Genomic DNA, 112,650 nt, shown 5'->3' with positions numbered 1-112,650 from the left:
ATATTTGCTGTTGTTGTTCCCACGGATGTCAAACTGTAGTTCCCCGCTTGCAATCCTGACAAACTCATGCCCGAAGAGGTAACTGTTTTGCCATTGGCAACGTCTTTATCGCTGAAGCTTGCCGTTCCGCCTATTAAGCTTACTGCATCTGGTGCAATAACTCCATTTAAAGTTTGGGTTAGAACTGAAGCAACCGCATTTCCATCATAAGTTTTGTTAGATGCTGTAAAGTTTCCGGTGATGGCCTTAGAAGTAATCACACCTGTTGCAGTCCCTGTAGCTAAACTATAATTTGTCGCTAATCCACCATTTGTTCCATTCACAAGAGTGTAAGTAACTACAACTCCAGGGTAAGAACCAACATTTGCACTACTATAAGCTGCTGCTACTCCAGCTACAGTAACTGTTTCGGTACCGACAAAGCCTGAAAGTGTTCCAACTGTAACTGCTCCAGCAGTTGCATTGCTATCATATGTTTTTGATGCAATCGTTGGGGCCTCTGCTGTTAATGCTTTTTTATTCACCGTCAATGTTGCCAATCCATCACTTGTAGCATTCCCACAACTATTAGTAACAACACAACGATATTTTCTGCCGCTCATTGCAACAGAGGGTTTGGTCAAAGTTAAGGAAGCAGTTGTCGCATTTGAATAAACTCCTCCGTTAGTTATAGTATTCCAAGAAGATATGTATTCTTCCCATTGATAAGTAAGAACAGCAGTTCCAGAAGCTGCTACTGTAAAATTTGCATTTGCACCATAAGCAACAGTTTGATTTAATGGGTTTGTAGTGATTGATGGTACTGTGCATGCAACATACGTTCCTTTTATAGCATTAGATCCTACATAATTAGATGTTCCTATATTAAAATTTTGAATTTGGGTTGATGCACCGTTCCAAATGTAAGTTGTACCACCAACAGTTACGGGATTATACACCCATGAAATTGTAGTATTATTCACTGCCCCAACAGCTGTTGTTCCATTTGATTTAAATGATACTGTTTCTGTTACAACAGTCGGTACTGCATTTACAAGTTTAGTATAAGTAACTTCAACTGTCATATCAATATTATTTCCAGCTACACCGGTTTGTCCAAAACCTACATTCCCATCCGTAAAAAACACTTTATAAGTAAAACCAGATTCTACACCATCGGCAATGAGCAAAAGTTCCGCTCCCAATTCATATTCCGTAACAAACCACGTAGCCGTAAAATTACCCGAACCATCCGCTACGGTCGTCCAAGGTTGATGAGGATCGGGTGTTCCGTGATCGGGTATGGGTTCCGTAAGGTGATATACCTGCAAGTCAATTGCTTCATTCGGCTGCCAGCCAGTCCCAGTAATAGTAACAGTTTCTCCCGGGGCATAATCCAAATCAGCCTGATCAAGTGTTATGGTCTGTCCAAAAGCCACATTTGCAAAAAATAGAGTTGCAATTAAAAAAACAATAGTTAAAAATCCAGAGTTGCGTAGAAATGTTTTCATATTTATTGAATTAAAATAATAAAATAACGAATACTATATGCCTAACTATAAAATGTAAAATCAATAGAATGGGGTTTCTATTTTTTTTGATTTATTCCAATTGAATTACCTTGAAAAAATGCTTTTTTTAACAAAAAAATGCTGCATAATCTCCTAAAATTCATCAACTTGAATACTAAATTATGCAATTAAGAATACATTAATCCAATTTTTAATACATTTCCGATTAAAGGAATAAAAAAACTGTGAACTACATATTTTGTAATTTTCAGAGGAAATAAAAAAATACAATTAGAAAATATATTGGCTTTTGAATCCGATTTTCAATTTGAATTGATGAAAATTTAATCCAATTGAAATACAAACATTGTTTGTACTTTTCGAATAAAAATGTGTTTTTTTAATTAATAGCAACTAAATCCTGAGTAAAAATACTTAAGAAGAGATGAACTTATTTTAAGACCATTTAAGAAAAATAAAATAGTGCAAAAAAGAACTAAGACCTTTTTTGATGTTCTTAAAACAGCCGAAAACCCAGTAAACACAAGCATTATAGACAAAATTTAAAAATGTTAAAAACGTTTTTAGATAACTTTTTTCGAACAAGAAAAAAATAAAAAAACCCTGTCCAATTAATTGGACAGGGTTGCTATTTGTAAAACAAAAAGGGGTTTATTTTTTGAATTTTAAGATTCCGATTTTTAACCAACTTTCATATTCTTCCACTCCTACATAACTAATTGTTGGCTTATCTTCATTTAAACTTTTCCCTTCCAAATCTGTTAAAACATACAATGGTTGGGTATTGGTTTTGTATTTCGAAATCATAAAATCGGTCCATTTATCACCTATAGTTTCGATTTCGGCTCCAGTAGTTTTAGAAATATAGCGTTCTCTTTTAGGCAATTCGCGTTTGTCATCAACATACAAAGAAATTAACACAACCTCATTATTCAAAATAGAAAAAACACGATCATCAGACCAGACATTATTTTCCATTTTTCTGCAATTCACACAAGCATAACCTGTAAAGTCTAACATAATGGGTTTATGTACCGTTTTGGCATACGCCAGTCCTTTTTCGTAATCATCAAAAACCACTAATCCGTGTGGTCCGCTTTTGGCCCCTTCGGGCAAAATAGCTGTTGAATTTTTAACTCCTGAACTTCCAAAACCCATGGGACTTTCACTGTATTCTATCGGTGGTGGAAAAGCATTAATCAATTTTAATGGTGCCCCCCAAAGTCCCGGGATTAAATAAATAGTAAACGTTAAAACCAGCAATCCCATTAACAATCTTCCTACTGAAATATGGGTCATAGGACTATCGTGTGGCAGGGTTATTTTTCCAAATAAATACAATGCTAATGCCCCAAAAACAGCGATCCAAATCGCCAAAAACACTTCTCTTTCCAATAAATGCAATTGTAAAACCAAATCAGCATTTGATAAAAATTTGAAAGCCAAAGCCAATTCCAGAAAACCCAAAACTACTTTTACGGTATTAAGCCATCCTCCAGATCTTGGTAACGAATGCAACCAGCCTGGAAACATCGCAAATAACATAAATGGTAAGGCTAAAGCCAATGAAAAACCTAACATTCCTATAATCGGTGCGATACCTCCTTTGGAAGCAGCGTCAACCAGCAGGGTTCCTACAATAGGTCCCGTACAAGAAAAAGAGACAATAGCAAGCGCCAACGCCATAAATAATATTCCTACTATTCCTCCTCTATCCGCTTGGCTGTCCACTTTATTTGCCCAAGAATTAGGCAACATAATCTCGAATGCGCCAAGAAATGAAGCAGCAAAAACAATCAATAGAATAAAGAATATAATATTAAACCAAACATTGGTAGACAATGCATTCAGTGCATCGGCACCAAAAATCCAAGTCACTAAAAATCCCAATACCACATAAATGAATATGATGGAGATTCCATAAATAATGGCATGTCTGATTCCTTTGGCTTTTGATTTACTTTGTTTGGTAAAAAAGCTCACTGTCATAGGAATCATCGGAAAAACGCAAGGCGTGAGTAAGGCTGCAAATCCTGATAAAAAAGCAATGAAGAAAATAGACCATAATCCTTTCTGAGAAGCTGGTTTCGTAGTTTCAATCGCTGATTTTACATAAATATTGGTTTCTTTTACTTCCGGTTTTGAAACTAGTGTGTCCACTCTTGTGGTATCCGCTTTAAGGATAACTACCTTCGCAATATTTGAATTTAATGGAATTCTAAACGTAAATTTTTTCTCTAAATTGATACAAACTTCTTTACAAACCTGATAATTCAACTCGGCTTCAATCTTGGTAATCTTTGGGTTTATGATTTTAATTTCTTGTTGGATTTGAGCTTTATCATGAAAAAAGGTTTCATTCACTCCAAAAATATCATTGAAAGCAGTCGTAGTTTTACTTTCTTTGGCTTTGCCAACTAAAGTAAAATTTTCTTTTTGATTTTTAAAAATCACCTCTAATGGTAATGGTCCCCCATCTGGTGTAAACTGAGAATAGATGTGCCAGTCTTTTTCAATAACGGCATTAAAAGTTAACAAATACGTATTGGCTGATTTTTTTTCAATTTTTGTCGTCCATTTTGCAGGATCAAGAATTTGGGCATTTACTTTGGTGAAAGCCAAAAAAGCAAAAAGTATAAATAGTAATTTCCTCATTATTGTAATTCTATTTTAAGTATATTTTGTATATTTTTTTCTATTCTAAAGCGGTTATCCTGACGAATTCCAACAATCCAAACAATTTCATTTTTTGAACATAAAAGCCAAGTATTTTCTTTGTCAAGCAATGATAATTTTTCATCCTTGAATAATTTACTCACTTTCTTAGATTTGCCGTCCATCCCAAAAGGCTGAAAAACATCTCCTTCATGCCAATGGCGCAAAACCAATGGAAATTGTAATTTATTGGCATCAACAAAGATAGTTTTATTTGAAACGATACTAATGTCGGCTACTTTACAAAACGAAAGATTTAAGGGAATCTTAACTTCTTTCTGATTTTCTTCGATTAAAAACTCCTCTTTTTCATTTACGAAATGTAGCGGACTTAAGATTAAGGAATCTCTGTCTTTCAACAATCGAAACTCCGGAGAAAAAACCTGCTTGCCTGATTGGCTTTCGACCAAATCATAAATATCATCCCAAGCCGAAAATCCAAATTCTTTCAACCATTGGTATAAGTACGATTTGTAATTGGGCAATTTTCTTAATTGAGTCAAATCAAAATGAATGTTTTCCTCCTCCTGCTTTGCCACTTGTTGATAAACGATAATTGATGCATCTTCAACCATCGCTTGAGCTTCCTGCAAATAGGTTTCCGTTTTATGAAAAGAAGAAAGGAAATTTGGGTTTAATTCCTTTAACATCGGGACTACATGATGACGAATTTTATTTCGAAGGTATTTATCCGATGCATTACTGCTGTCTTCTCGCCACTGAATCGTATTTTCTTTAGCATACGCTTCAATTTCTTCTCGGGAAAACAATAAAAATGGCCGAATCACATTTTCATTTTGTTCCGGAATTCCAGTTAAACCGTCTAATCCAGTTCCTCTGGTAAGATTGATCAGAAAGGTTTCTATATTATCATCTGCATGATGAGCAGTGAGAATATAGTCGAATTTTTCGGTTTCCAATAATTCATAAAACCAGTTGTAACGCAACTCGCGAGCAGCAACTTGAGTAGAAAGCTTATAATCTTCCGCAAAAGCTTTGGTATCAAATTGTGTTATAAATACCTTAATATTATTTGCGACAGCGTATTCCTGAACAAAATCCTGATCACCGAAACTTTCCATTCCGCGAAGTTGAAAATTGCAATGTGCGATTCCAATTTTATATTCTAATTGCTGAAATAAATGCACCATAACCATACTGTCAATACCGCTGCTTGTGGCAAGAAGCAGTTTTTTTCCATTCAAAAACTGAAAATTGTGGAGAAGATGGTTTTGGAATTTCTGTAGCATATTCAAAAGTAATTAATTCATTTTGATTTAGCTTAAAACTTCTCGCATAGCTTTGGCTTTAAGCAAACATTCCTCATATTCCTTCTCCGGAATTGATTGCGATGTGATGGCACTTCCCACTGAAAAAGAAACGTATTTTTTTTCCTGATTGTACAAAATACTTCGGATTACGACATTGAAATCAAAATCACCACTTGGAGTAAAATACCCTACTGCCCCACTATACAAACCCCGTTTTGTTTCTTCCAGATTTTCGATAATTTTCATTGCCGAAATTTTTGGTGCTCCAGTCATACTTCCCATCGGGAACGTGGTTTTCAGTGCATCAACCGCTGTATATTGATAATCTAATTTTGAAGTAACCGTAGAAATCATTTGGTGCACCTGAATAAAAGAATAAATTTTGCATAATTCTGTTACTGTTACAGAACCTTTTTTTGCGGTATGTGACAAATCATTGCGAACTAAATCCGTGATCATAATATTTTCGGAACGCTCTTTTGGGTCTAAAGCCAATTGCATTTTTGATTTTTCATCTTCTGCAGGATCTGAGAATCGTTTCGCTGTTCCTTTAATTGGCTGCGAAATAATCAATTCCCCTTCCTTCTTCAAATAGCGTTCCGGAGAAGCTGAAAGCAAAAAATGCTTATTATTCTTAAAAAAAACGGCGAATGGCGGAAGAGAAATTTCGTTCAGCTTTACAAACTTTTCAATTGGATCAATGCTGGCATTTTCTGCAAAAAATTCCATGCAAAAATTCGCTTCGTAAATATCTCCGTGATGAATGTGTTCTAATATTTTGGATGCTTTTTCAAGATAATTCTCTTTTGAAATCCGTTGTTGAATTGTTAATCTTTCTTCTGTTTCGACTTTCGTATTTTGACTTTCAATTATTTCCTCAAAGTCTTCCTCCACTTCATCGTCACACATATTGAGGTATTGAATTTCGAGTTCATTTCCTTTCAATAAAAATAATTTCTTAGGTTGAAAGAAAAATAAATCTGGAAAACCCAGCCCATCAAAATTATTGGATTGCAATTGCTCCACATCATTTTTTAAATCATACGATAAATAACCAAAAAGCCAGTCCTTGGTAATTTGCTGGTATTGTTTTAAATCTTCAAAAGCATTATGACAATCTGTTTTTATGGAAGTAAAAGCATCTGCTCCAAGCAGACAATCATAACTGGAATATCCCTGTGGATAATCATTACTGTCCATAAAAATGACTTCTCGAAATTGTTGTGACCAAAGTAAAAGTTGCTGTTTGAAGGCTACCGGATCGGATATTTGCTTATAAATTGAAACTCTCAAAAACTATTTATTTTAAGATTCAAAATTACAATAAAAAACTTCCATCCAAGAAACAGTAACCAAAAATTAATGACACGATTTTTATTACAAAACAGAATGACTTACCTCCTTAAATTAATCCAAACTATCGATGAAAATTACTTATTCCATTTTTACAAAACAATTTCATTTCCTCTAATAAGCATTTTTTTTTAAATCAATATTTAAAATCAATTCGCTATGCACCAAAAAATGGTTAGTAAATACCCTAAAAAATAATTATTTTTATCTTTAATCTTGGGTAATCATCCTAATTGGAACTACTGGTTTTGTTGTTTATAAGAAATATTTGCATAAATAAAATTAAAACTGTTAAAAATCAATCGTTTTCGTTTTAAAAAATTAATTATCTTTATATCATAAAAATGAAATCAGATTGATCTCGATTCGAAAATGCTTGTAAAGTTAGGACTTAAAAAAAACCTGAAATTGGTTTTAAATTCAATCCAAAATTCACAGTTAAGAATCCAAGATAACTGATTGCTGGTGATTTTGAAAGCAAAGAAAAAGGAGATGAAATGGTTAAAAATGCAATTGATACTGGCGGTCCTATTTATAAAACGACAAGATCATGGCTGGATGTACGGACATAGCTAATTTAGAAGAGCACCAATGGAAAATCTTGTATATAAATAAAAGTGCTATGCCACAATAGTATATTTTAAATGTGTAACCTATAAAACCATATATCATGAAAATTGCAATCATCATTATTCGATCTTTACTTGGACTCCTTTTTCTTTATACCTCAATTAGTTTTTTTTTACATCTATCTCCTGAGGCTGAAACAACTGGAAACTTCAAAGCATTTAATGTCGGTTTAATGGCGTCTACTTATTTGATGCCTTTAGCAAAATCTTTGGAATTTCTCTGCGGAATTTCATTTATTACTGGTCGATATGTAACTTTGGCTAATCTTATTATTTTACCAGTTACTTTAAATATATTATTGATCAATTTTTTCTTAACCCCAGAAAACTTACCAATTGCATTATTTGTGTTTTTTGGAAATATCTTTTTAATCTTTAGCCATTGGGAAAATTATAAAAGTGTATTTGTGGCTAAATAATTTAGTTGTATATAAATAAGAAACCCGCTTAAATAGCGGGTTTCTTATTTATAAAAAATGTTTTTTAATTACACATGCAACGCTCTGTTATCAGTAGCGGCTAATGCAGCTTCTTTTATTGCTTCTGCAAATGTTGGATGCGCATGAGACATTCTTGAAATATCTTCAGCAGATGCTTTAAATTCCATTGCAGTAACGGCTTCAGCAATTAAATCCGCACAACGAGCACCAATCATGTGAACTCCAAGAACTTCATCCGTTTTTGCGTCAGCAAGAATTTTTACAAATCCGTCTAAATCACCTCCAGCACGAGCACGACCTAATGCTTTAAAAGGGAAACTTCCTGATTTGAAATCTACACCAGCTGCTTTCAATTGCTCCTCCGTCTGTCCTACAGCAGCCACTTCTGGCCAAGTATAAACAACACCAGGAATCAAGTTATAATCAATATGTGGTTTTTGACCTGCTAAAATTTCAGCAACCATGGCTCCTTCTTCTTCTGCTTTGTGCGCTAACATCGCTCCACGAACAACATCGCCAATTGCGTAGATATTAGGAACTGAAGTTTGTAAATGATCGTTTACTTCAACCATCCCTCTATCCGAGATTTTTACTCCTGCTTTATCAGCATTCAATCCATCAGTATATGGACGACGTCCCACAGAAACTAATGAGTAATCTCCTTCAAGAGTAATTGTTTCTCCTTTTGCATTTTCAGCTTGAACTACGACACCTTCGCCATTTCTTTCTACTGATTTCACCTTGTGTGAAATGTAAAATTTCATGCCTTGTTTTTTTAATACTTTAGTCAATTCTTTAGACAATGAAGCATCCATTCCAGGAATAATTCGATCCATGAATTCCACTACAGAAACTTGCGCTCCCAATCGTAAATATACCTGACCTAATTCAATCCCAATTACTCCACCACCAATAATTACCAAATGTTTTGGCACTTCCTTAAGTTTCAAAGCTTCGGTTGAAGTGATGATTCTTTCTTTATCAATTTTGATAAATGGTAAAGAAGATGGTTTTGAACCTGTAGCAATAATGATATTTTTAGCCTCGATAGTTTCAGAAGTTCCATCCGCTTTTGCAACAGCAACATGTGTAGCATCAACAAATGAACCCAATCCTTCCAGAACTGTAATTTTATTTTTGTCCATTAAAAATTTCACCCCACCAGAAGTTTGATCTACAACGGCTTGCTTGCGTGCAATCATTTTTTCAAGGTTCACTTTTACTTCTCCGGAAACTTCAATTCCGTGATCTGCAAAATGAGCAATTTCACTGTAATGATGAGAAGAAGCAAGTAATGCTTTTGAAGGAATACAACCTACATTCAGGCAAGTTCCTCCTAGAGTGGAATATTTTTCGATAATTGCTGTTTTGAAACCTAACTGCGCACAACGAATTGCTGATACATATCCGCCTGGTCCAGAACCTATAATGACTACGTCAAATGAACTCATAGTATATTTTTTTATTGTGTTTTTATAAAATGTTGCACAAAATTAAGGAATTAAGTTTTGTTTAAAGTTTAATTTCCAAGGTTTTTTGTTATGAATTTTTAGCAATTAGCATTTACATATAGTTGAATACCTACTTAAATTGGCATATATACTAAATATCAACAACGGTCGTACTTTTTACTTCACTTATCATAAATGTACTGTGTGTACTTCCTATATGTTGTAATGTGGTGAGTTTTGTAACCAAAAATTCTCGATAAGCTTCCATATCTTTTACCACTATTTTCAGGATATAATCGTAATCACCACTCACATGATGGCATTCTAAAACTTCCTTTAATTTAACCACTTCACTTTCGAATTTAGCGATAAACTCTTTGGTATGCTGAATCAATTTTAGGTGACAAAAAACAACAAAACCTTTCTCAACTTTCGAACGATTGACTAACACTACATATTTATCGATTATCCCTTCCCTTTCCAGTTTTTTAATGCGTTCGTAAACCGCAGTTACAGAAAGATTAAGTTTTAAGGAAAGTTCTTTGGTGGTTTTCTTACTATCTGTTTGTAATAAAAAAAGCAGCTTTTTATCTATTGAATCTAATGTCATTTTATTAAAAAATTGGAATGGATAAATAATCTATAAAAATCTTATTTGAGAGGCTAATTTAGAAAATTAAATTGCATTATTCATTTTTTATAGTTTTAAAATCCAATATTAAACAATACGATTGATTATTAATCTATAATGATTTTATTTTGAAATAGATTTCTTGATGCATCCGAGATTTCTAGCCCAGATAGCTTCAGATACTGAAATAAATTCAGCATAAAATGATTAAATATAAATTATGAAAAATTTCAATCCCGCAGACAACATTCAGGATTTACAGTACTTTGGCGAATTTGGTGGTGTAAACCCATCGATTTCTGATTCCTCAACCTATACTTTTTTATCGGCAAAAACGATGTTCGATACTTTTGAAGGCAATATGGAAGGCTGTTATTTGTATTCCCGTCATTCCTCACCGAGCAATTTGTACTTAGACAAAGCATTGGCAGCAATGGAAGGAACTGAAACAGCGAATGTTTCCGCATCAGGAATGGGAGCGATTACACCTACGCTATTGCAATTGTGCGGCTCGGGAGATCATATCGTTTCGAGCAGAACTATCTATGGTGGAACGTACGCTTTCTTGAAGAATTTTACGCCTAGATTAGGCATTAAAACCACATTTGTTGACATCACGAAATTAGATGTTGTAGAAGCTGCCATTACTCCCGAAACCAGAGTTTTGTACTGCGAGACGGTGAGCAATCCTTTACTTGAAGTGGCTGATATTGCTGGTTTGGCAAAAATCGCAAAAAAACACAATTTGAAATTGGTCGTCGATAATACTTTTTCGCCATTATCCGTTTCTCCTGCAAAATTAGGGGCTGATATTGTGATTCACAGTTTAACGAAATACATCAACGGAAGCAGCGATACCGTTGGCGGTGTCACCTGTGCTTCACAGGAATTTATCGACAGTTTAAAAAATGTTAATAGTGGCGCCAGCATGTTATTGGGGCCAACAATGGATAGTTTACGTTCGGCGAGTGTGATGAAAAACTTGCGCACGCTACACATCCGAATGAAACAGCACAGTTACAATGCGATGTATCTGGCGGAACGTTTTGAAAAAGACGGATTAAAAACGGTTTATCCCGGATTAAAAAGTCACCCGAGTCATGAATTGTATGCTACTATGATTAATCCCGAATATGGTTTTGGCGGAATGATGACATTGGATGTTGGAACTTTGGCGAAAGCCAATGAACTAATGGAATTGATGCAGGCAAAAAATCTGGGATATCTTGCAGTAAGTTTAGGATTTTACAAAACCTTATTTAGTGCACCGGGAACTTCTACTTCAAGCGAAATTCCTATGGAAGAACAAATAGAAATGGGATTGACTGATGGTTTAATTCGGTTTTCTATAGGTTTAGATAATGATATTGAAAGAACGTATCAGATGATGAAAAAATGTATGATGGAATTGAATGTACTAATATCAGAATCCGTTTTGATGGAATAGTTTTTTTTTAGTTTTTGTAGTTTGTTAAATCCGTTTGAAAACATATTTCGAACGGATTTTTTTGGGTCTAAACCAAAAAAACGTCTTGTTTTTTACAAGACGTTTTCCTATATAAATAGTTAAAATTTATGCTTCTCTCAAATTCAACTTACTGTTGTTACGGCTGAAGCCAAAATAAATCACCAAACCTATTAACAACCAAATCGTGAAATAAATCCAGTTCCAAACACTTAGTTCTGCCATCATATATAGGCAACAAATTAAACCTAATAAGGGAATTAGCGATAAGTTTTCTTTGAATGACCAAACTGATAATCCAGCCAAAACAATTAGAAAAATCCACATTGGAATTTTATGTTTGAACAACCCAAAACCACTTTCATATTTAATTGCATCTGACACTGGAAGACCTGCAATTACACTGGCATATTTAGCATCGTCTTGTTGGTATTGACTTAGCAAAAATTCTAAATCTGGAGTACCTGTTGTAGCATTTTTAGCATCAACACTTACTAAATAACTATATACTTTTTGAGTTTCTTCTTTATCTAATGAGGTTATAATAGCTGCTGAATCATTAATTTGAGTTTCATTAGTAATGAAATCCATTGTATTTTTTTTATTATAACCAAAAGCAAAAACCAACCCAATACTAATTAAAACAGGCATGATAAATTTTGAATTCATATAAGGAGTTTTGAATTTTCCACGAGGAATATCGGTTCTATTTTGCAAAGCCAAAACTCCGGCACATACCAAAACAAAGGCAAATAAAGTTCCTATACTGCACAAATCTGTAACCATTGTTAAATTCAAAAATAAAGCGGGTATTGCCACTACAAATCCGGTAACGATTGTAGCATAAGAAGGTGTTTTGAATTTAGGATGCACTTTAGAAAAACGTTTTGGCAATAATCCATCCCGGCTCATACTCATCCAGATTCGCGGTTGCCCCATTTGGAATACCAATAAAACACTCGCCATAGCAATTACTGCACTTACGGCAATAATTCCCGACATCCATTTTAAATGCAGTTTATCAAATACAAATGCTAATGGATCGCCAACATTCAATTCGTTATAACTCACCATTCCGGTTAAAACCAATGCGATTGCAATATATAATAGCGTACAAATAATAATGGCCCACATCATTCCTTTTGGTAAATCACGTTGTGGATCTTTACATTCTTCAGCAGTTGTAGAAATAGCATCAAACCCAATGTAAGCAAAGAATACAGCTGAAACTCCTTTTAAAACCCCTGAAACTCCATTAGGAGCAAACGGGTGCCAATTATCAACATCTACATAAAAAATCCCTACAGCAATTACTAAAAGTACGATACATAATTTAACAACAACCATTATATTACTGGCATTTCGAGACTCTTTCATACCACGATAAACCAAAGCTGTTATTAAAACAATAATTAATAAAGCTGGTAAATCAGCCACAAAGTGAAAAGAACCTATAACTGGTGAAGTGGTCCACGCTGTATATGCCGCCTGTGTTGCTAAACTTAAATTTTCAAATGTTTTTCCACTTTGCATCAAAGCTGTTGCGTCTTTAAAACCATTGGAAGCGGATAAATAATCCATTTGGGCATATTGTGGAAGATGAATCCCCATGCTATCGAGCAATCCGGTAAAATAATCACTCCACGATATCGCGACCGTTATATTCCCTACTGCATATTCCATAATTAATGCCCAACCAATAATCCAAGCAATTATTTCTCCAAAAGCTACATAAGAATAGGTATAAGCACTTCCCGAAACAGGAACCATCGAAGCAAATTCAGCGTACGCAAAAGCTGCAAAACTACACGCTATGGCTGTAAACAAGAAAAGAAAGATAACTGCAGGACCTCCATCAGCACTGGCTTTACCAATGGTACTAAAAATACCGGCTCCTACAATTGCTGCAATTCCAAAAGCCGTTAAATCACGAGCTGTTAAATGCTTTCCAAGTGCATTATGGCCATCTGCATTATTTTTTTCAACTTGTTTTAAAATGTCTTGTACTGTTTTCTTTCTGAATAAACCCTTTAATGCCATGTTGTAAATTTTATCATTAAAAATTAATCTGTCGTAAATTTTACGATTTAATCCGAAAATAACGTAAATTTTATAAAAAATCAAATATATAAAACAATTTCAATATTAGAAATTTTAAGGAAACTATTTTGTTTTTAACTTTACATCTCATTCCATATTTCATTTTTTTAACTATTAAAAAATATCAAATCAATATTTAATAGTGGTATTTTTTACGAAATAACAAAAACAAGACCCAGTATTTAACCTTAATTCATTTTTTACAAATATTATACATTTAATATTCCAAAACAAGTACATATCTATTTTAAATATGACTTTAAAACAGATACCGGATGCAGGGCTTTTCTATTTGTTCCATCAAAAATTTGATGACGACAACTTGTTCCTGCGGCGGCAATAGTTATACTGGCATCAGTCGCTCTAATTTTTGGAAACAAAGTATCTTCTCCCATTTGCATACTGATATCATAATGCTCTTTTTCATATCCGAAAGAACCAGCCATACCGCAACATCCCGAATTATAAATTGTAACCAAACTATTTTTTGGTACATTCAACATGGCAAAAGTCGCTTCAATAGAACTCAATGACTTTTGATGGCAATGTCCATGAATTTTTATCGTTTTTTCCAAGTCAGAAAATTGCTCTGAATGAATTTTTCCTTTTACGATCTCATTTTTGAAAAACTCTTCAATGGTAAATACATGTTGCGATAGTTTCTCGGCATTTTCTTTATCATCTGCCAATCGGATGTATTCGTCCCTAAAAGTCAATATCGCCGATGGTTCTATTCCTATCAACGGACAATCAGCAGTAATATAATTCGAAAAGATATCAACATTTATATTCGCAATTGCTTTTGCTTCTACGAGAAAACCTTTAGAAATAAAAGCTCTTCCGCTTTCTTCATGATCCACCAGAATCACTTCGTATCCTAATGCCGTCAATAACTCATACGCATCGATTCCAACTGAAACATCATAAAAATTAGTGAATTCATCACAAAACAAACATACTTTTCCGTTTACAAAAGAATCACTTGGCGCCTGATTCCAATTTTTCTCGTACCATTTTCTAAACGTCATTGGAGCCAAAAGCGGTACTTCTCTTTTAGGAGCAATTCCCATACTCTTTTTCACCAAAGGCAAATTCACCATAAAATTGGTAAACGATGGAAAAATACTTGCTAGACCATTCAATTTAGCATTAAAAGCAAATACTTTATTTCGCAAAGAAAATCCGTTTGCTTTTTGGTATTGGTACAAAAACTCCGATTTTAAAGCGGCTACATCTACATTACTTGGGCATTCGCTTGCACAAGCTTTACAACTTACACACAATTCAAATACTTTATATAATTCTTCGTGATTGAACTTATTGTCTTTTTCCGAATGCGTCAAATATTCTCTCAACGCATTGGCTCTGGCACGAGTCGTGTCTTTTTCGTTTCGTGTGGCGCGATAACTTGGACATAACGTACCGCCAGCCGATGGTAATTTCCTGCAATCACCGGAACCATTGCATTTCTCGGCAGCGCGCAAAATCCCCATACTATCCGAAAAATCCTGAATCGTTTTGATATCCGGTTCTACTCTTCCCGCTTCCACCCGAAGGTTTTCGTCCATTTTGGAGGCATTTACAATTTTCCCAACGTTTAAAATTGTATTCGGGTCAAAAGCTTTTTTTACCCGTTTTAATAATTCATAATTCTTGTCTCCAATCATAAAAGTTAAAAATTCTCCACGCACTATTCCGTCACCATGTTCCCCGCTCAATGAACCTCTATATTTTTTGACTAAGATAGCCACTTCGGTTGCGATGTTTCTAAATTGGTGCAATCCTTCTTTTGTTTTTAAATTTAAAACAGGTCGCAAGTGAATTTCTCCGGCTCCCGCATGTGCATAATAAATAGCACTCTGACCATGTCGCTGCATCATAGCGGAGAACTCGGCAATATAATTAGGCAAATCACTCAACTCAACAGCGGTATCTTCAATGGAATCAGCCGCTTTATTATCACCTACAATACTTCCTAAAAGTCCAAGACCTGCTTTTCGCAATTCATTTATTTTATCAATGTCTGATCCATAAATTTTAGGTAAAGCATACCCAAAATTATGCAGTTCAAGATCTGCAATCAAAGCATTTGCCTGTGATTCGGCATCTTCCATACTATGATGAGACGCCACTTCAAGCATGATAACTGCCTTTGGGTCCCCTTGTATAAAAAACCTGTTTTTGGCTTGTTCCCTGTTCGTTTTTGTACAATCCAGAATGGTATCATCCATCAATTCACAGGTATACAAATGATGTTTCATAGCCGTAACTACAGCTTCTAAACTTTCTTGAATGGTATGAAAATGTGCTACCACCATGACATTATTTGTTGGCGGTAAATCATCCACTTTCAAAGTGATTTCGGTGGTAAATGCTAAAGTTCCTTCGCTTCCGCAAAGTAGCTTCCCTAAGTTTATCGTTTTTTCTGTTCCGGAAAACAGTTCCGATTTCAATAATAAATCTATTGCATAACCCGTATTTCGCCTGTGAATTTCAGGCTTTGGAAACTCTTTTACAATTTCTTTTTGGTTTTCTGTATTCGAAAGTTCCTCATAAATTGATTTGTAGATAGCATTTTCAAGCGCATCTCCTTTTGTTTTATCTAAGAATTCTTCCGAAGTCAAATCTTTGAATACAGCAGAACTTCCATCACTCAAAACGGCTTTCAATTCCACTATTTTGTCCCGGGTTACTCCATAGCGTATCGAGGTAGTTCCTGATGAATTATTCCCTACCATTCCTCCTATCATACATCGACTTGAAGTGGAAGTATTGGGTCCAAAAAATAAACCATGTGGTTTTAAGAATAAATTCAGTTCATCCCGAATCACTCCTGGTTGTACCGTAACCGTTTTTTTTATGGGATCAAAAGCAACAATCTTGGTGAAATGTTTCGAAACATCCACAATAATTCCGCTACCTACCGTTTGCCCTGCCAATGAAGTTCCGGCAGTTCGAGGCGTGATTGAAATCTTATTTTTTGCTGCAAAGCGAATAATTTTGACAATATCTTCTTCTGATTTTGGAATCGCCACAGCAAGTGGCATAATTCTATAAGCGGAGGCGTCAGTAGCGTAAATCGTTTTATGAAGTTCATCAAATAAAAGTGCTCCTTCTAAAGATTGGGATAATTGTTCTAATTCAAGTGAGGTTAACATGGCTTATACATTATGTTTTGTAAAATACTGATAAAACAGCATTATTTGACAAATATATATATATAGCCGATTATAAATTAAAAAAAAATTAATTCTTTGACGGAAAGTTTAATTTAAAACTATTTTGGCAAAGAAATTGCGCTAGTAAAATAAGTTGAATTTTATCCCCCTTTTATCTGGTAAATTTCACTAAAAAAACTATTTTTGAATACTTTATAAATCAAGACCCTAATGAAAAAATGCAAGCTTGTCCTAGTACTTATTTCGTTCTTTCTAATTTCTTCTTGGAATGGGAACGCACAAATGATGGCTACAAATCCTAAAAATGAATTTAGAGCCGTTTGGATAGCCACGGTTGTTAATATTGACTGGCCAAAAAGTAGTACAGATAATGTAAATAAACAAAAAGCCGATTTTATTGAAATTTTAGATGCTTATAAAAAATTAAATTATAACGCCGTAATTGTACAAATTCGAAGCGTTGGTGATGCCTTTTACCCAACAGAATTAGCACCATGGTCTCGCTTTTTGACCGGAAAAGAAGGACAAGCGCCAAAACCTTATTTTGACACATTGGCATGGATGATAAAAGAAACGCATGCTAGAGGGTTTGAATTTCACGCTTGGTTAAATCCGTATCGCGCCACAATGGACCTGAACACGGCTATTTTAAGTCCGAAACATGATTTTTACCAACATCCGGAATGGATGATTAAATATGGCGGAAAATATTATTATAATCCAGCGCTGCCAGAAGTTCAAAATCATTTACTGGCAATTGTTGAAGAAGTTGTTGAAAAATACGACATCGATGCCATTCATTTTGATGATTATTTCTATCCTTATAAAATAAAAGGAGAACAGTTTAATGATACCGATTCTTTCAAAAAATATGGAAATGGGTTAAGTTTGGAAGATTGGAGACGTTCTAACGTCAATAATTTTGTAAAATGTGTTTCTCTTTCGATAAAAAACATAAAACCTTGGGTACAATTTGGCATCAGCCCGTTTGGAGTTTGGAGAAACAAATCAGTGGATCCTAAAGGTTCTGAGACTGAAGCTGGCCAAACTAATTATGATGATTTATTTGCTGATCCAATAGCGTGGATGCAAAACAAATGGATTGATTACCTCGTTCCACAATTGTATTGGAGCATGGATCATCCCAAAGCTTCGTATTCAAAACTACTGCGTTGGTGGTCTGAAAACTCCACTAATACTGCCATTTACATTGGAAACGGAACCTATAAAATCAATGCGGATTCCGATAAAAGATGGAATAACCCCAATGAAATTCCGAATCAGATTGATATTACCCGTAGCTATAAAAACATTCAGGGAAATGCTTTTTTTAGTGCCAAATCATTCTTGAACAGAAATCAAAACGTAGCGCAATTATTGATAGAAAACCAATACAAATACCCTGCACTTCCTACTGTGGTTCCAAATTCTATCAAAAAAATGGCTATTGTACCCACAGCGAATAACATTCTGGTAAATCCTATTTCTTCAAGCTTTAATGTCAAATATCCATTATATAGTAAAGTACGTTATGTTATGGTTTATGGTACTAAATTTAATTCAAAAATTGACATCAATGATCCAAGTCAGATTATTGATAAAATTGCATTTAAAGAAAATAACGACACTGTTGAAATTGTAATTCCAACCTATAAATTAGATAAAAACAAAACCTGCGCCATTACATTCATCGATTTTTATGGTAATGAAAGCCAACCCACTTTAGTTAATTTCACACTATAAAATTTGAATTGAATTAATCCGCTATACATGAGAAAAGACAACAGCCCTTGGTTTTGGATTCCATTATTAAATTTCGCATCAGGTTTTCCGTATGCCATCATAATTTCTGTATCGGTGATTATGTACAAAAGTTTAGGCATCAACAATGAAGACATTGGAGTTTACACTAGTTTGTTGTATTTACCTTGGGTTATTAAGCCATTATGGAGCCCTTTTATCGATTTATATGCAACCAAAAGAAAATGGTTTCTTGCGATGCAATTGGTTATCGCAATAGCTTTTTTGATTGTAGGATTAACCATCCCTATGAGTAATTTTTTTGTACTGAGTCTGGCTATTTTTTGGGTAGCGGCATTTGCATCAGCTTCAAATGACGTTGCAAGCGATGGTTTTTATATGTTGGCTTTAGCCAAAGAACAACAATCTTTTTTCTTAGGGATTCGAAGCACATTTTACAGACTTTCTATGCTTACCGCCAATGGATTAATCGTAATTCTAGGTGGTTTTCTGGAACAGAAATACGGAGACAAAAGTAAAGCTTGGTCGTACACCATGATAATTGTGGCCTTGGTTATGGCTTTTCTAACCATCTATAACTTTTTTACCACGCCAAAAGCGGAAGAAACTAAAATCACCTCTGAAACTGAAAACAAACAGAGTTTCGGAGTTGTTTTTAAAACCTTTTTTCAAAAGAAACAAATTGGAATTGTATTAGCCTTTATATTACTTTTCAGATTGGGAGAATCCCAATTATTAAAAATGTTAACTCCCTTTTTAATTGATGAAAAAACCAAAGGCGGTATGGGATTAACCACGGAAGATGTCGGTATTATTTATGGTACATTTGGAGTTACTGCGCTGGTAATCGGAGGAATCCTTGGCGGCATAGCCATTTCAAAAGGAGGCCTTGGTAAATGGATGTTACCTATGTTTTTAGCCATGCACTTGCCCATAATAGGATTCATTTTACTTTCTCATTTTCATCCTCAGTCCATTTTTTATGTTTATGCTACTGTAATTGCAGAACAATTTGGCTACGGTTTTGGTTTCGCTGCCTTCATGATGTATTTAATTTATGTTGCCGATGGCGAATCTAAAACGTCCCACTACTCCATTGCAACCGGATTTATGGCTTTAGGAATGATGCTTCCGGGAATGTTGAGCGGATTTATTCAGGAATATTTAGGCTATGGAAATTTCTTTATTTGGGTATTTTTAGCCACAATACCGGGATTAATCCTTTCTAGATTTTTAATTTTCCCCTCCGATTTTGGAAAGAAATCAGAGCAAGTATAGAAGTATATAAACTTCAACCATATAAGAAATGCAAGTTCATTTAAGTAAGTGTTTTTTTTAAGTTTTTATATGAACTTATATTTTTTATAGGGTTAAAAATTATCCTTAAAACTATTTCAGAATGACATTAGAACAAAAAATAGGACAATTTTTCTTTCCAGCTGTTTTCATCAATGATACCGAAGAAAACATCTTGGCAACGGAACGATTAATCAAAGATTACAATATAGGCGGATTAACTTTTTTTCATAGTAGAGCCAGTGCCGCGACGAATTATGAAACCAAGAAAAAAGTAGTTTTAAAAGATGACAGTTTTCAACGTTTAAAAGAACTTATCATACGGTATCAAAACTGTGCCTCCACTCCATTATTAATGAGTATTGATGCGGAATGGGGATTAGCCATGCGTGTCGAAAAAACACCACAATACCCGTATGCCATTACGCTTGGCGCTTTACCGAAAAGCGAAAAACTTTTGGTTTACGAAGTGGGGAAACAAATAGGTTTGGACTTAAAATCAGTTGGAATCCATTATAATTTAGCGCCCTTAGCAGATATTAACAACAACCCGAATAATCCTGTAATTGGGTATCGTTCCTTTGGTGAAAACAAAGAAAAAGTAGCTGATTTTGCTCTTGAATATTTAAAAGGAATGAACGAAGTTGGCATTTTAGGTTGTCTCAAACATTTTCCAGGGCACGGCAATACCAATGTCGATTCGCATTTAGGATTACCCGTTTTGGAAGAAACATTGGAGGAATTATTGGAAAATGAATTAGTTCCTTTTATAAAGGGAATAGAAAGCAATGTCGATTCTATCATGATTGGCCATTTGGCTGTTCCTGCTTTGAATGAAGGAAAAGATACATCGGCAACGTTATCAAAATCAGTAATTGAAACGCTTTTGCGAAAGCAATTGGGATATGATGGTTTAGTGATTTCGGATGCGTTGAATATGCATAGTGTCTCTAAATTATATAAGAAAAAAGGGCTACTGGAATGGGAAGCTTTTAATGCCGGAAATGATGTTTTGTGTTTTGCCGAAAATGTGACGGAAGGAATTCAGGAAATCCTGAAAAATGCAACTCCGGAACGAATTGAAGCCAGTTTTAAACGATTGTGGAAATGCAAACAAAAAGCGGGAATTATAGACGGGAAACTTAGTTTACCAGACCTTTCGGGAAGTAATTTTGATTTTGAAGCTACCTCCGTTTTAAATCGAAAAATTGCTCAAAACTGTATTACAAAAATAAAAGACAATCACAATACCGTAACCGTTTTTGATGCTAAAAATAGAGAAGATCTTGCCAAAATCAGCTTTTATAAAAATACCAATAATGTATTTTTCCAGAACTTATCTGCCGCTTTGCCTTCGCCTGAATTTTGTTATGAAACTGGGGGCAATTCTGTTCTGGATGAATTAGAAAAGACATTAACTCGTTTTGATACCCTTATTATTTCTTTGTTTGTTCCAAAAGCAAAACCTTTACATAATTTTGACATGGAAGATTCAGTACTTCGGTTTTTGGGTAATTTATTCCAAAACAAAAAATGTGTTTTGTATGTTTTTGGGAATCCATATGCGCTTCAAGTTATCCCAAATTTAAAACATGTGTTAGGAATCGTTCAAATGTATCAAGATTTCACAGAATTTCAAGAAATCGCAGCGGAACAACTTTTAGAAAACACTACTTGCAAAGGCACTCTACCTGTGGCTGTTACCGGTATTTAATCGAAAATTATATTTTTAAAATTAGCTTACTATAAGAAATAATTATTTATAAATAAATATTTATAATCAAATCTTATTGTTTCAAACCTTCTGTTTAGGCTATTTTTGCACCATAAAAAGAAATAACTAAAAATAAACAATATGTCATTAGTAGGAAAAAAATTCCCAAGCATTGCAGTAGACGCTATCTCAGAAATGGGTGATAATTTAAAAATCAATATTTTCGAAGAAGCTACAAAAAACAACAAAAAAGTGCTTTTGTTTTGGTACCCGAAAGATTTTACATTCGTATGTCCAACTGAATTGCATGCTTTTCAAGCAGCTTTACCAGAATTTGAAAAAAGAAATACAATTGTTATAGGTGCTTCTTGTGATACAAATGAAGTTCATTTTGCTTGGTTGAACACTCCAAAAAATAATGGTGGAATCGAAGGTGTTACGTATCCAATTCTTGCTGATACGAACAGAAACTTATCTAACATTTTAGGAATTCTTGATATTGAAGAAACGGGTTACAGTGAAGAAACAGATTCTATTATCATCGAAGGATCTAATGTAACGTACAGAGCTACTTACCTTATTGACGAAACTGGAAAAATTTTCCACGAAAGTGTAAACGATATGCCATTAGGTCGTAACGTAAATGAATATTTACGTATGGTTGATGCTTACACGCACATTCAAGAAAAAGGGGAAGTTTGTCCTGCAAACTGGGAAGCTGGAAAAGATGCAATGAGCGCTGACAGAAAAAGTACTGCAGAATATTTAACTCTAAACTAATAAAACAATTGCAATAGCAATGGCAATTTCAATATTTTAAATTGCCATTGGATTTTGTTATTGAATTTTAAAAATAAAAACTATGTTAATCGAATTAAACGAAGATACATTAGCGGATTTAATTGCAAAAGATGAAAAAGTTGTAGTTCAATTTTCGGCTTCATGGTGTGGAAATTGTCGTATTATGAAACCAAAATTCAAAAAATTGGCTTCAGAAAACGAAACAATTACTTTTGCTCTTGTCGATGCTGAAAATTTTCCTGAATCACGAAAATTAGCTAATGTGAGTAATTTACCCACTTTTGCCACTTTTGTAAATGGGAAATTAGTAAACGAAACACAGACAAACAAACAAGAAGTACTAATCGAATTGGTGAACGAGATAGTTTAAATGATTTAAATAGACTACTCAGATTATTAGACTTCTTAGATTTGAAAATCTAAAATATTTTATATCCTAAAAATCTAAGAAGTCTTACAATCTAAAAATCTAAAAAAAAAAATGAAATTACCGGTAATCAAGCATTTAACGCAGTTTATAGAAGAGAATGATGAAGATTATATCATAGAAACAATTGAAGTTTTGGAAGCAATGACAGAAATTACTTCATTGAAAGATGAAGAATTAGATGTAATTGGTGAATTGATTTCAAATATGTACGGCGCTTTAGAAGTTAACAAACTAGTAAAAACTGGAACTGATAAAAAAGAAGCATTAAACGGTTTTATGAAACGTGTTTTAGGTTCTATCGACAAATAAAAAAGGATTTTTAATTCAATATTTTTAAAACGCACTCCGAAACGAGTGCGTTTTTTTATGTATTTTATAAAAAAGACATTGGGTAGTACGGGTTTACTTAACGCTCCAAAATCTTGAACTTTATCCCGAAGTTTCATCCTTAAATCTTAAATAATTTTCATACTTTTGAACCTCATTAAAAAACAAAAATTATGGCTTCAATAACATTAAAAGGAAATCCAATAAATACCTCAGGGGAATTACCAACAGTAGGCTCAAAAATGAGTGATTTTAAATTAGTTAAAAACGATCTTTCTGTTACTACGTTAGCTGACTTTTCTGGAAAAAAATTAGTTTTAAATATTTTTCCAAGTATTGATACTGGAACCTGTGCCGCATCGGTTAGGAAATTCAACGAAAGTGCAAGTAAATTGGAGAATACCAATGTACTATGTATCTCAAGAGATTTACCTTTCGCACAAAACCGTTTTTGTGGTGCTGAAGGACTTGAAAATGTTGTTAATTTATCTGATTTCCAAGCTGGAGATTTTGGTAAAACCAATGGTTTGGAAATTGTAAACGGTCCTTTAGCCGGATTGCATTCCAGAGCTATTATTGTAGTGGATGAAAACGGAACAATTACGCATACGGAGCAAGTTGGTGAAATTGTAGATGAGCCAAATTACGAAGCGGCATTAGCAGCACTTTAATAACAGCTGAATGGAATTTGAAAAAGACAATACTTTTTTTACCGGAAGATTAAAAAGTGTCACGTACGCTTTTAAGGGTGCCGTAAAATTAATTACCACTGAACACAGCATAATGGTACAATTTTCATTAGGTATACTAATGACTATTGCTGGATTCTATTTTGGAATAACTGCAACACAATGGCTTTTTCAAACGATGGCCATTGGTCTGGTTATGAGTATTGAAGGTTTAAATACGGCTGTTGAAAAAATAGCCGATTTTATTCATCCTAATTATCATGAAAGAATTGGATTTATCAAAGATATTGCTGCAGGAGCTGTATTTTTTGCTGCTTTAACGGCAATCGCAATCGGTTTAATCATATATATACCAATACTTCTGTAAGGTATTATTACAATCAAGAATGGCAAAAACAACAAAAACAGCACCTTTAGATAAAAAAAAGGATTCTAAAACTGAGGAAAATAATCCATTACAACTGACGAAACAACACAAAATTGTTTTTGGTTCGCTTTTGGTATTATTTTCAATTGCTTTATTATTTACATTTATTTCCTTTTATATTTATGGACAACAAGATCAAAGTGCCGTTGGTGAATTGACTGACAGAACCGAAACGGTTCAAAATTGGTTAGGAAAATTTGGTGCCTTTTTAGCAGATTTACTTGTTTATAAAGGTTTTGGACTTGCCGCATTTATATTCGTACGCTTATTTTTCCTTACGGGAATGTATATGGTTTTGGGTATTTCCTTAAAAAAATTGAAAAGTATTTGGTTTTGGGATTTATTCGTAATTATCATTGTATCCATTTTATTTGGATTTTTTGCTACTTCAGCACCCGAATTAGGAGGAACAATTGGATTTGAATTGAATTTATTTTTGCAGGATTACATTGGAAAAACAGGAACGTTATTGATTCTGTTGTTTGGATTAATCATTTACGTAATTTTCAAAATCAAAATCTCACCTGAAAACATTCAGTCGTTTTTTGACAATACAAAAAAAGAAATCAAAGCAGATTTAGCAACTATTCCTTTAAATGGTGCAAAAAGTAGCGCGTATAATTTAGAAGAATTTGCTGTAGTAGAAGAGGAAATTGATGAAATTCATTTAAAAACAAATGGTTCTCAATTCGAAATTAACAAAGAGGCGTTGAAACCAACAATAAGCAACTCATCGGATATTAATAGAGATCCTATTGTAAAACCACTTGCTATGCAAGTTACACCAATAGCAACTCCAGAAATTATTTCGAATCCTATTGATACTTTTGTAATAGAAACAGCTCCGGAAGAAGATATTATTGAGGAAAATTTAGCTTCTCGATTAGTGGCTGATTTTGGATTATTCGATCCAACTTTGGATTTATCCAACTATAAATTCCCTACAATAGACTTATTAAAAGAATATTCAACTGGAGGAATTACTATTAACCAAGAAGAATTAGAAGAGAATAAAAACAGGATTGTTGATACGCTGCGCAATTACAAAATTGAAATTGCTCAGATAAAAGCGACTGTTGGACCCTCAGTTACTTTATATGAAATTGTACCGGAAGCGGGTATTCGTATTTCAAAAATCAAAAGCTTAGAAGATGATATCGCTTTGTCCCTTTCGGCATTAGGAATTCGTATCATTGCCCCTATTCCTGGAAAAGGAACTATAGGAATTGAAGTTCCTAATAAGAATCCTACGATGGTATCGATGAAAAGTGTCATCGGCTCTGCCAAATTTCAAGAAGCCGAAATGGAACTGCCTATCGCTCTTGGAAAAACAATTTCGAATGAAACTTTTGTGGTTGATTTAGCCAAAATGCCTCACTTATTGATGGCGGGAGCTACCGGACAAGGAAAATCAGTTGGACTAAATGCTGTTTTGACTTCGCTTTTGTACAAAAAACATCCAGCTGAAGTTAAATTTGTTTTGGTTGATCCTAAAAAAGTAGAACTAACACTTTTTAATAAAATTGAAAGACACTATTTAGCGAAACTTCCGGACATGGATGACGCTATTATTACGGATAATGCAAAAGTGGTCAATACTTTGAACTCCCTTTGTGTAGAAATGGACAACCGTTATTCTTTGTTAAAAGACGCGATGGTACGCAACATCAAAGAATACAACGATAAATTTAAAGCTCGAAAACTGAATCCAGAAAATGGACACCGCTTCTTACCTTATATTGTTCTTGTTGTAGATGAGTTTGCCGATTTAATCATGACAGCAGGAAAAGAAGTTGAAGTTCCTATTGCACGTTTAGCACAATTGGCGCGAGCCATTGGAATTCACTTAATTATAGCGACACAAAGACCTTCTGTTAACGTAATTACAGGTTTGATAAAAGCCAATTTCCCTGCGAGAATTGCTTTTAGAGTTACCTCCAAAATTGATTCCCGAACCATTCTTGATACGCAGGGTGCCGATCAATTGATAGGACGAGGAGATATGCTATATACCAACGGAAATGACGTTGTTCGGGTACAATGTGCTTTTATAGACACACCAGAAGTAGAAAAAATCACTGAATTTATTGGTTCTCAAAAAGCATATGCAACAGCATATCTACTTCCTGAATTTGTTGGAGAGGAAAGTGGCATTAATCTTGATATGGATATTTCCGACAGAGATACTTTGTTTAGAGAAGCCGCAGAAATAATAGTAAACGCACAACAAGGTTCGGCTTCACTGTTACAAAGAAAACTAAAATTAGGCTACAACAGGGCAGGTCGATTGATTGATCAATTAGAAGCTGCTGGAATTGTAGGTCCATTTGAAGGAAGTAAAGCACGTAGTGTAAACATTCTGGACATGAGTTCTCTTGATCAATTTTTCAACAATGAACAAAACAATTAGCACCATGCAATCAAAGATTCAAGAATTCAAAAAAAATAACATAAAAAAGATGAGTAGATTTTTTCAAATTGCAGCTTTGCTGTTTTTTAGTTTTTCAATACAAGCTCAAGATAAAAAAGCGAAAGATCTTTTAGATCAAGTTACAGCAAAAGTTAGAAGTTATAATAATATTGTTATTGATTTTAAGTATTCTTTGAATAATGCCAAAGAAAATATCAATCAGGACAGCAAAGGAAATGTAATCATGAAAGGCAATCAATTTGTATTGAATTTCATGGGGGTCACTAAAATTTTTGACGGAAAAAAAAGCTACACCATTGTTCCGGAAGATGAAGAAATCACTATTTCTAAAGTAACTGACAAAGACGATAATGCCATTACTCCTTCAAAATTATTGACATTTTTCAACTCTGGTTATAGATACAATATGGATATTTTACAGGATGTAAAAGGAAGAAAAATCCAGTATATCAAATTGGTTCCTACCAATGCAAAAGATCAAAGAAAAGAAATATTATTAGGTATTGATGTGCAGACCAAACACATCTATAACTTAATTGAAATGGGTAAAAAAGGCACAAAAACTACTTTAACCGTTAATTCTTTTAAAACCAACCAACCTTTGTCAAAAAATCAATTTACCTTTACCGAAAGTAAATATCCAAATTACTACATCAATAAATTAGATTAATTCTTAGGTGAAAATTCTTGACAAATACTTATTAAAAACATTCCTGACTACATTTACGACTGTATTTGTAATACTTTTTTTCATTTTTATACTTCAAACTGTTTGGTTATTTATATCCGAATTAGCAGGTAAAGATTTGGATTTACTAATGATTATCAAGTTTTTAGGATTTTCAATGCCACGAATAATTCCTTTGGTTTTACCATTGTCTGTACTATTGGCATCGATAATGACTTTTGGTGATTTATCCGAAAATTATGAATTGGCGGCTATGAAATCAGCAGGTGTTTCGCTAAAAAGAGCCATGAAAAGCTTAACTGTTTTTATTGTAATATTGGGATTTGTAGCCTTTCTTTTTGCCAATAATGTGATTCCTTTTGCCGAATATAAGTTTATCAATTTCAGAAAAAACATAGCACAAGCTAAACCTGCCTTGGCAATCGCCGAAGGCCAGTTTAGTGATGTTGGTTTTTATAATATCAAAGTGAATAAAAAATCCGGAGAAAATGGAAATTTCCTTACCGGTATCACTATCCATAAAAAATCAAATCTTGGTGACGGCAGTAAAACAGTCATCAAAGCCAAAAATGGAGAATTGATAAGCAGCGAAAAATCTAATATTCTGCAATTGGTACTTAATAATGGCTACTATTACGAAGATATCGTTCCCAAAAAATATGAAGATAGAAGCAAATTGCCATTTGCAAAAAGTTCATTTAAAAAATACATCATCAATATTGATTTATCAAAATTGAATAAAGTCGATGTAAATGATCAAAGCATTGCTAATACCAACACGATGCTTAATGTGAGTGAATTAAATTATACGCTGGATTCCTTACATAAGAATTTAAAAACAGATATCATTTCGTTTTCAGAAAACATGAATCAGCGAATTGTAATTCCAAAGGATAATAAAATAAAATCACTTAAAAAAAGTAAAACTCTTCCAAATAATATATTATCATTATATAAAAATGATGAAAAATCTAAGATTTTAGACCTTGCGATCAGTAATCTGGGAAGTTTAAAATATTCTATTGATGCCAGTCAAACAGAATTTAAAGCTAAACGAAAAAATATCAACAATCATTTATTGGCCTTTTACGATAAATTTGTAATTGCATATGCCTGTTTTTTGATGTTTTTTATAGGAGCACCTTTGGGAGCTATTATTAGAAAAGGCGGACTTGGGCTTCCAATTATTTTTGCAGTTTTAATTTTTATAACGTTCCATTTTATAAATACTTTTGGTAAAAGAATTTCACAAGAAAATGGGCTTACTCCATTTATGGGCGCTTGGCTATCTTCGATAATTCTATCACCACTGGCTATTTTACTGACTTACAGAGCCACAAACGATATCGGATTAATAAATATGGATGTTATTTTAGCGCCATTCCAAAAAATATATAAAAAAATATTCCCAACACCAAATTAAACACCAATCATGGTTACAAATAAAATACACCTAAACACAATAGAAGAAGCGATTGAAGATATTCGACAAGGAAAAATTATTATTGTTGTTGATGATGAAGATAGAGAAAATGAAGGTGATTTCTTGGCTGCTGCCGAAAAAGTAACACCCGAAATGATTAACTTCATGGCTACTCACGGCCGCGGATTAATATGTGCTCCATTAACAGAAAGCCGTTGCAAAGAATTAGGACTCCATGTAATGGTTAGTAACAATACAGATCCAATGGAAACTGCTTTTACAGTCTCAGTAGATTTAAGAGGGAATGGAGTAACTACCGGAATATCAGCGGGAGATAGAGCTAAAACTATTTTATCATTAGTTGATTCCAAAACAAAGCCACATGATTTAGCACGACCAGGACACATCTTTCCTCTTATTGCTAAACAAGGAGGTGTTTTAAGAAGAACTGGACATACTGAAGCTGCAATTGATTTTGCACGACTCGCAGGTTTTAAATCAGCGGGAGTGATTGTTGAAATCATGAATGAAGATGGTTCGATGGCGCGTTTGCCACAATTAGTGAAAGTGGCTAAAAAATTCGATTTAAAATTAGTTTCTATTGAAGATTTAGTGGCTTACAGAATGCAACATGACAGTCTGATTGTAAAAAAAGAAGATTTTGATCTGGAGACCCGTTTTGGTACATTCAGATTACGTGCTTACCAGCAAACAACCAACAAACAAATTCATATTGCTTTAACAAAAGGAACTTGGAATTTGGGTGAGTCCATTTTAACCAGAATCAATTCCTCACAGGTAAATAATGATTTATTAGGCACATTGACTAATAATGCAGACCAACAGCTTGATGATATGTTTAAAGTAATTAATGAGCAAGGAAAAGGTGCCGTTATTTTCATCAATCAGGATATGCAATCGGTTAATTTACTAAGTCGTATCACAGAACTAAAATTACTACAAAGTGAAGGTGTGATGAAAGCGCCTAAAATTGTTATCGACAGTAAAGATTTTGGTATTGGTGCTCAAATATTACATGATATTGATATCTCAAAAATAAGATTGGTATCCAATACCGAGGGGACAAAACGTGTTGGAATGATTGGTTATGGACTAGAAATAACAGAATACGTAAAGTATTAAACCTAAATTTTAATTTTTTGCAAAAATAAGTTTCCTCTAAAGTATAGAAAATGAAACATTTAAAAATTAGTACTAAAAATAGATGCTTTTTTTATAAAAATAGATTTGTATAACCAAAAAAGGTTCTTATATTTGCACTCGCAATCAGGTAATGAAAGCGACATGCTGGAGAAATGGCAGAGCGGTCGAATGCGGCAGTCTTGAAAACTGTTGACTGTTACAGGTCCGGGGGTTCGAATCCCTCTTTCTCCGCAAAATTAAAACCCGAAACGTAAGTTTCGGGTTTTCTGCTTTTAATTATTCCCTAATTTTATATTTTTTCAAGAACATTCAGGATTGATTCTAAAAGCCAGTCGTGTTTTATTAAAAGCCTTGACTTGTGAAGCGATTTTCTTTTTCTTTTAAATGTTAAAAATATAAAGCTAATCGAAATCAATATTTAAAATTTTATTTCTGTAATATTTCATTATCAGGTCTAAAAAAACAGCATTCACCCTGTAAACCAATTTTTCTCCCTTATTTTTATATTTATTTTTTCGTAATTTTGATATAGTACATAATTAAAGTTTGAGCTTTCAAAATCCCAACTTATTAAAGAAATTCCAAAACTATATTATGATGCAATATCTAACCGCTTTCATTATTACATTAAAAGCACACTTATTTTATTATAATTTAAAAATAAATCTATGCGAGTTTCCGTCATCAGAAAAAATGTAATATTTAGTCCTGATTCCAAGAGGGTTGTTGCCCGATATTTTATAAACGGCGATCAACGGACCAAAAAAATGGTAAGCCATATAATGATGTTGGACGAAAAACAAGTCGTAGATACCCTAGAACATACACTTCGGGAGTTTGCCAGACGGCATCGAAATATTTCTAGCACATTTTTCAGGCATTGTGAAAAAATTAGAGGAATCATTGAAGGAATGCAAATCAATTATGACGCCCTGTCTGCTGAACGAAAAATGCTCATCGGTTCTTACTGTACAATGGAGTACGCTATAGAATCAGCAGCTTTCTTCAACCCTTCCATTGTGGAAGATTTCGATCAGTCGGGCCTTGAAATGGGTGAAAAACGGGTCATTATTTCTTTCCGTGCCACTGGCGAAGGTCATATCTCTTCAATCGTTTTTAGGAGGGGAATCTTGGATAAGAATAACAATCTACATGTGATGAAAATTGGGAATAACATTGATAAAGCAGAGATTGTACACAAAACGTTATATAACAAAGAACGATTTTTGATTAAATTGGCAGAAATGCATACTTCGAACAAATACTCAGCCCATATTATGCAGGACCTGCCGAATGAATTTGAGTATGCCGTATTAAAAAGTATGGTAAATAAAGCCTTAAGCGATCCAATGATTCGCCAGGAGAGGAGAACTGCCCTTGAAGAAGTGATTTGGTTGGCGGATTCGTTTTATGATTTGCAATTCAAGCACGATTCCGATATTACTGAACGTGTTATATTTCCGATATCAGATTCTGAAAGTCGTGGTATTGAAGATGCTCGTTTTGTACGCTTTGTGGATGATGATAAATCAGAAAGAATAATAGCAACTTATACGGCTTATAATGGTCATACTATTCTTCCAAAACTTATTTCTACTGAAGATTTTTATTCCTTCCGTGTAATGCCTTTACATGGAGCGGGCGCTAAAAATAAAAACCTGGCACTATTTCCTAGAAAAATAAAAGGCAAATATGCTATGCTTTCCAGAATTGATGGGGTTAACAATTACCTTATGTATTCGGATAGGGTTACACAATGGGACAATCCGGTTATGCTTCAGGAGCCTCGTTATCCGTGGGAATTTACACAAATCGGAAATTGTGGATCACCCCTTTGGACCGAAGAAGGCTGGTTGGTTATCACCCATGGTGTAGGTGCCATGAGACGCTATTGCATAGGAGCTTCACTGTTTGATCTTGATGACCCTTCGAAGGAAATTGGAAGGCTTAAAGAACCCTTACTTTCTCCATTAGAAGATGAAAGAGAAGGCTATGTACCCAATGTAGTGTATTCTTGCGGTTCAATTATTCACAACAACAGTCTTATATTACCCTACGCCGTATCTGACTATTCCTCGACTTACGCTGTAGTGGATATGGTGGAATTGATGGATGCTTTGAAGAAAAGTAAATCATAGTTTATTTTAAGATACCCTCACATATAAAAAAATTCTGGCTATTATAAAAAGAAAACCTGAAGCCTTTGTTTCAGGTTTTTATTTTTAAACGATTCCTATACTTTAGACCAAATACTATTTTAAAGTATCGATAACTTCTTTCATGAGTCGCAAACTTTTCAATTTCTCCTGATGATTAAAAATGGGACTGGTAATCATCAATTCATCAATCTGGGAATAAGCTATAAATTGCTGCAATTCGGTTGTTAATTTCTCTTTGTTCCCCACAAATGAACAGGCTGTCATTTGATTTACATGAAAAAGTTCCTCATCACTCATAATACCATCTAAAGAATCAACTGGAGGTTGCAGTCCTTTTCTATCGTTTCGTATTAAATTCAGAAACATTTGCGTTAAACTTGTTGACAAAATTTCAGCCTCTTTATCGGTATCGGCGGCGATCGCATTAACACATGCCATAGTTTTGGGTTTGTCCAAAAATGAAGAGGGCTGAAAATTGTCACGATAAAATTCAAACGCCTGTAACATCTGTTTGGGAGCAAAATGCCCTGCAAATGCATACGGCAATCCATTGGCAGCAGCTAACGCAGCACTGTCCATACTGGAACCTAAAATCCAAATAGGGACTTTTGTCCCCTCTGCAGGAAAAGCTCGCACATTTGCCGTAGCATTTTCCACTGAAAAATAATCTTGGAGTGCAGCCACATTTTGTGGAAATCGTTGTGATTGTTCAAAGAAATCTTTTCGAATGGCTTGAGCGGTTAGCGAGTCGGTTCCTGGTGCTCTTCCTAAACCCAAATCAATCCGGTCAGGATAGAGCAGTTCTAATGTTCCAAACTGCTCCGCAACGATAAGCGGCGAATGATTTGGCAACATAATTCCACCTGAACCAACTCGAATATTATGTGTTTGACTGGCAATATAACCAATCAGAACAACCGTTGCCGAACTAGCGACGTGTGCCATATTATGATGTTCGGCTAACCAAAATCGGTTATACCCCAAACTATCGGCAAGTTGCGCCACCTCTTTTGTTTTTTGCAATGTTTCGCCTGCATCGCTATCTTGGGTAATTATTGCTAATTCTAGTATAGAAATTGGAATATTGTTCATCATTTAAATTTCAAATTTTGAGCAAAATTAAGCATTTACACCAAAGACCTATATTCTTGGGTGTTAATTGAATTATAATGTTTTAAAACTAAAAAAACTTTTATTTATCTGCCGAAGTCATCCTGTAAACGAACGATATCCTCTTCATCGGAAGGATTTTCAGGGTCGGTATGTTGCCAAATTTCGGCTACTATTCCCCATGAATCCAATCCTATTAAGCGATGACGTTCTCCTTTGTCCATTTGGATAAAAGTACCCGGAGCCAATTTTTGAAGTGCTCCTTCTTCGTCTGTCAAGCTAGTCTTAACTCCTACAACTCCGGAGAGTATTTTCCATATTTCTGCTCTGCGATGATGAAATTGCCATGACAAACGTTTATTTGGAGCAACTACCAAAATTTTCGGACTCAACTTATTTGTAATTCTGATCGCATCCATTCCAAGATGTGGAAAAAATTTAGCGGCAAAAGCACTCGCCTGGCTTTCATCAATTACAAAAAAGCCTCCCCAAGGACGCGTTTCATCTTGTTTTATAACCTTGAAATTTTCTTGTTTTAACGCTGCTGCAATTTGTTCAAAAACAGTGCTTTTTTCTAAATTATCAGGTAGGTTCAGATTCATTTTTATGGTTTTAAAAGTAATAAATATTCGATTGATGTAATTTCTGCTAATATTATTTTCTGTAAATAATAAAACTGTTTGGTTTTAATTTTGGATTTCCCATCAGGATTTTTACTCCTTTTGGAAGCTTGATTTCTTTTGCTAAGCCAAAGTTAATGACCACGGTGATTTTGTCTCCTTCAAAAGACCGGGTAAACAAAATTTGATTATCACTATGTTCCAATCGGTCGTATTTTCCATATTGTAACACTTTTTCATTATTCCGTAACGCAATCAATTTTTTGTAACTATTGAGAATAGCATTTTCTTTGTTCATTAAATGCTGAACATTGACTTGTTTGTAATCCGGATTAATTTTAATCCACGTTTTCTGGGTTGAAAATCCTGCAAAAGCATTTCCATTCCATTGCATTGGACTTCGGGATTTATCACGGTTGTGCTCATTCCCTTCAATAAGTGCTTCATCAGGGTTTTTACTTTTGGCTAAAGCCAATTCATAATGAGTTCTTCCCTGGATATCTACCATTTCATCCAAGTTCTTGGCAATACTATTATGCATCCCAATTTCTTCACCATAATAAACAAAGGGAACTCCTTTAGCGGTAAGCATCAAAGCCGCTAATGCCAACCCTTTATCCGGATTCCCATCGGCTAATCGGTCCATCATTCGGGGCATATCATGACTTCCAAAAAACAAAGTGGGATAATTGCTCATGTTTTTTTCCATGCTTTGCAATTCGTCAAAAATACGTTGCGAGGAAAATGTTTTGATGCTTCCAAAGTTAAAATTAAAAACAACATCCAACAAATCTTGTGACTGATACTGCTTTAAAACCTCGATTTTGTCGCTTCCTATTTCGCCAACTATGAAACGATTATCATACTCGCTTACGGTCGATTTTATAATTCGCATGGCATTTTTCACTCCTTCTTGATCTATGTCGTTACGATGTTCTTGCTGTCCGTCTTTGACAGGATTATCAGCTGTAATTCCATTAGTCGTTAAAAAATTAATCACATCCAATCGAAATCCATCCACACCAGTATCCAGCCAAAATCGAAGTACTTTTTGAACCTCAGCAACCACTTTAGGATTGGACCAATTGAGATCGGCCATTTTTTTATCAAACTTATGATAGTAATATTGATTTGTCAACGTATCCTTTGCCCATGCAGTTCCGCCAAAAAAAGATTCCCAATTGTTGGGCTTATCGCTCCAGATGTAATAATCCCGGTACGGATTGTCAATTGATTTCCGGGATTCTTGAAACCACTTGCATTCCGTAGAAGTATGATTCAAAACCATATCCATAATTACTTTGATTCCTTTTTTATGCGCTTCAGTCAAAAATTTATCAAAATCAGCTTTGCTGCCATAAGTGGGATCTACCTCGTAATAATTAGCAATATCGTACCCATTGTCCACCTTTGGCGAAGTCAGAAATGGTGTGAGCCAGACTCCATTTATACCCAATGATTTCAAATAATCCAGCTTATCAGTCATTCCTTTAAAATCCCCATAGCCATCGCCATTGCTATCTGCATAACTGGGCATATAGATTTGGTAAAACACCGATTCTTTCCACCAATTTTGTGAGTACTGCGTATTTTGTGCCACTACTAAACTAGTATTAAACATAATGAAAGAAAGCAGTGCAACGATTAACAGATTCGATTTCATAAGCTAATCCTTTTATTTTTTCTGTTGAAAGTTATAATCTACAACAACACCGTTCACCAGCATTTTAGAACCTTCATAGGTTATTTTACCGCCAGAGGGAACACAAACAATTACCGCAGCACTTTCTGGTGCAATCTTTACTTTAGCCGAAGAAGAAACGTTACGGGCAACAAAACGTTCAGAAACTGTATTATACAAATCCACTTTTTTTCCTTGCTCTGTTTCTATTGAAACTTTTTTCTTAGTGGTATAAGGGTTATAATATAAAAAAGAAGGATAGGCTTTATCACTATAAAAATCAGTAGCCAGTAAATTCAATTGTAAAATCCCCGTAACATCAGTTGCACGGATAATACTTCCAAAAATACCTGCGTGTCCGCTGCCATAAACACTGAATTGAGATTCCTTTGGATTTTCTCCAAGTACCCAAAGTGGTCCGTCACCTTGTGCAACAGGTCCTTTTAAATGTTCATGCTCTTTATAACTGGATTGACGAATGATACCCTCATATCCGATTACTCCTTTGCTAACCTCAGCAAGATGCGGAATCGTTTCGTGCTCATCCGGCATGTACTGCGGATAAAAAAAACGGGATGCATTAGCTGCATTTAACATCCATTTACCAATTGCTGTCGCATAGGATTGATTGTAGCGAACCATTGGAACCAATGGCCAAGCCATATCATAAGTGTTCATCAAAAAACCATAACCACCGTGATCTACTGTACTACCAACTGTTCCTGAAATATCAATTCCATTCCAGTTACCCACCAATACTCCCCAACCTTCACGACATATTGCGGTTCCGTCGAAAGTCCAACCCAGCATTCTATTGGTGTCGTATTGCTTCCCTTCTTCAGCATTTATTCTTGCCGCTAAATAAGCACCAAATGGCATTAATAATTCATACGTTGGATTTATAGGTTGTGATTGTAGTGCGGATAAAGCACTTTTGGCTCCTTTTAAATATCTTGGATCTCCAAACTTTTTATACGCTGCATATAAAACCCAAGCATGTCCCGCCGCTGCATCAGGCTGCGCACAGATATTATTTTTCATGGGTTTCATTTTGCCATAATCAAAATAGGAATAGTTATAATTCCCATTCAATATAGAATCGGCCTTGAAGAATTTTTCGGCAATACTTTTAGCGATATCATCAAAGCCCGGTTCGTTAGGATATTTATCATAAACGGCATAAAACAAGAGATTCGGATACACATCGTACCACCAGTCACGACCGTAACCACCTCCCAATAAAGCGACTTCCGGGCACGTATTATTCATCATAATATCCCAACCTGTTTCGGCATTGAAATAATTTTTCAGCATACCAACATAATTTAAATTTTGTTGCTTGCTTTTGTCTATTCCTACTAAACTCGCTCCTAATGTCGCTCCCATAGTAGCCAAAGCTTCATGAAACATACCTTTGTTATTTTTACCTTGCCTTACATCGGCCACTGCAGTATAGATACCTACAACGTCTTGAGGAAAATTTTTTTTGCTGCTGTCAATCCATACCATCGGCCAATATTTACCTTTGGCATTGAAATCATATACGGTACTATCAAAACGGACAGCCATTTTTTTATAATCGATGATTTGCAATGGTTTTGGCAAGTTGGGCATTTGATCCACACGAGCTATCTTTTGTTGTTTAACTTGGGCCGTTCCATTTATTCCGAAAAGGATAAAAAACAGCCCTGTGAAAGTGATTTTAAAAATAGTATTCATTCCTTGTTTTTATTTAGTTGCAACTATATTTTAAATAGTAACCGTTGTATTACACCAATTTTTCTGCTACTTCATTCAGCACTTTAACATCAATTTCTGTTTCATCCGGTGCAAGCAATTTTCCGTCCGCAATAATTTTTTTGGCTACATAAATAGAACTCAACTGCAATACAGCAACAATTACAATAGCGTATCGCAACGCAATTTCAGTAGAGATGGCGTAAGCCAAAACCAGAAATGTTCCAGCACCCAAAAAACGACCTACAAACAAACCCGCTTCATGATTTAAAATATAAGCAAACTCGCCTCTCTTTTCTATTTTTGAAACAATATCGATTACTTTAAACTGGATTGGGAAATAAGCCAAATCCATTAGTGGTTTTGCAATCAGCAACAATAAGATAAATAAAATTACGCCTGTTTGATTGAATAATAACCCATTGATTACAGCTCCTAAAGCAAATAAAGACAATCCGGCGGTAAATATTTTTATACGATCTGATGGTTTAGAAAGCCTTCCTAAAACATACATAATTACCGCAGCAATTACTGCTCCTATAGATTGTGCCGTTCCTAATGCTCCTTCTTTGCCTAATAATAACATGATAAGCATGGCGGGCGCCGTTACCAGAAAACCTTGTACCAATCCTTTCAACAAAGACAAGGACAGCAGTTTATACCATAACTGATGAAATTTAAAAAATACGTATCGTTTCTGTTCCGGGTTTTTAAAGGTCCCTCTAAAACAAACTATAGATGCCGCAACAGTCACTAAAAACACGATTCCGGTAATGATTAAATAAGCTGTATGTATCTGTGCTTCGTCTCCACTTGATTCAATAAACCAACCAATAGTAATAGGAATGATAACGGCTATAATGGTATAGAAAAAAGTTTCTAAACCATAATAATAATTTCGATTCGTATCATTGGTAATGGCTAATGCCAAATAATCCCGGTTAGACCAATAAAAACCAAAAGACAGTCCCATAGTAATTCCAGCAAATCCAATCCCTACTAAATCGAGTGTTTTCAACGACATCATAATCATCATGGAAACTCCGCTCAGCATCATTCCAGCCGAATATAATTTTCTAATGTTAAAATGTTTCAACAAATAGCCATTCAATAAAAAAGTAAGCGGAATTCCGGTGTAAATAGTAAGCTGATAAATCACCACTTTTACGGGATCATTGGAACTTCTCATCACATAAGCAGCCACAAAAATATCTATCACAGGCAAAACGATGGCATAGACCAGATTTGTAAGTACTAATATTTGAAAATTGTGGGTCTGACTTTTAAAATGACCAATTTCTGTTTGTAGTTTCTTGAACATTAGTTAAATTTTAAAAGTGAATAAATAGCTTTAATAGAAAACTCAGCACCACAAACAAACTCATCCGAAGCTCCGTAATAAATGGTAACGGTATCGCCATCAGGATGTACCACATGCCCGTTAGTAAAGACTACATTTCCAAAAAAACCTGTCAATTCATAGGTTGCGGTGGGTACCATAATAGGGTCTTCCGTTCGTGCAATTACTTTTGTCGGGTCTTCTAAATCCATTAAAAAAGCCCCTAAACAATATTGATGTGCGGCATTGGCTCCATGATAAATAGACAACCAGCCTTTTTCTGTTTTTATGGGACCAGCACCGGCACCCACTCTTTTGCTATCCCATAGACCGGCTCTGGTTCTAATAATACAATGATGATTTCCCCAGTGTAACCCATCAGGAGAAGAAGTGATCCAAATATAATTTCCTCCAATATCAACACTGCTCGGACGGTGTAAAGCGTAATACAACCCATTAATTTTTTTGTCAAAAATAGCACAATCCTTATTGTGAGGTGGCAGCATCATTCCGTGTGATTCAAAATTTTTCCAATCGGTTGTTGTGCGTAAACCTACTCCTACTCCATTATCAGAAACAGCTGTATAGGTAAGGTAATATTTATTTTCGAGCAGCGTTACCCTGCAATCTTCAACTCCAAATGTTTCCAGCACACCTTCACCAACTAAAAGCGGATAATTCTCTGGTTCATAAAAATGATGCCCATCCTCGCTGCACAATAATTTCAGGTGAGAAAGCGTAGTTAAATAATCAACTCCTTTATAATTAATGACTCTGGCATCACTTGCATCTAATTCGGGATCATCTGTAGGAATTTCGATAATCTTAATAGCTCCAGTTTCCGTTAAAATAGGAAACGAAATGATATTCTCTTTTTGTTCCGGTCTTTCGGCTACACGAACAATCAGCCATGTTTTCCCTTCAAATTGAAATACACCCGGATTGAGAAGACAGGTAATTTGTAAGCCTTCTCTACTGGCAGTTAAATCTGCAGGGGATAGTAATGGATTTTGTGTGAAACGTTTTGCAATATCTTTCATGCTATTCTATTTTTAGTTTTTAGTTTAAATCCAAATCCATTTCTGACATCGGAAAACGAGTAGTTAAACAGTAAATTTATTCATAAAATTAACAATCATTCTATTTATTTACAGATATATAGAAAAAACAACCCATTTTTATCAAGAGAGAGATTCCAACGTATTGATAAAAACAAAACAATGACGCAAAGACGGATATAAAATCTGAATTTTCCTTAAATTTGTATAAAATAGTTTGATTATGGAAATCAGAATCGAAGCTGTTCAAATTGCGGAATCCTTCAATATGAAGAAATTCCGTGCCGGTTTTCGTGCCGAAGCGCATTCGGGTTCCACTTCCGAAGTGTTTTATGCATTGGAAGAAAACGAGCGTTATTTATATGTTTTTGATTATGGTGTTGTGGTCTTTGCCAATTATGATGCAGTTGCCAAAAGTGAATTCGTGAATTTTATAAAAAATTACGCCACTACTTTGGTCGATTTGAATTTATCAGAAGAATACCGCATTGAAACCGATGAAACACTGCAAAAAGTCATTGTAAAAAACAATTATGTCACCGCTTCTCAAATAGATTCCTCCCTCATGCGAATCGTTATGCTTAATATTGCGCAATCTGTTGCACTTGAATATTACGAAGTATTGACTGACGAACTCATTACCTCTTCAAAACACTACATTCTCGAATTAGAACAACGCGGGAAACTCAGTATTTCTAAAACCAATTTACTAAAATACATTGGTAAAGTACTGAATGTCAAGAACAGTATTGTAGACAATTTATATATTCTTGACGACCCAAATCTCGTATGGGATAATGAAGAACTCAATCTGCTCAACCGCCACCTCAAAGCTAATTTTGATATTAATACCCGTTTTAAAGACCTCGATTATCGCTTGCAAATTGTAGAAAACAATCTTACATTGTTTACCGATGTACTGAACGTACGGGAAAGCTCCCGACTGGAATGGGTGGTTATCATATTAATTGCACTGGAGATTGCCATCGCGTTATTTTTTCATTAAAACCTAAAGTCTATTGCATCAATTTTCTCTTGCTTTACACAATAAACTCTAAAATATTTTTTTGATTCTTTATTCTATAAACAAAGTCCTTTTTGTTATTTTTGTTTTTATTACCATGTAAAACAAAAATCAAGAACCACTATTCCGCTAATTGACTACGAAATGGTTGAACGAAAATGATAAATTAGCGGCATAATGAGCGTATTATTTGAATTTAAAATTGCAGCTTAATGAATAATCAGATAGAAATATATAAATCTTCAGACAACAATGTAGAACTTCAAGTAAGTCTTGATAACGAAACTGTTTGGCTAAACAGAGAGCAAATCGCGGTTTTATTTGATAGGGATATCAAAACATAGGTAAGCATGTTAATAATGTATTAAATGAAGGGAAATTGGATAAAGAATCAGTTGTCGCAAAATTTGCGAAAACTGCAATGAAAAAGATGATTCTTTTAAAAGCTCCTTAGAAACAATTTATCAAACCTTTGACGGGATAGATTTATATCCCTCAGTACAAAGAAAAGCGGCACATTTATTGTGTTTTGTCACTAAAAATTATTCCTTTTCGGATGGTAATAAAGAATTGCAGCTTTTCTCTTTGTTTGGTTCCTAGATCGTAATGGATTATTGTATCACGAAACAAGAAAAGTTATTGATGATAATGCACTGGTAGCAATAACTCTGATGATAGCTGAATCCAAATCTGATGACAAAAACATGATGGTTAAAGTAACAATTAATTTGATTAACAATAAATAAGCACTCCATTAAATATTATAAATGAAAACCTATTACATTCATAACGGAACTGAAAACAGCGGTCCATTTCTCTTGGACGAATTAAAAGCTAAGAAAATAACAAAAACAACATTAATATGGTTTGAAGGTATGGACGAATGGAAATATGCCGCAGACATTCCTGAATTAAACAGTATTTTATCAGTAATACCTCCACCTCTAAACAGGATTCCCCTTTTGCCTAAAGAGGATGAAAAAGTAGTAAGTCAAACTATTTTAGGATTGGATAAAAGTATCTTTTTTTTAGCTTTTGGAATTATAACTTTAATTATTGTAACACTTATTTTCAATACTTATCAAGAAAACAGAAGTTTAGAATTTGACCAAAAAAATCACCAAACCGAATTTCAAAACCAACAAATTGAACTGCAACAAAAACAAACTGACGAGGAAAAGTTACAAACTGCTATTCAAGAAAAAATAGACTCAGATAGACTCTCTAAACAAAAAAAAGACTCTGTAAACTACCGAATTTCAGAAATCAAGAAAATAATCCTTGTTAACAATGCTAATTTAGAAGAAGATCAAAATAAATTAATTGATGCCAAAGATTTTAAATTATTAAGAACAGAAAGCGAAAGGGAGGAACAGATTAACTTGATAGAAAATGATATTATCCATTGGCAAAATGAAATTAAAAAATTAGAAAATGAAGCTGATCGATTGTATTTAAAACTAGAAACAATACATTAATACTGATTTATGAATTCTGTAGTAAAGAAAACTCCAAAGCTTCAAAACTTTGGAGTTTTCTTCTATTTAAACAACTTTTCAATCTATCTATTTTTCTAAACTTTCTAATGTTCTATTTGAAATTACAGACTTATCTTGTTCCAAAACATCCTCATCACTTGCATATTGGTCATTTTTCTTTATCAAAAGCCAAGTATTTTCCTCTTTCGTTTTTAGTTCTACCAATGCAAATTCACCTTTGAGCTTTTTTCCATTTAGAATAAAACTAAGATGTCCTTCTTTCAAATCAGATTTTAATTTTTTTTCGATATTGTCAGCACCTTCTTTGTCAGCTAAGGTATAGCTTCCATTATCCCAAATTATAACAGTTCCTGCTCCATAATTTCCTTCAGGAATAATTCCTTCAAAATCTTTGTAATCATAAGGATGATCTTCCACCATAATCGCCAGCCTTTTATCAGTGGGATTCATGGAGGGTCCTTTCGGTATGACCCAACTTTTTAATACACCGTCCATTTCCAACCGAAAATCATAATGCAAATGGGAAGCTGCGTGTTTTTGCATGACGAAAACTAATTCGGTTATTGATTTTTTAATTGCACCTTCGGGTTCGGCGGTAACATTAAAATTACGCTTTTGATTGTATTTATTTAAAGATATCATGATAAATAAAATTAGAGTTAAAATAAATCTAAAAGGTATGGAATTGATATATTCGTGAAATCAGTCAATAAGCAAGCTAAAAAATATTTAGATTGGGTTCAACTTTTTCCGGTATTCTCGTCTAAATTGCTGTGATTATCACCACCTATACTGTAATTATTATTTTCTTCATCTTCACTTCCCATGTCTTCCTTATCATCATCCAGTTCAGATCCGGGAACGTCTAAATCACTGCCAGATTCATCTTCCTCAAAATCTTTTTGATTCAATTCCCTTACATTATTAATTTCAACAGGTGCCTTCTTTTTAGTAATATCTTCCGGGTCAATTTCCATTTCTTTGTGGAACTGACTATACATATCTTCGCTTGGTGGATACAAAAGAGAATCCGGTACTTTATTTTTATCTTCCTTAACAGGTTTCATATTATTTAGATTTGATTTATCATCTTTATTCTTCATTTTAATGTTTTATTAAATTGATTTACAGAACACTAAGATAATCATTTTTAAACAAAAATGCATTTTATAACTATGAAAAAACATCCTCTAATCCTGATTTTATAACGGGAACCTTTTTTACACTTTTTTCTAATTTTAAGCTTCCTAATCAGTAAATAATTAATTCAAATTAATCATTGCTTTGGTGAGAATCCATTCTATTTTAAACAAGATTATTTTACTGCTAAATTTCTTAAAATAACATTAAATAACATGCTACAGTTTCTTAATCCAGTTGGATTCTGTTAAATTTACAGAAACTATTTTTTTATTTTTATAAACAACAACAAAATGGTACCAATTGAAGCCCAAGAAAACGACCTAAATGAAGCAATGAATCCATTTTTTCAGCCCTATAATACACCATATAATGTTCCTCCTTTTAATAAAATAAAAAATGGACATTTTAAACCCGCTATTTTAGAAGGTATTAAAATACATCAGGCACAAATTGATCAAATTGCAGAGAATATAGATGTACCCACTTTTGAGAACACTATTCTTGCCATGGAAAACGCAGGGGAATTTCTTTTGAATGTCAATATGGTATTTTCTAATTTGAATGGCGCAAATACCAACGATGAACTTCAAGATATAGCCAAAGAACTTGCTCCAAACTTAGCGGCTCACAACGACAATATCTATTTGAACGAAAAATTATTCTCGAAAGTAAAATCGCTTTGGAATGAAAAAGAAAAACTAAATCTGAATATAGAACAAGCTAAAGTTTTGGATAATTTATACAAAGCATTTGTACGAAGCGGAGCAAATTTAGCTGATTCAGAAAAAGAGAGACTGAGAAAAATAAATGAAGAACTTTCGCTGACTTGTTTGAAATATGGCCAAAATGTTTTGGCTGAAACCAATACATACAAATTGGTTATTGAAGATATAAACGATTTATCCGGATTACCGCAGGAATTAATTACTGCCGCTTTTGCCGAGGGAACATCAAAAGGAAACGAAGGGAAATGGGTTTTTACTTTATCCAATTCCAGTGTAATTCCGTTTTTGCAATATAGTGCCAATAGAAATTTAAGACAGCAAATCTGGGAAGCCTATCAAACCCGTTCCAATCATAATGATGATTTTGACAATAAAAAAAATGCCTTAAAATTGGCAAATCTTCGCGGAGAAAAATCCAGACTTCTTGGCTATGAAACGCATGCTCATTATGTTTTGGAAGAAACTATGGCCAAAACTCCAGAAACTGTATATAACCTTTTGAATGATTTATGGAAACCGGCTTTAGAAATTGCCAAAACAGAAGCCGCAGACATTCAGGAAATGATGAAAAAAGACGGAATAAATGATTCGGTGCAGCCCTACGATTGGCGATTTTACACTGAAAAAATCCGAAAAAAACGTTTTGATTTAGACGAGCAGGAACTAAAGCCTTATTTTAGTTTAGAAAATGTCAGAAAAGGCGTTTTTCAAGTTACCGAAAACTTATACGGCTTGCAATTCAAACCCTTACATGAAGTACCAAAGTACCATGAAGAGGTTGATGTTTGGGAAGTTTCAGAATCTGACGGAACGCATCTAGGTATTTTATATATGGATTTTTACCCCAGAAATTCTAAACGTGGCGGCGCCTGGATGACCTCCTACAGAACCCAAAAAACAGTAGACGGATCAAGACAAGCTCCAATAATTTCTATTGTTTGCAATTTTTCTAAACCCACAGAAAACAGTCCCGCTTTATTGACTTTTGACGAAGTGACGACTTTTTTCCATGAATTTGGTCACGCTTTACACGGATTATTATCGAATGTAACCTACAGAAGTTTAGCCGGTACAAATGTTCCAAGAGATTTTGTTGAATTGCCTTCGCAAATTATGGAAAATTGGGCCGGAGAACCTGAAGTTTTAAAAATGTATGCCAAACATTATCAAACAGGAGAAGTCATTCCAGATGATTTGATAAAAAAAATGCAAGAATCAAGCACTTTTGATCAGGGTTTTATGACCACAGAGTACTTGGCAGCTTCGTTTTTAGATTTAAAATATCACACTCAAAAGGCAACAATTACAATAGATGCCAATACTTTTGAGAAAAATGCAATGGACGAAATCGGTTTAATACAGTCAATTATTCCAAGATACAGAAGCACGTATTACAATCATATTTTCTCAGGCGGTTATTCAGCTGGATATTACAGTTATATCTGGTCAGGCGTTTTGGACTCGGATGCTTTTGAAGTCTTCAAAACAACCAATTTATTCAATCCTGAAAAAGCCAAATCATTTCGAAAAGACATTTTAGAAAAAGGCGGGACCGAAGAACCAATGGTTTTGTACAAACGTTTCCGTGGATCAGAACCCAGTGTTGTGCCTTTGCTAAGAAAACGAGGTTTAGACAAAAAAGAGCCTACAAAAACATCCGAAGGTTAATTGTTCCAAAAAGTAAAATATCCTATTCTTAACTTAATTAGAATAGGATATTATTTTTAAACGGTTTCATGGCACTTTTTTTTAAGTACCCCAAATTCTATTTTTGAAAAGGTCAAATGTTTGTCTTAAATGCTGATTAAGCAATAGAAAAATAACGACAATACACATTAGATAACCAATAACGGTAAAGATTTCCATATTGGACAATAAAACCGATTGTTTTGAAACCGAACTGATAATTTGTTTCATCGCTAATTTATTGGAGTCATCCACATTATAGCCTTTAGCCATAAAACTTTTGGTGATTTGTTCGACACGCATTTGCGTTTCTGGGCTTTCGGGTAGAACAAATTGTCTGAATTTTGTAAAATGGGTACTTTGTAAAAACAACGATGCGTTTTGAATCATTGCAAAACCCATTATACTTCCCCAAAAACGCCCTGAAACTCCCACTACTCCCGCAAACGGAGCATAATGAGTAGGAACGGCAGATACGGTAAACATGACTAACGGAACAAATATTATTCCAACAGCCACACCTTGCAACATATACGGAATCACAATATCCGTTAAGGAAGCATCCGGCACAAAAAGGAAAGTGAACCAGAAATGAAATAAAGCTAAAAGTGAAAATCCTATTATAAAAATATATCTGGAAGAAACTGATTTAGCCAAAAAAAGCCCTGTCAAAATCATTCCAATTATATTTCCTGTTAGATTCAAATATTGTACATGCGCCACTCTTGAAGGTTCCCAATTCCAAACAACAGCCATCGTACTGTGACAAATATTCAACGTTGCTCTGGCAATATAAAAAACCACAGACAATAACAATCCGGTTCGTAAATTCGCATACCGAAATACTCGCATATCAAAAGTAGGTCTCTTCACCAGCATTTGTCGGGCGATAAAAAAACCTCCTGTTAGCAAGGCAACAATGAGCGCTGCGACAATTTGGGGGGATTCAAACCAATATTTTTTTTGCCCATAAACCACAAAATAACTGCCAGATAAAATAGCAGTAAGCACAAGAATAAAACTGGCCCAATCAATTTGATACAAAGGAATTTTTTTATGAAACCGATTGTTATTAAAGGTAATCATGACCAAAGCCACGCATATAATTTGGAAAAAAGCGGAACCATACGCCATATACTTCCAATCGTAATTCTCCAACAACCACACCGCAATATTCATTATAAATGGGGAAGCCAACATCAAAGCGCCATAATTAAGCGTAAAAGCAATAATCACGGCATTTTTAGACTTAAACCGAGCAATCAAAAATTGTCGTAAAGGTAAAACCGGCAATGCCATCAGAATTCCTTCGGCCATTCTTAACATAATAAACAAAGAAAAATTTTGGGTGTACGCCGTCAGTATAAATGTCAAAGCTGCCAAACTATAAATTACCAAAAAATAGTTCTTGGTTGGGAAAAACTTAAAAAATCGACTTTCGATGAGAATGGTAGCTAAAAAAGTCCCATAAGTAACACACATCGAAAACTGTAAATCTTCGACTTCTACGTCCAAAAAACTCGCTGCATACGTTACATTGGAAGTATACACTCCCAATAAAACCATGGAATGCAGCATGCAGAAAAAGATAATAGCAATAATAGCCCAATTAGGAACCCAAGATTTAAAAACACTTACTTCTGACATCTGATTATTTGTGTTCGGCTATAACGGTAACATTCATACCGGCTCTGAGAAAGTCCGTTTGTGCATCATTTTCTTTTAATTTTATTCTAACCGGAATTCTTTGTTCTATTTTTATAAAGTTACCCGTTGCATTATCAGGGGGCAATAATGAAAAACGCGCCCCACTGGCTGGCGATAATGATTCAATACTTCCCGTAAATTCTCTTCCGCTTATTGCATCTGCTTTTAGCTCCACTTCTTGGCCAATGGATAAATACTGCAGTTGCGTTTCCTTAAAATTAGCCGTAATCCACTTTTCCTTGCTAACAATAGAGACTAAGTTCTGTCCTTCTTTTATCATTTGTCCCGGCTGAATCATTTTTTTTCCCACCCAGCCATCATAAGGAGCGGTAATTACGGTGTAAGAAAGAAACAAAGTGGCATTGTCTGCAACAGCTTGTTTGGACTGAATTACCGTTTGAGCCGTTGGTCTTTTAGCCGAAGCTTCTAACGTGTTCAATGCCGCCGATTGAATCGTGTTCGCTATTTCCTGATAATGTGCTTGTGCCAATTCATAATCCGCTTTTACTTTTTCAAGCTGTTGTTCGGTAGCCGCTTCCTGGCTTACTAATCCTTTATAGCGATTGTATTCCAGTTTTGTTTTCCAAACTTCCGTTTTTGCAGCTTGTAACTGAGCTTGTCTAACGGAAGTCACATTAGAAGTTGTTGCGACATTTTTTTCGATCACAATACTATTGCTTTTTGCGTTTTCAACATCTGCCAATGCCATGTCTAAATGCGCTTTGTATTCTCGATTGTCAATTACCAGCAACGTATCGCCTTTGTGAACAAATTGATTTTCATTATAACGCACTTCGGTAACATAACCCGTAATTCGGGCCATAATTGGCGTTACATATTGATCCACCTGAGCATCATTAGTTTCTTCATGATTTTTATTAAAAATATAAAACCAAATCCCTAAAACAATTCCGCCGAGAACCAGCATACTTGCAATCACGGTGATTAATCTATGAAATGATCGATGAGCTCTTGACGAATTATGAACTTTTACCATATAAATTTGAAACTAAATTATATTAAATTGAAATTATTATTTGTTGAGTAATCCTGCCGTATGGAGCAATTCATACTGTTTCATAACTGCATCTATTCTAGTCGAAACTTTGTTGAATTTTGCTTGAAGTAACGCATTGTCCGCATCGACCATTTCAGTAATCAACACCAGTTGATTGAGGTATTTTACCTTTACAATACGGTAATTTTCATTGGCTAAATCCAATGCTTTGTCCGTAACCGGTAGCTTGTCCTGTATTTCCTGATATTGGGTATGATTTCTAAATACTTTATCCACCATTTCATTTTTCACTAGTTCCGATTCATTTTTTTGCAAGTCCACTTTTAAATTGGCAACCTGAACTTTGGCTTTATTTTTATACAACCCAGACAAATTATAAGTAGCCTCCACTCCTATTTGTCCTATAGTATAGAGATACGGGCGATTCAGCGTAAATAACATATAATCAGGATATTTTAGATTATAATTACCAAAGAAACTGACCTTAGGATAGTAATTTCCTTTCACTATCTTCAACTCTGTTTTTTTAACGTCTACTTCTCTATTTGCGATACGCATTTCTTCGTTTTGAAGCGTCTCTTTAAAATAGAAATCATAATCGTTCAAAGGAGCAATATCTAGTAAGCCTGTTGTATCAATGGCAATTTCTCCTTCTTCTGGCAACTGCAAGACTGTTTTCAACTCTTGAAGCGCAATCCTGATATTTTTTTTATTCGTTAACGAATTGAGTTCTCTGTCAGATAATTGCAATTCAGAACGCAACACTTCGTTTTTAGTAACGGTTCCAAAGGTTTTAAAAGCTTTCACTTCCTTTAATCGTTCCTGTTCTTCTTTAATGCTTTCACCAATGATTTTCTGGAGTTCCATCATTTTATAAATGCCCAAAAAAGTAGCGATAACCTGCAATTGAACATCATTCTGCGTCTTCTCTACCCTGATTTTGGCAATTTCATTTTCCTCTTTTGATTTTTTAATCGCATTATTGATTCTATTACCTGCATAAAGTGGCATCTCAAATTTTGTAACCGCATCATATATTACGGTGCCAGGCTCTGGAGTGTACGTATGTTTATCCGAGAAAAAACCGCCTTCGTATTCCGTCAAATCTGATAATCGGGAATACATCGCATTGAAATTAACTTCCGGCAAACGAAGATTTTTTGTCCCGGCAATCTCTTTTTCTGAAATACGCTGTTCGATATGAGATTTCTGAATCGTCTTATTATTTTCTTTAGCGATTTTTAAAGCATCATTTAAAGAAATATCAGTAACATGTTGAGCTTGTACTGAAGTTATCCCTTGAAAGAAGAGGAATAATAACACTGTGTTTTTAGAAAAATTAATTTTCGATTGGTTCAAAAGAACCCGTTTTTTAAGAAACATAATATAGATAAAGGAATGTGGTGCAAAGTTCCCTAATTTAATTCATGCCGTAAAATCAACTGAAGCCAACTATTTATTCATTTCGGACAAATATAAAACAATAAAATCACTACAACGATTGCAGAAAACAAGTGTTACAAAAAAATTACTTTTTTAATATTTCAATCCCTTTTAAATAATCAGAAGGGCGTTGTCCTAAAATCTTGAAAAATGTATTGCTAAAAGTTGGAACGCTATTATAGCCCACAGCTTGTGCCACTTCATTAACAGAGCGTTTTTTTTCGAGTAACAATTCAATTGCTTTTAAAATTCTTCTAATGGTGAAATATTGAATGAATGACATGCCTAAATCTTTTTGGAACAAACGATACAAAGAGCGCTCACTAAAACCAAATCGATTGGCCAAATCAGAGAACAAAATTGTTTCTCCCAAGTTTTTATCCAAATAGCTAATAATCTTATTCAGACGAATATCCTTTGGTAAAGGCACCGATAATGGTAAATTAATCAGACAGATTTCCGGTAAAATGGCTTTTATGGCATTGGCAATAGTAAAATTTCTGGTTCCTTTTTCTAGGTTTCCGTTCCATCGGTTCGTGAAACGCATCATTTCCAGCAATAAATCATTAATGGGATAAATACCTTCTTTTTCATAAAAAGAATCTTCATTCGAATCTATTGGAAAATACAAATTCCGCATTATAACATGATCCGAATTGGGATGAATACTATGTTTTATTCCGCCTGGAATCCAGATAAAATGGCGTGCAGGAAGAAAATAAGTTTTGGTTTCAGTGGTAACATAAACAATGCCTCCTTCTGAATATAGCATTTGGGCTTTTTCATGTTTGTGGGTTGGAATAAATATTTCGCCCATTAAATCATGATGGCAATAAATACTTTTTTTATCCGTATCAACCGCTTTTATATAATATTTTTCTTCTAAAGTTTCAGATGAACCCATTGCGCTGAAATGAATATTTTTATGACTTATTACGATATTTATCCAATATAATTTAGTTTTTCATTTCTAACAAGTGATTTACATCATTGTCAAAACATGAATTTTTAATTATTTTTTTACTAAAAATACACAATTATGCGGTTGTGCAGCTAGATTTCAAAGTTACAAATACAAAGCTGTTTCTACACAAGAAGCTGCTTTATTTTTCAAAGATAAAATGACTATTAGAACCCGTAGATTTACTAAAATATGCTGTAAACAAACATTCATCCTAAAATCCAAAAAACGATATTTTTCTATTCTATTTTTCACATTAATAAAACATAAATCACTAACTTTAAGCTACTTAAATATTTATTTAAATATATCCAAACTACATTCCTAATTTTTAAAAAATAAAAACATGAGCGCACTAAAAGACAATGTAATTCCAGGAAATCATGGTCAAATTTTTGGAACAAATGCTATAGAAGAAGTTGATTTAATCGAAATTAAAGCCAACGTATTGAAATTAGACGGAATAAAAGATGTGCTGTTGAATGCTGAAATATTTCCACGAGAATTCACGGTTCATACCTCCAAAATGGTATTGATTAATGATATTGAAAACAAAGTAAAATCGGTAGGCTTTCATGCTATTCCAAAAGATCTATTTGAGCTTTAATATTTTGAAATAACGCAGATTCAATTAATTGCAAACTATTAAAAAAAATAAAAATGGAAACTAAAAAAACAATTTATCAATTACACGAAGAGCACAAAGCATGGTTAAATAAACTTTCCTTTTATAAAGATGAACTTAAAATTATGGATAACCGAATTATGGAAGTGGCAAAGAAAAACACTTCTAATGAGGTACGCTCCTTAGCCGATCATTTTAATAATCTGTTAGTCATTCAAAAGGAACAGATTGACATCTTAACCCATGATATTAAAAGTCATGAATTGTATCTGGAAGCAGCAGCACTTGACAATCCTAATAGTATTGATCATGAAAAATTTTCTGACCATAAAAAGCACCGAGAAGGTATCGTTGTTTTTGAAAAAATATTTAAAGAATTGAGAGAAGAATTGATTGATTTTCTATCGAAATGGATGTGAATTGGACGATTTACAAAAACTAAAAGCATCTTTTACGACTATTCCTTTGGAAGTCTTAGTATCGAATACATTTTAAATTTTACCTTAAAACATTTCCTTTACAAGCATAAACTTCAAAATGCTTATCAAACTACTATTGCCTTTAGTAAACCAGAGCGGCAATTAAAAATTTAAAGAAAAATTAGTATTCTAAATTTGGTTTTTATTTATCTATATCGTAATATTGCAATATAAATATATAGCGATGGGAATTACTAAATCAGAACATTTTACAGACGAGCAAAACGAATTGGCAACATTGGCGAAAGCCATAGGTCATCCCGCCCGAATTGCCATAATAGAACATCTCATAAAAGTAAACAGTTGTGTGTGCGGTGATATCGTAAATGAACTTCCTTTGGCACAACCCACTGTTTCCCAACACTTGAAGGAACTAAAAAATGCCGGGCTTATAAAGGGCAATTTTGAAGGAAATGCCATTTGTTACTGTCTCAACGAAGAAGGTTTTAATAAAATAAAAGGCTTTTTTCAGCACATCAACACCTATTTAGAAAATAAGAAAAATCAATGTTGTTAATTTTTAAATTACTAGAATCATGAAATTATCAGAAATTAAAAAACAGTTGAGCACGTTAGAAAACGTTGCTTTTGTATTGCCAAACGGAACCTATGTTCCAGAACATTTTCACGTAACCGAAGTGGGTTTAATCACCAAAAACTTTATTGATTGCGGTGGAAAAGTTCGAAAAGAAACCGTTGTGAATTTCCAATTATGGGATGCCAATGACTTCGAACACCGTCTAAAACCACAAAAACTTTTGGACATCATCTCACTTTCAGAAAAAGTATTAGGAATCGAAGATTATGAGGTTGAAGTTGAATTCCAAGCCGAAACTATTGGAAAATACGACATTGGATTCAACGGAATAGCATTCACTCTTTTAAACAAACAAACAGCTTGTTTAGCACAAGATCAATGTGGCATTCCTGGAGAAAAACAAAAAGTAAAATTATCCGAAATCCCTACTCAATCAAGCTGCTGTACTCCTGGAGGAGGCTGTTGCTAATTTTTTAAAACTATAAAATGACTTTAACCAAAACCATCCTATTTCCAGAAATCGAAAAAACAATCTGTGCTTTTGATTTTGAAATCATAACAGCAGAACGCAAAATCATTTTGCAACCGCTTATTGATTTTATCCAAAACAAAGTTAGTAATCAACAAGAAATTAGGCTGAACTTGATTTGCACACACAATTCGAGAAGAAGCCATTTATCGCAAGTTTGGGCACAAACAGCAGCGGCGCATTTCAATATCAAAAATGTATTTTGCTATTCTGGTGGTACTGAAGCAACGGCTTTATTTCCTATGGCTGCCAAAACACTAGAACAATCAGGTTTTAAAATTAAAACCATTGCAGTAGGGAATAATCCAATTTATGCTATAAAATATTCCGACAATGAACATCCCGTTATTGGTTTTTCAAAAACTTATGATGACGATTTTAACCCACAAAGTGAGTTTGCAGCAATATTGACTTGCTCGCAAGCAGATGGGGGTTGCCCGTTTATTGCAGGTGCTGAAATGCGTATTCCTATCACATTTGAAGATCCAAAAGCGTTTGACAACACACCACAACAAGCAGAAAAATATCAGGAACGCAGTTTGCAAATTGCAACTGAAATGTGCTATGTATTCTCCCAAATAAAATCATAATAATGGCCTCTAAAAAAAGATTAAACTTTCTCGACAGCTACCTTACACTTTGGATATTTCTGGCAATGATAATTGGCGTTTCCATTGGCTATTTTATTCCGTCAAGCAGCGGTTTCATCAATTCCTTTTCAAGCGGAACAACCAATATTCCTTTGGCAATTGGATTAATAGTAATGATGTATCCGCCATTGACTAAAATTGATTTTTCAAAAATTTCTTTAATGTTTGAAAAGCCAAAATTACTCACCGCCTCTTTTTTAATCACTTGGATTATTGGCCCATTTTTGATGTTTTTATTAGCAACATTCTTTTTAAAAGACTATCCGGAATACATGACCGGTTTAATCATAATTGGAATTGCGCCTTGCATTGCGATGGTAATTGTCTGGAATGAATTAGCCGAGGGAAATAGAGAATTAACTGCTGGATTAATTGGAATTAATAGTTTGCTTCAAGTGTTCTTTTTTGGTTTATATGCTTATTTCTATTTAGAAATCATGTTGCCATTGTTCGGGATAAAAGGATTGGAATTAAATATTACGGTTGCCCAAATTGCTACAACAGTTGGGATTTATTTAGGAATTCCATTTGCATTAGCAGTAATTAGCCGCTATGCCATCAAGAAATACATTGGTAACAAATGGTTCAATCAAAAATTCATTCCTTTTGTCTCTCCAATTACGTTAATTGCTTTGCTTTTTACAATAGTTGTCATGTTCAGTTTAAAAGGCGAAATGATTGTTGATTTGCCACTGGATGTAATTAGAATAGCCATTCCGCTTGTGATTTTCTTCACCATTATGTTTTTCCTGATGTTTTTTGTTTCTAAAAAAATCGGAGCCAATTATAGAGATGCTGTAGCGCTTTCATTCACTGCATCTGGAAATAATTTCGAATTGGCAATTGCAGTTTCCATTGGAGTTTTCGGTATCAATAGCGGACAGGCATTTGCTGGAGTTATTGGTCCATTAGTCGAAGTTCCGGCTTTGATAATTTTAGTAAATGTCGCTTTTTGGTTAAGAAAAAAATATTATCAATCTAAGTAATTTCAAAAAATAAAAATTTCAAAATATAAGTACACCGTTTTAAATTAATACAAAGCTCCCAGACACTTTTTGGGAGCTTTTTTTGTTTCAATACCATTAGACCCCCCAAATACTAAATATTTATTTCAACAAAACAGGACTTTAATTATAAATACCCTATTTAAAACACCCTTTTTTGAATAATTACCAATTATTTTCAAAAACACTTAATTAAGTATCTGAATTAAGTATTAATACTTATATTTGCCTAATAATACTTAATTAATGAGATTATGATTAAAGTAATAGTAGTCGGAAACGGCATGGTAGGTTACAAATTTTGCGAAAAATTCATTGCAAAATCAGGACAAGAAGAATATCAAATCACCGTATTTGGAGAGGAGCCAAGACGCGCATACGATAGAGTTCACTTGAGTGAATACTTTGCGGGTAAAAGCGCTGATGACTTATCATTATCAACATCAAATTGGTATGAAGAAAATAATATAATCCTAAATACCTCTGAATTAATCACTGATATTAATAGAGAGCAAAAAACAATACATACCCATTTAGAAAAAATACATACTTACGACTACTTAGTTTTAGCTACAGGTTCAGCTGCTTTTGTACCGCCGATTGAAGGTGTAGATAAAGAAGGAGTTTTTGTATATAGAACTATTGAAGATCTAGATGCAATCATGGCTTACGCCAAAAAAATAAAGCAAAATGGTGCTACTGAAGCTGCCGTACTTGGTGGTGGATTATTAGGATTAGAAGCCGCTAAAGCGGTATATGATTTAGGATTAAATCCACATGTAGTGGAATTTGCTCCTCGATTGATGCCAAGACAGCTTGATAAAGGGGCGAGTGATATGTTGCAATCAAAAATTGAGGAACTCAACATTGGCATTCACCTAAACAAATCAACACAATATATTGCTGGTGAACATGCCATTACGGGAATGATGTTTGAAGGAGATGATCTTCTAAAAGTGGATATGTTGGTAATTTCTGCAGGGATTAAACCACGTGACGAACTAGGAAGAGTTTCCGGACTTGAAGTAGGCGTACGAGGAGGAATTGTAGTAAACAACAAGATGCAATCTTCTGATCCTTATATCTATGCGATCGGCGAAGTAGCACTTTACAATCATATGATTTATGGTCTTGTAGCTCCCGGATATGAAATGGCCGATGTGGCCGCTGAACAAATCCTGAAAGGGGCAAAAACGATGAGGGAAACCATCGATATGTCTACACAATTAAAATTAATTGGTGTTGAAGTTGCGAGTTTTGGTGATCCTTTTATAGAAAATGAGGAGGTAACCGCCATTGTTTACGAAAATAAATTCAGTGGAATTTATAAAAGAATCAATGTTACCAAAGACGGAAAAACACTTTTGGGAGGAATATTGGTAGGTGATTCAAGTGATTATAATGGATTGTTCCAAATTTATAGCAACGCCATGAAATTGCCTAAAAATCCAGAAGATTTGATTTTGGGTTCAAGAGGAGGAGAAATTTCTACTATGGGAAGTGCAATGGACTTGCCGGACACTGCCGTAATTTGTTCTTGTGAAAATGTTACAAAAGGAAGTATTTGCTGTTCTATCACAGACGGCACTTGCGAAACTCTTTCAGACGTAGTGAAATTGACCAAAGCAACAACGGGCTGTGGTGGATGTAAACCAATGGTTGTAGATTTAGTAAAAGAAACCCAAAAATCATTAGGAAAAGAAGTCAAAGATGTGGTTTGCGAGCATTTTGCTTATAGCAGACAAGAACTATATGATATCGTAAAAATCAACAAATTCACCAATCACAATGAAGTATTGGGTACTGTTGGAAAAGGAGATGGATGCGAGGTTTGTAAACCGGTTTTATCTTCCATATTCTCCAGTATTTATAATGATACAGCCAACAAACATGTTGCTGAACAGGATTCAAATGACAGATTCTTGGCTAATATTCAACGTAACGGTACTTACTCTGTTGTACCTAGAGTTACAGGTGGGGAAATTTCAGCCGAGAAACTAATCGTATTAGGTCAAGTAGCCCTAAAATACAATCTATATACCAAAATTACAGGAGGACAACGTATCGACTTATTTGGTGCCGAATTAAATGATTTGCCTGAAATTTGGAAAATACTTATCGACAGTGGTTTCGAAAGCGGTCACGCTTATGGTAAATCACTACGTACTGTAAAAAGCTGCGTAGGGAATACTTGGTGTCGTTATGGAATGGATGATAGTACCACTTTTGCAATTGAATTAGAAAACAGATACAAAGGATTGCGTTCGCCACATAAAATCAAAGGTGGAGTTTCTGGTTGTATCAGGGAATGTGCAGAAGCGAGAAGCAAAGATTTTGGAGTTATCGCCGTAGACGGAGGTTGGAATCTATATATCAGTGGTAATGGAGGAGCAAATCCAAAACACGCTGTTTTATTTGCAGAACAAGTTGACAAAGAAACTTGTTTGAAATACTTAGATCGTTTCTTGATGTTTTATATCCGTACAGCAGGACCATTAGTACGAACTTCTACTTGGTTAGAAAAACTGGAAGGTGGACTAGATTACTTGAAACAAGTAGTAATCCAAGATAGCTTAGGAATTGCTAATGCATTGGATGTAGAAATGCAAGGATTGGTTGATTCATACGAATGTGAATGGACTCAAGTTATTGAAAATCCTGAACTGCAAAAACGTTTTAGACATTTCACCAATTCTGACGAGAGAGACGACAATATTGAATTTGTACCAGTAAGAGATCAAAAAATGCCTAGACCTTGGTAATAAAAAGCAAATAATTATAATCCATTTTCCATCTCAACTTCAGCAGTTTCATTTAAATATTTCGCATTTGTTACAAAAGTTGTTGAAGTGATGGAAAATATAAAAAACACACATTATGGAAGATATTCTAAATCAATACGAAACGGTTCAATTAAACGATGTAAAAGTTTGGTTCAAAGCCGGAAAAACTAGTGATTTCCCAACTGACGGTGGTGGATGCATCAAATACAAAAACAAACAAATTGCAGTTATCAATTTCTCGCACAGAAACGAATGGTATGCTTGTCAAAATGTTTGTCCCCATAAAATGGAAATGGTACTTTCAAGAGGAATGATTGGTTCCACTGATGAAATTCCTAAAATCGCATGTCCGATGCACAAAAAAACCTTTTCGCTTACAGACGGTTCTAACCTTAATGGAGATGATTATTCCATCGCCACTTATCCTGTTAAAATTGTAGAAGATGAAGTATTCGTTGGCTTTTTGGAATAATTATGTATCTTTGATTTTAAACATTTCAAATGACAACAACACCATTCCAGAACGCAAGTACATGGATTGATGCAGAGAATGCACAAGATCCAAACCACGAAACATACCAATCTATAACCTATCCAAAGGAATTATTATATTCAAATCGAATGTATAAAAGACTGATGGATTTTCACCCAAATGCTTCAGAATCAGTCCAAATCGCCTCTAAAGCACAACACATTTGCCGATGGAAAATAGCACGGGAATCCTACCCTATGGATCGTGTGGGTTATTTAAAATGGCGCGAAGATTTGAAAAAATTTCACGCCAAAACGACCGCTGTTATTTTAGAAAAAGCGGGTTACAGTGAGGAATTTATCGCCAGAGTTTCTTTTCTGATTGAAAAAAAATTACTTAAAAAAGACGAGGAAACACAACTTTTAGAAGATGTAATTTGCTTAGTCTTTCTAGAATACTACCTAGACCCTTTTGTTCATAAACACGACAGGGAAAAAATGAAAAACATCATTCTGAAAACTTGGCTTAAAATGTCCGAAAAAGGACAGCAGGAAGCCTTAAAAATCAACTACAGTGCTGCGAACCTTGAATTGATCAAAGAGTCTCTTGAACTGTAATTTGATTTCGTTATGACAAAAAGCGCCAAAGGATCATCTATCGATACTATTTCATTTAAAAACTTAAGACGTTTGTATCTTTTCGCCTTATTAACTATTGCCATTACGGTATTGTTAAGCCAGTTGTTGATACAATACAACCTTAACAGCCAACTGAGTGATTCCCGAATAATCAATATTTCGGGAAAACAAAGAATGTTAAGCCAGAAGTTGACGAAAGAGGTTTTAATTTTAAATTTCGTAACGGATACTGCCAAAAAAAATGAGGAAATCACAAGCATTAACGAAACGCTTTCGCTTTGGAAAACTACCCATTTTAATTTAGAAAAAGGAAATGACAGTCTTGGTTTTCCAAAAGAAAAAAGTAAAACCCTTTCGGTATTATTTAAGGCAATAAAACCTAATTTTGATAGTATTGTTAATGCTACAACCCTTTTTTTAGAAAATAAAAAAATAAATACAAAAGAATCCGAAAATCAAAAATTAGTACAAGCTATTCTTGAAAACCAAGTAGTTTTTCTTTCTAAAATGAACCAAATTGTTGATGAATACGACAAAGAGGCGCTAGAAAAAGTGACGCTGCAAAGTAAAACGGAATATGCGATTTTAGTATTTACGCTATTTGTTTTATTACTGGAATTCTTGTTCATCTTTAAACCGACCAATCAAAAAGTAGAAAAACTTATTTCTAAACTTTTATCTTCCGAAAAAAAGGCATTAAAACTCGCTTATAACACCGAAATAATTAGTGAAATAAAAGAAAATTCTGTTAAAGAATTAAAATCACTCAATTACGCCATGGAAAACACGTTGCTCTATTGCCGCGTTGCTCCTGATGGTACCGTGATTCATATTGGTGAAAAATTTTCAAAACTGCTTCAATACAATCCATTTATTTCTGACAAGACCTTTTCTCAGGTTTTGACTCCAATAGAAAAAGAGCAAATCGTAATTGACAGGATTCTTGCCGAAAAACAACGCAGTGGCTGGCAAGGAGAACTCAATATTACCAATAGAGACGGGGAATCGCTCTGGCTCGACTTATCAATGGTTCCTGTAACCATAAAAAAAGAAGAATCTGAATTATTGATTATCTGTTTTGATATTACCGAGCGTAAAAAAGCGGAACGGGAAGTTGAACGATTGAATACCGAAAATGTAACCGATAAAATCAATCAACAAAAGATTATTTCGAGTAAAATTGTCGAAAATCAGGAAAACGAACAAAATAGGATTGCCCGAGAAATTCATGATGGAATTGGACAAATGCTTACCGGTTTAAAATTTAGTCTGGAAAGCATCAATCTGGATGATAAAGAAAAAGCAGCCCAAAAAATAGAATACTTAAAAAAATTATCGCTTGACATTATAAAAGGGGTTCGTACCGCCACATTCAACTTAATGCCACCGGAATTGAGTGATCATGGTATTGTTTCCTCCATTGCAAAACTGACTCAGGAATTATCAAAATTGACAGGAAAGAATATTCTTTTTTATAATAAGACTCATTTTGATAAAAGATTGGATTCTTTAATTGAAATTAACATCTACCGACTGACCCAAGAAGCCATTAACAATGCTCTTAAATATGCCGAATCTTCCCATATAATTGTACAATTATCTCATAGTAGCACAATTTTGAGTATTACGATTGACGATAACGGAAAAGGATTTGATATTACTACGGTCGAGAAAAAGAGAAACAGCGAGTCCGGAATGGGATTGCTTTTCATGAAAGAAAGGATTCAATACATTAATGGTCGGATTTTCTTCAACTCGATTCCAGGTGAAGGAACCCGTATTACTTTCAATATTCCTATATAATCCTCGGAAATTTACAAAATTCACTCTTTTTTCAATCCAAATAAAATAATTTCATTAGAATACGTATCTTAGCCATTATTTTTAGGTTAATATACGTAATAATCAGGTTTCAAAATTAAGTAAGTTATGAGTAGTACTATTCGAGTTGTTCTGGCAGATGATCATGTATTTGTAAGAGATGGTATCAAATCATTATTAGAAAATGAAGTCAACATAGAAGTTGTAGGCGAAGCTATGGACGGTTTAGAAGCACTAAAAATAGTAGAAACAAACAAACCTGACTTACTGATTTTAGATATTCGCATGCCTAATATGACCGGTATTGAAGTAGTTGAAAAACTAAGAAGTCAAAACAATATGGTAAAAATTGTTATGCTTTCTATGCATGAATCAGAAGAGTACGTATTAAAATCAATCAAAGCCGGAGCCGATGGATACTTACTTAAAGGTTCCAGCAAAGAAGAATTTCTTAAAGCACTTCAAACCGTTGCTAATGGCGGAAAATATTTTAGTGGCGACATCTCCTCTATATTAATTGGTCAGCTTAGTAATCCGTCTGGGGTAATGGAAACAAAGCATGCACTTGACGAAGAACTGATGATTACCAAAAGAGAAAAAGAAATTCTTAAACTTTTACTATCCGGAAAAGGGAATAAAGAAATTGCAGAAGCCTTAGACATCAGTAAGCGAACGGCAGAGGTTCACCGTTTTAATTTGATGAAAAAATTGAAAGTAAAAAATCTTATGGAACTTTCTAATAAAGCAACAGAATATTCTTTATTGTAATCTTTTTTTTGCAGAAGCATCTTTCTAACACCTTAAAGACTACGTATATTAATAAAAATTAAGTATAAATACTTAATTATTTTATTAAAACTGCGAAAACGCAGATTTAGACTAAGTTTTAGTACTTACATTTGTAAAAAAATATAAGTATTATGAAAAATTCAAACTCTTTATCACAATCCCATAAAATTTTGGTTTTAAATACACTTGCATTTACTGTATGTTTTGCTTGTTGGACTTTAAACGGTGTTTTAGTTACATTCTTAGTAGACAATGGAATTTTTAAATGGAGTGTTGTCCAAGTGGGCTGGCTTCTTGGTATTCCAATTCTAACAGGTTCTATTATGCGTTTACCAATCGGTATTTTAACTGATAAATTTGGTGGGAAATATGTATTCTCCATATTACTGCTCCTCTGCTCTATTCCTTTGTTTTTACTTCCTTTAGCTGATAGTTTTTTCATGTTTGCCCTTCTAAGCTTTTTGTTTGGTATGGTAGGAACAAGTTTTGCAGTTGGGATTGGATATACCTCTATTTGGTATCCAAAAGAATGGCAAGGTAGAGCATTAGGGATTTTCGGAATGGGAAATGCTGGAGCTGCTATAACTACATTTCTTGCCCCTTCTCTATTAAATCATTTTTCAATTGAAGATCCTCAAAATGGTTGGAAATTATTACCAGTAATATATGGAGCTGCTCTCGTAGTTATTGGTGTTGTCTTTTTAGTTTTTGCAAAAAACAAAAAAATAGAGAACCAAACCAAAACAGTTTCTCAAATGCTTCAATCCTTAAAAAGTGTTAGAGTTTGGAGATTTGGAGCGTACTATTTCTTAGTATTTGGATGCTTTGTTGCGTATTCACAATGGTTGTTACCAAACTTTATGAACGTATACCAAACTAGTCTTGTCATGGGAGGGTTATTTGCTACTATGTTCAGCTTACCTTCAGGGGTGATTCGTGCTTTTGGTGGTTATTTATCCGATAAGTTCGGAGCGCGAAAAGTGATGTATTGGGTATTAGGATCTTCAGTAGTATTAAGTGCTTTATTGATGATTCCAAAAATGGATATTACTACAACAGGTCCTGGTGTAATGGCTACAAAAAAAGGAACTATTACAGCCGTTTCAGACACTAATGTAAAAATTGGAGATAAAGATTTTCCTATCGCTCAAAAGGTGGAAAAACCTATGGAAAGCTCTATTTTCCCAACTCGTAATTCTTGGCAACAAGTTGTTGTAACCCAAAATCAAGAGGTGAAGAAAAAAGAACTGGTTGCTAAAGGAATTACCACAATCCATTTTGATGCGAACATGTGGGTATACTTAGTTTTAGTAATCCTAATTGGTATTTCTTGGGGAATTGGGAAAGCAGCAGTTTACAAACACATTCCTGAATATTTCCCGACAGAAGTTGGTGTTGTAGGTGGAATGGTAGGTATGATAGGTGGTCTTGGTGGTTTCTTTGGACCAATTATCTTCAGTTATTTATTGACTGCAACCGGAATTTGGTCAAGCTCTTGGGTATTTATCCTGCTATTCTCAGCAATCTGTTTAGTTTGGATGCATCTTACCGTAACTAAAATCATGAACGAAAAACAACCTACGCTATCCAGAGAAATGGAACGTAAAAAATAATACTTTTTTGAATGGGTTATTTGGGTTAAAAAAATTATTAATAATCACACCCGCAAACTTCATTTAAAAAAGAATAGCAAAACTTTCAATTCCTCTAGAAAGTTTTTACTTCATGCACAGACGTAACACTTTCTATTACGGTTTTACGTCTTGTGTAGAAGCTAAAAAATAAACCGCAAATTCGCAGATTTTAAAGCTGTGAGTTTGCGGTTTTTGTTTTTAATAGAATTAAATCTAACCGCAAATTTGCGTATCAGTAGTCATTGTTTTAATTGTATTTGAAATACATTTTAAATTAAGTGTATATTTGAGATTGATGATAAATACTTGTAGATTTATAATTTAGCAGCAAGTCGTTCTCCACTAAATAAAAGCAACGTAAATGAAAAAAATATTATCCTTTGGTATTTTATTATTAAGCATTAATTTCTATTCTCAAGAACTGACATGCGCAGATTTTAAAGTTGGGAATTTTGTAGTTAAAATGGATTCAGAAAAAAATCCCTACAAATTAATTAGATATGAAAATTATCAGATTGAAATTGTAAATAAAAGTACAAATGAAAATATTAAGTACACTAATAATTTGGAATGGATAGATGAATGTACTTATAGACTTAAATATGATGAAATTAAAATGACACTAAATGCATTTCAAAAATCAATAAATGAAAATGGAGTTTTGGTTAAGATGAAGAAAATTAAAGGTAAATATTTATATTTTGATTCCTTTTTATCATATGAAGGAAAGAAGATAAAACTTTCCGGAAAAATGTATAAAGAATAAGAACTTTTACAGAAGTCAAATTCATAGCAATCTATTACTACAAATTCAAAAAACAACAAAATATCTATGAGAAAAATCCATGCAAATGATTTAATTACAGATATTTATTAAATAAAAGAGACTAAAACCAAAATCAACTTTTAAACACCACACCCATATCTTCAATAGAGAATTTATCGGTTAATAAGCGTAGCAATTCATATCTTAACGCTAAGATCATCGTTCATATTCTGACCAATCTAATATCAATTTCTCTATCCACATAACTCCATTCTTCTGTTTTTCTAAGTGCTTCTAGAAGTTCTTCAAAAGCAGCGGCATCAGTTGGCGCATATTCAAACCAAGTCAAAAAATCAAAAGGCTCACCAATGTCTCTGGAATGAAATAACTTCCTGGCAATTGCAGGCAAATATTTCATCCCTGTTTGGGTATGTTGGGATTTATTTTCCATTATTTTTCTACGTTCATCTTGCGCTAAATTCCACCATGCTTCCGATTTTCGGATGGGAATAAATGCAGCTAAAGTAGCTTCTGAGCGGCCTAAATCTTCTTGAATAGCAACCAAGTTGTCTTTATCCTCCTTCTCCGTATACCGAAGGTTACTCACAATTCCTTTTAAGGTCCAAATTCCTTTATTAGATGGAACCAAAGAACTTGAAATCTTTTTTATACGAGAAACTGGCTCGATTGGTTCTCCTTTCAAAGCAATCATTGAAGTTACTTTCCACTCCCCGGTATGATCGCCTATAAAATCAAAAATTGTAGTATTCATATTGATTTATTTTTTACAATGAGTATTTAGGGTTTATATAAAAAATCCCTGAAATGGCTCAATATCTCAGGGATTCTTAAATTAACTAAACAAATTAAACCAAACCAAAAAAATTAACTTTTATATACCATATCCATATCTTCAATGGAAAACTTATCCGTTAACAGATGTAATAATTTATCTCTTAGCTCAATATATTCAGGCATTTTTACGATTTCAATTTTGTTTCGAGGTCTTGGTAAATGAACTTCTACAATCTCCCTAATGGTTGATGCAGGACCATTATTTAATACCACAATTCGATCTGACAAAAACAATGCTTCTTCAATATCATGTGTAATCATAACAATAGTTTTATCTCTATTGTTTAAGTTCCATAATTTCAATACTTCAATTTGCATAGTACCTTTGGTTAAAGCATCCAAAGCACCAAAAGGCTCATCCAACAATAATACTCCCGGGTTAATAGAGAAAGCTCTAGCAATGGCTACTCTTTGTTTCATACCACCAGATAATTGTCCAGGTAATTTATCTCTATGTTCCAATAAATTAACCATTTTAAGGTTATTATCCACAATTTCATGTTTTTCTTTCGTAGAACAATCCATTACTGAATCTACCGCTTGAAAAATATTTTCATGAACTGACATCCATGGCAAAAGAGAGTAGTTTTGAAAAACGATTCCTCTATCTGGTCCAGGGCCTTTTATTGTTTTTCCGTCTAATTCAACCGTTCCTCCTGTTGGAATAAGCATTCCGGCAATGGCATTCATGATGGTTGATTTTCCACAACCGGAGTGACCAATGATAGAGATAATTTCTCCTTTTTTGATGGATAAATTAATATTTGTTACTGCAACATATTTTCCTTTTGGAGTTGGAAACGAAATTTCCAAATCTTTTATTTCTAAATAACTCATAGTCGTATTTTTTAAATTTTATTAAGCTTTATAAGCCACTTTGTTTTCGATGAAAGTAAATAATCTGTCAAAAAGCAATCCTACAATACCAATGATGATAATGGCTGATATAACTTTTTCCAAGCTTAATGCATTCCAGCTGTCCCAAACAAAGAACCCAATACCTGCTCCCCCAGACAACATTTCACCCGCTACAATTACCAACCAAGCTACACTGATACTCAAACGCAATCCTGTAATGATGTGAGGCAAACTATACGGAATTAAAATTTTAGTCAAGTATCTCATTTTGGAAAATCCAAATGCTTTGGCAACATTTTTATGATCCTGAGGAATCGACGCCACACCAAAAGAAGTATTAATCAACGTAGACCACAAAGAAGTAATAAAAACAATAAATATGGTTGCCATTCCTGTATCTTTAAAAACCACCAAACCAATAGGAAACCAGGCTAAAGGGGAAACTGGTTTTAAAAGCTGAACAATTGGATAAAAAATTTGTTTACAAACGGTACTGGCTCCCATTAAAATTCCAATTGGAATAGCAATTAATGAACCTAACAAAAACCCCATCAATACTGTTTTTATCGAATTGAATAATTGCAATCCTATTCCTTTATCATTTGGTCCGTAGTCATAAAAAGGATCGCTTAACATTTCTTTCAAAACAGTTAAAGTAGCTATTGGGCCAGGTAGTGCATCTTTTGTATAATAACTTAATAAACTCCAGAATCCGCCAAAAACGAACAAACCTACACCTGCCAAAAGCAATGATTTCGATTTTACAAGTAAAGTATTTAATGCTAATTTGAGTTTATAATTTTCTTCTGTGACACTTTTTTTTGTCTCTGTTGAAACATTGATTTCTGAATCTAGTGTATCAATGGTTAGTGTGTTTTTATCAGACATGGTAATAAAATTTAGTTTAATTAAGGTATTTCTAATGTCTCACCCCTCCCGAAGTCTCGGGACTCTCTATAAAGAGAAGGGGTAGAGACGTTGTAATCTATTTTTTAATTTATCTTTTTACAACTTTTAAGTAAGCTGCAGGATTTGAAGGGTCAAAAACAGTTTTATCCATAGTAAGAGAAAAAGGTTTCATATCATCATTTGGAACTTTCACTTTCATGCTCTTAGCAACTTCTTCGTACAAATCTTGCAAGATTAACTTATCAGCAATTGCAGCATAATTTGGAGCTTCTTTCAAATATCCGAATCTTACAAACTGTGCCATCGCCCAAATCGCATATGATTTACGAGGATAATTAACCATTCCGCCTTTATGAAATAACATATAATCTTTAGCATAAACTTGTGTTCCTTGGTTACAACCTAAATTGTAATCTCCCATCAATCTAGCTTCAATTACATCAGCTGGTGCATTCACATAAGGTGCTCTACCAATAATTGCAGCCGCTTTTTTACGATTAGATGGATTATCCAACCAGATACAAGCTTCCATTACCGCTTTCATTACTTTTACTAAATCTGCTTTACGTTTTGAGCTGAAATCTTTGTTCACAACCAAAGCTTTTTCAGGGTGATCTTTCCAAATGTCTTGAGAAGCTACCTGTGTAAATCCAATTCCTTGTTTTACGGCAACACCTCCCCAAGGCTCTCCTACGCAAAACCCGTCCATGTTTCCAACCTTCATGTTAGCCACCATTTGTGGAGGAGGTATCGTAATAATTTTCACTGCTTTTTGATTCAAACCAGCGATTGACATCCAGTTACGCAACCACAAATCGTGTGTTCCTCCAGGAAAAGTCATAGCAAATGTCACTTCTTTTTCGGCTTTTAATTTGGCAGCAACTACTGGAGTTACTTTATTCATTTGTTTAAAACCTACTTTTCCACAAAAATCATTAGAAAGTGTAATGGCCTGACCGTTTACATTAAGCATCATGGCAATTTTCATTTCAGATCCAGCTTTACCACCAACTCCTGTGTATACTGAGAACGGCATAGAATACAAACAATGTGCTCCGTCTAATTCTCCTGTTAAAATTTTGTCACGAACATTCGCCCAAGAAGATTCTTTGGTTACAATAACTTCAACTCCGTATTTTTTAAATAACCCTAGTTCTTTTGCCATAACAATTGGCGAACAATCCGTAAGTGGAATGAAACCTAATCGTACAGGATCACTTTGAGCATTTATTGTTGTAAAAGCGGAACTCAATACGATCAACAAGGTCAACATAACTCTTTTGAAAACCCTTGTTATTTGTTTATTTGAATTTTTCATTTTATTTATTTTTTTAAAATTGAATACTTTAATTTATTTTTTGGCTAAAAAATTAGGTTTGATATTTAGCATTAGATAAGCAAATTGTGGGCTAAGATCCGGTGTTGTAACATTTTTAACCGCTGCTGATGCCATTGAATTGGTTGCTTTCATGAAAGAATATCCTGCTTCAATATTGATCATTTTAGTTAAATTGTATCTTACCATTAAGTCAACCTCAGTACCTAAATAAGAATCTAATTCTCCTCCAGCTCCATTAGACAAGGTGTTTGCTGCAGCAAAACCATGTATATCAGCAAAAAATGTAAGGTTATCTTTGGCATTGTATTTCATTTTAAAGAAGTAGTTCAATAATCCTTGTTTTCCAAAACCATTCGCTGCGTAGAAATAATCCATACTTCCCCAGAATTTGTGTGGTGTTCCGTACAATGGGTCAAAAAGATTGCTTTCTGAAGTCGCTGTTACTGCTTTTGTACCGTCAGTTCCTGATAAATAATCAATTCCAGGACCTACAAATAATTTTCTTCCTATTTGCAAAGTTGATGTTACCGAAGCCAAATTAGCACTTATAGATCTGCCGTCTTTGTCCTTACCCCCTTGATGGTACAAGCTTCCTGTAAGATTGAATTTTCTGGTAACATTAGTGTTGAAATAAAATCCTGTAGTATTGCGACTCCAAACTCCTTCTCCGTATACTTTGGTAGTTACAGCCGGTGTTCCAGCAGTAACATTAGTATATCTATTAAAATCATCTTTAAAGAATAAAAACGAGATATCTCCAAAAGAAAGTTTCTTCCCTATGTAAGCATACTGAAATGATTTGTACATGGTACCAATTCCATTTGTACCAGCACCATAAGCAGTAGGAACTCCATTATAAACTGTCCCAGCGTTAAGTTCTTTGTTTTGGTTAAATGCAGCTCCAACATCAGCAATCCATCCTTTGTTTGCAAATTTGAAAACAATCGCATCATGTCTTCTTCCTTGTTGCAACCAATCTAAGCCTCCTAATACTTTTTGGTCATCATAAGAAATTTCTTGACGTCCTACTTTTAAAGATAAATTTTGAATTGTGCTTATCGTGTCATTCAACATAATCTCTCCCCAAGCTTCATGAAGCATGATACCATTATTTGCTTCAGTAGTTGTTCTATTTATGGAAGAAGCGTCTTGTCCCCAAACACGCACATCTTGTAACGCCATAAATACTTTAAATCTATACCCTGTAAATCCTATATTTAATCTTGCTCTTTGAGAATTGAATAATGCTGCTTTGTCTGCCTCTTTTTGTAAAGTCCCTTGTCCTGCTCTAAATTCAGTTCTTTCTCTAATTTGTCCTGTTGCAGTAAATTGTGCTTTTGCTTCATTTTGGCTTAATACGGTTAAGGCGATTCCCAAGAAAAAAGATTTTGAAAGATTTACTTTTGAAATTTTTCTCATTTTCAAACCTTGAGTACCTAGTAATGTGGTTTTAAACTTTTGCATAATCATATGTTTTAATTAGTATGAAGCAAATTTACGTAAGTACTAATACTTAGATGCTATATAAAAAACAGACTGAAATGACTTTTTAGTACCAAAAAAACCGTGATTAAAGTGGTTTAACTCCTGCCTTTTGACAGATAATAGAAATTAAACCAGCAATAGCAGGGCTTGAGTAGTATCAAACACGTAGTAAAAAATACGTATAGTAAAAATTTATCTGATGAAAATCATGCCAATCGGCTTTTAAAAACATAAAAAGCGATTATTTATTCGAATAAAAAATTGGGAGATTTTTGTTTTCCAAAAGGAGACTACCTATTTGGAAGAAAAAAGGAAGAGAGAAAAAGGGAGCGATTTATTGGTGTAACTATTTATGTTCTTTAATTTCTGATTTTAATTTGTCGGTATTGACTAATCCTATTTTCTTACCGACAGTTTTAATGAGCAATTCTTTTTTTAAACTTGAAATCACCCGTATCACTTGCTCATCAGTAGTTCCGGCAAAATCAGCAATTTCTTTTCTGGACAGATCGAGCTCTATTACGCCATTCATCTGACCGAATTTTCTATGGATATATAATAAGGTATCAATTACGCGTTCCCTCACATTCATTTGTGCAATTTTGCGAATATTATTCTCACTTTTATTCAGCTCTTCCGCATAAAACAACATTAAGTCAAAGGTAAATTCAGGGACATTATGGAGTATTTCCAGCATGTCTTCATTACTAAAATTACATAACGTAGTATCTTCCAGCGCATAAGCACCTATAAGGTAGCGCTTACTGGTACCAAAACCTCTAAAACCAACCGTATCGCCATCTTTAGTTAATCGTACGATTTGTTCCCTTCCGTTAATACCTGTTTTTACCGTCTTTACTTTTCCTTTGTAAATAAAGTACAAACCTTGAATTGGCGCACCTTCAATGATAAATTGCTGTGCTTTTTTACAAGTAAAACTACGTTTTCTGTCAATGTAATTCTTCATTTGTTCTAAATGAATGTGTTTCTTAATAAAACAATTTTCATTTACACAAGTACTACAAATGGCTAATTCTTCTTTCATACGAAGCTAATATTTGTTTTTAAAAGAAATATGATGTCTCCTGCTGATGACATGCTAAAATTTAAAATCGTTCACAAAATGATTTGCTACTAAATATTTATTTTACTCAAAAATATAAAATAAAATCCATTTAATACGTATTAATACGTAAAAATACTTATTTTTACACTTTCGTAAGATAGAAACAGATCAATATACTAAGCTTTCATTATTAATAAAGAAATTCAATAATGCAAAATTCAGAAATCAAAACCACGTGTTCCTATTGTGGAGTAGGATGCGGAATTATAGTAACCAATGATTCTAAAAATGGAGTCACCGTTACAGGCGATAAAGACCATCCGGTGAATAGAGGCATGCTTTGTTCGAAAGGGATGAATCTTCATTATGTAGTAAATGATACCTCAGACAGAATTCTTTATCCAGAAATGCGATGGAGTAAATCACATCCTATGGAAAGAGTGAGCTGGGATACCGCTTTGGATCGTGCAGCTGCAGTATTTTCGTCCATAATAAAAAAACATGGTCCTGACAGTGTTGGATTCTATATTTCTGGTCAATGTCTTACGGAAGAATATTATTTGGTAAACAAACTGGTAAAAGGATTTCTGAAAACCAATAATATCGACACCAACTCCCGTTTGTGCATGAGTTCAGCGGTGGCAGGGTACAAAAAAACATTTGGTGAAGATTCTGTACCAATCGCTTACGACGATATTGAACTGGCAGATACTTTTTTGATAACAGGAGCCAATCCTGCTTGGTGTCACCCTATTCTTTTTAGAAGAATCGAACAACACAAGGAAAAAAATCCGAAAACAAAAATCATTGTTGTCGATCCCCGAAGAACGGATTCAGCAATAGCTGCCGATTTGCATTTACAAATCATTCCGGGTACTGACATTGTTTTATATCATGCTTTGGCCAAAAGGTTAATCGAAAAAGGATATGCCGACAATGATTTCATTAAGAACCACACTGAAAATTTCAAATTATATAAAGACCTAGTTCTTTCCAGTTCCTTAGAAAAAGCATCTAAACTTTGTGGCGTTCCCTTGAACGACATCAAATTAGCTGCTGATATTATTGGTAAAGCCAAAGGATTTCTTTCGCTATGGGCAATGGGACTCAATCAAAGTGCTATTGGCGTAGACAAAAATACGGCTTTACTGAACCTTTCCCTGTTAACAGGACAAATAGGAAAACCAGGCTCCGGGCCTTTTTCATTGACTGGTCAACCCAATGCAATGGGCGGTCGTGAAGTGGGTGGAATGGCCAATTTATTGGCTGTACATAAAGAATTGAATAATCCCGTTCACCGAAAAGAGGTAGCTGATTTTTGGGGAGTTGAAGACATATCTGAAAAACCGGGATTAACGGCTACAGAGATGTTTGAAGCTTTGGAATCTGGAAAAATGAAAGCGATTTGGATTATTTGTACCAATCCAATGGTAAGTTTACCAGACTCCCGCAGAGTGGAAAAAGCGCTGGCTAATGCCAAATTTGTGGTGGTTCAGGATATTTCCCATAATGCAGATACGTCAAAATTTGCCGATTTATTATTGCCGGCAGCGGGTTGGTTAGAGAAAGAAGGAACCATGACCAATTCTGAAAGACGAATTTCTTATTTGCCAAAAGGCATCAATGCACCAGGGGAAGCATTACCCGATGTGGAGATTCTGACTCGTTTTGCTAAAAAAATGAATTTTACTGGGTTCAATTTTAATAGTACCGAAGATATTTATAAGGAACATTGTCTAATGACAAAAAATACCAACATAGATATTTCATTTTTAAATTACAATCGTCTAAAAAACGAAGGCACTTTTCAATGGCCTGTTCCTGATTATGGACATCCTGGAACTCCTCGTTTATTTACCGATAAAAAATTCTATACACCTTCGCAAAAAGCCATTTTTAATATCCCGACGGCTATTGAAAATACGTCGGAACAACCAAATGATAAGTTTCCATATATTCTAACCACGGGTCGTATAAGAGACCAATGGCATACGATGACAAAAACGGGAAAAGTGGCTCGATTGATGACGCACATCCCGAGTCCTGTTCTTGAAATAAATCCTATTGATGCCTACAAAGCGTCCATAAATAACGGAGATATTGTTGTGGTAACCAGTAAAAATGGAACTGTTCGTGTAAAAGCCAAAGTTTCAGACACCATTAGAGAAGGTGTGTTATTCTTACCGATGCACTGGGGAAAACAGTTGGAAAATGATTTAAACAGAACCAATAATTTGACTAATACGCTTGTAGATCCTGTATCGAAAGAGCCTGACTTTAAATTTACCACTGTTTCTGTTGCCAAATATGTAAAACCTTTCGAAAAAATCGCGGTTGTAGGTGCTGGAGCAGCAGCTTTCCGATTTATTCAAAACTACAGGGAAATCAATACTTCTGATGAAATTATTGTATTTTCAAATGAAGAAAACCCATTTTACAACAGGGTTTTACTACCGGAATACGTAACTGCGGAACTTTCTTGGGAACAGCTTTTGAAAATAAAAGACGAAGCTTTAAGTAAGCTAAATATCACCATGAAATCGGGTGTTTCAATTGATAACATTAACACCAAAGAAAATATAATTCTGGATAGTGATGGCATTACCCATTCTTTTGATTCTTTAATATTAGCAACCGGAAGCCGACCTTTTATTCCTGAAAATGCACAATTGCATTTACCGGGACGATTCACAATCAGAAAAAAAGAAGATGCGGACCGATTAAAAAACTATTTGGATAACACTAATTTAGTTGCAGAAGAACAACATGTAGTTATCGTAGGTGGTGGATTATTAGGATTAGAATTGGCTGCAGCCTTAAAACATAAAAAAGTAAAAATCACGATAATTCAAAGGGCTTCCCGATTAATGGAACGTCAATTAGACCGAATTTCGAGTAAATTACTTGCCGAAGAAGTACAACTGCGTGACATTCAAATTTATTTTGATAATGAAGTCAGCACCGTATTCGAAACAGACAATCCAAACGAAATAGAAATCGCCCTAAAAAGTGGTCGAATTATAACTGCCAATGCCATCGTTTATACCATTGGTACTATTCCAAATATAGAATTAGCCAAAGAATCCGGAATTTCCTGTGGACGTGGTGTAAAAGTAAATCAGTATTTACAATCGTCGAATCCAAATGTATTTGCTATTGGTGAAATCGCAGAATTCAACAATCAATTATTTGGAATTACTTCGGCAGCTGAAGAACAGGCTGATGTATTAGCGAATTATATGGCCGGGGATATCAGCAGTTTTTATAAAGGTTCCGTTTTAATGAATATATTGAAACTGGAAGACATTAATTTATGTAGTATTGGTGAAATAGAAATCCCGGACAATGACGATTCTTACGAAGAAATTGTGTTTGCTGATTTAGGAAAAAGATATTATAAAAAATGTATCGTCAAAAACGACTTGTTAGTAGGTGCTATTTTGATGGGCGATAAAAACGAATTTGCTGAATTCAAAACCATGATTGAAAGCAAAATTGAATTATCCGATAAAAGAAATACTTTATTAAGAGGAAGCTCAAATACTAAACCGGTAATAGGCAAATTAGTTTGCTCTTGTAGCCAAGTAGGAAGCGGAAATATTGAAGAAGCCATAAAAAGTGGCGTGACCAATTTCACCGAATTATGCAAAACCACAGGTGCTGGATTAGGTTGTGGAAGTTGCAAAACTGAAGTTAAAGAAATCTTATCAAAATGTAAATAATAGTTAACAGTATTCCGTAATCAGCTAACACCTGATAACTAAACACTGTAAACTGAAAACTAAAAAATATGGAATTGACAAGACTAATAGTAAAAGGAGGCGTGATTTCACCAGGTGAATTACGAGTAATTGTAAATATGGCTTTAGAACAAGGACTGGATGCAATTTCCTTCGGTTCTCGACAAGACATTATATTTCCTAAAGGCTTCACTCCTATTGAAAAGGAAAAAACAGGTAAGAACTATTTTGTTTATCCCAATGAAAAAAGTGGAAACAACATCGTTTCTTCCTACGTATCCACAGATATTTTTAGAAATACCCCTTGGCTTACGGGAAATAAATTTTTATATATTTTAGAGCAATTTAAAGAACAACCCAAGCTAAAAGTAAACATAACCGATCCAAAACAACAGTTAGTTCCTTTATTTACAGGGCACATCAACTTTATTGCTTCGGATCATGAAGATTATTGGTTTTTATATATCCGTTTGCCAAAATGGGATAAAATGGAAATGTATCCCGTACTGATTTACAGTTGGAATATCGCCGAAATATATTATGCCATTGAAAAAATACTCGAAGAAGAACCAGATTCTGTGGACATGATTTTTCAATTGGTCAGCGATGCTTTGGATACCAATAACAGAACCATTGACAAACCTTTAAACATTCCTTTCTATCCATTTCCTTACTATGAAGGAATGAATCGATTGGGAATTGATCAATATTGGTTGGGATTGTATTGGAGAAATAATCTATACGATTTAGACTTTTTAAAAGAAATGTGCGATTTGTGTTTTGATTGCAAAATTGGTAAAATATGTATTACGCCATGGAAGTCCTTTATCGTAAAAGGGATTCCAAAGGAAAGAAAATTAGATTGGGAAAAATTCTTGGGTAAAAAAGGAATTAACGTTCGTCACTCTTTATTGGAACTGAACTGGCATTTACCGGTTGCGATGGAATGGGCTTTAAATCTTAAAACTTTTCTGGTTCGAACGCTGGATCAGTTTGACATCAGTACCTATGGCCTAACCTTTGGTTTATCAGAATACAATCGTGAAGGACATTATTTCACTTCGATTGTAGTCGAAAAAAATGAATTACCAAAAGACTTAGAATCCATCAAAATCAGAGATACGTATAATGTTTTGTACGCCAAAAATTTTGATCCAAATACCAAAGAATATATTGTTCATGCACAAGATGTAGACAAACTAGAATTACCAACCATTTTGATTGAATTGAGTAGAAAATATTTTGAAGATTTAGGAAATTTAGTTGTTGAAGTAAATAAAACAGCGACCAAAAAAGAAAAAGCTGCACAAGATATTCATCAATGTCCGGAATGTTTGACTTTATACAATTCAGAATACGGCGATGTTACTCAAGGAATTGAAAAAGGGACTTTATTTAAAGACTTACCTGTAGACTATTGCTGTTCCTTATGTGGATCTCCAAAAAGTAATTTTATAGTATTGACAGGAGAAAAACTGAATACTATATAACTTAAGCTGTAAAAGAAAATACTCTTTTTTAAAAACAATAAAAATCAACATATGAATACTGGTTTCAAAACGGTGAGTTCTTCTTACATTACAATTTCCGAATTAATGCTGCCTTCACACACTAATTTTAGTGGCAAAATACATGGAGGTTATATATTATCATTACTCGATCAAATTGCTTTTGCCTGTGCTTCAAAATTTTCCGGAAATTATTGCGTAACTGCTTCTGTAGATACCGTGAATTTCTTAAAACCTATTGAAGTGGGTGAATTGGTAACCATGAAAGCCAGCGTAAATTACGTAGGAAGCAGCTCTATGATTGTGGGTATTCGTGTGGAATCAGAAAACATTCAGACAGGAACCGTTAATCATTGTAATTCGTCCTATTTTACAATGGTTTCCAAAGACAAAGACGGAAAAAAAGCAGCCGTTCCCGGATTACTTCTTACTAATCTAAAAGAAGTGAGTCGGTTTCAAAATTGTGTAAAACAAATCGCTTTAAAAAAAGAAAGAGAATATCAAAAGAGCATTGCAACTTTTGGATCTATAGAAAGTATTTTGAGTTTAAATCAATATAATGTTAGTGTGGAATTGCAGTAAATATTAGTATCTAAAATTAAAAAGCAACTCTTTGCTGCTCCACTAAGTAAAAAAGCCCCTCAAATAGATTACGTTTGAGGAGCTTTTTATTTTTTTTGCCTAGTTTGTACTAGTATTTCTTTTCACTTTCAATTACTTCTTTCAATTTTTTTAATACCATTTTCCAATTTTCTGTTGAATGATTCTTTTCTTTTTCATTAGAAATATTATCCTGAGAAAGAGTAATGACTGTTTCATTGTCTTTTTTTTCTATTTTGTAGGTGACAAGATTATAGTTCTCCGGTTTATCTTCTTTTCCTGACATAGAACTCAAATAGGTACTTTGGAATATTTTTTCAGGTTCTATTTTTTTTATAATTCCTTTATCGTGATACTTTTTTCCTTCGTATTCACCATTGTAAGTAATTGTGCTTCCTTCCTTCCAATCTGAGGAAACATCTGTTCCCATAAGATATTTTTTTATTAATTGCGGTGTTGTTATTGCTTTCCAAACTTCTGCAGGAGTACCATCAACGCTTATGGAGGTCTCGGCAATTAGTGTGTTTTTCATTTTAAATTGTTTTATTGGTTAATTTATAATGATCATTTGATGGGTTGTTTTGATTTGTCATAACCACCCCATTTACAAAGGTATTATTATTTAAAAGCGAAACTCTTATATAATTAGCCCAAAAAATTCCATCATTCACATAGTGGAATTCACAATTATAAGAAAAGTCAATTTGGCTATTATTTCAGAAAAATATTTTCACAAACTATAAGTCTTATTTTGTCTACACTCTTATTGACGAAGGTTTTAGCAATGAATTTCGTTGACTGCATAAAGGATTTTAGTTTCAACTATAATTTTTATCTATTAAAAAAATAATTTGTATACTAAAAAATAGGTAAATTAGCATTCAACCTATATAAAAACAAAAAATTCAATCATATTATGGAAAATGACAATAATGGGAACTCTTCAGAAAGTAAGTGTCCATTTTCAGGAGGGACTTCAAAAAAAACCGCAGGTTCTGGAACGAGAAACAATGACTGGTGGCCCAATCAGCTGAAATTAAGCGTCCTACGCCAAAACTCTTTCCTGTCCAATCCTATGGGCGAGGAGTTCAACTATGCGGAGGAGTTCAAGAGTCTGGATCTTGATGCGGTAAAAAAAGACCTCTTTGATTTAATGACTACTTCTCAAGAATGGTGGCCAGCAGATTTCGGTCACTACGGACCGTTCTTCATTCGTATGGCTTGGCATAGCGCAGGTACGTATCGCATCGCGGATGGCCGCGGCGGTGCGGGTTTCGGCACACAACGATTTGCGCCACTGAACAGTTGGCCTGACAATGCAAACCTCGATAAAGCTCGTTTACTGCTATGGCCAATCAAACAGAAATATGGTAAGAAAATTTCATGGGCTGACCTGATGATTCTTACCGGAAACTGTGCCCTGGAATCGATGGGCTTCAAAACCTTCGGTTTCGCCGGTGGACGTGCCGATGTTTGGGAGCCTGCGGAAGATATCTATTGGGGTTCTGAAGGAAAGTGGCTGGATGATAAGCGCTATACCGGTGACCGCGAATTAGAAAATCCTCTCGCTGCCGTTCAAATGGGGCTTATCTATGTGAATCCTGAGGGACCAAACGGAAACCCTGATCCACTTGGGTCTGCACGTGACATTCGGGAAACTTTTGCCCGCATGGCAATGAATGACGAAGAAACTGTTGCGCTTATTGCCGGCGGTCATACGTTCGGGAAAACCCATGGTGCTGCCGACCCAAACCAATATGTAGGTGCTGAACCTGCAGGAGCGAGTATTGAGGATCAAGGCTGCGGCTGGAAAAATACATTTGGCAGCGGAAATGGAGAAGACACAATTACCAGCGGACTTGAAGGTGCTTGGACTACTACACCTACAAAGTGGAGTAACAATTACTTCGAAAACCTGTTCGGCTTCGAATGGGAGCTATCGAAGAGTCCAGCTGGTGCGCATCAATGGAAACCGAAAGCTGGTGCAGGTGCCGGAACCGTTCCGGATGCACATAATCCGTCAAAGAGTCACGCGCCAACCATGCTTACCGCTGACCTCGCTTTGAGAGTGGATCCTATTTACGAACCCATTTCAAGATATTTCCATCATAATCCTGATAAGTTTGCAGATGCCTTTGGTCGGGCTTGGTTCAAATTGACACACCGCGATATGGGTCCAATAGCACGCTATCTTGGTCCAGAAGTGCCTACGGAAGAACTTATCTGGCAAGACCCTGTTCCTGCCGTTACGCATCAACTAATTGATGATACTGACATCGCTACACTTAAGGCAAAAATATTGGAGACAGGACTAACTGTTTCCCAACTGGTAACTACTGCTTGGGCTTCAGCATCAACTTTCCGCGGTTCCGATAAACGTGGTGGCGCAAACGGTGCTCGTATTAGATTGGCACCTCAAAAGGATTGGAAAGTTAACAATCCGGGTCAACTGGCAAAAGTGCTGGAAACGCTTGGAGACATTCAAGCAGCATTCAACAGTACTCAGTCTGGTGGTAAACTGGTTTCAATTGCTGACTTGATCGTTTTAGGTGGTAGTGCCGGTATTGAGAAAGCAGCGCAGCAAGCAGGTCACTATGTATCGGTACCTTTCACTCCTGGACGAGCTGATGCATCACAAGAACAAACGGACGTGGAATCTTTCGCAGTCCTAGAACCTGAAGCCGACGGTTTCCGCAATTACGCTAAGACTAAATATACGGTATCAGCAGAGGAAATGCTTGTGGATAAGGCGCAACTGCTGACCCTGACAACACCAGAAATGGCCGTTCTTGTGGGTGGTATGCGTGTTCTAAATGCCAACTTTGACCAGTCACAAAACGGTGTTTTCACGAAACGTCCAGAAGTGCTGACCAACGATTTCTTTGTGAACCTACTTGATTTGGGTACAACTTGGAAAGCTGCTTCAGAAGCTGATGATTTGTTTGTTGGTACTGATCGTAAAACAGGCGGATTGAAGTGGATTGGAACTCGTGTTGATCTTATTTTTGGTTCGAACTCTGAGCTTAGAGCTATCGCTGAAGTCTATGGTTGTGCCGAATCTGAAGATAAATTCGTAAAAGATTTTATTGCAGTCTGGACTAAGGTGATGAATTTAGATCGTTTCGATCTAGCTTAATTACAGCCTTATAATATAGTACTAAAGGTGGTCTGGTAACGGACCACCTTTTTTATTTGCCTTTTGCCCTGCTTTTCTCCATTTTAAGCTACATTCCATTTTGCTTCTTTTTTAGTATTACACAAAATAATAAAATTCGCTCTCTACCAGTATTCTTCTTATCATTTTTATGGTATCGTTACCGACAAAGGAGAAATCTAAAACCAAATTCGATATTCTAGTTTTTTAAAAATTTAGTTTCAAGGCAGAAACAGAAAACTACTGTAAACTAGACGGTTATCTTTAGGAGCAGAATGATTGGCGTTTTCAAGAACAAATTCTCCTGCTGTGCGCTGTATCTCTTCGCTACGCTACGAGGATGCCGCTTCCATCAGGGCTAAATATCACGAACTTTTTTCATAATACTGTTTCCACAATCTAGTCATTGCGAGGAACGAAGCAATCCCACTTAAATAGGCCTCTCAAAAGTAAGAACTAACTACAAAATACTTTTTATGAAAAAAGCTTATAATTGCTTCATGAACCGCGTTACAAACGCTTCGTTTTGCACATATAATTAAAGTAGATACTCGTTGAAAATGAGCACCAGAGATAGTGGACAAACGAGCACCAGTGTAGCCTAAACTTTCGGTTAAGCAGTGTTTTTCAAGTACAAAACTAACTTCAAATTAAGCCTAAACCCTCTATATTGCCAAACGGCGGTTACTGCTGGCATTCTTATCAAGTGGTATTAAATATATTTTAATAGTTCTTCAACAAGTCGAAATACTGTAGTTGATGATTCTTCATTTGCTGGATTGGTATGGTCAAAACGATTGTAATTCCTTTCAGCTCTTTCTATTGCTAATCGCTTTCTTTCTTTGCTTGTTTTTTTGTCAAAACCATCAAGTATCTCAAAAAAATCTTCGTTTATTATTTTATTGCCCTCTCCATCATAGCTTAAACCGAATGGTTTTAAAAGTTTATTGATTTTATCGTTGTAGTCAGTTCTATTCATCCCTCCACCTTGATGATCGTCGAGATGAAGAATTAGCCAGTATTCAAAGGCTTGATTTGAATAGGCAATACCAAAATTTTTCTTTTTGGCAAGATTGATTGCGTCAATAAAATTTTTTGCCTGCTGAGGATTGTCAGGTTTTGGGTCTGCATCAAAAACGCACCAAACTTGGTCATATGATTTTTCTTTAGAAAGCTTAACAGCTCTTTTTACTAATGAAATTGTATTATAACCTTCTCCTATAGGTTTTATTGTTGCGGATGTTAACTTAAATTGTCTAAAATATGATGGTTCTGTGTTTTCTCCTTCGCATACGATAAGTATAGTTGGTTTTACAGTTTTAGTAGCTTCGATTCTTGATAAATCGGGTTCTCCTCTTCTTTTTGCCTTTAATGACTCTTTAAGTGCCTTCCTCGATTCCATTTGAACCTCCCTTTTATTTTTCATTTTCATCTTTTCGCAATGAATTTGAGTATGTTAAATTGTCAAAAAATCCTAGAAAAGGAATGGCTCCATATTTTCCATTGATATAGTTTTCTTCAAAAGCTTCTGTTTTTCTTACTTTATCAGATTTAAAATCAGCTAATGAGTATAATTGAGCTTCTCCAAATTTATTTTTTTCAATAAGCCAAATTTGATCTCTTCTGAATAAACCAGAACTTAACAAATTGGTATCGTGTGTATTAAATATAATTTGTGCATTTTTAGGATTTAATTCTTTAGAGTTGAAAAGTGAAACGATTTTACAAACCAAATTAGGGTGTAGTTTTGAATCTAACTCATCTGCAAATAGAATTCCACCAGTTTCTAGTACGTCAATAAGTGTTCCTGTTAAGTACAAAAATTTCATTGTTCCGTTCGATTCATCTCTTTGAACCGAAAATTTCACTTCTCCGATTTTCTTTTGATCAGAGTCAAATTTGGTGTGAAGAGTAGAAACATCCGAAAAAGCCTCTGGATCAATATGCTTAACTGATTCTTTTAATTCTTGAAATTTCTTTTTAACTTCCTCACTTAGTCCGTTAATATTAAATTCTTCATAGTTTATATCTTGGATTCCAAAATCAGCGGCCTTTAATAGTTTAAGAACCTTAACTTTTTCATTTTTATCTTTAATTTTTGCTATTGTATTGTTTTTAAATCCAGATTCTTGAAGGCCTGAAATTATATTTAGTTCCTGAAACCAAGTTAAAACTAAAGTAGCGGTTTCTTCGTTAAATTGTGAGGATACTGAAAGTAAAAGTGCATTATTTCTAACTAATCCTTCTTTAATAATGGTTTTGCTTTTAGTGAAACTTCTAGGATGTGTCTCGAAATCTTGAAAATCTCTGTAAAAAAGTTCAACTTCTTTTGCTTTAGTTTTATGAAATAGCCATTCAGAAACTACTTGTTTTTTGTCTACTTCAAAACCATAACGATACATAATATTTCTAAACGTAAAAATAACTTCAAATTCAGTTGGTGAATTTTCTGTTTCGCTGTTAAGTCTATACGGTTCTACTGAAATAGGTTCTCCTTTTTGACTATCTTTAGAACTTTTAGTTACAAATTGTTGCATAAACATTAAAGCATCGATGAACTTACTTTTACCACTTGCATTAGCACCATAAACAACAGCACTTTTTAAAATGTTTAAATTAAATTTATTGTCTTCAGTAATATTATCTTCCTTCCTAGTATCTTTATCGTAGTTTGATGCTAAAAGGTTTAATGTAGCCTTTTCTTTAAAAGTTCTAAAGTTTCGCACCGAAAATTGAATCAGCATAATTTATGTTTTTATTGCATATTATCTGCAAATATAGTCTTTATTATTCATTCACGGTCTTTTTAGAAGCCTTTTTTGTTTATGGATAACAAATTAATTGGTTGTTTTAAGAAATTTGGCGGTCTTTATTACTCGCGGTCACACGCTTGCCAGTAACTAGTATATAGGTGTGGCAAGAGTCAGTGTTTACTTATTTTCAAATATAGAACTTAATACTGAAAACACTGATAAAAACTAATTAAGCTTTATGCCTTTTCAAAAATAATTCCTTATTAATTGTAAACTTTACGGGAAACCTTATTCACATTCTTTTTTGCACAAAAGCCCTAGCCCCGGTAGCAGTGAAAACCCCATGCAGGTCGAGAACCACTTTTTCTGGTGGTGGCAGAGCGACCGCAGGAAGCTCCTGCCAGCGCCTAGAAAAAGGGTTGGAGACTAAATGGGTTGTAACGAATAACGGGAGTAGCTCCTAAAAAAAAAAGCGTGGTATTAACCGCCAATAGCAATCATGCTGCGGTTGTCTTGATTCAAAGCGGGATTGTTGACGTCCTCGATAGTAGTCATTCCTGCTCGTACTTTCTTTTTGTTTTTAATGGCAAAAGCAATCAAGTCTTCTATCGCTTCACCATTTCTGAAAGGTGTCAGTAAATCTGTTTCTGAGTTGGAGAACAGACAGTTTTTTATTTTGCCATTGGCCGTAAGGCGAATTCTGTTGCAACCGTCACAAAAAGGATTGGTTATCGAACTGATAATTCCAAAGCTTCCCAAGTAGTTTTTTATTTTGAATTCTCTGGCAGTGAAGTTTTTTTCATCTTCTAATTTCTCTAAATCCGATTCCGGAAAATGATGTTGCACCTGATCCAGAATTTCATTCTGAGAAACCATTTTGCTTCGGTCCCACTCATTCCCTGCAAAAGGCATGAATTCTATAAACCGAATCGAAATGGGTAAAAACTGGGTGAGTTTGATAAAATCAATGATTTCATCGTCATTGAATCCTTTGATTAAAACTACATTTACTTTGATTTTGAAATCATTATTCAACAATAAATGTAAATTATCAATTACACTCTGAAACTGGTTTCTAAGCGTAATCGAATGGAATTTTGAAGCCACCAAAGTATCTAAACTCAAATTGATTTTCTTGACGTTAAATTGCTTTAAAACGTCAATATGTTTGTTAATCAGAATTCCGTTTGTAGTAATGGAAATCTCGGTTTGAAGCGAAGCCAGTTTGGCTATTATTTCAGGAAAATCTTTTCGCAACAACGGTTCTCCGCCGGTCAATCTTATTTTGTCAACACCATTATTGACGAATGTTTGGGCGATGGCGTGAATTTCGTCAGCCGTCATCAAGCTCGTCTTTGGACTTAATACAATTCCATCGGCTGGCATGCAATAGGTACAACGCAAATTGCATTTCTCAATTAAGGAAATACGCAAATAGTTGTGTTTACGTCCAAAATCATCCGTTAAAACAGCATTATTTGGTGTCATGATTTTTGCCTTTTAAAATATGAAAAACATGCAGCACATGAGGAAATATGGCATCCATGGATTCCTTTGCGCCATTGGTTGAACCCGGTAAAGCCAATACCAAAGTATTCCCTAAAGTTCCTGCAACTGTTCTGGAAAGCATGGAATACGGCATGCGTTGTTGTCCATAACTCCGTATAGCTTCCTCAATTCCCGGAATTCTGGTTTCTAATAACGGTTCCAGTGCTTGCGGCGTAACATCTCTTGGCGAAAGCCCGGTTCCACCAGTAAAAATGATCAATTGATTTTCTTTTGCGAAAGCTTTAGTTCGCTCTTGAATCACATCAATTTCATCCGGTATGATTTCGTAATGCGTAGTTTCAACGCCACTAATTTCCAGTTTTTCAACGATTATTTTACCGGATCGGTCTTGCTTATCTCCCGCAAAAATAGAATCGGAACAAACGAAAACCGCCGCTTTAATGGCGGATGGAAATCTATTTTTGAAAGACGATTTTCCGCCTTCTTTACTGATTAATTTAATCGTCGAAATCTCGATATTTTTGTCAATTGGTTTCAGCATATCATACATTGTAAGCGCCACAATCGAAGCACCGTGCATCGCCTCAACCTCAACTCCAGTTTTATAAACCGTTTTCACGTTGAAAATAATATCAATGCTTAATTCGTTGATTTCGTATTCCACCGATGTAAATTCAATTGGAATAGGATGGCAATCCGGAATAGATAAATGCGTGTTTTTCACTGCAAATAGACCTGCCGTTTTGGCCATTTCCAGTACGTTTCCTTTTGGAACCAGATTATTTACAACGGCATCAATTGTGGCTTGAAGACTCACAATCACTGTTGCCTTTGCGGTTGCTGTTCGGAGCGTACTTATTTTATGTGTAATATCAACCATTTATAACGTGTTTTTCTTCCAGGCAAAAGTACTGTTTTCGAATATTTCTTTACCAAAAATAGGCACGTCAGTTTTGATCCAATTCACGATCGCTTCCGTGGCTTCATACACTTGCTTTCTTCTGGTTGCCGAAACAAACACAAACAAACAAATTTCTCCTGCTTTAACCACGCCCAAACTGTGATAAATGTGCATGCAAATCAAATCGAATTGCGCGAAAGCTTTCTCTCTAATTACGTTCAGGGCTTCGTCTGCCATTTCTTCGTAAGCGGTGTAATCAATTGCAGCTACGGTTTGACCATCAATTGCATCAGCTCTGACCTGACCCAAAAAAATATTGTGCGCACCAATAGTGGTTTTCGATTGGTGTTTCGCAATCGACTGCCCTATAAATTCCGAAGAAATTGGTCCCTGAATGAAAACAGTTTTCTTACTCATGGTAGTTTTTTTATATTTTAGGAAACAGAAACAGTTTCTTTATGCAGTATTTCATTCAATGCTTTAGCGCCACCGGCAATACTTTTGGCATTCGTAAAATTATTTTTTACGAGAATTTCAACTGCCTTTTTACTTCTTATTCCGGATTGGCAAAAAACAAATAATTCCGCATTGATATCCAACTGATGCAATGCAGATTCTAAACGGTCTAACGAAATTTGAAGCCCATTTTTGATTGTAATTTTTGGATACTCCTCTGAATTTCGAACATCAAGAAAAAGGACTTCCGGATGATGCATTTGCTCCAATGCAAGAGTAGCACTGATTTCAATTGTTGCACTTTCAACTGAGGTGTATTTATTTTCGAAAGCTACTGTATCGATTGTATTTGTGTCTGTTTTTGAAAAATCATACTTCTGTTGTTCGTTATTCAACATATTATACACTAGCAATTTTCCAGACAACAACTCACCTATTCCCAAAACCATTTTCAATACTTCATTCGCCTGAAACATACCGATGATTCCAACCGATATTCCCATAACCCCAGCATCATTACAGTTCCTAACGTCATTGGCTTCCTCTGGAAACAAGCAACGGTATGTAGGTCCGTTTTCATAATTAAAAATAGAAACCTGCCCTTCAAATTTATAAATAGAACCGTAAACAAACGGTTTGTTGGTTACGCAACACGCATCATTAATCAAATATTTAGTATTCAGATTATCCGTGGCATCAACCATAATATCATACAGCTCAAATAACGAAATTGCATTTTTCGAGTCTAATTTTTCAGTGATTGCATTTATTTTTATCGAAGGATTAAGTTCCAAAGCCATTGCTGCCGCCTCAAGAACTTTACTTTTACCCACCGAACTGCTTTTGTAAATCACTTGGCGCTGCAAATTGCTCACTTCGATTCTGTCATCGTCAATAATCCCAATTTCCCCTATTCCGGCTGCAGCCAAATACGGTAAAACAGCTGCACCCAAACCGCCGGCACCAATAATCAAGACTTTGGCTTGTTGCAGTTTTTGTTGCCCATTAATACCTACTTCAGGAAGTATAATTTGTCGGTTGTATCGTGCTGTTTCCATAAATTTAGGTTTTGTAAACAAACGTTATTTCTGAACGTCACTTTTTTAAAATCAAAAATCTTAAATCGCTAATCAAAAATCTTAAATCTTAACCTCCGGCAAATGGTGGCAATAAAGCAACAATATCATTGCTTTTCAGGATATAATTTGCTGTATCTTGTACTATTTTTTGATTAATTGCTACACTAAAAGAAAGTTGATTCAATTGGTACTTTTGTTCTAATGATGCTAATAATTGATGTAAAGGTAAATCAGAAAAAGAAATTTCTTCTCCTTGACTTTTAGTTTTTTCGGCTATGGCGCCAAAATATTTCACTGCAATCATGCCGTTAAATTTAAGTTTTGAAAAATGAACTCATCTTCTGAAAATTCTTCTTGAAAATAAGCCGTTAATTTTGAAGCGTTTCGCACCACTTCACCAATGACAATAATTGCAGGAGACGAAAGTTGGTGCTCTTCGACTAATTTCGTGATAGAACTTATGGTTCCCACCACTTTTTTCTCCGTGTCCTTTGTTCCATTTTGAATGATAGCAACAGGCAAATCATCGGTTCTATTGTTTTGATAAATCGAAATAATTTCGTCCAATTTATTCATTCCCATCAAAATAACCACTGTGGCTGATGATTGAGAAGCCAAAGATACGTCTTTAGATAATTTATGATCCGAAGTAGTTCCGGTAATTACCCAAAAACTTTCGGCAACTCTTCTTTGTGTTAAACTTATTCCATTAGACGCCGGCACACCTAAAGCAGATGAAATTCCAGGAACAATAGCGGTTTCTAATTCAAATTTTTGAGCATATTCTATTTCCTCGCTTCCTCTTCCAAAAACAAATGGATCACCGCCTTTCAATCGAACGACATGGCCAAAACGTTTTGCCATCGAAACAATCAATTCATTAATTTGATCTTGACTGTACGCGTGACAACCAAAACGCTTTCCAACAAAAATGATTTCTGCATGGGTCGCATACTGCAACAACTCTTCATTTACAAGCGCATCATACAAAACAACATCAGCACTTTCCAATGCTTTGATTGCTTTTAAAGTGATTAACTCTACATCTCCGGGACCTGCCCCTACGATTGTCAATTTTGGTGTATTTGAATTTTTCATTTTAACTAGGATAAATTGGTATTCAATTCGTTTAACTCGGCAACAGAATTTATATTTTTAAACAGATCTCTTTTGGCATTCGTAATCGGAATCAATTGATGTTTTACATTTGAAATGAAGCGCATCATTTTCAAATCATTATCATCAATTGCCTTTTTTAAAACAGGTATTACTGTTCTAGAATAAATTCCTATCAAAGGGTGAATCCGATCATTATCTTTAAAAACAGAAACATCAAAATTTGTACCATGATTTTCAATCAATTCCAATAGTATTTCGGTAGAAATCAATGGAATGTCGCAACTCAATATCAAATTCATCTCCGTTTCTGAATGAACCAGTGCCGTATATATTCCGCCCAAAGGTCCTTTATCTGCTATTATATCTTTTATTTTCTTGTATGCAAAATAATCGTAATCATTCGTATTCGTAATCAATTGAATGTTATTTGATATTGGCAAAACCGCTTCAATAATATGCTCAATAAAAGGTTTGTTTTGGTATAAAACCAAACCTTTCTCCGACTGCATTCGGCTGCTTTTTCCTCCACAAAGAATCGATACTTGCATAAAAAAAATAATTTAATGATTGAATAATTGAAAGATTATTTTACTACAACTTTAGCACTAAACATTTAACCCCCTTAACATTTAACCATGTTTCTATATTCTTTGAATCATTCAATTTTTCAATCTTTAAATAACAAATCAAACAATCAACTTCACGCTCGCTAATAAGATTACCGTTGCCAACACATATTTCAACACTTTATTGGAAAAATATCCGCTCCCGTAATAGGCGCCTAACATTCCTCCGAAAACCGCTATTGGAACTAAATAAAAACTTTCTGTTGGAAACGTTTTGTCCCCCATAAAATAGCCCGAAAGTCCTGCAATAGAATTCACCAAAATAAATAAACTTGAAATGGCTGCTGTTTCTTTTAATGTTGCCCAACCCAATAATAAAATGATTGGACTCAAGATAACACCGCCACCAATACCTAACATTCCGGATAATAAACCGATTCCAAAACCTATTCCCATAGCTAGCGGAATATTTATTTTAGTACTTTCAGTTTCTTTAGAATTAAAAAAACCGAACAATCTTAACGCTGCCAGAATCAATACGATTCCTAACAATATTTTATAAAAACTATTTTCTAACGGAATCATCCCGCCAATAAAAGCCGCCGGTACCGAAGTTATCGCGAAAGGATAAAATAGTCTGGGTTTGAAGAAATCTTTTTTGTAATAAAAGAAAAAAGAAATTCCTGAAACAAACAAATTAAGCAATAAGGCTGAAGGTTTCATTACCGAAACAGGGAATGCAAAAATCGCCATCAACGCTAAATATCCCGAAGCCCCACCGTGACCCACGCTGGAATACAAAAACGCAACTACCGCTAGTAATACGCCGAATAAAATCAAAAAATCATTATTTACTATTGACATCTTTACGCTATTAATTAAGTGGTATAACCAGTACTTCCTGATCTTTTTCAATATTTACCACATCATAAGGCAAATAAATTAAAGCATTCGCTACTGCAAAAGTGTTCAACATGGCTGAACTTTGACTCTCTAAAACCGTAACTTTTTCCGCATCATAGAAACCTTTCAAAAATAAGGTTTTCCCTGATGTGTTTTCAAATTGGGTGGTTATTTTTCGTTTGATTTTTGGCAAATGAATCGCTTCAAAACCCATATTTATTTTTAGCGCCGGATGAACATAAATATAAAAACTGGTCAATGTCGAAGCTGGATTTCCAGGCAAGGCAAAAACTATCGTTTTGTCTTTTTTTCCAAAAAATAACGGTTTCCCCGGTTTCTGATTAATTTTATAAAACAACTCTTCTACTCCATTGGACAAAAGCGCTTCTTTTACAAAATCATAATCTCCAACCGAAATTCCGCCCGAAACAAGCACAACATCAAAAGCAGCAAGACAGCTTTTTAAAACTCTTTTTGTCGCTTTCAAATTATCCTTTACCCGGAATGTTTCTATTTTTTTAATCCCAATTCCCTGCAAAGCAGATTCAAGCATTATAGAGTTACTTTCGTAAATGGTTCCTTCAGATAATTTTTTACCCACTTTTACCAATTCGTTTCCAGTAACAACAATAGCTACTTTAGGTTTGGCATAAACTGTTATTTCCGTAATTCCCAAACAAGCTAAAAATCCGATAGCTGCAGGAGTAATCACCGTATTATTTTCAAGTACCAGTTCGTTTTCTTTTATTTGCTCGCCTTTGTTTCTAACATTTGCAAAACGGTCAGGCATTTTGGTGATTTCTACTCTTTTATTTTCAATCGTAGTATGTTCCTGCATGACAACGGTATCCAAATTATCCGGAACATACGCTCCAGTAAATATTCGAATCGCCTGATCTTTCTTTATTTTCTTATTCGAAAAATCACCCGCTTGTGAAGTGCTAACCACATTAAACTGTTGCAATTCACCATGCGTAAAAGCATAACCATCCATCGCTGATTGACGGAAAGGCGGCATATCCATTGGAGAATAAATCGCTTCCGCCAAGATAAAACCAAGTGATTTGGTCACTTTAATTTTTCTGATAGGCATCTTGCAACTACTTTCTGCAATAATCGATAAGGCTTGGTCCACTTGTATCATACGATTTTGAATAAAACTAAGTAAAAATACTTATTGCAAATATACGTAAATATGTGAAGTTGAACCAACAATTAACTATAATTCCATCCAAAATAAATATAGAACGATTTAAACCGTTTTATTTATTAAAAAACGAAGAAAGCAATATCAAATCTGTAAAATCCGTAAAAAATAAATCCCAAAACCGATCTAGATTTTGGGATTTAAATACTAATTCAAAATTTAAAACTTATTCAATAGGTAAAATAAGTGTTGATGTTACAGCCTCCAAAACTTCAAAAGCAGTTTCAGCCATCTTGTTTCCTTTAGTGTCCAAAAGTGGATTTATTTCAACAAATTCGATGCAAACTACCTTTTTACTTTCGATAATCTGATTAATAATGGCGATGACTTCGTATTGATCAAATCCTTTTGGTACCGGAGTTCCCGTCCCATAAGAAATCATATCACAATCCATGGAATCCACATCAAAAGAAATATAAATCATGTCACAATTCGTTAGCTCTGCCAAAGCTTCAGTAACACAAGTTTGAAGTCCTCTATAGCGTACTTCGTGAACTTTATAATTCCGGATATGCAACTTTTTAATCTGCTTATCTTCGGCTTCTTCGGTATCGCGAACACCAAAATAAATAACATCTTCGGCCAGTACTTTAGCACCTTGGCTACCTATATTTTTCATTTTTTCCCAATGCTGTTGCGTTTCAAGAGGTACTTCATTGTTCTGGCAACTTAAATTATCATCTGCAAGAGCCGCCGATAATGGCATACCGTGAATATTTCCAGAAGGAGATGTATAAGGCGAATGCAAATCAGCATGGGCATCAATCCAAATCACTCCTAGGGTCTGTTCCGGATAAGCTGTTTTTATACCGCTAATAGTTCCTACTGCTGAGGAATGATCCCCTGATAAAACTATTGGGAAATAATTCTGTTCCAGATTTTTCTTTACAGCGTGACACACTCTGGTACATTGCTCCACAACGTGTTCTATTCTTTTGGCAGAAGTGCTTCGGTTTTTATCATAAATGGATTCGTTATGCGTTTTCACATCTTCAAACTCAAATTGATTAAAATAGTCGCTGTCTTGATTAATTGCGGCTATTTCGATAGCATCAATCCCTAAATCCGAACCTCGAGTTCCAGCACCGATATCAGACCGGTTTTTAATTAATTTTATTGCTTTTTTCATGACAACTAAATTATCTGAAATCGTTTAATGCTCTTTCGATAATTCCAAGACACTCATGAATTTGAGTTTCAGTAATAACTAATGGCGGTGCCAAACGTATTTTATTTCCATGTGTAGGTTTTGCCAATAAACCGTATTCGCTGAATTTCATACAAATATCCCAAGCTAAATCCGAGTCTTCATCACAATTGATAACAATCGCATTTAACAATCCTTTACCACGAACCAATTTAATTAGAGGATTTCTAGAAGCGATTTCGTTAAGGCCCGTTCTCAAAACAACGCCTAAGTACGCTGCATTTTGCGATAAATTTTCATCACGAACCACTTCAAGCGCTGCAATGGCAACCGCTGCCGCAACTGGATTTCCTCCAAAAGTAGAACCGTGCTGACCAGGTTTGATGACATTCATAACCGCATTATTCGCCAAAACTGCCGAAACTGGATAAACCCCCCCCGAAATCGCTTTTCCTAAAATTAAAATATCTGGCTGAACATTTTCATGATGTACGGCTAATAATTTTCCGGTACGTGCAATTCCTGTTTGTACTTCATCAGCGATAAATAAAGCATTGTAGTGTTCGCAAAGCGCTTTGGCTTTCGCCAAATAACCGTCGGCTGGAACATAAACACCGGCTTCTCCCTGAATAGGTTCCACTAGGAAACCAGCAATAGTATTAGTTGATTTTAAAACGTTTTCCAATGCTTCAATATCATCATAAGGTATTTTGATAAATCCTGCTGTGAAAGGACCAAAACTTTTACGCGCATTTTCATCATTCGAAAACGAAATAATCGTAGTCGTTCTTCCGTGGAAATTATTCTCACAAACAATTATTTGTGCTTGATTTTCTGGAATTCCTTTTACTTCATACGCCCATTTTCTACACAATTTCAAAGCGGTTTCCACTGCTTCGGCACCGGTATTCATTGGTAAAACTTTATCGAAACCAAAATATTCAGTTACAAATTCTTCGTAAGGTCCTAATTGATCGTTATAAAAAGCACGTGAAGTCAACGTCAATGTTTGCGCTTGTTTTACCATTGCACCAACAATTTTTGGATGACAATGCCCTTGATTTACCGCCGAATAAGCCGACAAGAAATCATAATATTTTTTTCCGTCAACATCCCAAACATACACGCCTTCCCCTTTTTCTAAAACTACCGGTAAAGGATGGTAATTATGAGCGCCATACTTATTTTCTTTTTCTATAAATACCTCCGCTTTTGAAGAAAGTGCTTGATGTGATTGTTCCATGACGTGTTATTTTTTAAACTTTCAAACAAAAATATATAATATTTTTTATTTTACAATAAAAAACAATAATTTTGACTTAATTTTTTGACACAAAAATAAATAATCACTTTTATTTGTACGAAAATAAGTCATTTTAAATAAAGATATTCCCTTTTTCACTTAAAATAAATTCCATGGAAGTATTAGATGAATTCGATATCAACATTATTAAAGAATTGGAAAAAGATGGCCGTATGGCATTTTCTGCTATTGCCGCTACGCTAAAAATATCCAATACAATGGTTCATCAGCGGGTAAATCGATTGACGGAACAAGGAATTCTTGCAGGAATAAAACCCATTATAAACGAAAAAAAAATTGGGTACGACTGGGCTTCTTTTACCGGTATCACGTTAAATAAAGACCAAGATTCAAATAGAATTATCGAGGAATTAAAAAATATTCCTGAAATCACGGAATGCTATTATGTAACCGGTTCTTTTACGCTTTATATCAAAATAGTAGCCCAGAACCACGAACACATGAGAAAAATCCTTTATGAAAAAATTGATAATATCCCGGGAATTTCAAAAACGGATTCCATCATAGAATTGGGCTGCGCTTTCAAACGAAATATAACATTATAATTTAAGTTATTATTTTTTGTTATAAAAAAATCAAAAAGAGGATATTTATATACAAAAATCACAATTTATTTAGATATTTGTGTAAAAAAATAAAAATTATGAAAAATATAGCCATTTATATTTTAGGAATAGTACTCTTTTCAAATGTCACCTTTGCACAGCTGAAACCAGTAAAATATAGTGACGGCGCTCAGGTTTTGAATGGATTCCAAATTCAGCCAATGAAAAAAAGCCCACAAAAACCGGGTATCCTAATTCTTCCCGCCTGGAAAGGAATTGATAAACATGCAAAAACTACTGCAGAAACTTTGGCTAAACTGGGATATTACGCCTTTGTAGCTGATATTTATGGCGCTGGAAATTATCCGAAAGACAATGCAGAAGCAGGTCAAAAAGCAGGATTTTACAAAACAAACTACAAGGAATACCAAAAACGAATTTCAATAGCATTGCAACAATTAATTAAATCCGGTGCAAATACTAATAACATCGTGATAATGGGATACTGTTTTGGTGGAACGGGAGCGCTTGAAGCTGCACGCGCACACTTAAATGTAAAAGGAGTGGTTTCTTTTCATGGGGGATTGGGGAAAGATGCTTCTCGCCCAGCAGAACCTATAGCAGTTAAAGTTCTAGTTTGCCACGGTGCTGATGATCCTTACGAATCTAAAGAAGAAATAACTGCATTCCAACAAGAAATGAGAGATACAAAAGCCGATTGGCAAATGATTTATTATGCTAATGCAGTTCACGCCTTTACAGATCCGGATGCAGGAAATGACAATTCAAAAGGAGCTGCCTACAATGAAAAAGCAAACAAACGTTCTTTTGAACATTTCAAAGTTTTCTTAAATGAAGTTTTAAAAAAATAACTCCGATTCGATTATAATTTAAAAACGTTTTTATGGGGAAAACCGTTTTAAGAAAGGATAAAACATGCCTAAATTGCAGATATGTTGTAGAAAACAGATTCTGTCCTAATTGTGGGCAAGAAAACACGGATACCCGAAAAACATTTCATCATTTGTTTATTCATTTTTTTGAAGACCTGACACATTATGAAAATGCTTTTTGGAAAACCATAAAAAATCTTATTTTCAAACCTGCGACTTTAACTAAGGAATATCTTTCCGGTAAACGACTATCCTATTTAGCACCTGTTCGGCTCTATATTTTCATCAGTTTTATTACGTTTTTCCTAATAACAGTTTTTCCAAATGAAAAATCTGATTTGGTAAAAATTAATGAAACCAAACCCGTAACAAATCCGATAAACGATAGTTTAAAAACTGCCGATAAATCGAAAGAAAAAAATTTAAACGCACCTACTCTCTCCATAAAAGAGAAAGAAGCTATTAAAAACAATACCGAAAACGCTTCTGATAAAGTTAATTTTTTAAATTTTGGTTACAAATCAGTTCAAGAATTAGATTCAATACAGCAGCATGCTCCAGAATCTGAAAAATTATCTAAATTCAGTTATTTAATCAATCGGAAATTTCAAGAGGTAAAAGACAAGAATAAAGAAGAATTATTTGAAAAATTCAAAGAATCATTCATTCATAATTTCTCAAAAGTATTGTTCATTTACATGCCGCTTTTCGCTTTTTTCCTATGGATTTTTCATAGCAAAAAGCGCTGGTATTACTTTGATCACGGTATCTTTACACTGCATTATTTTTCATTCTTATTGTCACTATTTTTAATACTGTTTCTATTGACAAAAATATTTTCTTTTTTTGGAGATTCGGGTAGTATCAGTTTCATTGTCGGAGTGTTTAACTTCGTAGGAATCTCTTGGATGCTCTATTATTTTTTTCCGGCCCATCATCGTTTTTATGGAGAAACACGTTTGGTTTCCTTTATAAAAAGCGTTTTCTTATTTTTCATCAATTTCATTATAATCATAATAATTCTTACTTTATTTTCTATTTATACTTTTATTAATTTACATTAACAACATGAAAAAAATATCCCTATTAAGTTTGCTTTTGGTTTTAAGCATCAGTTGTACGACTCAAAAAAAGAGTGTAACTGCGGTTGAGCCTACAAAATACATGAATACCATAACGGCCAGTGATTTAAAAACACATCTTTATATTGTCGCTGCTGATTCCATGGAAGGACGTGAAACAGGTTCTGCAGGTCAGAAAAAAACTGGTGTTTATCTCATCAATCAATACAAGAAAAACAACATTCCTTTCCCTAAAGGGGCTACATCATATTACCAGAAAGTTCCTGCTGAATTCATGAACAAAAAATACGGAGAAAAATTAGGCGATTCAGAGAATATCTGGTCATTCATCGAAGGTTCCGAAAAACCGGAAGAAGTACTGGTTATTTCGGCTCATTATGATCACGTAGGTATTAAAGATGGTGAAGTATACAACGGTGCCGATGATGATGGTTCAGGAACAGTCGCTCTACTGGAAATTGCACAAGCATTCGAAATCGCCAAAAAAGAAGGTCATGGTCCAAAACGTTCTATTATGTTTTTTCACGCAACAGGTGAAGAGCATGGATTACATGGTTCCCGCTATTACTCAGAAAACCCTTTATTCCCTGTCGCAAACACCATTACTGATATCAACATTGACATGATTGGTCGTCGTGACGAGGCACATGCAAATACAAATAATTATGTATATCTAATAGGCGCGGATCGTTTATCAACGGATTTAGATAATATTTGTACCATCGCAAACGCCAAGTATATCAAAATGGATTTAGATTATAAATTCAACGACCCTAAAGATCCAAACCATTTTTATGAGCGTTCTGACCATTATAATTTTGCCAAACATGGAATTCCAGCCGTATTCCTTTTCAATGGCGTACATGCGGATTACCATCAAAAAACAGATGAAGTCGATAAAATTGAATTTGATGCTTTGGCCAAAAGAGCCCAACTTGCTTTTGTGATCGCTTGGGAATTGGCAAACAGAGAAAATCGTCCTGTAGTCGATAAAAAATAGTTTTAGCGTTGGGCCACATCCCGCCGAAAAAAGTGGGTCGGGATAGCAGTGGAAACCAGATACAACAAGAGCTTTGAAGAAATTAAAAGCTCTTGTTTTGTTTACATATACTCCACAAAAAAGCCTCAAATTCCTTCAAGGCTACTCTTAAAAATACTCGTGTTTACTCTTTCTTCGAAGTCGCTATCAGTCGATTATTTCTGGACCACTCACTCCAAGAACCAACATACAGCTTTGGAATTTCAAGACCTGCATAAGCAATTGCCAAAAGCGTCTGGCAGGCAGTTACACCGGAACCACAATGCACGATAACATTTTCAGCTGCTCTATCTCCAAATTCTTTTAAATAATTATTCTTCAATACCTCAGGTGATAAGAAAAACCCATTAGAATCTAAATTAGTGGTAAAAGGAATATTTATAGCACCCGGAATATGGCCGGCGACTAAATCAATAGGCTCTTTCTCCCCATTATATCGTTCCTCATCCCGCACATCGACGACCAGAAAATCCGTGTCTTGTGCTACTTTATCAATTTCATGAATATCAGCTAACGGCAACAACCAATTTTCAATTTTATATGGTTCTTTTTTCAATGGTTTTTCTATTTTTGAGGCTGTTCGAAATCCAGCTTTAATAGCCGCTTGAAATCCTCCATCCAGCACTTGAATCTTATTATGCCCAACAGATTTTAGCATCCACCAAAACCGTGCTGCGGCATTAGAACCATTTTTGTCATCATATACTACTACGTGACTCGCAGGCGTTATACCAAGATTCGTCAAAGTTTCAGAAAATTGTTCAAGCGTAGGCAAAGGATGTCTCCCTCCTATGGATACATCCGCGTTTATATTGGCTAACTGCGTATTTAAATCAACATACAAAGCGCCTTCTAAATGTTTGTCACCATAATTTTCTTTAGCTCCATTACCGTTACTGGCATCAATAATGATTAATTCACTTGTCTGATTCAGTTCTATTAGTTCATCAGGCTTTATAATTGGTGAAATTTCTTGAGGCATATTTTTATTTTTTTACATTTAGTGTGATTGTTTTATTTTAGCTTATACCAACTGAATTTAGATCAGATAAAACTAACGACAACTTTAAAGTACTGCTAATTTATACTATTATTTACAATACTCAAAACAACAATTAAACCCAAAAATACAAAAGGGATAATTGTTCTCACGAGAATTTACTCCACAAAAAAAGCCCACTTATGTGGACTTTAAAATTGTTTTTTCTTCTAGTTTACCAGCTGTGTCTGCTTTTGTTCAACCTTAGAATAGTCATTAAGCGTTTTCATCAAACTCAATTTTGTCTGCGCTATCTATTTTGTTTAATGGTTTTTCCATTGGCAATGTAAAATAAAAAGAGGAACCTACACCTTCTGTACTTTCTACCCATATTTCACCACCATTTTTTTCTAAAAATCCTTTTACCAATAATAATCCTATCCCTGCACCTTTATTTTCTATTCTTGCTTTAGAAAGTATATTCATTTGTGGTGTAAAAAGTTTATCTTGAATTTCTTTAGACATACCAATACCAGAGTCCTTTATCTGAACTATTATTTTATCTTCTTTGGTTTTTGCTGAAACTGTAATTTTACCTCCGGGAAGTGAATGCTTAATCGCATTAGAAACTATATTCTGGATAACAGAGAGTAGCATTTTTCCATCTGCAAAAACACTGGTATTCTCTTTAATTTCATGGTGCAGATTTATTGCATTTAAAGAAGCAGTATCATTTAAAGTATCAAAAACTTTTTGCACATACTCGACAAGCTCAATTTTTCTAGGAGAAAACACTTCTGCTGCGTATTTTATTCTCGCCCATTCCACTAGGTAATCTAACATATTCAATTCATCAATTGATGCTTTGTAAAGGAGCTCAAGCATTTCTTTAACCGCATTTGGCTCCATCCTTTCAAAATTTGATTTCAAATATCCTGCAGTAGCTATAATACTGGATAATGGGCTTCTCAAATCATGCGAAAGTATGGCAAGAACGCTTTCCTTATGAGTGTTCAGATCTTCCAGTTCTTTTACATATTTTTTTATCGCATCTTCTGATTTTTTTCTTTCCGTTAAGTCACGTAGAATTTTAACATATCCTAACATTTCTCCATCAATTCCAGTCAGTGGAAAAACTAAACCATACGCATAAAATTCACTTTTGTCTTTGCAAATATGCCATCTATTATCCGTTGCTCTTCCCTCTTTTAAAGCAGTTTCAATTTCATTTTTAGGGATATCATTTTTTATATCTTTTGCTGTAAAAATTATATCAAAATGTTTTCCAATAATTTCATTCGGTTCATAACCAAAAATTTTTGTTGACCCTGAACTCCAGCTGTTGATTACAAATTCATTATCAAGAGTAAAAATGGAGTAATCTTGTAAACTGTCTATGATCTGGCTATAAAATTCGGCAGTTGGAATGTAATTGCTTTTAAGAATTTTAGAATTAATATGCTCGTTTTCCATTTGGTGAATTAAATGATATTTGAAAATTTTGAATGCAAAATAGTATTTGAAAATCAGGTATAAATGCGCTCAAAGATAAACAATAAGGATATGCGTATACTGAAAAATGAAAAATATTCCCCCAAACGTAAAAGACTCATTGCCTGCACTAGTTTAGTATTTAATTTTTCAAAAACATTTGTTCGATTATTAAATCCTAAACGACCTCTTCAATCACTCTATTTTATACTATAAGCTTTCTCTTTTACAATATTCAAGCCAATAAATAAATTCAAGCAATCCTACGAAAGTTTATTCCACAAAAAAAGCCTCGAATTTCTTCGAAGCTTTTGCTTTCTGGGTGGGAGACGGGGCTCGAACCCGCGACCCTCGGTACCACAAACCGATGCTCTAACCAACTGAGCTACAACCACCATTTGCTTAGCGGTGGCAAATATACAACATAAGTTTACTTCTGCAAATAATTTTTTTAAAAAATTACAGCAAAATTATATCAAATCTCCTAAACTATTGACTGCCAAATATCTTTCAACCGTAAAACCTTCCGCATAATCTACTCCTACAAGCCTTCCTAAATCCTGTGAACGGTAATTCAGGCTCTCAAAGAAGTTCTTACTCGTTATTGGTGATTCCGGTTCTTTGGAATTTGCATCATAAAACTGTGAGCGATACGCTAAAATAGATTCAATTTTCTTATCAGTAAAACCTGTAATATCGACTACAAAATCAGGCTCTATGTTTTTCCATTGAATGTAATGATACACTACTTTTGGTCTCCAGGCAGCTTGATTTTCTTCCTCAACAGTAGTTTCTATTTTTCGCAATCCCGATAAAAAACAAGCATCCGAAACCAATTTACTTCCCTTTCCGTGATCGATGTGACGGTCGTCAATTGCATTACACAATACAATTTCGGGTTGATACTTGCGAATCATTTTTATGATTTCCAATTGGTGTTTTTCGTCATTTACAAAAAAACCATCGCGCATTTCCAGATTTTCCCGTACCGAAACACCTAGAATTTTTGCGGCAGCATTAGCTTCCTCATCTCTAATTTCAGCCGAACCACGAGTTCCTAATTCGCCACGAGTCAAATCAACGATTCCGACGGTTTTCCCTAAGGAGATTTCTTTTAGAATAGTTCCCGCACAACCTAATTCCACATCATCAGGATGCGCACCAAAAGCAAGTATATCTAATTTCATTATTTATTGTTTTCTGTTATCTGTTTCCTGTAATATTTAATCTACAATACCTTTTTCATCGTCATTGATTTATTGATACTTTCGCTCCACTCCTTTTCCGGTACGCTGTCTTTTGTTACACCACAACCCATATACAAATACGCCTGAGAATTTACAATTTGCATACAGCGCAAATTTACAAACAAATTAGAACTTACCGAATCTGTTGCAAAACTGCTGTTCAACTCACCTAAAAAACCCGTATAAAAACTCCTGTTGTAATTTTCATTTTCTATAATAAAAGCTTTAGATTGATCTTTTGGCAAACCACAAACAGCTGGCGTGGGATGCAATAAATTGATTACTTGCTGCAAACTGGAGTTCGAATTCAATACTCCCCAAATATCCGTTTTTATATGCCAAACACTTCCCGCTTTGACGCTGTAGGGTTGAGTAACCGAAACTTCCAAAGCAACGCCTTGCAAAACTGAAACTATATAATCCGTAACATATTGCTGCTCTTCTTTCTCTTTTTTTTCCCAAACTATTTCCCCCGAGCCACTATCCTTTTGAGTTCCTGCCAAAGCCATTGTTTCAAATACATTCACATTGGCTTTTAATAATTGCTCGGGTGTTGCACCGAGCCAGATTCCTACTTTTGGATGAAAAAAACAATACACAAAAGTAGCGGGATACAACCGAACCAACTTTTCGAATACCGTAGCCAAATCAAAATCAACCAAATCAACTGTTTCTTTTCGGGATAAAACCACTTTCTTGAATTCGTCATTTTCAATGGCTTGAATTCCTTTGGCAACCAATCTTTCAAAATTATTTTTGGTTACTGCATTTGGCTCCTTAAATTCCCTTTCAAAAACGTCAATTTTTTTTTGGTCCCAAATAACACCCGCTATTTCGGATTGATTTTCAGGAATTAAATACGTTTGATTACCATCAAAAGAAGCAAAAACAAAGCCTTTTTCGGTAAAATCATTTACTTTATATAATTCATCATTTTGCTGAAAAAGTCCGATTACCATATCCGAATTGGGTTTGCAATACAATACAAAAGGTAAATTTTGTGCAAATTGATTTTTGGCTTTATCTAAAATTACGTCCATTATTTGTCTTCACTTTTTCTTTTTGGTAGAACCATATTCGTCAATTTACAAAGCGAAATCAAATTGTCTTTTTCATCCGTAATCCGTATTTCCCAAAGATGAATACTTCTCCCCTTGTGAACTATTCTTGCCGTGGCCGTTACGATTCCGTCTCGTTTTGCTTTCAAATGATTCGCCGATATTTCAATTCCGCGCACTTCACTGTGTTCTGAATTTACATACAACAACGATGCGGCACTCCCCACACTTTCGGCCAAAGCAACCGAAGCGCCTCCATGTAATAATCCAAAAGGTTGATGTACCGATGGATTTACCGGCATCGTAGCCACTAAATAATCTTCTCCTGCATCAGTATATTCAATATTCAGGGTTTGCATCAGTGTGTTTTTTGAAATTTGATTGCAATATTGAAGGATTTTTTCTTTGTCGAATGTCATGTTTTTGGCTTTAAAAATGTAAAATTAAATAAAAGATGAGTTACAAAATAGCAAATGCAATTGTTATTCTAAATTGAAATTTGAGAATCGGTTCCAATCAAATAAGATTTTCCCTATTTTTACAAAAAAAACTAACGAAATGCGTCCCATAACTTTACTGTTTTTTATTGGAATATTGGTATCTGTTTGCGCTTGTCGTTCTGATTTTGAGACCGTAGCCAGCACGGGTGATTTGGCCTTTTCGAAAGACACTATATATTTAGACACCGTTTTTACTAACATAGGTTCCAGCACGTACCGACTTAAAGTGTACAATCACAGCAAAAATGACATCACTATCCCAACCATAAAACTAGAAAAAGGATTGAGTTCTAAATATAGAATGACAGTCGATGGAATGCAGGGAGCAAATGGAAAAATATTCACCAATGTTGCCCTTCTCGCCAAAGACAGTTTGTATATTTTCATAGAAACCACCGCTAATATTGCCGATGCCAACCCAACCGACTTTCTATACACCGACCAAATTCAGTTTGATGGCGGTGAAAATTTGCAAAAAGTAGCATTAGTGACCCTTATTCAGGATGCTGTTTTTCTATATCCAAAACGTTTTGCTGACGGAACTACCGAAACACTTCCTATTGGCGAAGAAAAAATTGATGGTTTTTATCTTGATGAAAATGACCCCGTAAATGGCAATGAATTACTGTTTTCCAATAAAAAACCGTATGTTATTTATGGTTACGCCGCCGTTCCTTCCGGAAAAAAGGCAACTTTTGATGCGGGAGCCAGAGTTCATTTTCATGCGAATTCCGGCCTTATTGTGTCTAATAATGCATCAATACATATAAATGGAGCCGCGTCTACAACTGATAAATTGGAAAAAGAAGTCATTTTTGAAGGCGATCGATTAGAACCCGAATATTCAGATGTTCCGGGTCAATGGGGAACAATATGGCTTACCAATGGCAGCACTAATAATCAATTGAATCATGCTACAATCAAAAATGGAACCATTGGTTTACTGATTCAAAATAATGACGGAACGACCACAACTATAAAAAATACGCAAATCTATAATTCAGCTAACTATGGTATTTTGGCGCAGACCGCAAAAATTAATGGCGAAAATATGGTCATCAATAATGCAGGACAAGGCAGTTTAGCTTGCTCATATGGCGGAAATTACAAGTTTAACCATTGCACTTTCAATAATAACTGGAATAGTTCAGAACAAGTGGCGGTTTTGGTGAGTAATTACATTTTGGGAGCAGTTCCGGAAGTAAAAGACTTGACCGAAGCAACATTCAATAATTGTATTATTTACGGTTCATATTCGAATGAAATGATTTTGAACAAAAAGACAGGCGCTGCTTTTGTATACCAATTCAATAATTGTCTCTTAAAATTTGACAATACTTCCAATCAATTTACAACCAATCCAGACTATCAATTTGAAACGGATGCAGCACATTACAAAGCAATTCTTTTAAATAAAGATCCTAAATTCCTGAAGGTTTCCCAAAACAAATTCAATATTGACGATAGTTCTGTCGCTTTCGCAAAAGGGAATTCGGCGTATCTGATTCCATTGGATATTATAGGAAACACAAGAACTTTACCTCCAGATTTAGGCGCTTATCAAAGCAAACCGTTCCCTAAATAATTTTTCAAAGTCTTTGCTTTTCACATTTGCTCGTACTATTTATTTAAACTAAATTTGCATCGCAATACAACAAACTAAAAAACAATGATCCATTTCTTTGAAAACCAAAGCAAAACTGTTTTTGCAGTGCAAACGCAAAACGAAATTTCGGCTCAAGACATTTCAAAACTCAACTGGCTTTTTGCCAACTCCTATAAAATAGAAAAATCCGTATTGACGGATTTTTTTGTTGGTCCTCGCGCCACTATGATTACGCCTTGGAGCACCAATGCTGTGGAAATCACCCAAAACATGGGAATTTCCGGAATCATCCGAATTGAAGAGTTCCAAAAAGCAACTGCTGATTTTTCTGATTTCGACCCGATGCTTTCGCAAAAATACGCCGAGTTAAATCAAGATATTTTCACTATCAACGTACTTCCGGAAGCTATTTTGGACATCGATGATATTGCAGCCTACAATAAAAAAGAAGGATTGTCTCTAAGTCCGGAAGAAGTAGCATATTTGGATAATTTAGCGATTAAATTAGGACGAAAACTAACGGATTCTGAGATTTTTGGTTTCTCACAAGCCAATTCAGAACACTGTCGTCACAAGATTTTCAACGGAAAATTTATAATTGATGGAGAAGAAAAAGAATCTTCTTTATTCAAATTAATTAAGAAAACATCTCAGGAAAACCCTAACGATATTGTTTCGGCATACAAAGATAACGTTGCTTTTGTAAAAGGGCCACGTGTACAACAATTTGCTCCAAAAAGTGCTGATAAACCTGATTTTTATGAAGTAAAAGAATTTGATTCGGTTATTTCATTAAAAGCAGAAACACATAATTTCCCAACAACGGTGGAGCCTTTCAATGGGGCTGCAACAGGTTCTGGTGGAGAAATCCGTGACCGTTTAGCAGGTGGACAAGGTTCTTTGCCAATGGCAGGAACGGCGGTTTACATGACTTCTTATTCAAGATTAGAAGAAAACAGACCGTGGGAAAACGGCATGACCGAAAGAAAATGGTTGTATCAAACTCCAATGGATATTTTAATCAAAGCATCAAACGGAGCTTCTGATTTTGGAAATAAATTTGGGCAACCGTTAATTACAGGTTCTATCCTGACTTTCGAACACGAAGAAGACGCTCGCAAACTAGGTTTCGACAAAGTGATTATGCAAGCGGGTGGAATTGGTTACGGAAAATTAGATCAAGCAATTAAGAAAAAACCACAAACAGGCGATAAAATTGTTATCCTTGGTGGTGAAAATTATAGAATTGGAATGGGTGGAGCTGCAGTTTCTTCGGCAGACACAGGCGCTTTTAGTTCAGGAATTGAATTGAATGCGATTCAACGTTCGAACCCAGAAATGCAAAAACGTGCTGCCAATGCCATTCGTGGTTTGGTAGAAAGCGATATCAATCCAATTGTTTCTATTCACGATCATGGAGCTGGAGGACATTTAAACTGTCTTTCGGAGTTAGTGGAAGATACTGGTGGATTAATTGATTTAGATAAATTGCCTGTAGGAGATCCTACCCTTTCGGCAAAAGAAATAATTGGTAACGAATCTCAAGAAAGAATGGGATTGGTTATTGGTAAGGAAAACATCGATTTATTGCAAAAAATTGCCGACCGAGAACGTTCCCCAATGTACCAAGTAGGAGACGTAACCGGAGATCACCGTTTTACTTTCGAATCAAAATCAACGGGTGCCAAACCAATGGATTTTGCCTTGGAAGACTTTTTTGGAAGTTCTCCAAAAGTGGTGATGACGGACAAAACAATTGAAAGAAACTATGCCGATTTAGACTATACTGTAAAAAATATCTCCACGTATTTAGAGCAAGTACTTCAACTGGAAGCGGTTGCTTGTAAAGACTGGTTGACAAACAAAGTAGACCGTTGTGTGGGTGGTAAAGTTGCCAAACAACAATGTGCCGGTCCATTGCAATTACCTTTGAATAATTGTGGTGTAATGGCTTTGGATTACCAAGGAATAGAAGGAATTGCAACTTCGATTGGTCACTCTCCTGTTGCGGCATTAATTGATCCCGTTGCGGGAAGTAGAACTGCTATTGCAGAAGCATTGTCTAACATTGTTTGGGCTCCAATAAAAGATGGTTTAGATGGAATTTCATTATCTGCCAACTGGATGTGGGCGTGTAAAAACGAAGGGGAAGACGCGCGTTTGTACGCAGCTGTACAAGGTTGTTCGGATTTTGCAATCGAATTGGGAATCAATATTCCAACCGGAAAAGATTCACTTTCAATGAAACAAAAATATCCAAATGAAGAAGTAATCGCACCGGGAACGGTAATTATTTCAGCAGGTGGAAATTGTACCGATATCAGGAAAGTAGTAGAGCCTGTTTTACAAAGAGACGGTGGTTCTATTTATTACATCAATTTGTCACAAGATGATTTCAAATTAGGTGGTTCTTCGTTTGCACAAACGTTGAATACTATTGGAAAAGAAGTGCCAACTATTAAAGACGCTGCTTTTTTCAAAAGAGCGTTCAATACCATTCAAGAATTAATTTTAGAAAACAATATCCTTGCAGGACACGATATTGGAAGTGGTGGTTTGATTACTACTTTATTGGAAATGTGTTTTGCCGATGTGAATTTAGGAGCTAAAATAGACTTCTCTGTTTTCGAAGAAAAAGACATCATCAAATACCTTTTTGCTGAAAATATTGGAATTGTTTTCCAAGCAAAATCGGATGCTGAAGTGGAATCTAAATTAAACGCCAATAACGTTTCTTTCTACAAATTAGGAACCGCTACAAATGAAGCGACTTTAGATTTTGGTCCTTGTAAATTAGATATTGCGAAATACAGAGATGTTTGGTACAAAACTTCATTTTTATTGGACCAAAAACAATCGAAAAACGGAACGGCTCAAGCACGTTTTGACAATTATAAAAACCAAGCCTTACACTATACTTTTCCAACTCATTTTACAGGAAAAAAACCAGTTATCGACAATTCTAAACCAAGACCCAAAGCAGCTATTATCCGTGAAAAAGGAAGTAATTCCGAGCGTGAAATGGCAAATGCGATGTACTTAGCCGGTTTTGATGTAAAAGATGTTCATATGACCGATTTAATTTCAGGTCGTGAAACGTTGGAAGACATTCAGTTTATAGGGGCTGTTGGTGGATTCTCCAATTCAGATGTTTTAGGTTCTGCCAAAGGTTGGGCCGGAGCATTTTTATACAATGAAAAAGCAAAAACAGCTTTAGACAATTTCTTTAAAAGAGACGATACTTTATCTGTTGGAATCTGTAACGGTTGTCAATTGTTTATGGAATTGGAAGTGATTAATCCGGAGCATGAAGTACACGGAAAAATGCTGCATAACGAAAGTAACAAACACGAAAGTATTTTTACATCAGTAACCGTACAAGAAAACAATTCAGTGATGCTTTCTTCATTAGCAGGAAGTACTCTTGGAGTTTGGGTTTCGCATGGAGAAGGAAAATTCAACTTACCAATGGGTGAAGAAAATTACAATATTGTTTCTAAATATGCCTATGAAGGCTATCCTGCTAATCCAAACGGCTCTCATTTTGACGTTGCGATGCTTTGCGACAAAACAGGACGTCACTTGGTAATGATGCCTCACATTGAGCGTTCTACGTTCCAATGGAACTGGGCACATTATCCAAAAGACAGAGACGATGAAGTTTCACCTTGGCATGAAGCTTTTGTCAATGCCAGAAAATGGATGGATAAAAAATAATTATATTTTTATAGATCTTATAAAAGCGTTCCTGAAAAGGAGCGCTTTTTTTATGGAATTAATTTAAAATCCCTTAAGAAATTTGTAAGAAAATAATTAAAGTGTATATTTGAAAGTAATACGCTACGCAGTAGCGCCTATCCACCCAAAATGAGATGTATATGCGCTATTTTGTAGCGCCTATATACAAGTTACCTGCTATTCTAAAAAAAAACCAACTAATGAGAAGTTTTTCATTTATAATTGTTTTAGTTTTTATTAGCTGTCAAAATAGAGAGAAGATAAATCCGTTTGCTTCTGAAGAAGCTGAAATAAATTCTATTATAAGAACTATAATTTACAATGATAGTTTGCCAATTTTAAAAAATACTGATTCAACTTCACTATGCTCGGAACTAAACAAATTGGAAATCCGAATTGGTAAATATCCAAAACCTGGAGAAATTGTTACAGTTTCATTAGACAAAAACAAGGTGGACGTACAAAATTTATTGTTTGACAAAAAAAGATTCTTTTCTGAAAACGATTCACTTTTTTTATTATCACAGAACAAGGGTTTAAAAACTTTTAATATTGATAAAAATTCATTTGATAAAGTGCAAATGATTACTCGAAAAGAAATAAAGTCAAGCAAACGGAATTCACTAAGATATTATGAAATATCAATTCCTATTTTTTCTAAAGACAATACCAAAGCATATGTTGAAGTAAATAAACACATACTATCTTTTGGGAGTGGATATATTGTTTATCTTGAAAAAGTCAATGGAAAATGGAAGATAATTTCAGAACGAATGACTTGGATTACATAACAAGAACAGCAGGTAACAGCTACTACAATGGATTTGGGCAATTGGCTTAATGGGAAAATGATTTTGTATTTGGGATGATGTGGCAAATCCGAAAATTGGGCTTAATTTTAATCGCAAACCCGCTGTAGTACCGGAACGTTACCAGCAATTTTAAACAACATTCTTCTTAATGAGAAACTACATAACTATATTATTTTTATTTTTTGTTTTAGGTTGTAAAAATGAAGACGGAAATACAACTTCTGAGCGAAATCATGAAATAGAAAAAATTATCGAATGCATAATTATTGACGACAGCTTAAATGTTCTTAGAAGCGACTCCTTAGCAATACCTTTATTTAAAGAACTAAAAAAACTAAAAGTTTATAGGTTAAATAAAACTGATGAAAAGAGACCACCTAAACCAGAAAACGGAATATACTTAGACGATTTATTTTACTATCATTTAGACATTAAATTTATCCCTGAAAAGGATTCTCTAAACCTTTTAAATCAGAACGAAGTTTTGAACAAATATGTGATTAATAATTCTTTTTCAAAAAAAATCAATCTGACGACATTCGAAATACAGAAAAGCAAGCGCAAAGCAAATCAAGACGCTGAATTTGTATATTTAACTTTCCCTATATTTTCATCAGACAATACTAAAGCATATGTAGAAATTGTTAATGTATGTTTTGGAGATTGTGGCTCTGGACAAGCAGTATACTTGGAAAAGAAAAATGGCAAGTGGAAAATACTATATCATCGCCAATTATGGGTTGGATAACGAAAAAAACCGAACCGCCAACAGCTACTACAACGGATTTAGGATGATTTGGCAAATCTTTGCGAGAGATGAAGGATAATTCTTTTAATGATACCACATTAATAGCTCACTATAGAGTTTTACAAATACCAAATTGAATTCTATTAACATCAGTTCGGAGCGAAGATTTTAGCTTCGCTCCGTTCGGCTTTGCTTCGCCTGTTCGCTATCGCTCGGGTCAGCCTCGGGTCTTAAGAGCTAACTTCAAGCTTATATCCCTTGCTGCGTATAACAACAATGTTAATATTAGGATCAAGCTCTAGTTTTTTTCTAAGTTTTGATATGAACATATCCAGACTACGCCCCACAATAACACCTTCATCTTCCCATATCTCTTTTTGCAGCCGGCTTCTCTCTATAGTCTCGTTTGGAGATAATGCGAAAATGAGCAACAGACGCGTTTCAGTTCCGGTCAGATTTATCGTCTTTTTATTTATTAGCAGTTGCCGTTTCTGCGCATCAAATAAGACCGAACCAAAAGTGAATATCTTGTTGTATTCATCTTTAGGTAAGGCTCTCCGCGGCTTAACCAATCTCAAAAAAATAAAGCCAACAAATGCTAAAAATGACAGGCCGCCCAAAAAATATTTATTCCTTGCTGTAGTTATTCCATTCGGTTTAAATTTAATGTTAATCATATAACAGGCGACGGGTTGCCTTCTTCCTATACACGCTACAATATCATCTTTTTTATTTTTGGATGTAGCGTATCCATAGGCTACACTGGAGTTGCCACAGTTAAGTACATTAACAACATAATCACGTGCGAACGGGTCTTTGGCTAACAAACGCTGAGTAGTATTCACCAGGGAGTCGGTTTGAAAAGTAAGGTCATTCTCAAACCTGATTTGATATTCATTTTCAGCTATCTTTTTTAAGGGAAGAACTCTTGATGTACTGTCGCCGGACTGTAAGAGTATTTCATGTCCGATCCTGCGGAGTAAAACTTCCCTTCTGGCTATATCAAAATCGTCACTATCCTCCGTACTGAAAGCCACACAGATTGCAGCCATAAATAAGAGTAGTAATAACCCGAACAGATATTTGCGTCTTCCAGAAAGGAGATTTCGACTAAGATGCATAGTGTAAAGTTTTTATTTACAAAGTTTACATTTTTATTTACAATCCCAATCTCTCAAACCGAAAAATAGCAATGTAAATTCGCAGAATCAATTTGAAAGGATATGAAACATATGAAAAAAACAATCTATTTTCTGATCTTACCGCTGGCTGTGGTGAGCGGACTAGTATTTAGCTTCGCTCCGTTCGCCAACGGCTCGGGTGCTAATCGTGAAATTAAAAATGAAACTAAACCATCCCCAAAACCGTTGTCCATTGCTGACAGGAAAGCCGCCCCGGATGAAAGGAAAAAATGGGAGGCTTCTCCTGACGGTATAAAGTATAAAGAATGGGAGGTTTCTCCTGAAGGTAAAAAAGTGCATGCCAGTTATGATAAAATAAAGAAGTCCATAAAGGCTTACACCAATATGGAGGCCGTGGTAACCTCTGTTACTTTTCAGCGCGCAAACGCGAAATCATCAGGACCAAAATGGCTTATAGTCAGGATTAATGGCGAAGAATACATGATGCAATTTATTCCTAAGGATTTTCAGCAGTTAAATAGCCTGAAAGTTAACGACAAAATAATTGTAAGAAGCCGCAGCGCAGGGTATTCGCCTAATCATCCATATTTGATTATATCGGGCGACTATATTGCGCGAAATAATAAGATACTTTTTAAACGTGACTTTAGCAAAAATAACGGTTGCTGAGGATTAGCGCCTCGCGATTAGCGACACCCGAGGCTGCAAGCCGAACGGAGCGGAGCACACGAGGCGTAGCCGAACTGGCCGGAGGCAATGGCAATTAAAACCAGCTCTAACGTCTCAGAAACGCTAATAAATGTTCAAAGAATCTCCCGTAGAGCTACTAGAAACACTAGAAAAAACCATTAAAAGCCTCAGCTACAACGGATTTAGACAATTGGTTTAATGGGAAGTTGGTTTTGTTTTTGGGATGATTTGGTTTCATTTTCATATTAACATTACATCAGGAAAACAAAATTCTGTTTAATACTATCATTTTATACTACTAATTAATGGGTATCAAACTCGTGTACCATTTCGTTGGTCATAGACGGAAGGTTGGAAAACCTCTATGTACTTGATGCCATTGTGCCAACCTATCAAATTAGTAACAATACTATTAAACAGAATTTATACATTCCAAAAAACACAATACAACCAGTAACCTCTTTTAAAACACTTTCAAAACTGTCGTACAAAAATGCAGCACGTTGATTGCGTATTCTACTGTAAATTTACAACTTAGCTTTATAAAAAACTATAACTTTGGGCTTTAATCAATACCAAAACAATGGCATTGATAGACAAAAACGGAAAATCTGATTCTGGTTAGTGTACCAAATTAATGTCTGCAATTTTATTTTAAATACATGTCGAAAAGCAATTTTGAACGAATGTTACAACTGGCTGACGAAGTTTTTGCGGTCAAAAATGACCCCAACCAGCTTGATGTAAATCAGGAAGTATTAGAAAGACTGATGCAGCTACATCCTACAACAGTTTCGGAATACGATGATGGAAAAGGTCCGGTGGCCTGGATTTTGCTAATTCCTACCACGCTGGATTTGATGAATCAGTTTCTTGCCAATAAAATTTCGGAAAAACAATTGTTTGAGCATACGCCATTAGACGCCAAATATGAAGCACTGTACCTCTGCTCCGCTCTGGTTTTAGAAGAATATCGAAGAAAGGGAATCGCAAAGCAACTGACATTACAGGCAATTGAAAACATACGCAAAGATCATCCTTTGAAAGCGCTGTTTGTTTGGGGATTTAGCAAAGAAGGTGATTTAGGTGCAGAAGCCCTGTCCCGCCACACTTCATTACCATTATACAAACTTCCAAAATAATTTAAAATAGGCACTCCGTTGCATCATTTTATGGATTAAATGTTCAACTTCGGGGAAAGAAGCATAGACTATATAGAGTAATCTATACATTTGCAAATTCAAAAATTTCAGTAGTATTCCCTTCTTTTTCAAAACCTCATTTATTTTTTATTAAATCGTAAAATAATTGTATTTTTAACAAAATTTTATGTTAAAAAAATCTAAGACATGACCCAAGAATTACAAAAACTTCATTCGGTTTGGATTAGTACTCAAAAAAGAGCCAACGAGAACACTTTATTGCCACAAATAAAGTTTGACGAAATTGCCAGTTCGATAATAAGCACTGGTCCGTTTTATTTTTACATCATTGATTTTTATGATATGTCTTTATCTAACATTAGTCCAGCTATAACTGATATTCATGGATTTGACCCGGAAACCGTATCTTTTAATGATATTCTTGGAACAATACATCCTGACGATGTTGACTTCATAGTAAAAGCCGAAGCTTCAATACTTAATTTTTTTTATACCAACATAGGTCCGGAAAGATTGACTAACTATAAAATGAATTACAGTTTTAGAAGTAGAATGAAAAATGGGGAATATTGCATGCTCAATCATCAAGCCATTATTCTTACTTTAGATCCAAAAGGCGGATTTGGAAAATCATTGAATATTCATACCAGAATTGATCATTTGACCAAAAACAATACCTACCAATATTCCATGATAGGGCTAAAAGGCGAACCTTCCTACATGAATATTGATGTTTTTGAAGATACACAATGCTTTTCAGAATTTTCAAAAAGAGAGATTGATATCATTAAGCTAATTGCAGAAGGTTTTGACAACAATGAAATTGCCAATACCCTTTTTATCAGTGTTAATACCGTAAAACAGCATCGTAAAAATATTTTAAAGAAATCCAACTCCAGAAACACCGCCCAATTAATTAGAAAAAGTACATTACAGGGCTTATTATAAGTTCTTATAAACAATTAATAAGCCTTTTATTAGATTTTTTAAAAGGCATGCTCCTACTTTTTGCTATTCAACAAACATAAATAACCAACAATAATGAAATCTCTAACTTTACTATTTTTCACCCTATTGCTGTCTGTAACTTACTCTTATGCCCAAAAAATAGAAAAAATCTCCACTAAAGACGGAAGCCATTACATTACCACAACCATTGATTATCCTATAACCGGAACCTATCTTTCTGTAGGCGAAACGGAACCCATTGTACAATTAAATCCAGATGGAACCGGTATATTTCAATTGGATGATTTATCAAAAACAACTATGGTTTGGGGAATGGAGTGTTTTGAAGACGGTACTCCAAAATACAAAAAAGGATTTAATTATGCCGTTTACTCGCTTTGGTATAAAAACAAAGAAGCAAATTCAGAAATGGACGCTAAAGAAGAATGGACTTATGCTCATTTTTCAATCCATTTTCAAAAAAAGAAAATGTTCATCGTAGGGGAAAGAAGCAAAGACTATATAGAGTAATCTATACGTTAGTAAATTTATAAATGAAGGCTGTTTTAGATTAAAATCAATAGCTTAATCGCTACTTAAAGAAAACGATTTCGTTAAATAAAATAATTCTGGTTTAATTTCCATTTAATTTTTGAAAAATAATAATTATCATTAATTTTTATTTAATTTGCGATAAAATTCAACCTCAGAATAATGACTTCTATAACCAGACTTTTTGATTTTCCTTATTATCAGCAAGATAAATATACTTCAATTCCAGATGCTTTAACAACAAAGCAAAATGGGGTTTGGATAAAAACTTCTACTCAAGAATACATCGCTAAAGCTAATGCTGTATCAAGAGCGTTACTGAAATTGGGCGTTCAAAAAGACGACAAAATTGCCATCATCTCTTCTAACAACAGAACCGAATGGAATATTATAGATATTGGTGTG

Annotated in this window: 95 protein-coding genes and 2 tRNA genes (1 of these 97 only partly in view); 50 read left to right on the top strand and 47 right to left on the bottom strand. The window is 34.7% G+C overall.

Going from position 1 to position 112,650, the window contains the following annotated elements; translation table 11 throughout:
* The 4 genes from ACM55K_RS12615 to ACM55K_RS12600 all read right to left on the bottom strand — a co-directional run.
* The coding region (locus ACM55K_RS12615; RefSeq protein WP_416850613.1) for a YDG domain-containing protein at positions 1 to 1,490 on the bottom strand (1,490 nt) is incomplete at its 3' end.
* Between the two features lie 672 nt (positions 1,491 to 2,162).
* Positions 2,163 to 4,166 (bottom strand): protein-disulfide reductase DsbD family protein, encoded by a 2,004-nt coding sequence (locus ACM55K_RS12610; RefSeq protein WP_416850612.1) that lies wholly within the window; start codon positions 4,164 to 4,166, stop codon positions 2,163 to 2,165.
* Positions 4,166 to 5,476 (bottom strand): tRNA lysidine(34) synthetase TilS, encoded by a 1,311-nt coding sequence (gene tilS, locus ACM55K_RS12605; RefSeq protein WP_416850611.1) that lies wholly within the window; start codon positions 5,474 to 5,476, stop codon positions 4,166 to 4,168. The genes ACM55K_RS12610 and tilS overlap by 1 nt, the downstream gene beginning before the upstream one ends.
* Positions 5,477 to 5,503: 27 nt before the next feature.
* Entirely contained in the window at positions 5,504 to 6,790 is a 1,287-nt protein-coding gene (locus ACM55K_RS12600; protein ID WP_416850610.1) for an anthranilate synthase component I family protein, read from the bottom strand.
* Between the two features lie 730 nt (positions 6,791 to 7,520).
* On the opposite strand from ACM55K_RS12600, the gene ACM55K_RS12595 reads away from it, so the two are divergent.
* The gene (locus tag ACM55K_RS12595) at positions 7,521 to 7,898 is read left to right on the top strand and encodes a DoxX family membrane protein (protein WP_379852838.1); all 378 of its coding nucleotides are present in this window, start codon (positions 7,521 to 7,523) and stop codon (positions 7,896 to 7,898) included.
* A 68-nt stretch (positions 7,899 to 7,966) separates the two neighbouring features.
* Here the strand turns inward: ACM55K_RS12595 and lpdA are convergent, their stop codons facing one another.
* Positions 7,967 to 9,370 (bottom strand): dihydrolipoyl dehydrogenase, encoded by a 1,404-nt coding sequence (lpdA, locus tag ACM55K_RS12590; protein WP_416850609.1) that lies wholly within the window; start codon positions 9,368 to 9,370, stop codon positions 7,967 to 7,969.
* A 151-nt stretch (positions 9,371 to 9,521) separates the two neighbouring features.
* A complete protein-coding gene (locus ACM55K_RS12585) occupies positions 9,522 to 9,980 on the bottom strand; it encodes an Lrp/AsnC family transcriptional regulator (RefSeq protein WP_416850608.1) in 459 nt (152 codons plus the stop codon).
* A gap of 241 nt (positions 9,981 to 10,221) precedes the next feature.
* Here ACM55K_RS12585 and ACM55K_RS12580 point away from each other — a divergent pair, with 241 nt between their 5' ends.
* The gene (locus tag ACM55K_RS12580) at positions 10,222 to 11,448 is read left to right on the top strand and encodes an aminotransferase class I/II-fold pyridoxal phosphate-dependent enzyme (RefSeq protein WP_416850607.1); all 1,227 of its coding nucleotides are present in this window, start codon (positions 10,222 to 10,224) and stop codon (positions 11,446 to 11,448) included.
* A 126-nt stretch (positions 11,449 to 11,574) separates the two neighbouring features.
* Here the strand turns inward: ACM55K_RS12580 and ACM55K_RS12575 are convergent, their stop codons facing one another.
* Complete coding sequence (locus tag ACM55K_RS12575) at positions 11,575 to 13,506, bottom strand: amino acid permease (protein ID WP_416850605.1); 1,932 nt, start codon at positions 13,504 to 13,506, stop codon at positions 11,575 to 11,577.
* A 302-nt stretch (positions 13,507 to 13,808) separates the two neighbouring features.
* Complete coding sequence (locus ACM55K_RS12570; RefSeq protein WP_416850604.1) at positions 13,809 to 16,724, bottom strand: FAD-binding and (Fe-S)-binding domain-containing protein; 2,916 nt, start codon at positions 16,722 to 16,724, stop codon at positions 13,809 to 13,811.
* Between the two features lie 231 nt (positions 16,725 to 16,955).
* On the opposite strand from ACM55K_RS12570, the gene ACM55K_RS12565 reads away from it, so the two are divergent.
* The 14 genes from ACM55K_RS12565 to ACM55K_RS12500 all read left to right on the top strand — a co-directional run bounded on the left by ACM55K_RS12565 (position 16,956) and on the right by ACM55K_RS12500 (position 32,034).
* Entirely contained in the window at positions 16,956 to 18,488 is a 1,533-nt protein-coding gene (locus ACM55K_RS12565; protein WP_416850603.1) for a glycoside hydrolase family 10-like protein, read from the top strand.
* A gap of 27 nt (positions 18,489 to 18,515) precedes the next feature.
* Entirely contained in the window at positions 18,516 to 19,784 is a 1,269-nt protein-coding gene (locus ACM55K_RS12560; protein ID WP_416850602.1) for an MFS transporter, read from the top strand.
* Between the two features lie 121 nt (positions 19,785 to 19,905).
* Positions 19,906 to 21,516, top strand: a complete 1,611-nt coding sequence (locus tag ACM55K_RS12555) for a glycoside hydrolase family 3 protein (RefSeq protein WP_416850601.1) — start codon at positions 19,906 to 19,908, stop codon at positions 21,514 to 21,516.
* 141 nt (positions 21,517 to 21,657) lie between these two features.
* The gene (locus ACM55K_RS12550; protein ID WP_416850599.1) at positions 21,658 to 22,296 is read left to right on the top strand and encodes a peroxiredoxin; all 639 of its coding nucleotides are present in this window, start codon (positions 21,658 to 21,660) and stop codon (positions 22,294 to 22,296) included.
* 82 nt (positions 22,297 to 22,378) lie between these two features.
* Complete coding sequence (locus tag ACM55K_RS12545) at positions 22,379 to 22,687, top strand: thioredoxin family protein (RefSeq protein ID WP_416835483.1); 309 nt, start codon at positions 22,379 to 22,381, stop codon at positions 22,685 to 22,687.
* Between the two features lie 111 nt (positions 22,688 to 22,798).
* Entirely contained in the window at positions 22,799 to 23,056 is a 258-nt protein-coding gene (locus tag ACM55K_RS12540; protein ID WP_291246956.1) for a DUF6952 family protein, read from the top strand.
* Positions 23,057 to 23,247: 191 nt separating this feature from the next.
* Entirely contained in the window at positions 23,248 to 23,745 is a 498-nt protein-coding gene (tpx, locus tag ACM55K_RS12535; protein WP_416850597.1) for a thiol peroxidase, read from the top strand.
* 10 nt (positions 23,746 to 23,755) lie between these two features.
* Complete coding sequence (locus ACM55K_RS12530; RefSeq protein WP_416850595.1) at positions 23,756 to 24,130, top strand: diacylglycerol kinase family protein; 375 nt, start codon at positions 23,756 to 23,758, stop codon at positions 24,128 to 24,130.
* Between the two features lie 19 nt (positions 24,131 to 24,149).
* A complete protein-coding gene (locus ACM55K_RS12525; RefSeq protein ID WP_416850594.1) occupies positions 24,150 to 26,600 on the top strand; it encodes a DNA translocase FtsK in 2,451 nt (816 codons plus the stop codon).
* Positions 26,601 to 26,649: 49 nt separating this feature from the next.
* Positions 26,650 to 27,291: an outer membrane lipoprotein periplasmic chaperone LolA1 gene (lolA1, locus tag ACM55K_RS12520; RefSeq protein ID WP_416850592.1), complete on the top strand. Its 642-nt coding sequence runs from the start codon at positions 26,650 to 26,652 to the stop codon at positions 27,289 to 27,291.
* A 7-nt stretch (positions 27,292 to 27,298) separates the two neighbouring features.
* Positions 27,299 to 28,732: an LptF/LptG family permease gene (locus ACM55K_RS12515; protein ID WP_416850591.1), complete on the top strand. Its 1,434-nt coding sequence runs from the start codon at positions 27,299 to 27,301 to the stop codon at positions 28,730 to 28,732.
* A 9-nt stretch (positions 28,733 to 28,741) separates the two neighbouring features.
* On the top strand, positions 28,742 to 29,875 hold the full coding sequence (gene ribB, locus ACM55K_RS12510; RefSeq protein WP_416850590.1) for a 3,4-dihydroxy-2-butanone-4-phosphate synthase: 1,134 nt from the start codon (positions 28,742 to 28,744) through the stop codon (positions 29,873 to 29,875).
* Between the two features lie 167 nt (positions 29,876 to 30,042).
* A tRNA-Ser gene (locus ACM55K_RS12505) sits at positions 30,043 to 30,127 on the top strand.
* 926 nt (positions 30,128 to 31,053) lie between these two features.
* On the top strand, positions 31,054 to 32,034 hold the full coding sequence (locus tag ACM55K_RS12500) for a glycoside hydrolase family 130 protein (protein WP_416850589.1): 981 nt from the start codon (positions 31,054 to 31,056) through the stop codon (positions 32,032 to 32,034).
* Between the two features lie 114 nt (positions 32,035 to 32,148).
* Here ACM55K_RS12500 and ACM55K_RS12495 read toward each other — a convergent pair whose 3' ends face one another.
* The 6 genes from ACM55K_RS12495 to ACM55K_RS12470 all read right to left on the bottom strand — a co-directional run bounded on the left by ACM55K_RS12495 (position 32,149) and on the right by ACM55K_RS12470 (position 39,582).
* On the bottom strand, positions 32,149 to 33,150 hold the full coding sequence (locus tag ACM55K_RS12495) for an LLM class flavin-dependent oxidoreductase (RefSeq protein WP_416850588.1): 1,002 nt from the start codon (positions 33,148 to 33,150) through the stop codon (positions 32,149 to 32,151).
* 101 nt (positions 33,151 to 33,251) lie between these two features.
* Positions 33,252 to 33,767, bottom strand: a complete 516-nt coding sequence (locus ACM55K_RS12490) for a cupin domain-containing protein (RefSeq protein ID WP_416850587.1) — start codon at positions 33,765 to 33,767, stop codon at positions 33,252 to 33,254.
* Positions 33,768 to 33,819: 52 nt separating this feature from the next.
* A complete protein-coding gene (locus tag ACM55K_RS12485; RefSeq protein ID WP_416850585.1) occupies positions 33,820 to 35,448 on the bottom strand; it encodes an alpha-amylase family glycosyl hydrolase in 1,629 nt (542 codons plus the stop codon).
* Positions 35,449 to 35,460: 12 nt separating this feature from the next.
* Positions 35,461 to 37,185 carry a glycoside hydrolase family protein gene (locus ACM55K_RS12480; protein ID WP_416850584.1) on the bottom strand — a complete coding sequence of 575 codons (1,725 nt, stop codon included), beginning with the start codon at positions 37,183 to 37,185 and terminating at the stop codon, positions 35,461 to 35,463.
* 49 nt (positions 37,186 to 37,234) lie between these two features.
* On the bottom strand, positions 37,235 to 38,524 hold the full coding sequence (locus tag ACM55K_RS12475) for an MFS transporter (protein ID WP_416850583.1): 1,290 nt from the start codon (positions 38,522 to 38,524) through the stop codon (positions 37,235 to 37,237).
* Positions 38,524 to 39,582, bottom strand: coding sequence for a glycoside hydrolase family 130 protein (locus ACM55K_RS12470; protein WP_416850582.1), 1,059 nt, complete (start codon positions 39,580 to 39,582; stop codon positions 38,524 to 38,526). The genes ACM55K_RS12475 and ACM55K_RS12470 overlap by 1 nt, the downstream gene beginning before the upstream one ends.
* 241 nt (positions 39,583 to 39,823) lie before the next feature.
* On the opposite strand from ACM55K_RS12470, the gene ACM55K_RS12465 reads away from it, so the two are divergent.
* From ACM55K_RS12465 to ACM55K_RS12455, 3 genes are all read left to right on the top strand, one after another.
* Positions 39,824 to 40,606, top strand: a complete 783-nt coding sequence (locus ACM55K_RS12465; protein WP_416850580.1) for an RMD1 family protein — start codon at positions 39,824 to 39,826, stop codon at positions 40,604 to 40,606.
* 408 nt (positions 40,607 to 41,014) lie between these two features.
* Entirely contained in the window at positions 41,015 to 41,224 is a 210-nt protein-coding gene (locus tag ACM55K_RS12460; RefSeq protein ID WP_416850616.1) for a Fic family protein, read from the top strand.
* A 167-nt stretch (positions 41,225 to 41,391) separates the two neighbouring features.
* Positions 41,392 to 42,102, top strand: coding sequence for a DUF4339 domain-containing protein (locus tag ACM55K_RS12455; protein ID WP_416850579.1), 711 nt, complete (start codon positions 41,392 to 41,394; stop codon positions 42,100 to 42,102).
* An 87-nt stretch (positions 42,103 to 42,189) separates the two neighbouring features.
* Here ACM55K_RS12455 and ACM55K_RS12450 read toward each other — a convergent pair whose 3' ends face one another.
* Positions 42,190 to 42,765, bottom strand: a complete 576-nt coding sequence (locus ACM55K_RS12450) for a DNA polymerase ligase N-terminal domain-containing protein (RefSeq protein WP_416850578.1) — start codon at positions 42,763 to 42,765, stop codon at positions 42,190 to 42,192.
* 98 nt (positions 42,766 to 42,863) lie between these two features.
* On the bottom strand, positions 42,864 to 43,226 hold the full coding sequence (locus ACM55K_RS12445; protein WP_416850577.1) for a hypothetical protein: 363 nt from the start codon (positions 43,224 to 43,226) through the stop codon (positions 42,864 to 42,866).
* A gap of 330 nt (positions 43,227 to 43,556) precedes the next feature.
* On the opposite strand from ACM55K_RS12445, the gene ACM55K_RS12440 reads away from it, so the two are divergent.
* Entirely contained in the window at positions 43,557 to 45,659 is a 2,103-nt protein-coding gene (locus ACM55K_RS12440; protein WP_416850576.1) for a M3 family metallopeptidase, read from the top strand.
* Positions 45,660 to 45,740: 81 nt separating this feature from the next.
* Here ACM55K_RS12440 and ACM55K_RS12435 read toward each other — a convergent pair whose 3' ends face one another.
* The 4 genes from ACM55K_RS12435 to ACM55K_RS12420 form a co-directional block, all read right to left on the bottom strand.
* Complete coding sequence (locus ACM55K_RS12435; protein WP_416850575.1) at positions 45,741 to 47,324, bottom strand: efflux MFS transporter permease; 1,584 nt, start codon at positions 47,322 to 47,324, stop codon at positions 45,741 to 45,743.
* 4 nt (positions 47,325 to 47,328) lie between these two features.
* The gene (locus ACM55K_RS12430) at positions 47,329 to 48,381 is read right to left on the bottom strand and encodes an HlyD family secretion protein (RefSeq protein WP_416850574.1); all 1,053 of its coding nucleotides are present in this window, start codon (positions 48,379 to 48,381) and stop codon (positions 47,329 to 47,331) included.
* Positions 48,382 to 48,417: 36 nt separating this feature from the next.
* Positions 48,418 to 49,761 (bottom strand): TolC family protein, encoded by a 1,344-nt coding sequence (locus ACM55K_RS12425; protein ID WP_416850572.1) that lies wholly within the window; start codon positions 49,759 to 49,761, stop codon positions 48,418 to 48,420.
* Positions 49,762 to 49,930: 169 nt separating this feature from the next.
* Positions 49,931 to 50,749 (bottom strand): helix-turn-helix domain-containing protein, encoded by an 819-nt coding sequence (locus tag ACM55K_RS12420; protein ID WP_416850571.1) that lies wholly within the window; start codon positions 50,747 to 50,749, stop codon positions 49,931 to 49,933.
* A gap of 403 nt (positions 50,750 to 51,152) precedes the next feature.
* Between ACM55K_RS12420 and ACM55K_RS12415 the strand changes: the two genes are divergently transcribed.
* The 13 genes from ACM55K_RS12415 to ACM55K_RS12355 all read left to right on the top strand — a co-directional run bounded on the left by ACM55K_RS12415 (position 51,153) and on the right by ACM55K_RS12355 (position 63,534).
* Positions 51,153 to 51,413 (top strand): heavy-metal-associated domain-containing protein, encoded by a 261-nt coding sequence (locus tag ACM55K_RS12415; RefSeq protein ID WP_416835581.1) that lies wholly within the window; start codon positions 51,153 to 51,155, stop codon positions 51,411 to 51,413.
* Between the two features lie 53 nt (positions 51,414 to 51,466).
* On the top strand, positions 51,467 to 51,850 hold the full coding sequence (locus ACM55K_RS12410) for a hypothetical protein (RefSeq protein ID WP_416850569.1): 384 nt from the start codon (positions 51,467 to 51,469) through the stop codon (positions 51,848 to 51,850).
* A 244-nt stretch (positions 51,851 to 52,094) separates the two neighbouring features.
* On the top strand, positions 52,095 to 52,427 hold the full coding sequence (locus ACM55K_RS12405) for an ArsR/SmtB family transcription factor (protein WP_143388120.1): 333 nt from the start codon (positions 52,095 to 52,097) through the stop codon (positions 52,425 to 52,427).
* Positions 52,428 to 52,446: 19 nt separating this feature from the next.
* On the top strand, positions 52,447 to 52,917 hold the full coding sequence (locus tag ACM55K_RS12400) for a DUF6428 family protein (protein WP_416850568.1): 471 nt from the start codon (positions 52,447 to 52,449) through the stop codon (positions 52,915 to 52,917).
* 17 nt (positions 52,918 to 52,934) lie between these two features.
* Positions 52,935 to 53,567: an arsenate-mycothiol transferase ArsC gene (locus ACM55K_RS12395; protein WP_416850567.1), complete on the top strand. Its 633-nt coding sequence runs from the start codon at positions 52,935 to 52,937 to the stop codon at positions 53,565 to 53,567.
* A gap of 2 nt (positions 53,568 to 53,569) precedes the next feature.
* Complete coding sequence (arsB, locus tag ACM55K_RS12390; RefSeq protein ID WP_416850566.1) at positions 53,570 to 54,613, top strand: ACR3 family arsenite efflux transporter; 1,044 nt, start codon at positions 53,570 to 53,572, stop codon at positions 54,611 to 54,613.
* A gap of 272 nt (positions 54,614 to 54,885) precedes the next feature.
* Entirely contained in the window at positions 54,886 to 57,393 is a 2,508-nt protein-coding gene (gene nirB / locus ACM55K_RS12385) for a nitrite reductase large subunit NirB (protein WP_416850565.1), read from the top strand.
* Positions 57,394 to 57,508: 115 nt separating this feature from the next.
* Positions 57,509 to 57,886: a nitrite reductase small subunit NirD gene (gene nirD / locus ACM55K_RS12380; RefSeq protein ID WP_416850564.1), complete on the top strand. Its 378-nt coding sequence runs from the start codon at positions 57,509 to 57,511 to the stop codon at positions 57,884 to 57,886.
* A gap of 29 nt (positions 57,887 to 57,915) precedes the next feature.
* Positions 57,916 to 58,503 (top strand): DUF4202 domain-containing protein, encoded by a 588-nt coding sequence (locus tag ACM55K_RS12375; RefSeq protein ID WP_416850563.1) that lies wholly within the window; start codon positions 57,916 to 57,918, stop codon positions 58,501 to 58,503.
* A gap of 12 nt (positions 58,504 to 58,515) precedes the next feature.
* Positions 58,516 to 60,327, top strand: a complete 1,812-nt coding sequence (locus ACM55K_RS12370; RefSeq protein ID WP_416850562.1) for a sensor histidine kinase — start codon at positions 58,516 to 58,518, stop codon at positions 60,325 to 60,327.
* A gap of 126 nt (positions 60,328 to 60,453) precedes the next feature.
* Complete coding sequence (locus ACM55K_RS12365; protein ID WP_416850561.1) at positions 60,454 to 61,113, top strand: response regulator; 660 nt, start codon at positions 60,454 to 60,456, stop codon at positions 61,111 to 61,113.
* Positions 61,114 to 61,265: 152 nt separating this feature from the next.
* Entirely contained in the window at positions 61,266 to 62,747 is a 1,482-nt protein-coding gene (locus ACM55K_RS12360; protein ID WP_416850560.1) for an MFS transporter, read from the top strand.
* A gap of 382 nt (positions 62,748 to 63,129) precedes the next feature.
* On the top strand, positions 63,130 to 63,534 hold the full coding sequence (locus ACM55K_RS12355) for a hypothetical protein (RefSeq protein WP_416850559.1): 405 nt from the start codon (positions 63,130 to 63,132) through the stop codon (positions 63,532 to 63,534).
* A 223-nt stretch (positions 63,535 to 63,757) separates the two neighbouring features.
* Here ACM55K_RS12355 and ACM55K_RS12350 read toward each other — a convergent pair whose 3' ends face one another.
* The 6 genes from ACM55K_RS12350 to ACM55K_RS12325 all read right to left on the bottom strand — a co-directional run bounded on the left by ACM55K_RS12350 (position 63,758) and on the right by ACM55K_RS12325 (position 70,025).
* Complete coding sequence (locus ACM55K_RS12350) at positions 63,758 to 64,306, bottom strand: chlorite dismutase family protein (protein ID WP_416850558.1); 549 nt, start codon at positions 64,304 to 64,306, stop codon at positions 63,758 to 63,760.
* Between the two features lie 113 nt (positions 64,307 to 64,419).
* On the bottom strand, positions 64,420 to 65,226 hold the full coding sequence (locus ACM55K_RS12345; RefSeq protein WP_416850557.1) for an ABC transporter ATP-binding protein: 807 nt from the start codon (positions 65,224 to 65,226) through the stop codon (positions 64,420 to 64,422).
* A gap of 21 nt (positions 65,227 to 65,247) precedes the next feature.
* Positions 65,248 to 66,135, bottom strand: coding sequence for a nitrate ABC transporter permease (ntrB, locus tag ACM55K_RS12340; protein ID WP_416850555.1), 888 nt, complete (start codon positions 66,133 to 66,135; stop codon positions 65,248 to 65,250).
* Positions 66,136 to 66,244: 109 nt separating this feature from the next.
* Positions 66,245 to 67,474, bottom strand: coding sequence for a CmpA/NrtA family ABC transporter substrate-binding protein (locus ACM55K_RS12335; RefSeq protein WP_416850554.1), 1,230 nt, complete (start codon positions 67,472 to 67,474; stop codon positions 66,245 to 66,247).
* A 33-nt stretch (positions 67,475 to 67,507) separates the two neighbouring features.
* A complete protein-coding gene (locus tag ACM55K_RS12330; protein WP_416850553.1) occupies positions 67,508 to 68,959 on the bottom strand; it encodes an alginate export family protein in 1,452 nt (483 codons plus the stop codon).
* A 367-nt stretch (positions 68,960 to 69,326) separates the two neighbouring features.
* Positions 69,327 to 70,025 carry a Crp/Fnr family transcriptional regulator gene (locus ACM55K_RS12325; RefSeq protein WP_416850552.1) on the bottom strand — a complete coding sequence of 233 codons (699 nt, stop codon included), beginning with the start codon at positions 70,023 to 70,025 and terminating at the stop codon, positions 69,327 to 69,329.
* Positions 70,026 to 70,255: 230 nt separating this feature from the next.
* Between ACM55K_RS12325 and ACM55K_RS12320 the strand changes: the two genes are divergently transcribed.
* The 3 genes from ACM55K_RS12320 (at position 70,256) to ACM55K_RS12310 (ending at position 75,876) form a co-directional block, all read left to right on the top strand.
* Positions 70,256 to 73,768 (top strand): molybdopterin-dependent oxidoreductase, encoded by a 3,513-nt coding sequence (locus ACM55K_RS12320; protein ID WP_416850551.1) that lies wholly within the window; start codon positions 70,256 to 70,258, stop codon positions 73,766 to 73,768.
* Between the two features lie 68 nt (positions 73,769 to 73,836).
* The gene (locus ACM55K_RS12315; protein WP_416850550.1) at positions 73,837 to 75,276 is read left to right on the top strand and encodes a rubredoxin; all 1,440 of its coding nucleotides are present in this window, start codon (positions 73,837 to 73,839) and stop codon (positions 75,274 to 75,276) included.
* Positions 75,277 to 75,327: 51 nt separating this feature from the next.
* Complete coding sequence (locus tag ACM55K_RS12310) at positions 75,328 to 75,876, top strand: acyl-CoA thioesterase (protein WP_416850549.1); 549 nt, start codon at positions 75,328 to 75,330, stop codon at positions 75,874 to 75,876.
* A 109-nt stretch (positions 75,877 to 75,985) separates the two neighbouring features.
* On the opposite strand, the gene ACM55K_RS12305 is transcribed toward ACM55K_RS12310, so the two are convergent.
* Positions 75,986 to 76,426 carry an SRPBCC family protein gene (locus ACM55K_RS12305; protein WP_416850548.1) on the bottom strand — a complete coding sequence of 147 codons (441 nt, stop codon included), beginning with the start codon at positions 76,424 to 76,426 and terminating at the stop codon, positions 75,986 to 75,988.
* A gap of 384 nt (positions 76,427 to 76,810) precedes the next feature.
* Between ACM55K_RS12305 and katG the strand changes: the two genes are divergently transcribed.
* Entirely contained in the window at positions 76,811 to 79,030 is a 2,220-nt protein-coding gene (gene katG / locus ACM55K_RS12300) for a catalase/peroxidase HPI (RefSeq protein WP_416850547.1), read from the top strand.
* Between the two features lie 730 nt (positions 79,031 to 79,760).
* Here the strand turns inward: katG and ACM55K_RS12295 are convergent.
* From ACM55K_RS12295 to rocD, 13 genes are all read right to left on the bottom strand, one after another.
* Positions 79,761 to 80,480, bottom strand: coding sequence for an RloB family protein (locus ACM55K_RS12295; RefSeq protein WP_416850546.1), 720 nt, complete (start codon positions 80,478 to 80,480; stop codon positions 79,761 to 79,763).
* Positions 80,464 to 81,792, bottom strand: a complete 1,329-nt coding sequence (locus tag ACM55K_RS12290; protein WP_416850544.1) for an AAA family ATPase — start codon at positions 81,790 to 81,792, stop codon at positions 80,464 to 80,466. The genes ACM55K_RS12295 and ACM55K_RS12290 overlap by 17 nt, the downstream gene beginning before the upstream one ends.
* A gap of 489 nt (positions 81,793 to 82,281) precedes the next feature.
* Complete coding sequence (gene moaA, locus ACM55K_RS12285) at positions 82,282 to 83,289, bottom strand: GTP 3',8-cyclase MoaA (protein WP_416850543.1); 1,008 nt, start codon at positions 83,287 to 83,289, stop codon at positions 82,282 to 82,284.
* Entirely contained in the window at positions 83,276 to 84,190 is a 915-nt protein-coding gene (moaCB, locus tag ACM55K_RS12280) for a bifunctional molybdenum cofactor biosynthesis protein MoaC/MoaB (RefSeq protein WP_416850542.1), read from the bottom strand. The genes moaA and moaCB overlap by 14 nt, the downstream gene beginning before the upstream one ends.
* Entirely contained in the window at positions 84,191 to 84,628 is a 438-nt protein-coding gene (locus tag ACM55K_RS12275; RefSeq protein ID WP_416850541.1) for a molybdenum cofactor biosynthesis protein MoaE, read from the bottom strand.
* 17 nt (positions 84,629 to 84,645) lie between these two features.
* Entirely contained in the window at positions 84,646 to 85,725 is a 1,080-nt protein-coding gene (moeB, locus tag ACM55K_RS12270; RefSeq protein ID WP_416850540.1) for a molybdopterin-synthase adenylyltransferase MoeB, read from the bottom strand.
* A gap of 88 nt (positions 85,726 to 85,813) precedes the next feature.
* The gene (locus ACM55K_RS12265) at positions 85,814 to 86,050 is read right to left on the bottom strand and encodes a MoaD/ThiS family protein (RefSeq protein ID WP_416835611.1); all 237 of its coding nucleotides are present in this window, start codon (positions 86,048 to 86,050) and stop codon (positions 85,814 to 85,816) included.
* Positions 86,047 to 86,844, bottom strand: a complete 798-nt coding sequence (gene cobA, locus ACM55K_RS12260) for a uroporphyrinogen-III C-methyltransferase (RefSeq protein WP_416850538.1) — start codon at positions 86,842 to 86,844, stop codon at positions 86,047 to 86,049. The genes ACM55K_RS12265 and cobA overlap by 4 nt, the downstream gene beginning before the upstream one ends.
* Positions 86,845 to 86,849: 5 nt before the next feature.
* A complete protein-coding gene (locus ACM55K_RS12255; RefSeq protein WP_416850537.1) occupies positions 86,850 to 87,413 on the bottom strand; it encodes a molybdenum cofactor guanylyltransferase in 564 nt (187 codons plus the stop codon).
* 138 nt (positions 87,414 to 87,551) lie between these two features.
* Positions 87,552 to 88,295 carry a sulfite exporter TauE/SafE family protein gene (locus ACM55K_RS12250; RefSeq protein WP_291249125.1) on the bottom strand — a complete coding sequence of 248 codons (744 nt, stop codon included), beginning with the start codon at positions 88,293 to 88,295 and terminating at the stop codon, positions 87,552 to 87,554.
* Between the two features lie 10 nt (positions 88,296 to 88,305).
* Positions 88,306 to 89,478, bottom strand: a complete 1,173-nt coding sequence (locus ACM55K_RS12245; protein ID WP_416850535.1) for a molybdopterin molybdotransferase MoeA — start codon at positions 89,476 to 89,478, stop codon at positions 88,306 to 88,308.
* Positions 89,479 to 89,707: 229 nt separating this feature from the next.
* Positions 89,708 to 90,670, bottom strand: a complete 963-nt coding sequence (gene rocF / locus ACM55K_RS12240) for an arginase (RefSeq protein ID WP_416850534.1) — start codon at positions 90,668 to 90,670, stop codon at positions 89,708 to 89,710.
* 10 nt (positions 90,671 to 90,680) lie between these two features.
* Complete coding sequence (gene rocD, locus ACM55K_RS12235; protein ID WP_416850533.1) at positions 90,681 to 91,931, bottom strand: ornithine--oxo-acid transaminase; 1,251 nt, start codon at positions 91,929 to 91,931, stop codon at positions 90,681 to 90,683.
* A gap of 173 nt (positions 91,932 to 92,104) precedes the next feature.
* Between rocD and ACM55K_RS12230 the strand changes: the two genes are divergently transcribed.
* The 4 genes from ACM55K_RS12230 to ACM55K_RS12215 all read left to right on the top strand — a co-directional run bounded on the left by ACM55K_RS12230 (position 92,105) and on the right by ACM55K_RS12215 (position 95,532).
* Positions 92,105 to 92,557 carry an Lrp/AsnC family transcriptional regulator gene (locus ACM55K_RS12230; protein WP_416850532.1) on the top strand — a complete coding sequence of 151 codons (453 nt, stop codon included), beginning with the start codon at positions 92,105 to 92,107 and terminating at the stop codon, positions 92,555 to 92,557.
* A gap of 98 nt (positions 92,558 to 92,655) precedes the next feature.
* Positions 92,656 to 93,429 carry a dienelactone hydrolase family protein gene (locus ACM55K_RS12225; RefSeq protein ID WP_416850531.1) on the top strand — a complete coding sequence of 258 codons (774 nt, stop codon included), beginning with the start codon at positions 92,656 to 92,658 and terminating at the stop codon, positions 93,427 to 93,429.
* A 32-nt stretch (positions 93,430 to 93,461) separates the two neighbouring features.
* Complete coding sequence (locus ACM55K_RS12220) at positions 93,462 to 94,514, top strand: DUF3667 domain-containing protein (RefSeq protein ID WP_416850530.1); 1,053 nt, start codon at positions 93,462 to 93,464, stop codon at positions 94,512 to 94,514.
* 4 nt (positions 94,515 to 94,518) lie between these two features.
* Positions 94,519 to 95,532, top strand: coding sequence for a M28 family peptidase (locus ACM55K_RS12215; RefSeq protein ID WP_416850529.1), 1,014 nt, complete (start codon positions 94,519 to 94,521; stop codon positions 95,530 to 95,532).
* 163 nt (positions 95,533 to 95,695) lie between these two features.
* On the opposite strand, the gene ACM55K_RS12210 is transcribed toward ACM55K_RS12215, so the two are convergent.
* The 6 genes from ACM55K_RS12210 to ACM55K_RS12185 all read right to left on the bottom strand — a co-directional run bounded on the left by ACM55K_RS12210 (position 95,696) and on the right by ACM55K_RS12185 (position 100,765).
* Positions 95,696 to 96,553, bottom strand: coding sequence for a sulfurtransferase (locus tag ACM55K_RS12210; protein ID WP_416850528.1), 858 nt, complete (start codon positions 96,551 to 96,553; stop codon positions 95,696 to 95,698).
* A 273-nt stretch (positions 96,554 to 96,826) separates the two neighbouring features.
* The gene (locus tag ACM55K_RS12205) at positions 96,827 to 98,023 is read right to left on the bottom strand and encodes a PAS domain-containing sensor histidine kinase (RefSeq protein WP_416850527.1); all 1,197 of its coding nucleotides are present in this window, start codon (positions 98,021 to 98,023) and stop codon (positions 96,827 to 96,829) included.
* Positions 98,024 to 98,361: 338 nt separating this feature from the next.
* A tRNA-His gene (locus tag ACM55K_RS12200) sits at positions 98,362 to 98,437 on the bottom strand.
* Between the two features lie 74 nt (positions 98,438 to 98,511).
* The gene (gene bshB1, locus ACM55K_RS12195; protein ID WP_416850526.1) at positions 98,512 to 99,228 is read right to left on the bottom strand and encodes a bacillithiol biosynthesis deacetylase BshB1; all 717 of its coding nucleotides are present in this window, start codon (positions 99,226 to 99,228) and stop codon (positions 98,512 to 98,514) included.
* Between the two features lie 41 nt (positions 99,229 to 99,269).
* Entirely contained in the window at positions 99,270 to 100,328 is a 1,059-nt protein-coding gene (locus ACM55K_RS12190; protein WP_416850525.1) for a chorismate-binding protein, read from the bottom strand.
* A complete protein-coding gene (locus tag ACM55K_RS12185; protein ID WP_416850524.1) occupies positions 100,328 to 100,765 on the bottom strand; it encodes a PaaI family thioesterase in 438 nt (145 codons plus the stop codon). The genes ACM55K_RS12190 and ACM55K_RS12185 overlap by 1 nt, the downstream gene beginning before the upstream one ends.
* Positions 100,766 to 100,904: 139 nt before the next feature.
* Here ACM55K_RS12185 and ACM55K_RS12180 point away from each other — a divergent pair, with 139 nt between their 5' ends.
* The 4 genes from ACM55K_RS12180 (at position 100,905) to ACM55K_RS12165 (ending at position 107,750) form a co-directional block, all read left to right on the top strand.
* Entirely contained in the window at positions 100,905 to 102,431 is a 1,527-nt protein-coding gene (locus tag ACM55K_RS12180) for a hypothetical protein (RefSeq protein WP_416850523.1), read from the top strand.
* A gap of 84 nt (positions 102,432 to 102,515) precedes the next feature.
* Positions 102,516 to 106,169 (top strand): phosphoribosylformylglycinamidine synthase, encoded by a 3,654-nt coding sequence (purL, locus tag ACM55K_RS12175; protein WP_416850522.1) that lies wholly within the window; start codon positions 102,516 to 102,518, stop codon positions 106,167 to 106,169.
* Positions 106,170 to 106,390: 221 nt separating this feature from the next.
* Positions 106,391 to 106,981, top strand: coding sequence for a hypothetical protein (locus tag ACM55K_RS12170; protein WP_416850521.1), 591 nt, complete (start codon positions 106,391 to 106,393; stop codon positions 106,979 to 106,981).
* Between the two features lie 169 nt (positions 106,982 to 107,150).
* A complete protein-coding gene (locus ACM55K_RS12165) occupies positions 107,151 to 107,750 on the top strand; it encodes a hypothetical protein (RefSeq protein WP_416850520.1) in 600 nt (199 codons plus the stop codon).
* 230 nt (positions 107,751 to 107,980) lie between these two features.
* Here the strand turns inward: ACM55K_RS12165 and ACM55K_RS12160 are convergent, their stop codons facing one another.
* Positions 107,981 to 108,802 carry a winged helix-turn-helix domain-containing protein gene (locus ACM55K_RS12160; protein ID WP_416850519.1) on the bottom strand — a complete coding sequence of 274 codons (822 nt, stop codon included), beginning with the start codon at positions 108,800 to 108,802 and terminating at the stop codon, positions 107,981 to 107,983.
* Positions 108,803 to 108,982: 180 nt separating this feature from the next.
* Here ACM55K_RS12160 and ACM55K_RS12155 point away from each other — a divergent pair, with 180 nt between their 5' ends.
* The 5 genes from ACM55K_RS12155 to ACM55K_RS12135 form a co-directional block, all read left to right on the top strand.
* Positions 108,983 to 109,561 (top strand): hypothetical protein, encoded by a 579-nt coding sequence (locus ACM55K_RS12155; RefSeq protein ID WP_416850518.1) that lies wholly within the window; start codon positions 108,983 to 108,985, stop codon positions 109,559 to 109,561.
* Between the two features lie 683 nt (positions 109,562 to 110,244).
* Positions 110,245 to 110,724, top strand: coding sequence for a GNAT family N-acetyltransferase (locus tag ACM55K_RS12150; RefSeq protein WP_416850517.1), 480 nt, complete (start codon positions 110,245 to 110,247; stop codon positions 110,722 to 110,724).
* 207 nt (positions 110,725 to 110,931) lie between these two features.
* Complete coding sequence (locus ACM55K_RS12145) at positions 110,932 to 111,693, top strand: LuxR C-terminal-related transcriptional regulator (protein WP_416850516.1); 762 nt, start codon at positions 110,932 to 110,934, stop codon at positions 111,691 to 111,693.
* 93 nt (positions 111,694 to 111,786) lie between these two features.
* Positions 111,787 to 112,224, top strand: a complete 438-nt coding sequence (locus ACM55K_RS12140; RefSeq protein ID WP_416850515.1) for a hypothetical protein — start codon at positions 111,787 to 111,789, stop codon at positions 112,222 to 112,224.
* A gap of 183 nt (positions 112,225 to 112,407) precedes the next feature.
* Positions 112,408 to 112,650 carry the 5' portion of an AMP-dependent synthetase/ligase gene (locus tag ACM55K_RS12135; RefSeq protein ID WP_416850514.1) on the top strand. 1,533 nt of this gene lie beyond the right edge of the window, so only the first 243 of its 1,776 coding nucleotides appear in the window; the start codon lies at positions 112,408 to 112,410; its stop codon lies beyond the right edge, outside the window.

Origin of the sequence: Flavobacterium arabinosi (assembly GCF_048158725.1) — a bacterium.
Classification (GTDB): Bacteria; Bacteroidota; Bacteroidia; order Flavobacteriales; family Flavobacteriaceae; genus Flavobacterium; species Flavobacterium arabinosi.
This window is presented reverse-complemented; position numbering and strand designations above follow the sequence as displayed.

Coding starts and splice junctions, on each gene's coding strand:
- ACM55K_RS12610 (WP_416850612.1), bottom strand. CDS start 4,166: ATGAGGAAATTACTATTTATACTTTTTGCTTTTTTGGCTTTCACCAAA.
- tilS (WP_416850611.1), bottom strand. CDS start 5,476: ATGCTACAGAAATTCCAAAACCATCTTCTCCACAATTTTCAGTTTTTG.
- ACM55K_RS12595 (WP_379852838.1), top strand. CDS start 7,521: ATGAAAATTGCAATCATCATTATTCGATCTTTACTTGGACTCCTTTTT.
- lpdA (WP_416850609.1), bottom strand. CDS start 9,370: ATGAGTTCATTTGACGTAGTCATTATAGGTTCTGGACCAGGCGGATAT.
- ACM55K_RS12585 (WP_416850608.1), bottom strand. CDS start 9,980: ATGACATTAGATTCAATAGATAAAAAGCTGCTTTTTTTATTACAAACA.
- ACM55K_RS12580 (WP_416850607.1), top strand. CDS start 10,222: ATGAAAAATTTCAATCCCGCAGACAACATTCAGGATTTACAGTACTTT.
- ACM55K_RS12575 (WP_416850605.1), bottom strand. CDS start 13,506: ATGGCATTAAAGGGTTTATTCAGAAAGAAAACAGTACAAGACATTTTA.
- ACM55K_RS12570 (WP_416850604.1), bottom strand. CDS start 16,724: ATGTTAACCTCACTTGAATTAGAACAATTATCCCAATCTTTAGAAGGA.
- ACM55K_RS12565 (WP_416850603.1), top strand. CDS start 16,956: ATGAAAAAATGCAAGCTTGTCCTAGTACTTATTTCGTTCTTTCTAATT.
- ACM55K_RS12560 (WP_416850602.1), top strand. CDS start 18,516: ATGAGAAAAGACAACAGCCCTTGGTTTTGGATTCCATTATTAAATTTC.
- ACM55K_RS12555 (WP_416850601.1), top strand. CDS start 19,906: ATGACATTAGAACAAAAAATAGGACAATTTTTCTTTCCAGCTGTTTTC.
- ACM55K_RS12550 (WP_416850599.1), top strand. CDS start 21,658: ATGTCATTAGTAGGAAAAAAATTCCCAAGCATTGCAGTAGACGCTATC.
- ACM55K_RS12545 (WP_416835483.1), top strand. CDS start 22,379: ATGTTAATCGAATTAAACGAAGATACATTAGCGGATTTAATTGCAAAA.
- ACM55K_RS12540 (WP_291246956.1), top strand. CDS start 22,799: ATGAAATTACCGGTAATCAAGCATTTAACGCAGTTTATAGAAGAGAAT.
- tpx (WP_416850597.1), top strand. CDS start 23,248: ATGGCTTCAATAACATTAAAAGGAAATCCAATAAATACCTCAGGGGAA.
- ACM55K_RS12530 (WP_416850595.1), top strand. CDS start 23,756: ATGGAATTTGAAAAAGACAATACTTTTTTTACCGGAAGATTAAAAAGT.
- ACM55K_RS12525 (WP_416850594.1), top strand. CDS start 24,150: ATGGCAAAAACAACAAAAACAGCACCTTTAGATAAAAAAAAGGATTCT.
- lolA1 (WP_416850592.1), top strand. CDS start 26,650: ATGAGTAGATTTTTTCAAATTGCAGCTTTGCTGTTTTTTAGTTTTTCA.
- ribB (WP_416850590.1), top strand. CDS start 28,742: ATGGTTACAAATAAAATACACCTAAACACAATAGAAGAAGCGATTGAA.
- ACM55K_RS12500 (WP_416850589.1), top strand. CDS start 31,054: ATGAAAATTGGGAATAACATTGATAAAGCAGAGATTGTACACAAAACG.
- ACM55K_RS12495 (WP_416850588.1), bottom strand. CDS start 33,150: ATGATGAACAATATTCCAATTTCTATACTAGAATTAGCAATAATTACC.
- ACM55K_RS12490 (WP_416850587.1), bottom strand. CDS start 33,767: ATGAATCTGAACCTACCTGATAATTTAGAAAAAAGCACTGTTTTTGAA.
- ACM55K_RS12485 (WP_416850585.1), bottom strand. CDS start 35,448: ATGAAATCGAATCTGTTAATCGTTGCACTGCTTTCTTTCATTATGTTT.
- ACM55K_RS12480 (WP_416850584.1), bottom strand. CDS start 37,185: ATGAATACTATTTTTAAAATCACTTTCACAGGGCTGTTTTTTATCCTT.
- ACM55K_RS12475 (WP_416850583.1), bottom strand. CDS start 38,524: ATGTTCAAGAAACTACAAACAGAAATTGGTCATTTTAAAAGTCAGACC.
- ACM55K_RS12470 (WP_416850582.1), bottom strand. CDS start 39,582: ATGAAAGATATTGCAAAACGTTTCACACAAAATCCATTACTATCCCCT.
- ACM55K_RS12465 (WP_416850580.1), top strand. CDS start 39,824: ATGGAAATCAGAATCGAAGCTGTTCAAATTGCGGAATCCTTCAATATG.
- ACM55K_RS12455 (WP_416850579.1), top strand. CDS start 41,392: ATGAAAACCTATTACATTCATAACGGAACTGAAAACAGCGGTCCATTT.
- ACM55K_RS12450 (WP_416850578.1), bottom strand. CDS start 42,765: ATGATATCTTTAAATAAATACAATCAAAAGCGTAATTTTAATGTTACC.
- ACM55K_RS12445 (WP_416850577.1), bottom strand. CDS start 43,226: ATGAAGAATAAAGATGATAAATCAAATCTAAATAATATGAAACCTGTT.
- ACM55K_RS12440 (WP_416850576.1), top strand. CDS start 43,557: ATGGTACCAATTGAAGCCCAAGAAAACGACCTAAATGAAGCAATGAAT.
- ACM55K_RS12435 (WP_416850575.1), bottom strand. CDS start 47,324: ATGTCAGAAGTAAGTGTTTTTAAATCTTGGGTTCCTAATTGGGCTATT.
- ACM55K_RS12430 (WP_416850574.1), bottom strand. CDS start 48,381: ATGGTAAAAGTTCATAATTCGTCAAGAGCTCATCGATCATTTCATAGA.
- ACM55K_RS12420 (WP_416850571.1), bottom strand. CDS start 50,749: ATGGGTTCATCTGAAACTTTAGAAGAAAAATATTATATAAAAGCGGTT.
- ACM55K_RS12415 (WP_416835581.1), top strand. CDS start 51,153: ATGAGCGCACTAAAAGACAATGTAATTCCAGGAAATCATGGTCAAATT.
- ACM55K_RS12410 (WP_416850569.1), top strand. CDS start 51,467: ATGGAAACTAAAAAAACAATTTATCAATTACACGAAGAGCACAAAGCA.
- ACM55K_RS12405 (WP_143388120.1), top strand. CDS start 52,095: ATGGGAATTACTAAATCAGAACATTTTACAGACGAGCAAAACGAATTG.
- ACM55K_RS12400 (WP_416850568.1), top strand. CDS start 52,447: ATGAAATTATCAGAAATTAAAAAACAGTTGAGCACGTTAGAAAACGTT.
- ACM55K_RS12395 (WP_416850567.1), top strand. CDS start 52,935: ATGACTTTAACCAAAACCATCCTATTTCCAGAAATCGAAAAAACAATC.
- arsB (WP_416850566.1), top strand. CDS start 53,570: ATGGCCTCTAAAAAAAGATTAAACTTTCTCGACAGCTACCTTACACTT.
- nirB (WP_416850565.1), top strand. CDS start 54,886: ATGATTAAAGTAATAGTAGTCGGAAACGGCATGGTAGGTTACAAATTT.
- nirD (WP_416850564.1), top strand. CDS start 57,509: ATGGAAGATATTCTAAATCAATACGAAACGGTTCAATTAAACGATGTA.
- ACM55K_RS12375 (WP_416850563.1), top strand. CDS start 57,916: ATGACAACAACACCATTCCAGAACGCAAGTACATGGATTGATGCAGAG.
- ACM55K_RS12370 (WP_416850562.1), top strand. CDS start 58,516: ATGACAAAAAGCGCCAAAGGATCATCTATCGATACTATTTCATTTAAA.
- ACM55K_RS12365 (WP_416850561.1), top strand. CDS start 60,454: ATGAGTAGTACTATTCGAGTTGTTCTGGCAGATGATCATGTATTTGTA.
- ACM55K_RS12360 (WP_416850560.1), top strand. CDS start 61,266: ATGAAAAATTCAAACTCTTTATCACAATCCCATAAAATTTTGGTTTTA.
- ACM55K_RS12355 (WP_416850559.1), top strand. CDS start 63,130: ATGAAAAAAATATTATCCTTTGGTATTTTATTATTAAGCATTAATTTC.
- ACM55K_RS12350 (WP_416850558.1), bottom strand. CDS start 64,306: ATGAATACTACAATTTTTGATTTTATAGGCGATCATACCGGGGAGTGG.
- ACM55K_RS12345 (WP_416850557.1), bottom strand. CDS start 65,226: ATGAGTTATTTAGAAATAAAAGATTTGGAAATTTCGTTTCCAACTCCA.
- ntrB (WP_416850555.1), bottom strand. CDS start 66,135: ATGTCTGATAAAAACACACTAACCATTGATACACTAGATTCAGAAATC.
- ACM55K_RS12335 (WP_416850554.1), bottom strand. CDS start 67,474: ATGAAAAATTCAAATAAACAAATAACAAGGGTTTTCAAAAGAGTTATG.
- ACM55K_RS12330 (WP_416850553.1), bottom strand. CDS start 68,959: ATGCAAAAGTTTAAAACCACATTACTAGGTACTCAAGGTTTGAAAATG.
- ACM55K_RS12325 (WP_416850552.1), bottom strand. CDS start 70,025: ATGAAAGAAGAATTAGCCATTTGTAGTACTTGTGTAAATGAAAATTGT.
- ACM55K_RS12320 (WP_416850551.1), top strand. CDS start 70,256: ATGCAAAATTCAGAAATCAAAACCACGTGTTCCTATTGTGGAGTAGGA.
- ACM55K_RS12315 (WP_416850550.1), top strand. CDS start 73,837: ATGGAATTGACAAGACTAATAGTAAAAGGAGGCGTGATTTCACCAGGT.
- ACM55K_RS12310 (WP_416850549.1), top strand. CDS start 75,328: ATGAATACTGGTTTCAAAACGGTGAGTTCTTCTTACATTACAATTTCC.
- ACM55K_RS12305 (WP_416850548.1), bottom strand. CDS start 76,426: ATGAAAAACACACTAATTGCCGAGACCTCCATAAGCGTTGATGGTACT.
- katG (WP_416850547.1), top strand. CDS start 76,811: ATGGAAAATGACAATAATGGGAACTCTTCAGAAAGTAAGTGTCCATTT.
- ACM55K_RS12295 (WP_416850546.1), bottom strand. CDS start 80,480: ATGAAAATGAAAAATAAAAGGGAGGTTCAAATGGAATCGAGGAAGGCA.
- ACM55K_RS12290 (WP_416850544.1), bottom strand. CDS start 81,792: ATGCTGATTCAATTTTCGGTGCGAAACTTTAGAACTTTTAAAGAAAAG.
- moaA (WP_416850543.1), bottom strand. CDS start 83,289: ATGACACCAAATAATGCTGTTTTAACGGATGATTTTGGACGTAAACAC.
- moaCB (WP_416850542.1), bottom strand. CDS start 84,190: ATGGTTGATATTACACATAAAATAAGTACGCTCCGAACAGCAACCGCA.
- ACM55K_RS12275 (WP_416850541.1), bottom strand. CDS start 84,628: ATGAGTAAGAAAACTGTTTTCATTCAGGGACCAATTTCTTCGGAATTT.
- moeB (WP_416850540.1), bottom strand. CDS start 85,725: ATGGAAACAGCACGATACAACCGACAAATTATACTTCCTGAAGTAGGT.
- ACM55K_RS12265 (WP_416835611.1), bottom strand. CDS start 86,050: ATGATTGCAGTGAAATATTTTGGCGCCATAGCCGAAAAAACTAAAAGT.
- cobA (WP_416850538.1), bottom strand. CDS start 86,844: ATGAAAAATTCAAATACACCAAAATTGACAATCGTAGGGGCAGGTCCC.
- ACM55K_RS12255 (WP_416850537.1), bottom strand. CDS start 87,413: ATGCAAGTATCGATTCTTTGTGGAGGAAAAAGCAGCCGAATGCAGTCG.
- ACM55K_RS12250 (WP_291249125.1), bottom strand. CDS start 88,295: ATGTCAATAGTAAATAATGATTTTTTGATTTTATTCGGCGTATTACTA.
- ACM55K_RS12245 (WP_416850535.1), bottom strand. CDS start 89,478: ATGATACAAGTGGACCAAGCCTTATCGATTATTGCAGAAAGTAGTTGC.
- rocF (WP_416850534.1), bottom strand. CDS start 90,670: ATGAAAAAAGCAATAAAATTAATTAAAAACCGGTCTGATATCGGTGCT.
- rocD (WP_416850533.1), bottom strand. CDS start 91,931: ATGGAACAATCACATCAAGCACTTTCTTCAAAAGCGGAGGTATTTATA.
- ACM55K_RS12230 (WP_416850532.1), top strand. CDS start 92,105: ATGGAAGTATTAGATGAATTCGATATCAACATTATTAAAGAATTGGAA.
- ACM55K_RS12225 (WP_416850531.1), top strand. CDS start 92,656: ATGAAAAATATAGCCATTTATATTTTAGGAATAGTACTCTTTTCAAAT.
- ACM55K_RS12220 (WP_416850530.1), top strand. CDS start 93,462: ATGGGGAAAACCGTTTTAAGAAAGGATAAAACATGCCTAAATTGCAGA.
- ACM55K_RS12215 (WP_416850529.1), top strand. CDS start 94,519: ATGAAAAAAATATCCCTATTAAGTTTGCTTTTGGTTTTAAGCATCAGT.
- ACM55K_RS12210 (WP_416850528.1), bottom strand. CDS start 96,553: ATGCCTCAAGAAATTTCACCAATTATAAAGCCTGATGAACTAATAGAA.
- ACM55K_RS12205 (WP_416850527.1), bottom strand. CDS start 98,023: ATGGAAAACGAGCATATTAATTCTAAAATTCTTAAAAGCAATTACATT.
- bshB1 (WP_416850526.1), bottom strand. CDS start 99,228: ATGAAATTAGATATACTTGCTTTTGGTGCGCATCCTGATGATGTGGAA.
- ACM55K_RS12190 (WP_416850525.1), bottom strand. CDS start 100,328: ATGGACGTAATTTTAGATAAAGCCAAAAATCAATTTGCACAAAATTTA.
- ACM55K_RS12185 (WP_416850524.1), bottom strand. CDS start 100,765: ATGACATTCGACAAAGAAAAAATCCTTCAATATTGCAATCAAATTTCA.
- ACM55K_RS12180 (WP_416850523.1), top strand. CDS start 100,905: ATGCGTCCCATAACTTTACTGTTTTTTATTGGAATATTGGTATCTGTT.
- purL (WP_416850522.1), top strand. CDS start 102,516: ATGATCCATTTCTTTGAAAACCAAAGCAAAACTGTTTTTGCAGTGCAA.
- ACM55K_RS12170 (WP_416850521.1), top strand. CDS start 106,391: ATGAGAAGTTTTTCATTTATAATTGTTTTAGTTTTTATTAGCTGTCAA.
- ACM55K_RS12165 (WP_416850520.1), top strand. CDS start 107,151: ATGAGAAACTACATAACTATATTATTTTTATTTTTTGTTTTAGGTTGT.
- ACM55K_RS12160 (WP_416850519.1), bottom strand. CDS start 108,802: ATGGCTGCAATCTGTGTGGCTTTCAGTACGGAGGATAGTGACGATTTT.
- ACM55K_RS12155 (WP_416850518.1), top strand. CDS start 108,983: ATGAAAAAAACAATCTATTTTCTGATCTTACCGCTGGCTGTGGTGAGC.
- ACM55K_RS12150 (WP_416850517.1), top strand. CDS start 110,245: ATGTCGAAAAGCAATTTTGAACGAATGTTACAACTGGCTGACGAAGTT.
- ACM55K_RS12145 (WP_416850516.1), top strand. CDS start 110,932: ATGACCCAAGAATTACAAAAACTTCATTCGGTTTGGATTAGTACTCAA.
- ACM55K_RS12140 (WP_416850515.1), top strand. CDS start 111,787: ATGAAATCTCTAACTTTACTATTTTTCACCCTATTGCTGTCTGTAACT.